Annotated in this window: 104 protein-coding genes, 1 tRNA gene, 4 pseudogenes and 1 riboswitch (2 of these 110 cut by a window edge); of the genes and pseudogenes, 61 read left to right on the plus strand and 48 right to left on the minus strand. The window is 71.6% G+C overall.

Translation table 11 applies throughout. The features are described from left to right. Nucleotides 1-1,335, plus strand: the 3' portion of a protein-coding gene (locus tag ACF1A5_RS03225) for a dipeptidase (protein WP_392191071.1). It extends 69 nt beyond the left edge of the window; the window shows 1,335 of its 1,404 coding nt (coding positions 70-1,404); the start codon falls outside the window, past its left edge; its stop codon occupies nt 1,333-1,335. A gap of 142 nt (nt 1,336-1,477) precedes the next feature. Next, nucleotides 1,478-2,431 (plus strand): NAD(+) diphosphatase, encoded by a 954-nt coding sequence (nudC, locus tag ACF1A5_RS03230; protein WP_392191072.1) that lies wholly within the window; start codon nt 1,478-1,480, stop codon nt 2,429-2,431. Nucleotides 2,432-2,570: 139 nt separating this feature from the next. On the opposite strand, the gene ACF1A5_RS03235 is transcribed toward nudC, so the two are convergent. Then, nucleotides 2,571-2,813, minus strand: coding sequence for a mycoredoxin (locus tag ACF1A5_RS03235; protein ID WP_356185894.1), 243 nt, complete (start codon nt 2,811-2,813; stop codon nt 2,571-2,573). Between the two features lie 181 nt (nt 2,814-2,994). Here ACF1A5_RS03235 and ACF1A5_RS03240 point away from each other — a divergent pair, with 181 nt between their 5' ends. The 5 genes from ACF1A5_RS03240 to ACF1A5_RS03260 all read left to right on the plus strand — a co-directional run bounded on the left by ACF1A5_RS03240 (nt 2,995) and on the right by ACF1A5_RS03260 (nt 6,855). Further along, nucleotides 2,995-5,199, plus strand: coding sequence for an ATP-dependent DNA helicase UvrD2 (locus ACF1A5_RS03240; RefSeq protein WP_392191073.1), 2,205 nt, complete (start codon nt 2,995-2,997; stop codon nt 5,197-5,199). A 163-nt stretch (nt 5,200-5,362) separates the two neighbouring features. After that, nucleotides 5,363-5,683 carry a hypothetical protein gene (locus tag ACF1A5_RS03245; protein ID WP_392191074.1) on the plus strand — a complete coding sequence of 107 codons (321 nt, stop codon included), beginning with the start codon at nt 5,363-5,365 and terminating at the stop codon, nt 5,681-5,683. Nucleotides 5,684-5,856: 173 nt separating this feature from the next. After that, nucleotides 5,857-6,225, plus strand: coding sequence for a WhiB family transcriptional regulator (locus ACF1A5_RS03250; RefSeq protein WP_356185903.1), 369 nt, complete (start codon nt 5,857-5,859; stop codon nt 6,223-6,225). Then, the gene (locus tag ACF1A5_RS03255) at nt 6,222-6,545 is read left to right on the plus strand and encodes a hypothetical protein (RefSeq protein ID WP_392191075.1); all 324 of its coding nucleotides are present in this window, start codon (nt 6,222-6,224) and stop codon (nt 6,543-6,545) included. Before ACF1A5_RS03250 ends, ACF1A5_RS03255 begins: the two co-directional genes overlap by 4 nt. A 100-nt stretch (nt 6,546-6,645) precedes the next feature. Next, nucleotides 6,646-6,855 (plus strand): hypothetical protein, encoded by a 210-nt coding sequence (locus tag ACF1A5_RS03260; RefSeq protein ID WP_392191076.1) that lies wholly within the window; start codon nt 6,646-6,648, stop codon nt 6,853-6,855. Nucleotides 6,856-6,905: 50 nt separating this feature from the next. Here ACF1A5_RS03260 and ACF1A5_RS03265 read toward each other — a convergent pair whose 3' ends face one another. After that, nucleotides 6,906-8,270 carry an ABC1 kinase family protein gene (locus ACF1A5_RS03265; protein WP_392191077.1) on the minus strand — a complete coding sequence of 455 codons (1,365 nt, stop codon included), beginning with the start codon at nt 8,268-8,270 and terminating at the stop codon, nt 6,906-6,908. Beyond that, nucleotides 8,263-9,477 (minus strand): TOMM precursor leader peptide-binding protein, encoded by a 1,215-nt coding sequence (locus ACF1A5_RS03270; protein ID WP_392191078.1) that lies wholly within the window; start codon nt 9,475-9,477, stop codon nt 8,263-8,265. The genes ACF1A5_RS03265 and ACF1A5_RS03270 overlap by 8 nt, the downstream gene beginning before the upstream one ends. Nucleotides 9,478-9,849: 372 nt before the next feature. Between ACF1A5_RS03270 and ACF1A5_RS03275 the strand changes: the two genes are divergently transcribed. From ACF1A5_RS03275 to ACF1A5_RS03290, 4 genes are all read left to right on the plus strand, one after another. Continuing rightward, a complete protein-coding gene (locus ACF1A5_RS03275; protein WP_392191079.1) occupies nt 9,850-10,446 on the plus strand; it encodes a M48 family metallopeptidase in 597 nt (198 codons plus the stop codon). Between the two features lie 137 nt (nt 10,447-10,583). After that, nucleotides 10,584-12,251, plus strand: coding sequence for a TerD family protein (locus ACF1A5_RS03280; RefSeq protein ID WP_392191080.1), 1,668 nt, complete (start codon nt 10,584-10,586; stop codon nt 12,249-12,251). Between the two features lie 11 nt (nt 12,252-12,262). Beyond that, nucleotides 12,263-12,943, plus strand: coding sequence for an AIM24 family protein (locus tag ACF1A5_RS03285; protein WP_392191081.1), 681 nt, complete (start codon nt 12,263-12,265; stop codon nt 12,941-12,943). 17 nt (nt 12,944-12,960) lie between these two features. Continuing rightward, nucleotides 12,961-13,716 carry an AIM24 family protein gene (locus tag ACF1A5_RS03290; RefSeq protein ID WP_392191082.1) on the plus strand — a complete coding sequence of 252 codons (756 nt, stop codon included), beginning with the start codon at nt 12,961-12,963 and terminating at the stop codon, nt 13,714-13,716. 94 nt (nt 13,717-13,810) lie between these two features. On the opposite strand, the gene ACF1A5_RS03295 is transcribed toward ACF1A5_RS03290, so the two are convergent. Together ACF1A5_RS03295 and ACF1A5_RS03300 are read right to left on the minus strand one after the other, a co-directional pair. After that, nucleotides 13,811-14,326, minus strand: coding sequence for an NUDIX hydrolase (locus ACF1A5_RS03295; RefSeq protein ID WP_392191083.1), 516 nt, complete (start codon nt 14,324-14,326; stop codon nt 13,811-13,813). Continuing rightward, nucleotides 14,323-15,789 carry a zinc-dependent metalloprotease gene (locus tag ACF1A5_RS03300; RefSeq protein WP_392191084.1) on the minus strand — a complete coding sequence of 489 codons (1,467 nt, stop codon included), beginning with the start codon at nt 15,787-15,789 and terminating at the stop codon, nt 14,323-14,325. Before ACF1A5_RS03300 ends, ACF1A5_RS03295 begins: the two co-directional genes overlap by 4 nt. Nucleotides 15,790-15,981: 192 nt before the next feature. Between ACF1A5_RS03300 and ACF1A5_RS03305 the strand changes: the two genes are divergently transcribed. From ACF1A5_RS03305 to ACF1A5_RS03320, 4 genes are all read left to right on the plus strand, one after another. Next, nucleotides 15,982-17,094 carry an SDR family oxidoreductase gene (locus ACF1A5_RS03305; protein WP_392191085.1) on the plus strand — a complete coding sequence of 371 codons (1,113 nt, stop codon included), beginning with the start codon at nt 15,982-15,984 and terminating at the stop codon, nt 17,092-17,094. A 206-nt stretch (nt 17,095-17,300) separates the two neighbouring features. Further along, nucleotides 17,301-17,762: a molybdenum cofactor biosynthesis protein MoaE gene (locus ACF1A5_RS03310; RefSeq protein WP_356185937.1), complete on the plus strand. Its 462-nt coding sequence runs from the start codon at nt 17,301-17,303 to the stop codon at nt 17,760-17,762. 164 nt (nt 17,763-17,926) lie between these two features. Continuing rightward, nucleotides 17,927-18,091, plus strand: a complete 165-nt coding sequence (locus ACF1A5_RS03315) for a hypothetical protein (protein ID WP_356185939.1) — start codon at nt 17,927-17,929, stop codon at nt 18,089-18,091. 53 nt (nt 18,092-18,144) lie between these two features. Then, nucleotides 18,145-19,242 (plus strand): PDZ domain-containing protein, encoded by a 1,098-nt coding sequence (locus ACF1A5_RS03320; protein WP_392191086.1) that lies wholly within the window; start codon nt 18,145-18,147, stop codon nt 19,240-19,242. A gap of 155 nt (nt 19,243-19,397) precedes the next feature. On the opposite strand, the gene ACF1A5_RS03325 is transcribed toward ACF1A5_RS03320, so the two are convergent. Next, nucleotides 19,398-19,940, minus strand: coding sequence for a PPA1309 family protein (locus ACF1A5_RS03325; protein WP_356185945.1), 543 nt, complete (start codon nt 19,938-19,940; stop codon nt 19,398-19,400). 175 nt (nt 19,941-20,115) lie between these two features. Between ACF1A5_RS03325 and ACF1A5_RS03330 the strand changes: the two genes are divergently transcribed. From ACF1A5_RS03330 to ACF1A5_RS03340, 3 genes are all read left to right on the plus strand, one after another. Then, the gene (locus ACF1A5_RS03330) at nt 20,116-22,998 is read left to right on the plus strand and encodes a UPF0182 family protein (protein ID WP_392191210.1); all 2,883 of its coding nucleotides are present in this window, start codon (nt 20,116-20,118) and stop codon (nt 22,996-22,998) included. A gap of 248 nt (nt 22,999-23,246) precedes the next feature. Further along, the gene (locus ACF1A5_RS03335; protein ID WP_392191087.1) at nt 23,247-25,079 is read left to right on the plus strand and encodes a sel1 repeat family protein; all 1,833 of its coding nucleotides are present in this window, start codon (nt 23,247-23,249) and stop codon (nt 25,077-25,079) included. Nucleotides 25,080-25,261: 182 nt separating this feature from the next. Then, nucleotides 25,262-25,335: transfer RNA gene (locus ACF1A5_RS03340), tRNA-Met, on the plus strand. A gap of 161 nt (nt 25,336-25,496) precedes the next feature. Here the strand turns inward: ACF1A5_RS03340 and ACF1A5_RS03345 are convergent. The 3 genes from ACF1A5_RS03345 to hisN all read right to left on the minus strand — a co-directional run bounded on the left by ACF1A5_RS03345 (nt 25,497) and on the right by hisN (nt 27,450). Continuing rightward, the gene (locus ACF1A5_RS03345; protein ID WP_356185951.1) at nt 25,497-25,913 is read right to left on the minus strand and encodes a Fur family transcriptional regulator; all 417 of its coding nucleotides are present in this window, start codon (nt 25,911-25,913) and stop codon (nt 25,497-25,499) included. Nucleotides 25,914-26,066: 153 nt separating this feature from the next. After that, nucleotides 26,067-26,480, minus strand: a complete 414-nt coding sequence (locus ACF1A5_RS03350) for a cyclic nucleotide-binding/CBS domain-containing protein (protein ID WP_392191088.1) — start codon at nt 26,478-26,480, stop codon at nt 26,067-26,069. A gap of 169 nt (nt 26,481-26,649) precedes the next feature. Next, the gene (hisN, locus tag ACF1A5_RS03355; protein WP_392191089.1) at nt 26,650-27,450 is read right to left on the minus strand and encodes a histidinol-phosphatase; all 801 of its coding nucleotides are present in this window, start codon (nt 27,448-27,450) and stop codon (nt 26,650-26,652) included. A gap of 161 nt (nt 27,451-27,611) precedes the next feature. Here hisN and ACF1A5_RS03360 point away from each other — a divergent pair. Further along, nucleotides 27,612-28,070 (plus strand): annotated as a pseudogene (locus ACF1A5_RS03360) (TetR/AcrR family transcriptional regulator); the annotation flags it as partial. A gap of 264 nt (nt 28,071-28,334) precedes the next feature. Continuing rightward, nucleotides 28,335-28,523, plus strand: a pseudogene (locus ACF1A5_RS03365) (hypothetical protein); the annotation flags it as partial. A 48-nt stretch (nt 28,524-28,571) separates the two neighbouring features. On the opposite strand, the gene ACF1A5_RS03370 reads toward ACF1A5_RS03365, so the two are convergent. The 4 genes from ACF1A5_RS03370 to ACF1A5_RS03385 all read right to left on the minus strand — a co-directional run bounded on the left by ACF1A5_RS03370 (nt 28,572) and on the right by ACF1A5_RS03385 (nt 32,336). Beyond that, nucleotides 28,572-28,895, minus strand: a complete 324-nt coding sequence (locus tag ACF1A5_RS03370; protein WP_392191090.1) for a DMT family transporter — start codon at nt 28,893-28,895, stop codon at nt 28,572-28,574. 137 nt (nt 28,896-29,032) lie between these two features. Further along, nucleotides 29,033-30,043: a ribosome small subunit-dependent GTPase A gene (gene rsgA / locus ACF1A5_RS03375; RefSeq protein ID WP_392191091.1), complete on the minus strand. Its 1,011-nt coding sequence runs from the start codon at nt 30,041-30,043 to the stop codon at nt 29,033-29,035. Between the two features lie 10 nt (nt 30,044-30,053). Further along, on the minus strand, nt 30,054-31,382 hold the full coding sequence (gene aroA, locus ACF1A5_RS03380; RefSeq protein WP_392191092.1) for a 3-phosphoshikimate 1-carboxyvinyltransferase: 1,329 nt from the start codon (nt 31,380-31,382) through the stop codon (nt 30,054-30,056). 231 nt (nt 31,383-31,613) lie between these two features. Further along, nucleotides 31,614-32,336, minus strand: coding sequence for a M50 family metallopeptidase (locus tag ACF1A5_RS03385; RefSeq protein WP_392191093.1), 723 nt, complete (start codon nt 32,334-32,336; stop codon nt 31,614-31,616). A 50-nt stretch (nt 32,337-32,386) separates the two neighbouring features. Here ACF1A5_RS03385 and ACF1A5_RS03390 point away from each other — a divergent pair, with 50 nt between their 5' ends. The 10 genes from ACF1A5_RS03390 to ACF1A5_RS03435 all read left to right on the plus strand — a co-directional run bounded on the left by ACF1A5_RS03390 (nt 32,387) and on the right by ACF1A5_RS03435 (nt 42,529). Beyond that, nucleotides 32,387-33,241 (plus strand): SOS response-associated peptidase, encoded by an 855-nt coding sequence (locus ACF1A5_RS03390; RefSeq protein ID WP_392191094.1) that lies wholly within the window; start codon nt 32,387-32,389, stop codon nt 33,239-33,241. Between the two features lies 1 nt (nt 33,242). Continuing rightward, a complete protein-coding gene (locus ACF1A5_RS03395; RefSeq protein WP_392191095.1) occupies nt 33,243-33,917 on the plus strand; it encodes an alpha/beta family hydrolase in 675 nt (224 codons plus the stop codon). Between the two features lie 257 nt (nt 33,918-34,174). Then, a complete protein-coding gene (gene sigR / locus ACF1A5_RS03400; protein ID WP_392191096.1) occupies nt 34,175-34,858 on the plus strand; it encodes an RNA polymerase sigma factor SigR in 684 nt (227 codons plus the stop codon). Continuing rightward, nucleotides 34,855-35,166 (plus strand): mycothiol system anti-sigma-R factor, encoded by a 312-nt coding sequence (gene rsrA, locus ACF1A5_RS03405; protein ID WP_392191097.1) that lies wholly within the window; start codon nt 34,855-34,857, stop codon nt 35,164-35,166. Before sigR ends, rsrA begins: the two co-directional genes overlap by 4 nt. Before the next feature lie 128 nt (nt 35,167-35,294). Beyond that, the gene (locus ACF1A5_RS03410; protein ID WP_392191211.1) at nt 35,295-36,635 is read left to right on the plus strand and encodes an HD-GYP domain-containing protein; all 1,341 of its coding nucleotides are present in this window, start codon (nt 35,295-35,297) and stop codon (nt 36,633-36,635) included. After that, nucleotides 36,632-37,870 carry an HD-GYP domain-containing protein gene (locus ACF1A5_RS03415; protein ID WP_392191098.1) on the plus strand — a complete coding sequence of 413 codons (1,239 nt, stop codon included), beginning with the start codon at nt 36,632-36,634 and terminating at the stop codon, nt 37,868-37,870. Before ACF1A5_RS03410 ends, ACF1A5_RS03415 begins: the two co-directional genes overlap by 4 nt. A gap of 105 nt (nt 37,871-37,975) precedes the next feature. After that, nucleotides 37,976-38,956 (plus strand): tetratricopeptide repeat protein, encoded by a 981-nt coding sequence (locus ACF1A5_RS03420; protein ID WP_392191212.1) that lies wholly within the window; start codon nt 37,976-37,978, stop codon nt 38,954-38,956. 90 nt (nt 38,957-39,046) lie between these two features. Beyond that, the gene (def, locus tag ACF1A5_RS03425; protein ID WP_392191099.1) at nt 39,047-39,697 is read left to right on the plus strand and encodes a peptide deformylase; all 651 of its coding nucleotides are present in this window, start codon (nt 39,047-39,049) and stop codon (nt 39,695-39,697) included. Between the two features lie 331 nt (nt 39,698-40,028). Next, complete coding sequence (gene cyc1, locus ACF1A5_RS03430) at nt 40,029-41,120, plus strand: epi-isozizaene synthase (RefSeq protein ID WP_392191100.1); 1,092 nt, start codon at nt 40,029-40,031, stop codon at nt 41,118-41,120. Next, nucleotides 41,117-42,529 (plus strand): cytochrome P450, encoded by a 1,413-nt coding sequence (locus tag ACF1A5_RS03435; protein WP_392191101.1) that lies wholly within the window; start codon nt 41,117-41,119, stop codon nt 42,527-42,529. The genes cyc1 and ACF1A5_RS03435 overlap by 4 nt, the downstream gene beginning before the upstream one ends. Nucleotides 42,530-42,616: 87 nt before the next feature. Here the strand turns inward: ACF1A5_RS03435 and ACF1A5_RS03440 are convergent, their stop codons facing one another. The 5 genes from ACF1A5_RS03440 to ACF1A5_RS03460 form a co-directional block, all read right to left on the minus strand. Further along, entirely contained in the window at nt 42,617-43,636 is a 1,020-nt protein-coding gene (locus ACF1A5_RS03440; protein WP_392191102.1) for a ribonucleotide-diphosphate reductase subunit beta, read from the minus strand. Beyond that, nucleotides 43,636-45,999: a ribonucleoside-diphosphate reductase subunit alpha gene (locus tag ACF1A5_RS03445; RefSeq protein ID WP_392191103.1), complete on the minus strand. Its 2,364-nt coding sequence runs from the start codon at nt 45,997-45,999 to the stop codon at nt 43,636-43,638. Before ACF1A5_RS03445 ends, ACF1A5_RS03440 begins: the two co-directional genes overlap by 1 nt. Before the next feature lie 144 nt (nt 46,000-46,143). Next, a riboswitch (cobalamin riboswitch) is annotated at nt 46,144-46,236 on the minus strand. A gap of 176 nt (nt 46,237-46,412) precedes the next feature. Then, nucleotides 46,413-48,041, minus strand: a complete 1,629-nt coding sequence (gene mctP, locus ACF1A5_RS03450) for a monocarboxylate uptake permease MctP (protein ID WP_392191104.1) — start codon at nt 48,039-48,041, stop codon at nt 46,413-46,415. Then, nucleotides 48,038-48,310, minus strand: a complete 273-nt coding sequence (locus tag ACF1A5_RS03455) for a DUF3311 domain-containing protein (protein ID WP_392191105.1) — start codon at nt 48,308-48,310, stop codon at nt 48,038-48,040. Before ACF1A5_RS03455 ends, mctP begins: the two co-directional genes overlap by 4 nt. A 234-nt stretch (nt 48,311-48,544) precedes the next feature. Continuing rightward, nucleotides 48,545-49,309: a GntR family transcriptional regulator gene (locus ACF1A5_RS03460; RefSeq protein ID WP_392191106.1), complete on the minus strand. Its 765-nt coding sequence runs from the start codon at nt 49,307-49,309 to the stop codon at nt 48,545-48,547. A 452-nt stretch (nt 49,310-49,761) separates the two neighbouring features. Between ACF1A5_RS03460 and ACF1A5_RS03465 the strand changes: the two genes are divergently transcribed. From ACF1A5_RS03465 to ACF1A5_RS03480, 4 genes are all read left to right on the plus strand, one after another. Then, nucleotides 49,762-51,045 (plus strand): extracellular solute-binding protein, encoded by a 1,284-nt coding sequence (locus ACF1A5_RS03465; protein ID WP_392191107.1) that lies wholly within the window; start codon nt 49,762-49,764, stop codon nt 51,043-51,045. A 119-nt stretch (nt 51,046-51,164) separates the two neighbouring features. Next, nucleotides 51,165-52,151: a carbohydrate ABC transporter permease gene (locus ACF1A5_RS03470; protein ID WP_392191108.1), complete on the plus strand. Its 987-nt coding sequence runs from the start codon at nt 51,165-51,167 to the stop codon at nt 52,149-52,151. Beyond that, a complete protein-coding gene (locus tag ACF1A5_RS03475; RefSeq protein WP_392191109.1) occupies nt 52,148-52,999 on the plus strand; it encodes a carbohydrate ABC transporter permease in 852 nt (283 codons plus the stop codon). Before ACF1A5_RS03470 ends, ACF1A5_RS03475 begins: the two co-directional genes overlap by 4 nt. A 9-nt stretch (nt 53,000-53,008) precedes the next feature. Next, on the plus strand, nt 53,009-54,499 hold the full coding sequence (locus tag ACF1A5_RS03480) for a glycoside hydrolase family 3 protein (RefSeq protein WP_392191110.1): 1,491 nt from the start codon (nt 53,009-53,011) through the stop codon (nt 54,497-54,499). A gap of 154 nt (nt 54,500-54,653) precedes the next feature. Here the strand turns inward: ACF1A5_RS03480 and nagB are convergent, their stop codons facing one another. Beyond that, nucleotides 54,654-55,439 carry a glucosamine-6-phosphate deaminase gene (gene nagB, locus ACF1A5_RS03485; protein WP_392191111.1) on the minus strand — a complete coding sequence of 262 codons (786 nt, stop codon included), beginning with the start codon at nt 55,437-55,439 and terminating at the stop codon, nt 54,654-54,656. A 187-nt stretch (nt 55,440-55,626) separates the two neighbouring features. On the opposite strand from nagB, the gene ACF1A5_RS03490 reads away from it, so the two are divergent. Together ACF1A5_RS03490 and ACF1A5_RS03495 are read left to right on the plus strand one after the other, a co-directional pair. Beyond that, the gene (locus ACF1A5_RS03490; protein WP_392191112.1) at nt 55,627-56,262 is read left to right on the plus strand and encodes a TetR/AcrR family transcriptional regulator; all 636 of its coding nucleotides are present in this window, start codon (nt 55,627-55,629) and stop codon (nt 56,260-56,262) included. A 478-nt stretch (nt 56,263-56,740) separates the two neighbouring features. Then, on the plus strand, nt 56,741-58,204 hold the full coding sequence (locus ACF1A5_RS03495; protein WP_392191213.1) for a PAS domain-containing sensor histidine kinase: 1,464 nt from the start codon (nt 56,741-56,743) through the stop codon (nt 58,202-58,204). A 253-nt stretch (nt 58,205-58,457) separates the two neighbouring features. On the opposite strand, the gene ACF1A5_RS03500 is transcribed toward ACF1A5_RS03495, so the two are convergent. Beyond that, a complete protein-coding gene (locus ACF1A5_RS03500; protein WP_003992873.1) occupies nt 58,458-58,715 on the minus strand; it encodes a WhiB family transcriptional regulator in 258 nt (85 codons plus the stop codon). Between the two features lie 320 nt (nt 58,716-59,035). Next, on the minus strand, nt 59,036-60,004 hold the full coding sequence (locus ACF1A5_RS03505) for a diacylglycerol/lipid kinase family protein (protein WP_392191113.1): 969 nt from the start codon (nt 60,002-60,004) through the stop codon (nt 59,036-59,038). Nucleotides 60,005-60,140: 136 nt separating this feature from the next. Between ACF1A5_RS03505 and ACF1A5_RS03510 the strand changes: the two genes are divergently transcribed. Beyond that, a complete protein-coding gene (locus ACF1A5_RS03510; RefSeq protein WP_392191114.1) occupies nt 60,141-60,608 on the plus strand; it encodes a hypothetical protein in 468 nt (155 codons plus the stop codon). Between the two features lie 93 nt (nt 60,609-60,701). Here ACF1A5_RS03510 and ACF1A5_RS03515 read toward each other — a convergent pair whose 3' ends face one another. The 3 genes from ACF1A5_RS03515 to ACF1A5_RS03525 form a co-directional block, all read right to left on the minus strand. Then, nucleotides 60,702-61,883, minus strand: a complete 1,182-nt coding sequence (locus ACF1A5_RS03515; RefSeq protein ID WP_392191115.1) for an RNA polymerase sigma factor SigF — start codon at nt 61,881-61,883, stop codon at nt 60,702-60,704. Beyond that, complete coding sequence (locus ACF1A5_RS03520) at nt 61,880-62,293, minus strand: anti-sigma regulatory factor (protein WP_356186033.1); 414 nt, start codon at nt 62,291-62,293, stop codon at nt 61,880-61,882. Before ACF1A5_RS03520 ends, ACF1A5_RS03515 begins: the two co-directional genes overlap by 4 nt. A 246-nt stretch (nt 62,294-62,539) precedes the next feature. After that, nucleotides 62,540-62,800, minus strand: coding sequence for a UBP-type zinc finger domain-containing protein (locus tag ACF1A5_RS03525; protein ID WP_392191116.1), 261 nt, complete (start codon nt 62,798-62,800; stop codon nt 62,540-62,542). Between the two features lie 62 nt (nt 62,801-62,862). Between ACF1A5_RS03525 and ACF1A5_RS03530 the strand changes: the two genes are divergently transcribed. After that, entirely contained in the window at nt 62,863-64,458 is a 1,596-nt protein-coding gene (locus ACF1A5_RS03530; RefSeq protein WP_392191117.1) for a Na+/H+ antiporter, read from the plus strand. Between the two features lie 160 nt (nt 64,459-64,618). Here the strand turns inward: ACF1A5_RS03530 and ACF1A5_RS03535 are convergent, their stop codons facing one another. Then, nucleotides 64,619-65,590, minus strand: coding sequence for a 1-aminocyclopropane-1-carboxylate deaminase/D-cysteine desulfhydrase (locus ACF1A5_RS03535; RefSeq protein WP_392191118.1), 972 nt, complete (start codon nt 65,588-65,590; stop codon nt 64,619-64,621). Between the two features lie 153 nt (nt 65,591-65,743). Here ACF1A5_RS03535 and ACF1A5_RS03540 point away from each other — a divergent pair, with 153 nt between their 5' ends. The 3 genes from ACF1A5_RS03540 (at nt 65,744) to ACF1A5_RS03550 (ending at nt 69,332) form a co-directional block, all read left to right on the plus strand. Further along, nucleotides 65,744-67,150 (plus strand): family 2B encapsulin nanocompartment shell protein, encoded by a 1,407-nt coding sequence (locus ACF1A5_RS03540; protein WP_392191119.1) that lies wholly within the window; start codon nt 65,744-65,746, stop codon nt 67,148-67,150. Nucleotides 67,151-67,265: 115 nt separating this feature from the next. After that, complete coding sequence (locus ACF1A5_RS03545; RefSeq protein WP_392191120.1) at nt 67,266-68,474, plus strand: family 2 encapsulin nanocompartment cargo protein polyprenyl transferase; 1,209 nt, start codon at nt 67,266-67,268, stop codon at nt 68,472-68,474. A gap of 243 nt (nt 68,475-68,717) precedes the next feature. After that, a complete protein-coding gene (locus ACF1A5_RS03550; protein ID WP_392191121.1) occupies nt 68,718-69,332 on the plus strand; it encodes a GNAT family N-acetyltransferase in 615 nt (204 codons plus the stop codon). Between the two features lie 22 nt (nt 69,333-69,354). Here the strand turns inward: ACF1A5_RS03550 and ACF1A5_RS03555 are convergent, their stop codons facing one another. Continuing rightward, the gene (locus tag ACF1A5_RS03555) at nt 69,355-69,945 is read right to left on the minus strand and encodes a TetR/AcrR family transcriptional regulator (protein WP_392191122.1); all 591 of its coding nucleotides are present in this window, start codon (nt 69,943-69,945) and stop codon (nt 69,355-69,357) included. 107 nt (nt 69,946-70,052) lie between these two features. On the opposite strand from ACF1A5_RS03555, the gene ACF1A5_RS03560 reads away from it, so the two are divergent. Next, nucleotides 70,053-70,637 (plus strand): dihydrofolate reductase family protein, encoded by a 585-nt coding sequence (locus ACF1A5_RS03560; RefSeq protein ID WP_392191123.1) that lies wholly within the window; start codon nt 70,053-70,055, stop codon nt 70,635-70,637. Nucleotides 70,638-70,891: 254 nt separating this feature from the next. On the opposite strand, the gene ACF1A5_RS03565 is transcribed toward ACF1A5_RS03560, so the two are convergent. The 4 genes from ACF1A5_RS03565 to ACF1A5_RS03580 form a co-directional block, all read right to left on the minus strand. Further along, entirely contained in the window at nt 70,892-72,229 is a 1,338-nt protein-coding gene (locus tag ACF1A5_RS03565; RefSeq protein ID WP_392191124.1) for a serine hydrolase domain-containing protein, read from the minus strand. Between the two features lie 87 nt (nt 72,230-72,316). Continuing rightward, on the minus strand, nt 72,317-72,736 hold the full coding sequence (locus ACF1A5_RS03570) for a VOC family protein (protein WP_392191125.1): 420 nt from the start codon (nt 72,734-72,736) through the stop codon (nt 72,317-72,319). A gap of 9 nt (nt 72,737-72,745) precedes the next feature. Next, nucleotides 72,746-73,156: a helix-turn-helix transcriptional regulator gene (locus tag ACF1A5_RS03575; protein ID WP_392191126.1), complete on the minus strand. Its 411-nt coding sequence runs from the start codon at nt 73,154-73,156 to the stop codon at nt 72,746-72,748. Nucleotides 73,157-74,026: 870 nt separating this feature from the next. After that, nucleotides 74,027-75,640, minus strand: coding sequence for a trypsin-like serine peptidase (locus tag ACF1A5_RS03580; RefSeq protein WP_392191127.1), 1,614 nt, complete (start codon nt 75,638-75,640; stop codon nt 74,027-74,029). Between ACF1A5_RS03580 and ACF1A5_RS03585 the strand changes: the two genes are divergently transcribed. The 3 genes and pseudogenes from ACF1A5_RS03585 to ACF1A5_RS03595 form a co-directional block, all read left to right on the plus strand. Next, nucleotides 75,639-76,058 carry a hypothetical protein gene (locus ACF1A5_RS03585; protein WP_392191128.1) on the plus strand — a complete coding sequence of 140 codons (420 nt, stop codon included), beginning with the start codon at nt 75,639-75,641 and terminating at the stop codon, nt 76,056-76,058. The genes ACF1A5_RS03580 and ACF1A5_RS03585 overlap by 2 nt on opposite strands. 84 nt (nt 76,059-76,142) lie before the next feature. Further along, the gene (locus tag ACF1A5_RS03590) at nt 76,143-76,799 is read left to right on the plus strand and encodes a hypothetical protein (protein ID WP_392191129.1); all 657 of its coding nucleotides are present in this window, start codon (nt 76,143-76,145) and stop codon (nt 76,797-76,799) included. Nucleotides 76,800-76,806: 7 nt separating this feature from the next. Then, nucleotides 76,807-77,059, plus strand: a pseudogene (locus tag ACF1A5_RS03595) (site-specific integrase); the annotation flags it as partial. A 7-nt stretch (nt 77,060-77,066) separates the two neighbouring features. Here ACF1A5_RS03595 and sodN read toward each other — a convergent pair. After that, nucleotides 77,067-77,462, minus strand: a complete 396-nt coding sequence (gene sodN, locus ACF1A5_RS03600; protein ID WP_356186063.1) for a superoxide dismutase, Ni — start codon at nt 77,460-77,462, stop codon at nt 77,067-77,069. Nucleotides 77,463-77,607: 145 nt separating this feature from the next. Between sodN and sodX the strand changes: the two genes are divergently transcribed. Then, nucleotides 77,608-78,042: a nickel-type superoxide dismutase maturation protease gene (gene sodX, locus ACF1A5_RS03605; RefSeq protein WP_392191130.1), complete on the plus strand. Its 435-nt coding sequence runs from the start codon at nt 77,608-77,610 to the stop codon at nt 78,040-78,042. On the opposite strand, the gene ACF1A5_RS03610 is transcribed toward sodX, so the two are convergent. Continuing rightward, nucleotides 77,925-78,575: a CGNR zinc finger domain-containing protein gene (locus ACF1A5_RS03610; RefSeq protein ID WP_392191214.1), complete on the minus strand. Its 651-nt coding sequence runs from the start codon at nt 78,573-78,575 to the stop codon at nt 77,925-77,927. The genes sodX and ACF1A5_RS03610 overlap by 118 nt on opposite strands. Nucleotides 78,576-78,661: 86 nt before the next feature. Here ACF1A5_RS03610 and ACF1A5_RS03615 point away from each other — a divergent pair. Continuing rightward, nucleotides 78,662-78,820, plus strand: a pseudogene (locus ACF1A5_RS03615) (SAM-dependent methyltransferase); the annotation flags it as partial. Between the two features lie 206 nt (nt 78,821-79,026). Continuing rightward, a complete protein-coding gene (locus tag ACF1A5_RS03620) occupies nt 79,027-79,431 on the plus strand; it encodes a hypothetical protein (RefSeq protein ID WP_392191131.1) in 405 nt (134 codons plus the stop codon). Nucleotides 79,432-79,505: 74 nt separating this feature from the next. Here ACF1A5_RS03620 and ACF1A5_RS03625 read toward each other — a convergent pair whose 3' ends face one another. From ACF1A5_RS03625 to ACF1A5_RS03635, 3 genes are read right to left on the minus strand one after another with little or no spacing between them, the layout of a single operon-like run. After that, nucleotides 79,506-80,258 (minus strand): amino acid ABC transporter ATP-binding protein, encoded by a 753-nt coding sequence (locus ACF1A5_RS03625; protein ID WP_392191215.1) that lies wholly within the window; start codon nt 80,256-80,258, stop codon nt 79,506-79,508. Between the two features lie 47 nt (nt 80,259-80,305). After that, on the minus strand, nt 80,306-81,241 hold the full coding sequence (locus tag ACF1A5_RS03630; RefSeq protein ID WP_392191132.1) for an amino acid ABC transporter permease: 936 nt from the start codon (nt 81,239-81,241) through the stop codon (nt 80,306-80,308). A gap of 32 nt (nt 81,242-81,273) precedes the next feature. After that, nucleotides 81,274-82,233, minus strand: a complete 960-nt coding sequence (locus ACF1A5_RS03635) for an ABC transporter substrate-binding protein (protein WP_392191133.1) — start codon at nt 82,231-82,233, stop codon at nt 81,274-81,276. Between the two features lie 552 nt (nt 82,234-82,785). Here ACF1A5_RS03635 and ACF1A5_RS03640 point away from each other — a divergent pair. From ACF1A5_RS03640 to ACF1A5_RS03655, 4 genes are all read left to right on the plus strand, one after another. Continuing rightward, on the plus strand, nt 82,786-84,009 hold the full coding sequence (locus ACF1A5_RS03640) for an NADP-dependent malic enzyme (protein WP_392191134.1): 1,224 nt from the start codon (nt 82,786-82,788) through the stop codon (nt 84,007-84,009). 153 nt (nt 84,010-84,162) lie between these two features. Next, the gene (locus ACF1A5_RS03645; protein ID WP_392191135.1) at nt 84,163-85,128 is read left to right on the plus strand and encodes a zinc-binding dehydrogenase; all 966 of its coding nucleotides are present in this window, start codon (nt 84,163-84,165) and stop codon (nt 85,126-85,128) included. Between the two features lie 135 nt (nt 85,129-85,263). After that, nucleotides 85,264-85,473, plus strand: coding sequence for a helix-turn-helix domain-containing protein (locus ACF1A5_RS03650; protein WP_390708859.1), 210 nt, complete (start codon nt 85,264-85,266; stop codon nt 85,471-85,473). Continuing rightward, a complete protein-coding gene (locus tag ACF1A5_RS03655) occupies nt 85,473-86,042 on the plus strand; it encodes a Clp protease N-terminal domain-containing protein (protein WP_392191136.1) in 570 nt (189 codons plus the stop codon). Before ACF1A5_RS03650 ends, ACF1A5_RS03655 begins: the two co-directional genes overlap by 1 nt. A 60-nt stretch (nt 86,043-86,102) precedes the next feature. On the opposite strand, the gene ACF1A5_RS03660 is transcribed toward ACF1A5_RS03655, so the two are convergent. The 7 genes from ACF1A5_RS03660 to ACF1A5_RS03690 all read right to left on the minus strand — a co-directional run bounded on the left by ACF1A5_RS03660 (nt 86,103) and on the right by ACF1A5_RS03690 (nt 95,522). After that, nucleotides 86,103-87,212 carry a helix-turn-helix transcriptional regulator gene (locus tag ACF1A5_RS03660; RefSeq protein ID WP_392191137.1) on the minus strand — a complete coding sequence of 370 codons (1,110 nt, stop codon included), beginning with the start codon at nt 87,210-87,212 and terminating at the stop codon, nt 86,103-86,105. Between the two features lies 1 nt (nt 87,213). Then, on the minus strand, nt 87,214-88,113 hold the full coding sequence (locus ACF1A5_RS03665) for a DUF4097 domain-containing protein (protein WP_392191138.1): 900 nt from the start codon (nt 88,111-88,113) through the stop codon (nt 87,214-87,216). Nucleotides 88,114-88,422: 309 nt separating this feature from the next. Then, nucleotides 88,423-88,602, minus strand: a complete 180-nt coding sequence (locus tag ACF1A5_RS03670; protein WP_028420339.1) for a DUF6104 family protein — start codon at nt 88,600-88,602, stop codon at nt 88,423-88,425. Nucleotides 88,603-88,749: 147 nt separating this feature from the next. Continuing rightward, entirely contained in the window at nt 88,750-92,595 is a 3,846-nt protein-coding gene (locus ACF1A5_RS03675; RefSeq protein WP_392191139.1) for a multifunctional oxoglutarate decarboxylase/oxoglutarate dehydrogenase thiamine pyrophosphate-binding subunit/dihydrolipoyllysine-residue succinyltransferase subunit, read from the minus strand. Nucleotides 92,596-92,887: 292 nt separating this feature from the next. Continuing rightward, nucleotides 92,888-93,997, minus strand: a complete 1,110-nt coding sequence (locus ACF1A5_RS03680) for an ATP-binding protein (RefSeq protein WP_392191140.1) — start codon at nt 93,995-93,997, stop codon at nt 92,888-92,890. Next, nucleotides 93,994-94,731: a response regulator transcription factor gene (locus tag ACF1A5_RS03685; RefSeq protein ID WP_392191141.1), complete on the minus strand. Its 738-nt coding sequence runs from the start codon at nt 94,729-94,731 to the stop codon at nt 93,994-93,996. Before ACF1A5_RS03685 ends, ACF1A5_RS03680 begins: the two co-directional genes overlap by 4 nt. 113 nt (nt 94,732-94,844) lie before the next feature. Beyond that, nucleotides 94,845-95,522: a spermidine synthase gene (locus ACF1A5_RS03690; protein ID WP_392191142.1), complete on the minus strand. Its 678-nt coding sequence runs from the start codon at nt 95,520-95,522 to the stop codon at nt 94,845-94,847. Between the two features lie 192 nt (nt 95,523-95,714). On the opposite strand from ACF1A5_RS03690, the gene ACF1A5_RS03695 reads away from it, so the two are divergent. Together ACF1A5_RS03695 and lon are read left to right on the plus strand one after the other, a co-directional pair. Continuing rightward, nucleotides 95,715-96,713, plus strand: coding sequence for a rhomboid-like protein (locus ACF1A5_RS03695; RefSeq protein WP_392191143.1), 999 nt, complete (start codon nt 95,715-95,717; stop codon nt 96,711-96,713). 256 nt (nt 96,714-96,969) lie between these two features. After that, on the plus strand, nt 96,970-99,432 hold the full coding sequence (lon, locus tag ACF1A5_RS03700) for an endopeptidase La (protein WP_392191144.1): 2,463 nt from the start codon (nt 96,970-96,972) through the stop codon (nt 99,430-99,432). Between the two features lie 75 nt (nt 99,433-99,507). Here the strand turns inward: lon and ACF1A5_RS03705 are convergent, their stop codons facing one another. After that, on the minus strand, nt 99,508-100,326 hold the full coding sequence (locus ACF1A5_RS03705) for a lysozyme (protein ID WP_392191145.1): 819 nt from the start codon (nt 100,324-100,326) through the stop codon (nt 99,508-99,510). A 288-nt stretch (nt 100,327-100,614) separates the two neighbouring features. Here ACF1A5_RS03705 and ACF1A5_RS03710 point away from each other — a divergent pair, with 288 nt between their 5' ends. Further along, a complete protein-coding gene (locus ACF1A5_RS03710; RefSeq protein ID WP_392191146.1) occupies nt 100,615-101,109 on the plus strand; it encodes a MarR family winged helix-turn-helix transcriptional regulator in 495 nt (164 codons plus the stop codon). Here the strand turns inward: ACF1A5_RS03710 and ACF1A5_RS03715 are convergent. After that, nucleotides 101,096-101,902, minus strand: coding sequence for a hypothetical protein (locus tag ACF1A5_RS03715; protein WP_392191147.1), 807 nt, complete (start codon nt 101,900-101,902; stop codon nt 101,096-101,098). The genes ACF1A5_RS03710 and ACF1A5_RS03715 overlap by 14 nt on opposite strands. 404 nt (nt 101,903-102,306) lie before the next feature. Here ACF1A5_RS03715 and ACF1A5_RS03720 point away from each other — a divergent pair, with 404 nt between their 5' ends. The 5 genes from ACF1A5_RS03720 to ACF1A5_RS03740 all read left to right on the plus strand — a co-directional run bounded on the left by ACF1A5_RS03720 (nt 102,307) and on the right by ACF1A5_RS03740 (nt 108,121). Beyond that, nucleotides 102,307-105,228, plus strand: a complete 2,922-nt coding sequence (locus tag ACF1A5_RS03720) for a nitrate- and nitrite sensing domain-containing protein (RefSeq protein ID WP_392191148.1) — start codon at nt 102,307-102,309, stop codon at nt 105,226-105,228. Then, a complete protein-coding gene (locus ACF1A5_RS03725; RefSeq protein WP_392191149.1) occupies nt 105,225-105,728 on the plus strand; it encodes a roadblock/LC7 domain-containing protein in 504 nt (167 codons plus the stop codon). Before ACF1A5_RS03720 ends, ACF1A5_RS03725 begins: the two co-directional genes overlap by 4 nt. Further along, entirely contained in the window at nt 105,725-106,147 is a 423-nt protein-coding gene (locus ACF1A5_RS03730; RefSeq protein WP_356191906.1) for a DUF742 domain-containing protein, read from the plus strand. The genes ACF1A5_RS03725 and ACF1A5_RS03730 overlap by 4 nt, the downstream gene beginning before the upstream one ends. Continuing rightward, nucleotides 106,128-106,778 (plus strand): ATP/GTP-binding protein, encoded by a 651-nt coding sequence (locus tag ACF1A5_RS03735; RefSeq protein ID WP_392191150.1) that lies wholly within the window; start codon nt 106,128-106,130, stop codon nt 106,776-106,778. The genes ACF1A5_RS03730 and ACF1A5_RS03735 overlap by 20 nt, the downstream gene beginning before the upstream one ends. Nucleotides 106,779-106,858: 80 nt before the next feature. Next, entirely contained in the window at nt 106,859-108,121 is a 1,263-nt protein-coding gene (locus ACF1A5_RS03740; protein ID WP_392191151.1) for a styrene monooxygenase/indole monooxygenase family protein, read from the plus strand. On the opposite strand, the gene ACF1A5_RS03745 is transcribed toward ACF1A5_RS03740, so the two are convergent. From ACF1A5_RS03745 to ACF1A5_RS03760, 4 genes are all read right to left on the minus strand, one after another. After that, entirely contained in the window at nt 108,085-109,233 is a 1,149-nt protein-coding gene (locus ACF1A5_RS03745; protein ID WP_392191152.1) for a C40 family peptidase, read from the minus strand. The two genes, ACF1A5_RS03740 and ACF1A5_RS03745, sit on opposite strands and share 37 nt — an antisense overlap. 102 nt (nt 109,234-109,335) lie before the next feature. Then, entirely contained in the window at nt 109,336-109,662 is a 327-nt protein-coding gene (locus ACF1A5_RS03750) for a hypothetical protein (RefSeq protein ID WP_392191153.1), read from the minus strand. A 10-nt stretch (nt 109,663-109,672) separates the two neighbouring features. Next, complete coding sequence (locus tag ACF1A5_RS03755) at nt 109,673-110,329, minus strand: TetR/AcrR family transcriptional regulator (RefSeq protein WP_392191154.1); 657 nt, start codon at nt 110,327-110,329, stop codon at nt 109,673-109,675. Nucleotides 110,330-110,412: 83 nt separating this feature from the next. Next, entirely contained in the window at nt 110,413-111,351 is a 939-nt protein-coding gene (locus ACF1A5_RS03760; protein WP_392191155.1) for a diiron oxygenase, read from the minus strand. Between the two features lie 125 nt (nt 111,352-111,476). Here ACF1A5_RS03760 and ACF1A5_RS03765 point away from each other — a divergent pair, with 125 nt between their 5' ends. Beyond that, nucleotides 111,477-112,050: the 5' portion of a ferritin-like domain-containing protein gene (locus ACF1A5_RS03765; RefSeq protein WP_392191156.1), read on the plus strand. 539 nt of this gene lie beyond the right edge of the window; only the first 574 of its 1,113 coding nucleotides appear in the window; it begins with the start codon at nt 111,477-111,479; its stop codon lies off the right edge, out of view.

Raw genomic sequence — 112,050 nt, forward strand, 5'->3', positions numbered from 1 at the left:
CTGGCCGAGTGGCTGCGCATCCCCTCCGTGTCGGCCCAGCCGGACCACGCCTTTGACGTGCGGCGCAGCGCCGACTGGCTCGCCGCCAAGCTGAAGGAGACCGGCTTCCCGACCGCCGAGGTCTGGCCGACCCCGGGCGCCCCGGCCGTCTTCGCCGAGTGGCCCTCCGACGACCCCGCGGCTCCCACGGTCCTCGTCTACGGGCACCACGACGTGCAGCCCGCGGCCCGCGACGACGGCTGGGACAGCGAGCCCTTCGAGCCCGTCGTCCGGGACGGCCGTCTCCACGCGCGGGGGGCCGCCGACGACAAGGGCCAGGTGTTCTTCCACACCCTCGGTGTCCGCGCCCACCTCGCCGCCACCGGCCGCACCGCCCCTGCCGTGCACCTGAAGCTGCTGGTCGAGGGCGAGGAGGAGTCGGGCTCCCCGCACTTCCGGGCGCTGGTCGAGCGGCACGCGGACCGGCTCGCCGCCGACGCGGTCATCGTCTCCGACACCGGTATGTGGGCCGAGGACACCCCCACCGTCTGCACCGGCATGCGCGGCCTCGCCGAGTGCGAGATCCGGCTCCACGGCCCCGACCAGGACATCCACTCCGGTTCCTTCGGCGGCGCCGTGCCCAACCCGGCCACCGCCGCCGCCCGCCTGGTCGCCGCCCTGCACGACGAGCACGCGCGCGTGGCGGTCCCCGGCTTCTACGACGGCGTCGTGGAGCTCACCGACCGCGAGCGGGAGCTCTTCGCCGAGCTGCCCTTCGACGAGCAGCGATGGCTGCGCACCGCCAAGTCGTACGCCACCCACGGCGAGGCCGGACACACCACCCTGGAGCGCATCTGGGCCCGCCCCACCGCCGAGGTCAACGGCATCGGCGGCGGCTACCAGGGCCCCGGCAGCAAGACGATCATCCCGTCCTCGGCCATGGTCAAGCTGTCCTTCCGCCTGGTCGCCGGCCAGGACCCCGCGCACGTCGAGAAGGCGGTGCGCGCCTGGGCCGCCGAGCAGGTGCCCGCGGGGATCCGGCACGAGATCACCTTCAGCTCGGCCACGCGCCCGTGCCTGACGCCCCTGGACCACCCGGCCCTGCAGTCGCTGGTCCGCGCCATGGGCCGCGCCTTCGAGCAGCCGGTCCGCTACACCCGCGAGGGCGGCTCGGGCCCGGCCGCCGACCTCCAGGAGGTCCTCGGTGCCCCGGTGCTGTTCCTGGGCATCTCCGTCCCGTCCGACGGCTGGCACGCCCCCAACGAGAAGGTCGAACTCGACCTGCTGCTCAAGGGAGTCGAGACCAGCGCATACCTCTGGGGCGACCTCGCGGAGCACTGGCGCGATGCCCCCTGACCAGCGGCCGCCTTCCGGGCCGATGCCCCGCGCGGGGCACACTGGAAGGGCCGCCCCGCACCTCCAGGTCCCACCGGACCCGGTCGCCCGCCGCCGCACGTCCCGCTGAACCGCCGCCGAAACAACCGTTGCACCGGGGGAGTTGGAAGCACCCGTGACCACCTGGACCGACCACAACGCCGATCGACCCATCTCGCTCACCGCGCCCAGCGGCATCGACCGGGCCGCCCACCACCGGCTCGACGAGGCCTGGCTGGCCGCGGCGTGGAGCCACCCCTCGACGCGCTGCTTCGTGGTCTCCGGCGGTCAGGTGCTCATCGACGAGACACCCGACGGACGCACCGAACTCGTCACCACCCCCTCCTTCGAGGCCCCGCTCACCGAGGCGCACCGCTACTTCCTCGGCACGGACGCGGACGGCGCCAGCTATTTCGCGCTGCAGAAGGACGCCCTGCCCGGCCGCATCGACCAGTCGGCCCGCCCGGCGGGGCTGCGCGAGGCCGGCCTGCTGCTGTCGCCCCGGGACGCGGGCCTGATGGTGCACGCCGTCGCGCTGGAGAACTGGCAGCGACTGCACCGATTCTGCTCCCGCTGCGGCGAGCGCACCGTGATCGCGGCTGCCGGCCACATCCGCCGCTGCCCCGCCTGCGGCGCCGAGCACTACCCGCGCACCGACCCGGCCGTGATCATGGCGGTCACCGACGACGAGGACCGCATCCTGCTCGGCCGCCAGGTGCACTGGCCCGAGGGACGCTTCTCCACGCTCGCCGGGTTCGTCGAGCCCGGCGAGTCCATCGAGCAGGCGGTGCGCCGCGAGGTCCACGAGGAGGTGGGCATCGCCGTCGGGCAGGTCGAGTACGTCGCCAGCCAGCCCTGGCCGTTCCCCTCCAGCCTCATGCTGGGCTTCCTGGCCCGCGCCACCTCGACCGACATCGAGGTCGACGGTGACGAGATCCACGAGGCCCGCTGGTTCTCCCGCGACGACCTGGGCGCCGCCTTCGACTCCGGCGAGGTGCTGCCCCCGTACGGCATCTCCATCGCGGCCCGTCTGATCGAACTCTGGTACGGCAAGCCCCTGCCGATGCGGAGCGCCTGACCCGGCACCACGGCGGCCCGACGCGACCGGCGGCGGCCACGCGCGGACCGGCGGTGGTCCGTCGCACCGCGCACCGCATGAGAAAGCGGTCCCTGACACAGGTCAGGGACCGCTTCGCACGCCCGAGTCGGCGTTCCGCCTACGCGCTGATCTTCTGCTTCACCTGGGCGAGCGACGGATTCGTCAGCGTCGAGCCGTCGGCGAAGAGCACGGTCGGGACCGTCTGGTTTCCGCCATTGGCCTTCTCGACGAACGCCGCGGACTCCGGGTCCAGCTCGATGTTGATCTCGGTGTACGCGATGCCCTCGCGGTCCATCTGGCTCTTCAGCCGGCGGCAGTAGCCGCACCACGTGGTGCTGTACATCGTCACGGAACCCTGCATCTCGCTCGCGCTCCTCAGGCAGCTCGGGGAAGGTCGTCCGGAGAGGGAACGTACGCGACGGGGCGGGACATTCCCTCGGGGGTATCGGCCGGACGTGACGCCCGACGCATAAGTACGACCGCGGGCGCCTCCCTGTGGACAACCGGCGCACCCGTCTCCGGCGACCTGGCAGCATGGCCGTGTGACAGCAGCAACGCACTCCCCCCTTTTCCCGCGGGTACCGGACACGGCCGACGCGGTGCTCGAAGGGCTCGACCCCGAGCAGCGCGAGGTGGCCACCGCCCTGCGCGGTCCGGTGTGCGTGCTGGCGGGCGCCGGCACCGGGAAGACCCGGGCGATCACCCACCGGATCGCCTACGGGGTGCGCGCCGGGATCCTCCAGCCCTCCAGCGTGCTCGCCGTCACCTTCACCAACCGCGCCGCCGGCGAGATGCGCGGCCGGCTGCGCCAGCTCGGCGCGCACGGCGTCCAGGCCCGCACCTTCCACTCGGCCGCCCTGCGTCAGCTGCAGTACTTCTGGCCGAAAGCGATCGGTGGCAGTCTGCCCCGGCTCGTCGACCGCAAGATCCAGCTCGTCGCGGACGCGGCCGCCGCCTGCCGCATCCGCCTGGACCGCGGCGAGCTGCGGGACGTCACCGCCGAGATCGAGTGGTCCAAGGTCACCCAGACCGTCCCGTCCGACTACGCGCCCGCGGCCGCGAAGGCCGGCCGTGAGGTGCCCCGCGACCCGGCCGAGATCGCCCAGCTCTACTCCGTCTACGAGGACCTGAAGCGGAGCCGCTCGGTCATCGACTTCGAGGACGTCCTGCTGCTCACCGTCGCCGTCCTCCAGGACCGGCGCGACATCGCCGAACAGGTCCGCGCCCAGTACCAGCACTTCGTGGTCGACGAGTACCAGGACGTCAGCCCGCTGCAGCAGCGCCTGCTGGAGCTGTGGCTCGGCGACCGGGACGACCTGTGCGTCGTCGGCGACGCCAGCCAGACCATCTACTCCTTCACGGGCGCGACCCCCGACCACCTTCTCGACTTCCGCACCCGCCACCCCCATGCGACCGTCGTCAAGCTGGTCCGCGACTACCGCTCCACACCCCAGGTCGTCCACCTCGCCAACGGGCTGCTCGCACAGGCCCGCGGCCGGGCCGCCGACCACCGTCTGGAACTGGTCTCCCAGCGCCCCGCCGGCCCGGAACCCGACTACGCCGAGTACGTCGACGAGCCCGCCGAGGCCGAGGGCACGGCCCGCCGCATCCGCGACCTCGTCGCCTCCGGCGTCCCGGCGAGCGAGATCGCGATCCTGTTCCGCACCAACGCCCAGTCCGAGACCTACGAGCAGGCCCTGGCCGACCTCGGCGTGCCCTACCAGCTGCGCGGTGCGGAGCGCTTCTTCGACCGGCCGGAGGTGCGCAAGGCGGGGGTCGCCCTGCGCGGCGCCGCCCGCTTCGGGGGCAACGACTCCCTCCTCGACGACGCCGTCGACCTGCCGTCCCAGGTGCGCGCCGTCCTGTCCGGCGAGGGCTGGACCCCGCAGCCCCCCGCCGGCTCCGGCGCCGTCAGGGAGCGCTGGGAGTCGCTGGCCGCCCTGGTGAACCTGGCCCGGGACTTCGCCGCCGCCAAACCCGGCGCGACCCTCGGCGACCTGGTGGCCGAGCTCGACGAGCGGGCGAGCGCCCAGCACGCCCCCACCGTGCAGGGCGTCACCCTCGCCTCCCTGCACTCCGCCAAGGGCCTGGAGTGGGACGTCGTCTTCCTGGTCGGCGTCGCCGAGGGCATGGTCCCCATCACCTACGCCAGAACCGACGAGCAGATCGAGGAGGAGCGCCGGCTCCTCTACGTCGGCGTCACCCGCGCCCGCGAGCGGCTGCACGTGTCCTGGGCGCTGTCCCGCTCACCCGGCGGCCGGGCGAGCCGCCGCCCCAGCCGCTTCCTCGACGGACTGCGCCCCGGCTCCGCGTCGGCTGCCGGGCGCGCCCCGGCGGGCGCCGCCGGAGGCGTGGAACGCGGCTTCACCGTGCCCAGGGGCGCCGCCGAGACCCTTCCGCGGCGCGCCCGGCGCACCCCGGCCCGCTGCCGGGTCTGCGGCCGCACGCTCACCGACGCCGGTGAGATGAAACTGATGCGGTGCGAGGACTGTCCCTCCGACATGGACGAGGGACTCTACGAGCGGCTGCGCGAGTGGCGGGCGGACCAGGCGCAGGCCAGTGGACAGCCGGCCTTCTGCGTCTTCACCGACAAGACCCTGATGGCGATCGCCGAGGCCGTGCCCGACGACGAGCGGGAGCTGGCGCGCATCCCCGGGGTCGGCATGCGCAAGCTCCACCGTTACGGCGCCGATGTTCTCGCCCTGTGCGCAGGCCGGGACCCTGCCGGAGCAGAAGAGGGGGACTGATGCCAACTCGTCGAAAAAATAGTTTGCGCATGCCCCGGCAATCCCCATAGGTTCTTGGTCACGGGAACAGCGGCCTTCCTGAGGCCCTGATTCCGTGTTGTACTTGCATATCCAACGGGCTGGTTCGTCCCAGCCCTTGAGACGCCGAGAGGAGGCGAGTCCTGTGATCAGCATCGAGAGCCGCTTCGTCAGCTCCGCCAAAATGACCGATCGCTCGGTCGTCTCCCTGTGCATGCCCGGCGTCTCCCACCGGGGCACCGGTCTGTCCGGCATCCGTGCCGTGCGTCCGGCGTCCTCCCTCGCCCTCGCGGGTCTTCCCGTCCGTGAGCGCAATGAGCGACCGACCAAGGCACTGGAAGCAGTAGCGGCACAGGCGCAGGCCTATGCCTTTACGGCGGCCGGTGCCGGAGCCCGGAAGCAGACGACGCAGCACCACCTGATGTGGGCCTTCCGTGGGCCAGAACCCTGGAGTGATCCAGCCTGATCGCCGATCAGGCCGGCGCCTTCAGGGCCGCGGAACCCCACCCGGGATCCGCGGCCCTTCTGTTTTCCCCGAACGGGGACGGCAGAGCGAAGGGGCCTCGGGCAGCAAGAGAACCCGGTACCCAGCCGACCCCCGGCCCACCGGCCGGACCGACCAGACGAGGAAGACGACCCGTGCAACTCGAAGCGCACGCCCCGTCCGTACCGCCTTCCGAAACGATCCCCCCGCCCGGCCTCACGGAGGACTCCACCTTGACCCCGCTCACGGCGCTCACCGCGCTCGACGACGCCATCGAGAACCTCGGCGTACCCGTCCCCTGCCGTTCCTACGACCCGGAGGTCTTCTTCGCCGAGTCGCCGGCGGACGTCGAGTACGCCAAGTCCCTCTGCCGCACCTGCCCGCTGATGGCGGCCTGCCTCGCCGGCGCCAAGGAGCGGCGTGAGCCCTGGGGCGTCTGGGGGGGCGAGCTGTTCGTCCAGGGTGTCGTCGTCGCCCGGAAGCGGCCGCGTGGCCGCCCGCGCAAGAACCCGGTCACGGCATGAACACCACCGGAACGATCGACCGTCCCCTCACGCACGACCCCCAGAAGCAGGCCCCGATGAAGCCGTCCACCAGCGAGCCCGCAGGCTCCGCGACCGAAGACGTCACCACCACCGGCGCGAACGCGTCGCGTCAGAACAGGACTCGAGAGATGCAACTCATCCCAGAAGCGCTGGCCCGTGCGCATATGCACGAGCGACTGCGTGAGGCGGAGCGGGACCGCCGGGCCGTGCGCCTGGCCGCCGCCCGCCGGATGCAGCGCCGTGCCGAGCGCGCCTCGCGGCGCGCCCGGCGCGCGCTCGCCATCGCGGTCATGCAGTAACCCGTCACACCCACGAGCGGTGGCCTCCTCGTCAGGGGCCCAAGCTCTCCCCGCGGTGCGTTGCGGCCACCGAGCGGCGGACCGGCGGTATCGTCGCGGGGTGACGTGTCTTTCCGGAGGCAGTGACCCCGGCGGCTCCTCCGCGGAGCGCCCCAGCGTCGTGTGCGCGCGCTGCGGCGCCCTGTCCGACGGCCCGCGACCCACCTGGACCTGTTCCGTCGAGGGCGGCGTCCGCCGCTACTTCTGCGACGCCTGCTCCCGCGAGAACCTCAGATCGATCGAGGGACGGCTCGACTCCCCCTGGTGGTGAGCGGTCCCCTCCCGGACCCGACGTTCGGGAGGGTCATGTCCCGGAACGGTTCACGCCTCCGCGGCAGCCTCCTCGTCCTCCGCGTCGGGCGAGAAACCCGGCAGCCACTCCTCCAGCTCGTCCCTCAGCCGCACCGTCGACCCCAGCTGACACAGCACACCGATGGTGCTGAGGGTCACCCGGTGTATCAGCAGGTACGCCGGGGGCAGGTTCAGCTGCTTGCCCAGCTGGTAGGCGGGGGAGCGGGGGTCGGCGATGCGGGCCGCCTGGCTGCGCATCCAGCTCCGGGTGAAGGTGAACTCGTCCGCCCGGGCCGGCTCGATGATCGGCAGGAGGTAGTCGAGCACCGCGTCGGGGTTCAGCTCGATCGACTCCCGGACGAAACCCTCCGCGCAGAGCAGCTCGTAGACCGCCTCCGCCTCGCCGTCCAGGGTCATGCGGAGGGATTCGCCGATCGGCGTCGGCAGGCCGCCGGGAAGGCGGTCCACCGTGCCGAAGTCCAGCACGCCGAGGCGCCACTCGTCCTCACCGCCGGGGCCGCCCGGCAGCAGACGGAAGTTGCCCGGGTGGGGGTCGGCGTGCAGCAGGCCGGTGCGCGCCGGGCCCGAGAACAGGAAGTGGGCCAGGAGCTGACCGGCGCGGTCGCGCTGCTCCGGGGTGCCGTCCGCGATCACCTCCGACAGCGGGACGCCCTCGATCCACTCGGTGACCAGGACCTCGTCGCGCTGGTGGACCACCGCCGGGACGACGATGTCCGGATCGTCGACGAACTCCTCCGCGTGGATCTGCTGGGCCTGGGCCTCCAGGGCGTAGTCCAGCTCCTCGGAGACCCGGTCCCTGAGCTCGGCGATCAGGGGCTTGATGTCCATGCCGGGGATCAGCGGGCCCAGCAGGCGGGCGAAGCGGCTCAGCTGGCTCAGGTCGGACAGGAGGGCCTCGCCGGCGCCGGGGTACTGCACCTTGACCGCGACCTCGCGGCCGTCGTGCCACACCGCCCGGTGCACCTGGCCGATCGAGGCCGCGGCGGAAGGCTTGTCCTCGAACTCCTCGAACAGCTCCCGCCAGTCCGCGCCCAGCCGCTGCTCCAGCACCGAGTGCACGGTGCGGGTCGGCATGGGAGGCGCCGCCTCCTGGAGCTTGGTCAGCGCCGCCCGGTAGGGGCCGGCGACCTCCTCTGGCAGGGCCGACTCGAAGACGGACAGGGCCTGCCCGAACTTCATCGCGCCGCCCTTGAGCTCGCCGAGCACCTTGAACAGCTGGTCCGCTGTGCGCTGTTGCAGTTCCCGGCCGACGAGCTCCGCGGATTCGCCCACGATCCGTTTGCCGAGTCCCCAGGTCGCCCGCCCGGCGAAGCCGAGCGGAAGCGCGGCGAGCTTGGCGGTCCGGGTGACCGCCTTCCGGGGAAGATCAGACATGCGCCCTCCAAGTCCCAGCAGGCCGTGCCGCACCCGCCTGACGGCGGATCCTCGACGACGGCCGTTGCTCCGCCATTGTCTCGCGTCGCTCCCCGTTCTTTGAGGGGTGTTCCGTACTGGGCTTTTCCGTGGCTCCGCAGGGGCAGTCACGATGCGGCCACACCGGGCGGGCGCGCCAGTCCAGGTCGGGTACGGACACCTCCCAGCGAGCGCCCGCGCTGGAGGGGCGTCCGCCGTCGAGGAAGGTGAGCGCGTGCGCGGCCGCCAGGCCGGCGACGGTGGTCGCGAGGGCCAGATCGCACGGCCGCACCGGGCGTGCTCTGCCCGAGCGCCACTGCGCGACCAGGCGTGGCCAGGCCCCGTCCCGGTCCGCGCGGTCCCGGTGCAGACAGCCGGCGCAAGCGGTCTCGCCCGGCATGACGAAGGGCCCCACGATCCCCGTGCCCTCCACCACCCCGGCGTACAGATGCGGTGTTCCGCTCGCGAGGAGGTCCGTGGCCGCGGACGGGTCGGGTGTGTGCACCGCCACATCGTCCCGTGGGGCGAGGATCACCAGCGAGTGACCAGGATCACTCTCCGCCGCCGGGGTGTGGGGGTCGCGCCGCGCCGGGTGGTCCGGGGCGGCACGGCGCACGGCGCGCCGTGCCGCCGCGTCCCTGCGTTCACCGATGGCCTCCGCGGGCAGTCCGCCCGGTGCCACGTCCCACGGCTCGACGCAGCCGCCGTCGCGCACGTCGACCTCTCCGACCCCCGCGCCGGACAGCACGGCCGCCAGCAGGCCGCCCACCCGCCCCGCGCCCCGGACCAGCACCCGCAGGTCGCGCCGGGCGGCCAGGCGCCTCATCGCGTCGCCCGGCGCGCGGGCCACCAGGGAGAGCGAGGCCAGGTCGGGGCGCAACCGGTCCATCACCTCCTTCTTCCCGCGCAGGGCGTCGGCAGCCGCACCGCCTCCCCGCGTGTCGTCGAGGAGTCCGGCTCCGGCCAGCCGCTCCACGAGACCGTCGACATGGCCCTCGGGCAGGTCCATGCGACGGCCCTCCTCCCGGAGCAGGGGCAGCCCGCGCGTGCCGTTGATCAGGTCGAGGAAACTGCCCGTCGCGGTGTCCATCGGACCCAGTGTCATCGCGTGCGCCGGAGTCATCCCGAACTGCACGGTGTTCAGATCGCGCCAGCCGCGCCTGAGGGCGGGTTTCACCATCGGATGCATGCGGACCCCCGTAGAGCCGAAGAAGTGCCGAAGAAGCGCCGGAAGGCGCCGGCGAAGCGCCGGAGCCGGAGCAGGTGGTCGAGAAGGTGCTGAAGGAGTTGCCAGAGGAGTTGCCAGAGGAGTTGCCGAAGGAGTCGCCGAAGGAGTTGCCGAAGGCCGGAGAAAGGACAGACGTCACAGAACGTCCCCAAGTGCCGGGGAACCGGCCCGCGCTTCCCGACGAGTGCCAGCATGCCCGGTCCCGTCCGCCGGCGCCGAAAGTTGTCCACAGCCAGGGGATATTCGTCGTACGAATCAAACGCTGGGTGGGGGATCGGCACGGAACCGTCCCGGACCCGGGACTTCCCCGACTGCAGCGGGTAACGTCGGGGCGTGTCCGCCGACCCACTGCACCGCGCCGGAACGCCACAGCGCGGCAAGACGAGCCCGCCGCCGAGCGGCTCCGGGGCGAGCGCGATCGAGGTCCGCAGGAGCGCCCGCCGCCGCAGGACGGTCTCCGCGTACCGCGAGGGCGATCGCACCGTAGTGCTCATCCCCGCCCGGATGTCCGAGGCGGAGGAGCAGCGCTGGGTGAGCGTCATGCTCGACAAGCTGGCCGCGCAGGAGAGCAAGCGGGCGCTGGGCGACGCCGAGCTGGCCGCGCGCGCCGGGCGGCTGTCGGCCCAGTACTTCGACGGCCGCGCCCGGCCCCGCACCGTCCGCTGGGTCACCAACCAGAACACGCGATGGGGCTCCTGCACCCCTGCGGAGGGCAGTATCCGTCTCTCGCACCGCCTGCAGGGCATGCCGGAGTACGTCGTGGACTACGTGCTCCTGCACGAGCTGGCGCACCTGCTCGTGCCCGGGCACGGCCCGGACTTCTGGCGGCTCCTGGAGGCGTATCCGCGCACCGAGCGGGCCCGGGGTTATCTCGAGGGCGTCGTCGCCGCGAACCGGCTGCCGCATCCGCCGGAGGCGCGCGGGGAGTGACCGCTTCACGGTGGCGGACGCCCGCCGTCGCCCGACAGGGATTCTGTACCGGGTCTGTACCGACTTCGTCCGGTGTCGGATTTTGCCATTAACCTGGCGCGACGCACTCGCTTCGGGATGGGGGACGGTCGTTACGCATGCCCAGGGAATTCCAACGCGGCCACAAGGCCAGGATCAGTGACCTCACCGCGGGCACGGATCTGTACGTAGGCGTGCAGATCTCCGGCCCCGGGCTGACCTTCGACATCAGCTGCTTCGGTCTGGACGCCGACGAACGTCTCTCGGACGACCGGTACTTCGTGTTCTTCAACCAGCCGAAGTCCCCCGAGGAGTCCATCCAGCTCCTGGGCGCCCAGGCGGGCGACACGGAGTCCTTCCGGGTCACGCTCGACCGGATCCCGCCGCAGATCAAGAAGCTGTCGTTCACGGCCACGCTCGACGGCGCCGGGCAGATGTCGCAGATCGGCCCCGGCTACCTGCGCATCGTGGCGGGCGGCGAGGAGGTGGCCCGGTACGCGTTCAGCGGCTCGGAGTTCACCACCGAGCGGGCCGTGATGCTGGGCGACTTCTACCTCAAGGACGTGTGGCGGTTCGCCGCCGTGGGCCAGGGCTTCGACGGCGGCCTGGAGGCGCTGCTGAAGAACTTCGGCGGCGAGGTCGCGGAGGAGGAGAGCCCCGCCCCGAAGCAGGAGCCGTCGCAGGCCGGTGGCGCCCCGGGCTTCGCACCGCCCGCGTTCGGCGCACCCTCCGGCCCGGCCGCGCCCGCTCCGGCGCCGGCCCCCGCGCCGCAGCCCGCCCAGGGCTTCGCCCCGCCTGCGGGTGCGACCCCGCCGCCCCCGGCGCCCTCCCCGTCGGTGCACGCCGCGCCGACCATCGTCGCGCCCATGACCCCGCCGGGCGGCACCGTCCCGCCCCCGTCCCCCGCCCCCGCGCCCTACGGCCAGCAGCCCCCGTACGGCGGGCCCCCCGGCCGGACGGCGCCCCCGCCCCCCGGCTACGGTCAGCCCCCGGCCCCGCACGCTCCGGTCCCGCCGCCCGGCTACGGCCAGCCCACGCCTCCGCCCGGCTACGGCCAGCAGCCCTACGGCCAGGTGCCGGGCCAGCCCGCGCCGTACGGAGCGGCCCCGCAGGGCGCTCCCCGGGGTGCCGGTGTGACCGCCGCGCTGCAGCAGTTCAGGGAGACGCCCACCGGCCAGCGCTGGACGCTGCAGAACAGCAAGCTCGTCCGCGCCGACCTCGGCATGGGCGGCCAGCCCGTGCTGGCCCGGCAGGGCAGCATGGTGCTCTACCAGGGCAAGGTCGACTTCAGCTACAAGGGCGCCGGCTTCGCGGGCCGTGTCGTGGGCAACGCCACCGGTCAGGAGATGCAGCTGATGCGCTGCACCGGCCAGGGCCAGGTGTTCTTCGCCGAGAGCTCCACCCACCTGCACCCCGTCGAGCTCCAGGGCGACGCGATCTGCGTCTCCGCGGAGAGCGTCCTCGCCTTCGACGAGAGCCTGCAGTACGAGGTCCGGCGCGTCGAGGGACACGGCATCCCCGGCGGCGCCCTGTTCACGATGCAGTTCCAGGGGACCGGCACGATCGTCGTCAAGACGCACGGCACGCCCGTGGTGCTGCCCGTGACGCCGACGACCTTCGTCGACTCCAACGCCGTCGTGGCCTGGTCCGCCGCCGCCCAGGTGATCGTCTCCAGCCAGGTGCGCATGCGCCGCAACGCCTACCCGGGCCACACCGGCGAGGGCGTCAACCTCCAGTTCCGGGCCGCGCCCGGCAACTTCGTCGTCGTCCAGCCCTACGAGGTCTGAGGGAGCCCGTCATGAACCAGCCGCTCGCGGGCTACGCCCCCGCACCCGTCACCGCCCGCATGGAGAACCACGGCAGCCACATGCTGAAGGTCGCCATGCAGACCGGCAACGACCTCCTCGCGCGCGTGGGATCGATGGTGGCCTACGAAGGGTTCATCCAGTACGAACCCAATCCGCCGGCCGTCCGTCAGATCGCCCGCGACTGGATCACCGGTGAGGGCGCACCTCTGATGAAGTGCTCCGGCGACGGCCTGCTCTACCTCGCCGACTACGGCGCCAATGTCGTCGTCATCAACCTCGACGGCGACGCGATCTCCGTCAACGCCACCAATCTGCTCGCCTTCGACGCCACCCTCCAGTGGGGCGTCGAGCGGGTCAAGGGGCTGGCGAAGTTCGCCGGGCAGGGCCTGTGGAACACCAAGATCTCCGGGCAGGGCTGGGTCGCGCTGACCTCCCGGGGCAAGCCGATCGTCGTCGACTGCGGCGGCGGCGAGGACGAGACCTACGTCGACCCGGACGCGCTCGTCGCCTGGTCCCCGAACCTGAAGGTGAAGGGCAAGCGCAGCTTCAAGGCGCAGTCGCTGATCGGCCGGGGCAGCGGTGAGGCCTACCAGATGGCCTTCTCCGGCCAGGGCATCGTCGTCGTCCAGCCCAGCGAGGACAGCACCGACCGCCTCCGGTTCCGGGGCTGAGGGGGAGCCAACACACCATGCAGAGCCCGCTTTTCGCCTTCAACGACGTCCAGACCCAGGACCGCTGGAGCCTGCAGAACAAGCAGATGCTGCGCGTCACCCTGGAGGGCCACGACGACATCCTCGCCCGCAAGGGCACCATGGTCGCCTACCAGGGGCTCGTCGAGTTCGACGCCGAGTACCGGAGCAACAGCCAGGCACGCGCGCGTGCGCACACCGGCGAGGGCCTGGACCTCATGCGCTGCCACGGGCAGGGCACGGTCTACCTCGCCAACCTCGGCCAGTACGTCCACGTCATGGACGTCGAGCAGGACGGCCTGACGGTCGACAGCAGCTACGTGCTCGCGATGGACTCCTCGCTGCACCACGAGGTCATCGCCGTCGACAGCCTGTACGGCATCTCCGGCTCCGGGAAGTACCAGCTCAACATCACCGGCCGCGGCAAGGTCGCGCTGATGACCTCCGGCGCGCCGTTGATGATGCAGGTGACGCCCGACAAGTACGTCAACTGCGACGCCGACGCGATCGTCGCCTGGTCCACCGGCCTGCGGGTGCAGATGCAGGCCCAGACGCACTCCTCCGGGGTGTGGCGGCGCCGCGGCAACACCGGTGAGGGCTGGGAGCTCAGCTTCATGGGCAGCGGCTACGCGTTGGTCCAGCCCAGCGAGCTGCTGCCGCCGCAGAACGCCCAGATCGGGCAGGGCCTCGCCGCCCAGTTCGGCATGGGCCAGCAGGGAGCGCGAGGGCAGAACCAGGGGAACGTCTGGAGCTGACGGCCCGCGAGCCAGACGTAAGGGGCGACCGCCTGTGCGGCCGCCCCTCACGCATGAGTCCGGCACGTACGGGTCCGGCAGGTGTGCGGTCGGGTCAGACGCGGGCCCGTGTGGCCGCGACCAGCCGCACGACGGACTCGTCCGCCACGTCCGCCACCTCGTCGTACGCGAACCAGCGCAGGTCGAGCGACTCGTCGCTGATGGCCTCGACGGCACCGGCGGGAGCCAGAGCCGCGTACTGCACGTCGAGGTGCCAGGCGCACGGCGTGTGATGGCGGTCCAGGCGCACCGGGCCGCCGGGCAGGAGCGTCAGCCCCGGGATGCCCGACTCCTCGGCCCCCTCACGCAGGGCGGCCGCCGCCAGCGTGGCGTCGCCCGGCTCGCAGTGCCCGCCCATCTGGAGCCACATCCGCAGCTTCCGGTGCAGGGTGAGCAGGACACGGCCGCGCACCGGGTCGAGGACCAGCGCGCTGGCCGTGATGTGCCCGTCCGCGCACGCCTTCCACAGGCCGTCCGGGTGCGTCTCCAGGTGCTCCAGGTAGACCTGGCGCAGCTCTTCCTGGTCCCCGTACTCCTTGAGCACGAGGACCGCGTCGTCGTACAGGCTCACTCGGCGTCGTCGCCCTCGGCCTCGCCGCCGTCGCCCTTCTCCCGGCCCTTCTCCGGCCCCTTCTCCAGGTCGGGCTTCCCGGACGAGCCGCCCGCCGCCTCGCCGAGCATCCTGTCCAGCTCGGAGAAGTCCGGGTGCTCGTGGTGCACGAAGCCGTCCGGGTCGTCCAGGTCGGTCGCCGTCGGCAGCATGTCCGGGTGGGACCACAGGGCGTCGCGGCCCTCGACCCCGCGCGCGTCCGTGAGCGAGGCCCACAGGCGGGAGGCGTCGCGCAGGCGACGCGGGCGCAGCTCCAGACCGATCAGCGTGGCGAACGTCTGCTCGGCCGGACCGCCCGAGGCGCGGCGGCGGCGCATCGTCTCGCGCAGGGCGTCCGCGGACGACAGCCGGGGCTTCGCGGCCGCATGCACCACCGCGTCCACCCAGCCCTCGACGAGCGCCAGAGCGGTCTCCAGGCGGGCCAGGGCCGCCTTCTGCTCCGGGGTGTCCTCCGGCTGGAACATGCCCTGCTGGAGGGCGTCCTGGAGCTGCTCGGGGTTCTGCGGGTCGAACTGGCCGACCACGTCCTCCAGCTTGGCGGTGTCGACCTTGATCCCGCGCGCGTACCCGTCGACCGCACCGAACAGGTGCGAGCGCAGCCACGGCACATGCGTGAACAGCCGCTGGTGGGCGGACTCCCGCAGGGCGAGATACAGCCGCACCTCCTCCTGCGGCACGCCCAGGTCCTTGCCGAACGCCTCGATGTTCGCCGGCAGCAGCGCGGCCTTGCCGGCCGGGCCGAGCGGCAGGCCGATGTCGGTCGAGCCGACGACCTCACCGGCGAGCACGCCGACGGCCTGCCCGATCTGTGTGCCGAACATGGCGCCGCCCATGGAGCGCATCATGCCGATCAGCGGGCCGGCCATGGCCTGCATCTCCTCCGGCAGCACGTCGCCCATGGCGGTGCCCACGCGCTCGGCGACCGGGTCGACGAGTTCCTGCCACGCGGGCAGCGTCGCCTCGACCCACTCCGCGCGGCTCCAGGCCACCGCGGAGCCGGCGCCGGACGGCAGCGACGTCGCGTCGTCCAGCCAGAGGTCGGCCAGGCGGACGGCCTCCTGGACGGCGGTGCGCTCGGCGGGGCCGACGCTCGCGTCCTTGGTGCCGTCCGCGGTGCCCTGGGACACCGTCTGGCGGGCGATCTGCTTGGCCATGTCCCAGTTCACCGGGCCGCCCTCGTAGGAGAGCATCTGGCCGAGCTGCTGGAACGCGGCGCCCAGGTCGGTGGGGTTCAGCGAACCGAACATGGCTGCGAGCGGATTGTCGGCGCCGGGCCCGCCAAGGCCTCCGGCTCCGGGCAGCCCGAAGCCGAACGGGTTGGCCGGTCCCTGCCCACCACCGCTCTCCTGGTCCTTCTTCTTGCCCTCGTCGCCGTTCTCCGGCTCCTCCGGCGGAAGGCCGAATCCGAATGGGGTGTCACTCACGGGGTTCCTCGGCTGGTAAGGCCACCGGTTCTCTCCGGCGGCGCGGCTGCCCGACAACACCACCCAGCGTAGACACCCCGAGCGGTTCGGGCCTCGGTGCTCCGCCCACGCAACGCCTGCGGCAGGATGGATGCCACCTGGTACGTACGCGTCATTCGCGCCCGTATGGAAGACAACCGCTGGAGACGCCCGGTGAGTTCCCCAGATCCACAGGTTCGCGCAGCGCGAAACCAAGAAGGTACACCCGCCCTGCGCGGGCCCGTCGTCGCGGTCACCGGCGCCGCGAGCGGGGTCGGCGCGCTGCTCACCGAGCGGCTGGCCGCCTCCGAGGAGATCAAGCAGGTCATCGCCATCGACGAGCGGCGCGGGGAGTGCGCGGCCGCCCAGTGGCACATCCTCGACGTCCGGGATCCGGCCATCGCCGACAAACTGCGCGGGGCGGACGTGGTGGTGCATCTCGCCCTCGACCTGGACCTGGAGACCGACGCCGCAGCTCGGACGGCCTACAACGTCCGGGGGACCCAGACGGTGCTGACCGCGGCGGCCGCGGCGGGCGTGCACCGCGTGGTGCTGTGCACCTCAGCGATGGTCTACGGCGCGCTGCCGGACAACGAGCTGCCGCTGTCCGAGGACGCGGAACTGCGCGCGACCGCCGAGGCGACCGGCGTCGGCGACCTGCTGGAGATCGAGCGGCTGGCGAGGCGCGCCCCCCGCGCACATCCCGGGCTCAACGTCACCGTGGTCCGCCCGGCCGTCCTGGTCGGCGGCACCGACACGGCGTTGACCAGGTACTTCGAGTCGCCGCGGTTGCTCGTCGTGGCCGGGTCGCGGCCCGCGTGGCAGTTCTGCCACGTGGAGGACCTGTGCGGCGCGCTCGAGTACGCCGTGCTGGAGAAGGTCGACGGGGAACTCGCCGTCGGGTGCGACGGGTGGCTGGAGCAGGAGGAGGTCGAGGAGCTCAGCGGGATCCGGCGCATGGAGCTGCCCTCGGCGGTCGCGCTGGGCGCGGCGGCCCGGCTGCACCGGATCGGGCTCACCCCGTCCCCGGCCGGGGACCTCGCGTACACGATGTACCCCTGGGTGGTCAGCGGGAGCCGGCTGCACGACGCCGGGTGGCGGCCGCAGTGGACCAACGAGGAGGTCCTCGAGGAGCTCCTGGAGGAGGTGTCCGGACGGCACACGGTGGCCGGACGCCGGCTGGGGCGCAAGGACGCCACGGCAGCGGGAGCCGCGGGTGCGACGGTCGCCCTGCTGGGCGCGGCCGCGGTGGTGCGTCGGGCCCGGAAGGCGCGGCGCCGGATCTGAGCGGGGCCCGCCTTCGCGGTGGGCTCCGTGTCCGCGGTGGGCTTCGTGTCCGGGTGGGTTTGCGTCCTCGGAGGACTCCGCGTCCTCGGAGGGCCGCGGCGAGACCCGTCGGAGGCGGCTCCTTGCAGGAGCCTCCAGCCCGTGCGCGCGCGTGCCGGGCGAAAGCGCTCTTCCCGCTGCTTCCGCGCGTGGGGCACGATGGGGGCATGGCATCCTCCAACGATCACCCCGGCGAGCAGGCCGCCGAGGACCCGGTCAAGCTGATCGGCGTCCGGGAGACTCCCCTCTCCGTCGACGAGGTCTTCCGGGCCGTCGGGGACGACGCGGCGGGCGGTGTCGCCCTCTTCGTGGGCACCGTGCGCAACCACGACGGGGGTGCCGACGTCGACGCGCTCGGCTACTCCTGCCACCCCAGCGCCGAGGCCGAGATGCGGCGGATCGCCGAGAAGGTGGTCGCGGAGTACCCGGTACGCGCGCTGGCGGCCGTGCACCGCGTCGGGCAGCTCGCGGTGGGCGACCTGGCCGTCGTCGTCGCCGTGTCCTGCCCGCACCGGGGGGAAGCCTTCGAGGCCTGCCGGAAGCTGATCGACGACCTCAAGCACGAGGTGCCGATCTGGAAGCACCAGCGCTTCTCCGACGGCACCGAGGAGTGGGTGGGGGCCTGCTGAGGACGCGCCCTCGGCCCGCCGAACTCCCCTGCACTCCTCCGCCCCACCACGGGTTGCGTAACCGCACCCCGGGCATGAGCGTTGTCAGTGCGGATGGTTAATCTGCTGATCACGAAGTTGCGGTCGGTCGCTCGAGGTCGGTCCGTCGGGGTTGGGAGGTCGGCATGGCTGCGCTCGCCTGGTTGCTGATACCGCTGGTGGCCGCGATAGGCGCCGGTCTGTGGGGGAGTTGGGCGAACCGGACCCGTCGGGTCCGCAGCGACGGCCCGGAACTCGACGGGTACGCGCGTTTCCGCGAGGCCATGGAGAGGTCCCACTCCGGCACATGACGGGTTGGCAGCCCTGACGGTGCGCTGACAGGTGCGTCCCGTAGTGTCTAGTCATGCCACGCCGCACCGCGACGATGCTCGCCTCCACCCTGATGCTGATCGCGCTGCTGTGCGCGGGTGTGTTCCTCCCCGTGCCGTACGCGGAGATGAGCCCGGGGCCGACGGTCAACACCCTCGGTGAGCACGACGGCGAGCCGGTGCTGCAGATCGCCGGGCACAAGACCTACCCGACCGACGGTCACCTCAACATGACCACCGTCCGGGTCACCAGTGCCGACTACCGGATGAACCTGGTCGAGGCCGTCTACGGCTGGCTCGCGCACGACTACAAGATCGTTCCCCACGACACGCTCTACCCCGACGGCAAGACGGAGGAGCAGTCGACCCAGGAGAACGCCGAGGAGTTCAGCCAGTCCCAGGAGAGCGCCAAGGTCGCCGCGCTGAAGGAACTCGATGTTCCGGTGCAGTCCTGGGTGATCGTCTCCACGGTGGTCAAGCACACCCCCGCCCAGGGCAGACTGCACGCCGGTGACGTGATCAAGGCCGTCGACGGCACCGCGGTGAAGCAGCCCTCCGACGTCGCCAAGCTGGTCACCAAGCACAAGCCTGGCGAGGACGTCGTCTTCACGATCGTGCCCGCCAAGGAGCAGGCCGCCGCCGAGAAGTCGCGCAAGCCCGCGACCGCCACCAAGGACGTCACGATCAGGACGGCGCAGTCGACCGACACCGGTACCAAGCGCGCCATCGTCGGGATCTCCGCCGGAACGGACCACACGTTCCCGTTCTCGATCGACATCAAGCTCGCCGACGTCGGCGGACCGAGCGCCGGTCTGATGTTCGCGCTCGGCATCTACGACAAGCTCACCCCCGGCAGTCTGACCGGCGGGAAGTTCGTGGCCGGCACCGGGACGATCGACGATCAGGGCAAGGTGGGACCGATCGGCGGTGTCGAGATGAAGACCGTCGGCGCGCGCGACAGGGGAGCCCAGTACTTCCTGACGCCCGCCGACAACTGCGCCTCCGCCGACAAGGACACACCCGCGGGGCTCACCCTCGTCAAGGTGAACACCATCGGCGACGCCCTCGGCGCCCTGGCGGACATCCGCTCCGGGAAGACCGCCGACCTTCCGAAGTGCACGGCCAAGGGCTGAGGCACGGCCAAGGGCTGAGGCCCCGGCCCCGCGGCTCACGGCCGAGGACGGGATCCCCGCGATCCACCGCCGAAGGGCCGAGACGCCGAGACGCACCGCACATGACCGGGGGCGCCCCACCGCAGGGGAGCCCCCGGTCACGTCTTCCAGGGCCCTCAGTCCTCGAACGTCGCCCTCAGGGCGTCCGCCAGCCCCGGCACCAGGTCGGGGCCCGTGAGGACCTCCGTCGGTGAGTCCTTCTCCCGCAGCCGCAGGGCCGACTCCCGCGCGCCGTCCCGCAGGACCGCGACCGTCATACGGACCTCCTGGCGCTCGGGGTGGTCCGCCACCCACTTTGCCAGCTTCGCCCCGTCCAGCCCCTGCGGGACCTGCGTCTCGGCGGACGGCGGCAGCATCAGGCGTTCCACGGTGAGCGCACAGCCGGCCACCGCGTCGGGCCAGGCGATCGTGCCGAGGAAGTCGTCGAGCGGCCGGTCCGCCGGGATCTCGTCCTGCTCGATCGGGGTGAGGCCGGAGGCCTCCTGCTCGTCCCCCAGGCCGAGCTGCTCCGCGAGGGCGGGTTCCTGGACCCGGAGCCGTGCGGTGTCTACGAGGGCGAAGAGGCGAGCGGGCTGGTCCCAGCCGAGGCCGGAGGCGTACTCGTCGATCTCGAGTACGGCCCGGGTGAGGGGACTCGCTGCCATGGGAGTGTTGGACATGGTCACAATCCTGCCTCGTTCCCGCCCGGAATCGGGAACCGAGTAAACCCTCAGTAAGTTGCATAGGTGTGGGCCCGCGATCACGGGGGCACACCGGACGGTCCACGGACACGGGGACTGACGCAACGACAGCGAATCAACAGCGAACTTCGAGGTGCGCACCTTGGCTTTCCAGATGCCGGACCGTGGCGGAGGCCCCACGGGGCCGCGGATCAGAGTGGGCCGCCCGTCCCGGCGCGTCCGGACCCTGCTGATGACCCTGGGCGTCCTTGCCGTGCTCGGCATGGCGTTCACCATGTTCGCCGGGTTCTGGACGGACTGGCTGTGGTACCGGTCGGTGCACTACTCGTCCGTGTTCACCACCACGCTGTGGACCAAGATCGGGCTGTTCCTCGTCTTCGGTCTGCTGATGGCGGCCGCGGTCGGCTTCAACATCTGGCTCGCGCACCGGCTGCGGCCCCCGCTGAGCGCCATGTCGATGGAGCAGCAGAGCCTCGACCGCTACCGGATGGGGATCGCGCCGTACAAGAAGTGGCTGCTGTGCGGCATCACCGCCCTGGTGGGCCTGGTCGCCGGCGCCTCGGCGGCGAGCCAGTGGCGGACCTGGCTGATGTGGGTCAACGGCGTGCCCTTCCACCAGCAGGACCCGCAATTCCACCTCGACGTGGCCTTCTACGCCTTCGACCTGCCGTGGTACCGCTTCCTGCTCGGCTTCGGCTTCGCCGCCACCATCCTGTCCGTGATCGCCGCCGCGCTCACCCACTACCTGTACGGCGGGCTGCGCGTCACCAGCCCCGGCGCGCGCGCCACGGCCGCGGCCACCGGGCATCTGTCGGTGCTGCTCGGCGTCTTCGTCGCCCTCAAGGCGGTCGCCTACTGGCTCGACCGGTACGGACTCGCCGTGAAGTCGAGCGACTTCAAGGCGACCGGCAACTGGACGGGCCTCCGGTACGTCGACGCCCACGCCTACCTGCCGGCCAAGACGATCCTGTTCTGCATCGCCGTCATCTGCGCGCTGCTGTTCTTCGCCACGCTGTGGCGGCGCACCTGGCAGCTGCCCCTCATCGGCTTCGGCCTGATGGTGCTCTCGGCCATCCTCATCGGCGGCCTGTATCCGGCGATCGTCCAGAAGTTCCAGGTCCAGCCCAATGAGCAGGCCAAGGAAGCGCCGTACGTCGCGAAGAACATCAAGGCGACGCGCGAGGCCTACGGCATCGACGACACCCAGGTGTCCGAGTACGCCGGGGAGAGCACCGCCAAGGACAAGTCGAAGCTGCGCGGCGACGTCGACTCGGCGGCGAGCATCCGCATCCTGGACCCGAACATCGTCTCGCCCACGTTCCAGCAGCTCCAGCAGATGCGGAACTACTACACGTTCCCCAACAACCTGGACGTGGACCGCTACGCGCGGGACGGCAAGGTCCAGGACACGGTCGTCGGCCTGCGCGAGCTGAACCTCGCGGGCATCCCGAAGAAGAACTGGATCAACAACCACTTCCGCTACACCCACGGCTACGGCGTCGTCGCGGCCAAGGGCACGGAGGCCGAGGGCAACGGCCGGCCCGTCTTCACCGAGTCCGACCTGCCCTCCAGCGGCCAGCTGGGGACATACGAACAGCGTGTCTACTACGGCGAGAAGACCACCACCTACTCGATCGTCGGCGGTCCCCAGAAGGAGATCGACTACTCCGACGACAACGGTGAGAAGACCACCAGCTACCGGGGCCGGAGCGGGGTCAGCCTGTCCAGCCCGATCAACCGCGCGGCCTACGCGGCGGCGTTCGGGGAGCCGCAGATCCTCTACTCCGGCGCCATCGGCGACGGCTCGCGGATCCTGTACAACCGCACGCCCAAGGAGCGCGTCGAGGCGGTGGCGCCCTGGCTGACCATCGACGGCGACGCCTACCCCGCGGTGGTGGACGGACGCATCCAGTGGATCGTCGACGCCTACACGACCACGAACGGATACCCGTACGCCTCCCGGACGACCCTGGGCGACACGACGGCCGACTCGCTGACCTACAACAACAACCAGCGTGCGGTGGTGGCCCAGCAGAACCAGGTCAACTACATCCGCAACTCGGTCAAGGCGACCGTCGACGCCTACAGCGGCGAGGTCAGGCTGTACCAGTGGGACGACAAGGACCCGGTGCTGAAGACCTGGATGAAGGCCTTCCCCGGGACGGTGAAGCCGAAGACGGACATCTCCCCGGAGCTGATGGCCCATCTCCGTTACCCGCAGGACCTGTTCAAGGTCCAGCGCGAACTACTCACCCGCTACCACGTGCAGGACGCGCAGACCTTCCTCAGCGGCAGCGAGGTGTGGCAGGTGCCCAACGACCCGACCAACAAGTCGGGGAACGCGGTGCCGCCGTACTACCTGACCATGAAGATGCCCGACCAGACCGCCCAGGCGTTCTCGCTGACGACGACCTTCACGCCGAACGGCCGGGACAACCTCAGCGCCTTCATGGCGGTCGACTCCCAGGCGGGCACCAAGGACTACGGCCAGCTCAGAGTGCTGAAACTGCCGACGAGCAAGACCGTCGACGGTCCCAAGCAGGTGCAGAGCCAGTTCAACTCCAACTCGCAGCAGAACATCGCCGAGTTCGTCCGGCTCATCAGAGGCGGTGACTCGGAGATCGAGTACGGCAACCTGCTGACCGTGCCGCTCGACGGAGGACTGCTCTATGTGGAGCCGGTCTACGTACGCGGCGGTGGACTGAAGTATCCGCTGCTGCGCAAGGTGTTGGTGACCTACGGCGGCACCACCGCGTTCGAGAACACCCTCGACGAGGCGCTCGACGCGGTGTTCGGCGCGAAAGGCTCGACGACCCCGCCACCGGACAACGGCACCGGCAAGCCCCCGGCGTCGAGCAACCCGACGGTCCAGCAGGCGCTCAAGGACGCCCAGAAGGCCTTCGACGACGGTCAGGAGGCCTTGAAGAAGAGCGACTGGCCGGCCTACGGCAAGGCGCAGCAGGACCTCCAGAACGCTCTGAAGCGGGCCGAGCAGGCGCAGTCCCAGCCGGCCCGGCGAAGCGGCAGCACAGGGTAACGGCCGTGCCGTTCGGGCCGGATGAAGACGGCTGACGGAGGTTGACGCTCGAAGGCCCGGATCCCCCGCGGGATCCGGGCCTTCGACGTGTGCGAACGCATGTGCCGCCGTGACGGGTGGCCGTGCCGCCGTGGGGAGTTGGGCGATCTGTGTTTGACTTGTCTCTCTGTGGGCATGTCGACAAAACGCTGAAGTGACCTCACTGGCTGCGGTATACCAGGTGTACCCAGGTTGCAGGTGGTGCGACGATGGACGTTATGGGGGACAAGGCAACTCTGTTCGAGACAGGGCGATTTGTGCAGGCCTCCGATCCCGACGAGATCGGAGGCGAGACCCGGGACGAGACCGGGCAGGCCGCCGACGAGGCCGCCGAGGAGGTACGCCGTCGGCTCGCCGCCGAGGCCGGCGACGTGGAGGCGATGAGTGTTCTCGGGGCCATGCTGCTGCGCCGCGGCGACCTCGACGCAGCCGAGCCCCACCTGCGTGCCGCCACCGCCGCCGGCGACCGCGCCGCCGCCAACAACCTGGGAGTCCTGCTTCACCGGCGCGGATACGCGGACGAGGCCGCCGGGTGGTGGCGGATCGCCGCTGTCGCCGGGTCCGCGGCGGCCGCGCACGCGCTCGGGCGGCACCACCGTGAGCGCGGCGACGAGCCCGCCGCCGAGTACTGGCTGCGCCAGTCCGCCGAGCAGGGGCACGCGCTGGGCGCGTACGCGCTCGCCGATCTGCTGGAGCACCGCGGGGACACGGCGGCCGAGCGCTGGATGCGGCTCGCCGCCGAGCGGGGGCACCGGGAGGCGGCGTACCGGCTGGCGCGGGCCGTGGACCGCAAGGCCGCGCAGGACCCCGACGGTGACAACGGTGTCGGGCCGACGGAGGAGGCCGAGCAGTGGTACCGGCAGGCCGCCGCGCGCGGCCACCGGCGGGCCGCCCTGCACCTCGGGGCGATCCTGGAGAAGCGGGGCGACCTCAAGGAGGCCGGACGCTGGTACCTGACGTCCGCCAAGGACGGGGAGGCACGGGCCGCCTGCGCGCTCGGCTTCCTGCTGCGGGACGCCGGCGACACCGAGAGTGCCGCGGTGTGGTGGCTGAGGGCCGCCCAGGACGGCGACGGCAACGCGGCGAACGCGCTGGGCGCCCTGCACGCCGAGCGCGGGGAGACGCAGACCGCCGAGCGCTGGTACCGCGCTGCGATGGACGCGGGCGACGTGAACGGCGCCTACAACCTCGGGCTGCTCTGCGCCGAGCAGACGCGGACCGCGCAGGCCGAGCAGTGGTACCGGCGGGCGGCCTACGCCGGGCACCGGGAGGCGGCGAACGCGCTGGCGATCCTGCTGCTGCAGGGCGGGGACACCGCCGGGGCCGAGCCGTGGTTCTCCAAGGCTGCGGAGGCGGGCAGCGTGGACGCCGCGTTCAACCTCGGCATCCTCTACGCCGGGCGCGGCGCGGACGCCGAGGCGCTGCGCTGGTACGAGCGTGCCGCGGCGGCCGGTCACACGGAGGCCGCGCTGCAGGTGGGGATGGCCCGGCTGCGCGACGGGGACGAGCCGGAGGCCGAGCGGCACCTGCGGTGCGCGGCCGGCGGCGGGAGCGCGGAGGCCGCGTACCGGCTGGCGGCCTTGCTCGACGCGCGACGGCCGCCGGCGTCCGCGCACGAACTCGGCGAGCCGGCGGTGCACGAGAAGACCGAGTGCGAGGAGTGGTACGAGCGGGCGGCCTCCCAGGGGCACCGCCGGGCCCAGGTCCGGGTCGGGATGCTGGCCGCGGCCCGGGGGGACGTGGTCGAGGCGGCCCGTTGGTACCGGGAGGCCGCGGAGGCCGGGTCGCGCAACGGAGCCTTCAACCTGGGGCTGCTGCTGGCCCGGGAGGGGAGCGAGCCCGAGGCGGCCGTGTGGTGGACGCGGGCGGCCGAGGCGGGGCACGGGCGGGCGGCGCTGCGGCTGGCCCTGGTCTACGCGCGCCGGGGAGAGCTGGCCGAGGGGCAGCGGTGGGCCGACCGGGCCGTGTCGCTCGGACCGGCGGAGGTCGGGGCGCGGGCGGCGCGGCTGCGGGACGCGCTGCGCGAGGAACTGTCCGCCTAGGCGCTGCCGGGACCGGCGGGGCTCCGTCGGTCCACGCGGCCCGGCCGTAGTCCCCCGGCCGGTGCCGGGCCCGCCGACGCCTGCGGACCGGCCGTGCCATCCCGCCCGGCCGGTCCTGCCGCCCCCCTCGCGGAAGCGATTTGCTTCTCGACCCGGCGATCACGTAGTGTTTCATCTGTCGACGCGGGGTGGAGCAGCTCGGTAGCTCGCTGGGCTCATAACCCAGAGGTCGCAGGTTCAAATCCTGTCCCCGCTACTGAAGGCCGAGGGCCGGAATCCGATCAAGGATTCCGGCCCTCGGTTTTTTCGCGCCCGCCCGGCTTCGTGGCGTGTTCTCTCCCCCGGCACAGCAAGAACCCCGGCATCCAGAGGACACCGGGGTTCAGCGAGAAGGGGCGATCAGCGGAAAAGCCGTGGTCAGGCCGCCGCACAGGTCGGGCACAGGCCGCGGTAAGTGACCTCGACGTCCGAGACCGTGAAGCCGAAGCGCTCCGAGTCGGGGAGGTCCGCCAGCGGGTTGCCGACCGGGTGGACGTCCCGGATCGCGCCGCAGCCGGCGCAGACCAGGTGCTGGTGCGGGCGGTGCGCGTTGGGGTCGTACCGCTTGGCCCGCCGGTCCGTGGCGACCTCCAGCACCTCGCCGAGGGAGACCAGCTCACCCAGCGTGTTGTAGACGGTCGCCCGGGAGATCTCGGGCAGCTTGGCGACGGCACGCGCATGGACCTCGTCGGCCGTCAGATGGACGTGTTCGCCGTCGAGGACCTCGGCCACGACGCGTCGCTGCGCGGTCATCCGCCATCCGCGTCCGCGCAGCCGTTCCAGAAGGTCGCTCATGGAAACCAGCCTAACAGCCGGGAAGGCCAGGTTCCGAACGAGTGTGAACTTGGAGCTCAGCTTGACTTAGACATGGTCCATTGTGAGGTCGAGGCCCGCTCGCCGGGCGGACCGGAGCCCCTTTCCGGGAGGCTCCGGCCCGCTCGCGCGCGTTCAGCCGGTCAGTGACCCGGCCGCCGTGGCCGCGGGCTGTCGCGCGGGTGCCCAGCAGCGGATGATGTCGCGGACCGAAACGATCCCCGCCGGTTCCCCGCCGTCGAGGACGACGAGGTGACGGAAGCCGCCGTGCGCCATGGCGCGGGCCGCCTCCTCCAGGGACCAGGACGGGCTGGCGAAGACGACGTCGGTGGTGGTGTGGGCATGGGCGCGCTCCGTGTCCGGGTTCTGGCCCCGGCCGACGGAGTTGAGGATGTCGCGTTCGGTGAGGATGCCGACGCCGCCGGCGTCGGGGTCGAGCACCACGGCCGCGCCCACACGGCGTGCGGACATCAGGGCGGCTGCCTGGCGGAGGGTGTGTGCGGGACCGACGGTGAGGACCACCGTGCTCATGGCGTCACGGACGAGCATGGACTGGAGCCACCTCCTACCGGAACCCGCGACGGAACGGCGGGGACGCCGCTAGTTCACGGATTCACAAATTCACAAGTGGGGGGACTCTCAGAGTCGCAGGCAAAGCGGGAGTCAACAAGAGGGCGCACGCGGCCGGTTGGGGGCGCGGGCGCCAGTCCTGCGCTTCTCAGGGGCGCCGGTTGAGATACGCCAGCAGGTCGTCGTGCAGCAGGCCGTTGGACGCGGCCGCGTTGCCGCTGTGCGGACCCGGCCGGCCGTCGAGACCGGTGAAGGTGCCGCCGGCCTCCGTGACGACGATCGCGGTCGCGGCCATGTCCCACAGGGACAGCTCGGGCTCGGCGCAGAGGTCGACCGAGCCCTCGGCGACCATCATGTACGGCCAGAAGTCGCCGTACGCGCGCGTGCGCCACACCTGGCGGGTCAGGTCCAGGAAGCCGTCGAGCCGGCCCTGCTCCTCCCAGCCGCTGAGCGAGGAGTACGCGAAGGAGGCGTCGGGCAGCTTTCCGACGCGGGACACCCGCAGACGGGAGGCCTGCGACAGGCTTCGGCCACTGAACGCGCCGTGCCCCTTGGCGGCCCACCAGCGGCGGCCCAGGGCGGGGGCGGAGACGACGCCCACGACGGGCTGGTAGCCGCTCTCCCCGGCCTCCATCAGGGAGATCAGGGTGGCCCAGACCGGCACACCGCGGACGTAGTTCTTGGTGCCGTCGATCGGGTCGACGACCCAGCGGCGGGGGCCGGTGCCCTCGATGCCGTACTCCTCGCCGAGGACCGCGTCGCGGGGGCGGGCGCGTTGCAGCTGGCCGCGGATGAGCTCCTCCGCCGCCTTGTCCGCCTCGCTCACCGGAGTCATGTCCGGCTTGGTCTCCACCTTGAGGTCGAGGGCCTTGAAGCGGTCCATGGTCGCGGCGTCGGCGGTGTCCGCGAGGACGTGGGCCAGACGCAGGTCGTCGAGGTAGTCGGGCATGCAACGAACGGTATCTGCCGGGGTCGGGGCGGGGCCACACCGGGCGGGGCCGCCCGCGCACACGGCCGGCCGACGGGCGCCCCCGGAGACTCTCGCGCCCTCTTGACAGTGCTGTCGAGCGCGTCAAATCTGGGCGCAGAGTCGCTCGCCCCGGGGAGGCGATGATGCCTGCAGCGCGGGATTCCCTGTTGGACGCCGCCTATACGGCGCTGGCGTGCCGTCCGTGGGCCGCCGTGCGGATGGTCGACGTGGCGGCGGCGGCCGGAGTCTCCCGGCAGACGCTCTACAACGAGTTCGGCAGCAAGGAGGGCCTCGCGCGGGCGCTGGTGCGCAGGGAGGCGGACGGCTTCCTCGCCGGGGTGGAGCGCGCGCTCGCCGCCCACGCCGGCCCCCGAGAGCGGCTCACCGCCGTCGCCGAGTGGACCGCGTCGGCCGCCCGGGAGAACGCGCTGGTCCGGGCCATGCTCACCGGCTGCTGGAGCGAGCGGCTGCCGTCCCCGACGCTGTCGGCCGTGCCCTCGTCCTCCGCGGTGTCGGCGCAGCGGCGGGCGGACGGCCCGCTGCCGTCACCAGCCGACTTGGTGGCGATCGTCCGCGACCGGGCGGTTGCGGTCCTGTCGGCGCCGTCGGCCGTGCCCGGCCAGGCCGCCCCCTCCGGACCGGCCGCCCGGAGCCGCCGGTCCGGAGGGGGCAGCCTGCCCGGCGCGACGGCCCAGCTCGGCCCGGGCGCGCTGCCCGGTCGGACCGTCCCGCCCGGCCAGGGCGCCAGTGCTCAGGCCCTCTCGCCCTGGGCCGGCGCCGCCGCCCAGCCCCAACCGGTCACCCTGCCCGGACAGACCGTCCAGTACGGCCCAGGTGCCCCGCCCGCCCCTCCGGTCCCGCAAGGCCCCGGAGCCGCTGCCCAGCCCCAACCGGTCATCCCGCCCCCGACCGCCGTGTCCCAGGCGGACGCCGTGGAGCTGAGCCGTACCTGCGAGTTGGTGGTGCGGCTCGCGCTGTCGTGTGTGGCCGCCCCGCCCGGCGAGGGGATCGCCGAACTGGTGCGCGCCACCCTGCACCGGCACCCGCTGTGAACCCGCTCCGGACCGCCCCGCACCCCCCGGAAGCCCCTCCGGGCCCGCTCAGTGCGCGGAACCGGACAGCTGGAGCCCGATCACGCCGATGATGACCAGGCTGATCGAGACGATCTTCAGCGTCGACACCAGGTCGCCGAGGAAGACCATGCCGTAGATCGCGGTGCCCGCCGCGCCGATGCCGGTCCACACCGCGTAGGCGGGACCGACGTCCAGCTTCCTCAGGGAGAGGGTGAGCAGACCGAAGCTGCCCAACGCGAAACTGGCGAAGGCGATGGTCGGCCAGAGTCTGGTGAAGCCGTGGGACAGCTTCAGGCACACGGCGAAGCCGGTCTCCAGCAACCCGGCCACGATGACCAGCAGCCACGCCATGTGCTGTCCTCCCGTACGTCAGCGTTCCGTGACCGCGTCGTCGACCGCTTCGTCGTGTTCCGCCGGGGTTCGGCCCGGATCGGGCTCCGTGCGATTATGCACTTGCCAAGCCGTGGACCTCACAAACCACCCGGAGGTCAGTCGCCTTCCTTGGGCTCCCGGGTGGCCAGCAGCCGGCGCAGCGAGTACAGGCGGGCGGGGTCCGCGTGGCCCTCGGCGACCCACCCGTCCAGCGCGCAGTCCTGCTCGTCGTGACTGCACGCCCGCGGACAGCCCTCGGTGCCCGGCTCCAGGTCGGGGAAGGCGTGGATGACCCGGGACGGGTCGATGTGGGCGAGACCGAAGGACCGGACGCCCGGGGTGTCGACGACCCAGCCCCCGTCCCCGGACAGCGGCAGCGCCAGTGCCGAGGTCGTGGTGTGCCGGCCCCGGCCCGTCACCGCGTTCACCACTCCCGTCAGACGCCGCCGGTCCTCCGGGACCAGCGCGTTGACCAGGGTCGTCTTGCCGACGCCGGAGTGGCCGACGAAAGCGGTGACCTTGCCGTCCAGGTGCTCTCGCACCCGGGCCGCCGCGTCGCCGTTGTCCAGTTCCTCGCGGCTGGTGACGACGTACGGGATGTCGAGGTCCCCGTACAGCTCCAGGAGCTTGTCCGGTGGGGAGAGGTCCGACTTGGTCATGACCAGCAGGGGGTCCAGGCCGCCGTCGTACGCCGCCACGAGGCAGCGGTCGATCAGCCGCGGGCGCGGCTCGGGGTCGGCGAGGGCCGTGACGATGGCGAGCTGGTCGGCGTTGGCGACGACCACGCGCTCGTACGGGTCGTCGTCGTCCGCCGTGCGGCGCAGGACGGAGGACCGCTCCTCGATGCGGACGATGCGCGCCAGGGTGTCCTTCGTGCCGGACAGATCGCCGACCAGGGCGACCCGGTCGCCCACGACCGCGGCCTTGCGGCCCAGCTCGCGGGCCTTCATCGCGACGATCGTGCGGCCCTCGACCAGGCAGGTCAGCCGGCCCCGGTCGACGGTGAGGACCATGCCCCCGGCGGCGTCCTCGTGCTTGGGGCGGATGTGCGTACGGGGCCGGTTGCCCTTGCGGTTCGGGCGGCTCCGGATGTCGTCCTCGTCGGTGTGCTTGCCGTAGCGGCGCATGGCGGTGTCCCTACGCCCCGAGCATCCCGGTCCACAGCTCGGGGAAGTCCGGCAGGGTCTTCGCCGTCGTCGCCACGTTCTCGATCTGCACGCCCTCGACGGCCAGGCCGATGATCGCGCCGGCCGTCGCCATGCGGTGGTCCTCGTAGGTGTGGAAGATGCCGCCGTGCAGGCGGCGTGGGCGGATGTGCAGGCCGTCGGCGGTCTCCGTCACGTCGCCGCCGAGCTCGTTGATCTCCTTGGTCAGCGCGGCCAGCCGGTCGGTCTCGTGCAGCCGCAGGTGGGCCACGCCCCGCAGCGTCGAGGGCGAGTCCGCGAGGGCGGCGACGGCCGCGATGCCTGGGGTCAGCTCGCCGACCTCGCCCAGGTCCACGTCGATGCCGTGGATCGCGCCCGAGCCGGTGAACTGCAGGCCGTGTTCGGTCAGTTCGCAGGAACCGCCCATCTCGGTGAAGATCTGCCGCAGCCGGTCACCCGGCTGGGTCGTCCGGGCCGGCCAGTCCGGAATGACGACCTTGCCGCCGGTCACCAGGGCCGCCGCCAGGAACGGCTGCGCATTCGACAGGTCCGGCTCGACGGTCAGGTCACGGCCGAGGAGGGCGCCGGGCGTGACCCGCCAGACGTTCGGCTCGCCGCCCGACTCCGGGGTGTCCACCTGGGCGCCGACCGCGCGCAGCATGTCGACGGTCATCCGGATGTGCGGCATCGACGGCAGCGCCGAGCCGACGTGGCGGACCTCGACGCCCTGGTTGAAGCGCGGGCCCGACAGCAGCAGGGCGCTGACGAACTGGGACGAGGAGGAGGCGTCGATCTCCACCGGGCCGCCGTCCAGCGCACCGCTGCCGTGCACCGTCAGCGGCAGGGCGCCGCGGCCGTCGTCGTCGATCCGGGCGCCGAGCACGCGCAGCGCGTCGATGACGCCGTGCAGGGGGCGCTCGTAGGACCGGGGGTCGCCGTCGAAGCGGATCGGGCCGTCGGCCAGCGTGGCGACCGGGGGCAGGAAGCGCATCACCGTGCCGGCGTTGCCGACGTCGATCGTGGCCGGACCGTGCAGGCCCGCGGGGATGACCCGCCATGCCTCGCCCGAGCCCCCGCCGGAGGAGCTGGAGGACACCGTCTCCTCGATGCCGACGCCCATCGCGCGCAGGGCGCCGGCCATCAGCAGGGTGTCGCGGGAGCGCAGCGGGCGGCGCAGCCAGCCGGGCTCCGAGGCGAGCGCGGCGAGCACCAGGGCGCGGTTGGTGACCGATTTGGACCCGGGCACGTGGACCGTCGCGTCGACGGCTCCGCTCGCGTGCGTGGCGGGCCAGAGGGCGGTGTGTGCGGGGTTAACGGCCATGGCCCCCACTTTAGTGGCTGGCAGCGGCCGCAAATCCTGAGCAAAGACGCGGAAACCCAGGCGAAGCGCCGGCTTGGCACATGCCGTGCATATATGCGTCATGGACTCGTTCGCGGCCCCCTCACCCCGCGGGCCCGCCGCACGACCACCACCGGCGCCCACGGCCCGGCGGCCTCATCCGCGCACCCTCACCCCTCCGCCCGGGCTTCCGTTCCCCTCCCTCCGTGCTCCTCATCCCTCCAGCAGCCAGCGGCCGCCGCCGATCAGGGAGCACAGCGACACGGCGTGGAACAGGAACAGCCACAGGGCGGCCGGCACGTTCGTCAGCCGCGAGAGCTGGTCCGCGTCCGAGTCCCCGGCACCCCCGCGGGCCCGTTTGGACTGGAGCTCGAAGGCCGGGCGCACCCCGCCGAGCAGCAGGAACCACACCACCGCGTAGGCGAACGCGGCCTGCACCTGCGGCCCGGTCAGCCACGACACCAGTACGAAGGTGCCGCCGGTCAGGAGCACGGTCAGCGCCCCGTAGGCGTTGCGGATCATCACCAGCATCGCCACCAGCAGCGCCGTGGCCAGCCACAGCAGCAGCGTGATGCGCCCGGCGGACAGCAGGGCGGCGCCGCCGAGGCCGAGCAGCGGGGGAGCGGTGTAGCCGGCGGCCGCCGTGAGGATCATCCCGATGCCGTGCGGTTTGCCGCGGCTGACCGTCAGGCCGCTGGTGTCGGAGTGCAGGCGTATGCCGGTGAGGGTGCGGCCGGTGAGCAGTGCCACGAGCCCGTGGCCCCCCTCGTGGGCGATGGTGATCGCGTTGCGGGAGACGCGCCACAGGGTGTGCGGGACGACCATGGCGAGCGCGGCGACCATGGTGGCGATCACCACCCACAGGTCGGGGTCGGGCTGGATGCCGACCAGGCGGTCCCAGAGGTCGGGCAGCGCGATCGAGGCGGTGCTGTCCATGTTTCCCGGTGGCTCCCTGTCGTGGAACGGAGTCTGGCAGTGTGGCACGCATGTGCGGACGGTATGCAGCGAGTCGCGGACCCGAGGATCTCGCAGGCGTCTTCGGGGTCGAGGTGGGGGTGCCCCCTGTAGGAGCGGAGTCGGGAACCCGGGAGAGGGAGACGGAGGAGACCTTCGCGCCCGACTACAACGTGGCTCCGACCAAGGAGGTCCACGTGGTCCTGGACCGCCCACTGAAGGACGCGGGCGACGGGCGCCCGGTTCGGCAGCTGCGCAGGCTGAGGTGGGGTCTCGTGCCGTCCTGGGCGAAGACCCCGGAGGGCGCGGCCCGGATGATCAACGCGCGTGCGGAGACCGTGCACGAGAAGCCGTCGTACCGCCGCGCCTTCGCCGCCCGGCGCTGCATCCTGCCCGCCGACGGCTACTACGAGTGGGTCACCGGCGAGCAGGAGCGCGAGCTGGAGGTGGAGGGCAGGCGGAAACGGCCGCGCAAGCAGCCGTACTTCGTGACGCCGGCTGACGGCTCGGTCTTCGCCATGGCCGGGCTCTACGAGTTCTGGCGGGACCGGACGCTGCCCGACGACCATCCGCGGGCCTGGTGGGCGACCTGCTCGGTGATCACGACGGAGGCGGAGACGGCGCCCCTGGCGGTGGCCCCGGCCGAGGGACCGCGCACCCTGGCCGACATCCACCCGCGGATGCCGCTGATGCTGACACCGGACCGCTGGGACGCCTGGCTGGACCCGGCGCGGACGGACGCCGGCGATCTGCGCCCGCTGCTCGCCCCGCCGCCCGAGGGGCTGATGCGCGCGTACCCGGTGAGTACGGCCGTCAGCAACGTCCGCAACAACGGGCCGGAGCTGCTGAAGGAGCTGGCGGCCCCGGAGGAGGGCACACTCTTCTGACGTGAGCGATGAGACCGGCGTGAACCACGAGAGCGGCGGGACGGACGAGACCGTCGAAACGGTCGAGACCGACGTGGGGACCGCCCGCGTCACCTGGCACCGGTCCGGGGAGGCGCGCCTCGTCCTCGCCGTCGGCCACGGCGCCGGCGGCGGCATCGAGGCGCGGGACCTCCAGGCACTCGCCCGGACGCTGCCCCGGCACGGCGTGACCGTGGCGCTGGTCGAGCAGCCCTGGCGGGTCGCCGGGAAGAAGCTCGCCCCCGCGCCCGGGACCCTGGACACCGGCTGGCGCGGCCTGTGGCCCGCGCTGACCGCGCCCGGCCTGCCGGTGGTCGCCGGGGGCCGCAGCGCGGGCGCGCGCGTGGCCTGCCGTACCGCGACGGAACTCGGCGCGCGCGCCGTCCTGGCCCTGAGCTTCCCGCTGCACCCGCCCGGCAAGCCGGAGAGGTCCCGGGCCGGTGAACTGCTCGGCGCCGGGGTGCCCACCCTCGTCGTACAAGGGGGCAACGATCCGTTCGGGAAGCCTGGGGAGTTCCCGGAGGGCGACCACGAGCTGATCGAGGTGCCGTACGCCGATCACGCCTTCGCCGTGCCGAAGCGGGCGGACCTCACCCAGGACCGGGCCCTGGAGATCATCACCGAGGGCGTCGCCCGGTGGAGCGCGTCACTCGGATGACGGCGGGGAATGCCGGGCCGGTGGCCGCTGTTGAGGCCGACGTGAGCGCTGGTGACCAGCGCCGTCGTCGTGGAGAGGAAGTCCGCCGCATGGGTTCGACCGTATGCCCGAGCCGCAGCAGCCGTACTGACCTGGACTGGACGGTGCTGCACGCGGCCAGGACCGGCTCCGTTCGAGCGGCGGGCGGACCGGATCGTCGTCTATCCTCCGAAACGAGTGGGACAGCTTTCGGTGGTCCTGCGACATCGCTTGAGGAGGTGGGTCCGGTTCCCGGTACCGACGCAGGGACCGACAACGGCCAGGCGGAGCTGCCTGAGGGCCAGAGCACGGGCGCGGAGTCGACCGCGGAGCGCACTGCGCGCTTCGAGCGGGACGCGCTCGAATTCCTCGACCAGATGTACTCGGCCGCGCTGCGCATGACGCGCAACCCGGCCGACGCCGAGGACCTGGTGCAGGAGACGTACGCCAAGGCCTACGCGTCCTTCCACCAGTTCCGGGAGGGCACCAACCTCAAGGCGTGGCTGTACCGGATCCTGACCAACACGTTCATCAACTCCTACCGCAAGAAGCAGCGCGAGCCCCAGCGCAGCGCGGCCGAGGAGATCGAGGACTGGCAGCTCGCCCGCGCCGAGTCGCACATGTCGACCGGCCTGCGCTCCGCAGAGTCGCAGGCGCTCGACCACCTGCCCGACTCGGACGTGAAGGAAGCCCTCCAGGCGATCCCCGAGGAATTCCGCATCGCCGTCTATCTCGCGGATGTGGAGGGCTTTGCGTACAAGGAGATCGCGGACATCATGGGGACACCCATCGGTACGGTGATGTCCCGGCTGCACCGGGGCCGCCGGCAACTGCGCGGCATGCTCGAGGACTACGCCCGCGAGCGCGGGCTGGTCCCGGCCGGTGCCGGAGAGTCGAACGAAGCGAAAGGCTCGGGCTCATGAGCTGCGGAGAGCCGCACGAGACGGACTGCAGTGAGGTACTCGATCATCTGTACGAGTTCCTCGACAGTGAGATGCCGGACGTCGATCGCACCAAGTTCGAGCAGCACTTCGAGGAGTGCTCGCCGTGCCTGGAGAAGTACGGCCTGGAGCAGGCCGTGAAGAAGCTGGTCAAGCGGTGCTGCGGCCGTGACGACGTGCCCGCCGACCTGCGCGCCAAGGTGATGGGCCGGCTCGACCTGATCCGCTCCGGCCAGATCGGGTCCGAGCGGGACGTGGCCGCGGCGCCCGTCACTCCCCGGGAGTCCTGACCTCCCGAGCGGCCGCGCTCCCGCCGTCATCACTCGAACGTGCTAATCCGCGGGTTATCTGCCCGCGGACGCCCCCCTGCTGGTCCTAGGCTCGCTGGCCGTGGACACGCATGACCGGGGAGGGCGTCATGGAGGCGGTTCCGCCACGAGCCCGTGCGTACGTCGTCTGCGTCGCCCTCGCGGCCCTGCTCTGCCTGATGCCGCTGCCCGTGCTGCGCACGCCCTGGTGGGCGGTCCTCCTGCTCGCCCTGGTGTACGCGGGCTGCGAGGAACTCGCCCGGCGGCGGTTCGGCGGCACCTTCTACCCGGTGCTGCTCGCCGCCGCCTTCCTGCTCCCGCCGCCCGCCGCCGCGTTCGTCCCCCTGCCGGCCGCCGCCCTCGTCCCGGCCGGCCGGCGGCCCGAGGGGCTGCGGCGGACCTGGCGGGCGGCCCAGCTCGCCGTCGCCGTCTGGGCGGCCGCCCGGGTGCACTGGGGGCTCGGCGGCCGGGACGCCGTCGTGCACTCCGACTTCCCCTACGTCCTCCTGCCCGCGGGCGCCGCCGTGCTGGCGTTCTGCCTGGTGCTGACCGTGCTGGACGGCTGCATGCGCGCGCTCGCGGTGGGCGTACCGCCCGCCCCGCTCGGGCAGCGCGGGGCCGCACCGGCCCGGCGGGCCTGGAGCGGGTTGTTCCTGCGGTCCCTGGCGCCGGTCGGGGTGCACGGACTCGCGGGGCTGATGATGGCCGTGCTGTGGCGCAGCCCGTACGGGCCGGTCGCCGCGCTGCTCGTACTGCTGCCGATGTGCGTGTCCTGGTGGGTGTACGCGCAGTACCACCGCGAGCGGGCCGCCCACCGGGCGACGATCCGGGCACTGGTGCAGGCCGTCGACATCAAGGACGGGTACACGCGCGGGCACAGCGAACGGGTCGGCCAGGCCTCCATGATGATCGCGCGCGAGCTCGGGATGGACGACGAACGCGTCGAGGTGCTCCGCTTCGCCGGGATCCTGCACGACGTGGGCAAGCTGGGTGTCCCCACCCGCCTGCTGCGCAAGGACGGGCCGCTGACCCCCGAGGAGCGGCGGGTGATCGAACTGCATCCCGAGTACGGGCACGAGATGGTGCGGGGGATCTCCTTCCTCGGGGAGGCCCGGTCGGCGATCCTGCACCACCACGAGCGGCTGGACGGCAGCGGCTACCCCTACGGGCTGACGGGCGGCCAGATCCCCGAGTGCGCCCGGGTGGTGGCCGTCGCGGACGCCTTCGACGCGATGACGTCCACCCGGTCCTACCGCCGGGCCCGGCCGGTCGGGGCCGCGCTGGAGGAGCTGGAGCGGTGCGCCGGGGCCCAGTTCGACCCGCGGATGGTCACGGCGCTGGTGCGCGCCCTCGGCAGGCACGGCTGGCGCCCGGCGGTCACGGCGGAGAACGACACGGCCGCCGGGGCGCCGGCGCCGCCCGCTCCCGGCCGCCAGGAAGCGCGCCGATGAGCCTGCCGTCCCCGACCGTCCTCATCCGCGGCTGCGCCTTCCTGCTCGCCCTCGTCTCCCTGGCCGTCACCCTCCTCACCGGCCTCCACGAGCGCGGGGCCGCCCTCGCCTTCGGGGCGCTGGTGCTCCTCGGGGAGCTCACCCGGTGGACGGGCGAAGGCGTCCGGGAGGCCGCGCCGCTCGGGGCCGCCGGGGCGCTGTCGTACGCGCTGCTGGGCGAGGACGCCGGCCGGCCCACCCACCACGGGGCCTTCCAGGTGGTCGCGGTGGTGCTCGCCGCCTCGCTGCTCGGCAGCGTTCCGCACATCGCGCGCGGGCACAGCCCGACCCTCGACCACCTGGCGCGGCGCACGCTCACCGTCTCCTTCGCGGCGGTCTGCTTCCAACCGCTGTACGGCGTGGGGGTCTTCCGGGCGTGGGGCGGCCCGGCGTACGCGCTGGTGCTGCTCGCGCTGCTCGTGCTCAGCGCGCTGTGCGACGCACTGCTCGCCGCGGCGCTGGCGCACGGCCGTACCCGCTGGCCGTTCGGGCCGCTGCTGCGGGAGGAGCTGCGGGGCCTGCTCGGGATCGGGTCGGCCGTCTGCGCGACCGGCGCGGTGATGGCCCTGGCGGTCGCCGTGGCGGGGCTGTGGGCGCTGCCGGTCTTCTCGCTGCCGCTGTTGCTCACCCAGCTGTCCCTGCGCCGGTACGCCGCCGTGCGCACCACCTACCGGCAGACCATCGCCTCCCTGGCCCGGGCCACCGAGGTCGCCGGATACACCCCGGCCGGGCACGCCCGGCGCGTCGCCGCGCTCAGCCGGGCCGTCGGGCGGGACCTGGGGCTGGCCGGGCCCGAGCTGACCGTGCTGGAGTACGCGGCGCTGATGCACGACATCGGGCAGCTCAGCCTGGTCGACCCGGTGCCGTCGGGGGCCACCGCCGGGCTGCCCGCCGAGGAGCAGCGGCGCATCGCGCTGCTCGGCGGCGCGGTCGTCCGGCAGACCGGGGTGGACGCGGCGGTCGCGGTCGTGGTGGAGCGGCAGGCGGACCCCTGCCGGGACCAGCCGCTGCCGGCCCGGATCGTGCGGGCGGTGAACGCCTACGAGGAGAAGGCACGGGACGCGGGGCCCGGCGGGCCGCTCACGGCGCTGGAGGAGCTGCGGCTGGGCACCGCGGGCGACTACGCCCCCGAGGTGGTCGACGCGCTGGCCCGGGTACTGGCCCGGGACTGTCTGACCTTGCCCGTCCCGGGGTAACCCATGGGTAATGAGCGACCTTCCGACCGTACGTGGTTGGATGCGAAGGAGAGCGTGTCCGGGGGCATGAGCCAGCCCACAGAACGGAACTGGCAGGCGGGAATCGTGAGGATCTTCGGCAAGGGACGGCACCGGCCCTCCGCCTCCTGGCGGCAGGCCACCGACCGGGCTTTCACCCTGATCGGCGACGGTCGGTACGAGGACGCGGGCGCGCTGCTGACGCGCGCCGCCGATCTGGAGCCCTGGCTGTCGGAGTCCTGGTTCAACCTGGCCCTGCTGCACAAGTTCCGGCACGACTGGGAGCAGGCCAGGGCGGCGGGCCTGCGGGCCGTGGCGCTGCTCGAGAAGGAGACCGGGGCGCCCGACTGGTGGAACGTGGGCATCGCCGCCACCGCCCTGCAGGACTGGCCGCTGGCCCGTCGCGCCTGGCAGGCGTACGGGCTCAGGGTCCCCGGCGGCGCGACCGCCGCGGAGGAACCGGCGGGCATGGAGCTGGGCAGCGCGGCGGTGCGGCTGTCGCCCGAGGGCGAGGCCGAGGTGGTCTGGGGGCGCCGGCTGGATCCGGCCCGGATCGAGGTGCTGTCCATCCCGCTGCCGTCCTCGGGGCGGCGCTGGGGCGAGGTCGTGCTGCACGACGGTGTGCCCCACGGGGAGCGGACCACCGCCGTCGGGCACACCTACCCCGTCTTCGACGAGATCGAGCTGTGGGCGCCCTCGCCGGTGCCGACCTGGGTGGTCCTCCTGGAGGCCGCCACGGAGGCCGACCGGGAGGCCCTGGAGCAACTCGCCGCCGACGCCGGCTTCGCCGCCGAGGACTGGTCGTCGTCCGTGCGGCTGCTGTGCCGGATGTGCTCGGAGTCACGGATGCCGTCCGACGAGGGCGACGGCGTCCACCTCGACCCGCACGACCACAGCGAGCCGGGGCACCCTGGGCCGCTCGGCCACCGCACCGACGGGCAGCTGTGGGTGCCCGAGCGCGAGTGCGGCATCGCGGCGCCGGCCGCGCTGGTGCGGGGGCTGCTGGACGGGTGGGTGGCCGACAGTCCGGACTCGCGGGACTGGCGGGACCTCGAAGAGGTCTGTTAGCGCACGTCCACCGGACGGGGAGCGGCCGCGGACCCCTTTAGGCTGTACTGGCAGAGATTCCCCAGGCTTGCAGGAAGGCACACGTCGGTCATGGCGCAGCAGGACACCGATCAGCAGCACGCGGGCGTGCTCCCCGTCGACGACGACGGGTTCGTCGTCGACACGGAGGACTGCGAGGAGCGCGAGACGGCGTGGCGCGAGCGCGGCACCTCACGGCCGATCACGGTCGTCGGGAACCCGGTGCTGCACAAGGAGTGCAAGGACGTCACCGAGTTCGGCGAGGAGCTCCAGCAGCTGGTCGCGGACATGTTCGCCAGCCAGCGCACCGCCGAGGGCGTGGGCCTGGCCGCCAACCAGATCGGCGTGGACCTGAAGGTCTTCGTCTACGACTGCCCGGACGACGAGGGCGTGCGGCACGTCGGCGTCGTCTGCAACCCGAAGCTCGTCGAGCTGCCCGCGGACCGGCGCCGCCTGGACGACAGCAACGAGGGCTGCCTGTCGGTGCCGACCGCCTACGCGCCGCTGGCCCGCCCGGACTACTCCGAGGTCACGGGGCAGGACGAGAAGGGCAACCCGATCCGGGTGCGCGGCACGGGCTACTTCGCGCGCTGCCTGCAGCACGAGACCGACCACCTCTACGGCTACCTCTACATCGACCGGCTCTCCAAGCGCGAACGCAAGGAGGCGCTGCGGCAGATGGCGGAGAACGAGCCGCGCTACCCCGTGGTGCCCAACGACTGACGCGATGGTCGACGGCCGGCATGGTCGTCAACTCCTGAGATACGAAACACCCGTTGGGGTGAAAGGGTTCTGTCCCCGCGACGCCCGGCCGGTCACCGCCGGCCGGGCGCCGCGCGTGCGTGCGTCGCACATTCGATCCTTTGTGCGCCTCTGTCGATTCATATTCAGACACACAAGGGGATATTCTCGGCACCCCGGGGTAGTGAGTGGGCCAAATCCGTTCCCAGACCGGTCAGTTGTGGTGCTGAATGGGAGGGCGGGGATACGCGACGGCGCACGCCGGGCACGACGACAGGGGCGGGCGCCACCGGCGGCTGAGAGGGGTTTGTTCGTGCCAGCTTTCCCACACAGCACCACATCGACATCGACTTCTGCAACGGTCGCAGTCCCACCTTCGCTCGCTCTCCCGGTGATCGAGGCCGCGTTTCCCAGGCAACTGCATCCGTATTGGCCCCGACTCCAGGAGAACACCCGGCGTTGGCTGCTCGAAAAGCGGCTCATGCCGGCGGACAAGGTGGCGGAACACGCCGACAGCCTGTGCTACACCGATCTCATGGCGGGGTACTACCTCGGTGCCCCCGACGAGGTCCTGCAGGCGATAGCGGACTACAGCGCGTGGTTCTTCGTCTGGGACGACCGTCACGACCGCGACATCGTGCACGGCCGACAGGCCTGCTGGCGGCGGCTCAGGCGCGCGCTGCACGCGGCTCTGGACTCACCCGGAGACCATCTGCACCACCGGGATCCCCTGGTCGCGGCCTTCGCGGACAGTGTGCTGCGGCTGTTCTCGTTCCTGCCGCCGACGTGGAACGCCCGCTTCGGCCGGCATTTCCACGCGGTGATCGAGGCCTACGACCGGGAATTCGTCAACCGCACCGAGGGAATCGTGCCGACGGTCCGGGAGTACCTGGCGCTACGCCGGCTCACCTTCGCGCACTGGATATGGACCGATCTGCTGGAACCCAGTGTGGGCCTCGAACTCCCGGACGCCGTGAGGAAGAATCCCGCATATCGGCGCCCGGCGCTGCTGAGTCAGGAATTCGCCGCCTGGTACAACGACCTGTGTTCGCTGCCCAAGGAAATCGCGGGCGACGAGGTGCACAATCTCGGAATCAGTCTCGTAAAGCACGAGAGAATGACCCTGGAAGAAGCGGTCGCGGATCTCAGGCGCCGCGTCGAGCAATGCATCTCGGAATTCCTCGAAGCGGAAGAGGTGGGATTACGGTTCGCCGACGGCCTCGCCGACGGCACGGTGCGGGGAAAGGAACTCGGTGCCGCCGTGCGGGTCTGTCTGGGCAATATGCGGAACTGGTTCAGTTCCGTCTACTGGTTCCACCACGAGTCGGGCCGGTACATGGTCGACAGCTGGGACGACCGGTCCACGCCCCCGTACGTCGACAACGAAGCGGCAGGTGAGAAATGACCGTCGACTCATCCCCCGAGTTCCCGGTTTCGACGGAGGCGGCGCCCCCCGCGCCCGAAGCTCCGTCCACGACGGCGTCCCCGCTGCCGGAGCCGCCCCTCGCCGGCGGCGCGGTACCGGCCCTCGGCCACGGTCTCGCCCTCGTCCGCGACCCGCTGGCGTTCATGGCCCGGCTGCGCGACCACGGCGACGTCGTCCGGCTCCGGCTCGGCCCCAAGACGGTGTACGCCGTCACCGCGCCCGCCCTCACCGGCGCGCTGGCGCTGAGCCCCGACTACATCATCGCCGGCCCGCTCTGGGAGTCCCTGGAGGACCTGCTCGGCAAGGAGGGCGTGGCCACGGCCAACGGCCCGCTGCACCGGCGCCAGCGGCGCATCATCCAGCCCGCCTTCCGGCTCGACGCCATCCCCGCCTACGGGCCCGTCATGGAGGAGGAGGCGCACGCGCTGGCCCGGCGCTGGAAGGCCGGGGAGACCATCGACTGCACCTCGGAGTCCTTCCGCATCGCGGTACGCATCGCGGCGCGCTGCCTGCTGCGCGGCGCGTACATGGACGAACGCGCGGAGCGGCTGTGCGGGGCGCTCGCGACCGTCTTCCGCGGCATGTACCGGCGGATGGTGGTCCCGCTCGGGCCGCTGTACCGGCTCCCCCTGCCGGCCAACCGCGAATTCAACCGCGCACTGGCCGATCTGCATCTCCTGGTCGACGAGATCATCGCTGAGCGCCGTGCATCCGGTCAAAAGCCGGACGATTTGCTGACGGCATTGCTTGAGGCGAAGGACGAGAATGGTGAGCCCATCGGGGAGCAGGAGATCCACGACCAGGTCGTCGCGATACTCACCCCGGGCAGTGAAACCGTCGCGTCCACGATCATGTGGCTGCTGCAGGTGCTCGCGGAACACCCGGAACACGCGGACCGGATCCGTGCCGAGGTCGAATCCGTGACCGGTGGTCGATCGGTCGGATTCGACGACGTCCGCAGGCTCACGCACACCAACAATGTCATCGTCGAGACGATGCGTTTGCGGCCGGCCGTCTGGATTTTGACGCGGCGGGCGGTCACGGACACGGAACTCGGTGGCTATCGCATTCCGGCCGGAGCGGACATCGTGTACAGCCCGTACGCGATCCAGCGCGATCCGCGCTCGTATGCCGACAACCTGGAGTTCGACCCCGACCGGTGGCTTCCGGAACGCGCCAAGGACGTGCCGAAATACGCCATGAGCCCGTTCAGTGTGGGCAACCGGAAGTGTCCCAGCGACCACTTCTCGATGGCGCTGCTGAGTCTCGTCACGGCGGTGGTGGCGACCCATTTCCGTCTGGAGCAGGTGCCCGGGTCGAGCGACGCGACCCGGGTGGGCATCACACTGCGCCCGAACCGGCTGATGGTGAGGGCCCTGCCGCGGTGACCGTGCCGCGGTGCCACCGGGAGTCCCGGGAGACGCCCAGGAGACCAGGAAGGAGGCGGGGCCCTCAGCCGGCACCCATGGGGAGGATCAGAAGTCCTCGTCCAGGTCGACGGTGCCCTCCACCGCCACCTGGTACGCCGAGGGGCGCCGCTCGAAGAAGTTGGTCAGCTCCTGAACGCCCTGCAGTTCCATGAACGAGAAGGGGTTCTCCGAGCCGTAGACCGGAGCGAAGCCGAGGCGGGTGAGGCGCTGGTCGGCGACGCACTCCAGGTACTGCCGCATGGAGTCGGTGTTCATGCCCGGGAGGCCGTCACCGCACAGGTCGCGCGCGAACTGCAGCTCGGCCTCGACGGCCTCCCGGAGCATGTCGGTGACCTCCCGGTGCAGCGCGTCGTCGAACAGCTCCGGCTCCTCCTTGCGGACGGTGTCGACGACGTCGAAGGCGAAGGACATGTGCATCGTCTCGTCGCGGAACACCCAGTTGGTCCCGGTCGCCAGGCCGTGCAGCAGGCCCCGGCTGCGGAACCAGTAGACGTAGGCGAAGGCACCGTAGAAGAACAGGCCCTCGATGCACGCCGCGAAGCAGATCAGGTTGAGCAGGAAGCGGCGGCGGTCGGCCCTGGTCTCCAGCCGCTCCAGCTTCTCGACCTCGTTGATCCACTTGAAGCAGAACTCGGCCTTCTCCCGGATGGACGGGATGTTCTCCACGGCCGCGAAGGCGGCGGAGCGGTCGTCCGGGTCGGGCAGGTAGGTGTCCAGCAGCGTCAGATAGAACTGGACGTGGACGGCCTCCTCGAAGAGCTGCCGGCTCAGGTAGAGCCGCGCCTCGGGGGAGTTGATGTGCTTGTAGAGGGTCAGCACCAGGTTGTTCGCCACGATCGAGTCGCCGGTCGCGAAGAAGGCGACCAGACGGCCGATCAGGTGCTGCTCACCGGGAGTCAGCCGGGCGAGGTCGGCGACGTCCGAGTGGAGGTCGACCTCCTCCACGGTCCAGGTGTTCTTGATGGCGTCCCGGTAGCGCTCGTAGAAGTCCGGGTAGCGCATCGGACGGAGCGTCAGCTCGAAACCGGGGTCGAGCAGGTTCTGGGATCGGGCGGTGCTGGGCATCACTGGCAGGCCTCGCAGGACTCGGGGTTCTCCAGGGAGCAGGCCACGGCGTCCGCGGGGGCCGGCTGTTGGACGGGGACGGGGGTCTGCGCCCGGGCGGCGCGGGCGATCCGGGTCGCCGGACGGGAGCGCAGGTAGTACGTCGTCTTCAGGCCCCGCTTCCAGGCGTAGGCGTACATCGAGGAGAGCTTGCCGATGGTCGGCGTCTCCATGAACAGGTTCAGCGACTGGGCCTGGTCCAGGAACGGGGTCCGGGCGGCGGCCATGTCGATCAGGCCGCGCTGCGGGATCTCCCACGCCGTGCGGTACAGCTTCCGCACGTCCTCGGGGATCCAGGCGAAGTCCTGCACCGAGCCGCCGGAGTCGCGCAGTGCCTCCCGGGTGCGCGCGTCCCACACCCCGAGCTCCTTGAGGTCCCGCACCAGGTAGGAGTTGACCTGGAGGAACTCGCCGGACAGCGTCTCGCGCTTGAAGAGGTTGGAGACCTGCGGCTCGATGCACTCGTAGACACCGGCGATCGACGCGATGGTCGCGGTCGGCGCGATGGCCAGCAGCAGCGCGTTGCGCATGCCGACGGCGGCGATCCGCTCGCGCAGGGCCGCCCAGCGCTCCGGCCAGTTGAGCTCGACGCCGAAGTGGTCGGGGTGCAGGACACCCTTGGCGGTACGGGTCTTGTCCCAGGCCGGCAGCGGGCCGTTGCGCTCGGCGAGGTCGGCGGAGGCCTCGTACGCGGCGAGCATGACGCGCTCGGCGATACGGGTGGACAGCTGCCGGGCCTCCGGCGAGTCGAAGGGCAGACGGAGCTTGAAGAAGACGTCCTGCAACCCCATCGCGCCGAGACCCACCGGACGCCACCGGGCGTTGGACCGGCCCGCCTGCTCGGTCGGGTAGAAGTTGATGTCGACGACGCGGTCGAGGAAGGTGACGGCGGTGCGGACGGTCTCGTCCAGCCGCTCCCAGTCGATGCCGCTGCCCGTGACGAAGGCGCCCAGGTTGACCGAGCCGAGGTTGCAGACCGCCGTCTCCCCGTCGTCGGTGACCTCCAGGATCTCCGTGCACAGGTTGGAGGAGTGGACGACGTGGCCCGGCTCGGCCGTCTGGTTGGCGGTGCGGTTGGCGGCGTCCTTGAAGGTCATCCAGCCGTTGCCGGTCTGCGCGAGGGTGCGCATCATCCGCCCGTACAGGTCCCGGGCGGGCAGCGTCCTGCGCGCCAGCCCCGCCTCCTCCGCCCTGCGGTAGGCCGCGTCGAACTCCTCGCCCCACAGGTCGACCAGCTCCGGCACGTCGGCCGGGGAGAACAGCGACCACGGCCCGTCCGCGTCGACCCGGCGCATGAACTCGTCCGGGATCCAGTGCGCGAGGTTCAGGTTGTGCGTACGGCGGGCGTCCTCACCGGTGTTGTCGCGCAGCTCCAGGAACTCCTCGATGTCGGAGTGCCAGGTCTCCAGGTAGACCGCGGCCGCGCCCTTGCGCCGGCCGCCCTGGTTCACGGCGGCGACCGAGGCGTCCAGGGTCTTCAGGAACGGCACGATGCCGTTGGAGTGCCCGTTGGTGCCGCGGATGAGGGAACCGCGCGAGCGGATGCGGGAGTAGGCGATGCCGATGCCGCCGGCGTGCTTGGAGAGACGCGCGACCTGGTGGTAGCGGTCGTAGATGGAGTCCAGCTCGTCCTTGGGGGAGTCGAGCAGGTAGCAGGACGACATCTGGGGGTGCCGCGTACCGGAGTTGAACAGCGTGGGCGAGGACGGCAGGTAGTCCAGGCGGCTCATCAGGCGGTAGAGCGCGGAGACTTCGTCGGCGGACCGCGTGGTGGCGTCCTCCGCCAGACCGGCGGCGACGCGCAGCAGGAAGTGCTGGGGTGTCTCGATCACCTTGCGGGTGATCGGGTGCCGGAGCAGATACCGGCTGTGCAGGGTGCGCAGGCCGAAGTAGCCGAAGCGGTCGTCGGCCCGCGGGTCGGCCAGCGCCTCGAGCCGCTCGGCGTGCAGCCGTACGAACTCGGCGGTCCGGTCGGCGATCAGGCCCTCCCGGTGGCCGATGTCGATGGACTCGGTGAAGCAGGTGACGCCCTGTCCGGCGGCCTCGGCGCGGATGCCGATGGCCAGCAGCCGGGCGGCCAGCCGGGAGTACGCCGGGTCCTCGGAGATGAGACCGGCGGCCGCCTCCGTGGCCAGCTCGCGCAGTTCGGCCTCGTCGGCGCGCGCCGACCGTCCGCGCAGCGCGGCGGCGGCGACGCGGCCGGGGTCGGCGTCGGGGAGATCGGCGGTCAGCCCGGTCAGGGTGCGCAGCAGCGCGGCACCGGGGCCGTCGGTGTCGGTCTCGGCCGGTGTCGCAGAGGCCGGATCGGCCGGCGCGATGGTCACGTGGGGCTCTCCCTCGCTCGCACGGGGGGCCTCGCCGAGGACAGGGGCAGCACACGAGCGCACGGGGCGTCGCGTCCACCGGCCCATTCCACGAGGCCCGGACGTCAGGGCACCCGGACCGGAGGGCCGGGCGCGCTGTCGGCAGGTCCTCGGACTGACGCGGGCGCGGGGCCGTCCGGGGACGGACACGCACAAGTACACCGTTGCGGGACAGTTCCGGATTCGCACCGGATTCCCCTGCGGCGACAGCGAGCATGAGCATACATCTTGTGCCGGGTCGCGACGCCACCCCCAGATGTAGTGCCGCCGCCGTGTCAGAGCGTCAACTCCTAGGTGAGGAGAGTGAGGGCGGGGACGCGGGTACGGCAACGGGCCGCCGGATTGCTCCGGCGGCCCGTGGGGTGTGCGGCGGCTCAGTGCGAGGCGCCTGCCGTGGCCGGCGGCAGCTCGACCTCGACGCCCGGGTCGCCCGCGTCCGCCGTGTAGTCCTCCGGCCTGGTCTCGTCGACGCCCTCCGGCGCCTTGACGGCCTTCAGGACCAAGGTCAGGACCACCGTGACGACCACGTTGAGCACGAACGCCGTCAGACCGATGTAGCCCATGTCGCCGATGCCGGGGATCTCCGCGGCGGAGCCGCCGAAGTGCTTCTGCGTCGGCGAGGCCACCCCGTACGCGGCGAGTGTGCCGTAGACCATGCCGACCGCCCAGCCCGCGAGCAGCGCCCAGCGGTGGAACCAGCGCGTGAACAGGCCGCCGACGAGCGCCGGGAAGGTCTGCAGGATCCAGATGCCGCCGAGCAGCTGGAAGTTGATCGCCACGGTCTTGTCCATCGTCAGGACGAAGACCAGGGCGCCCACCTTCACCAGCAGCGAGACCAGCTTGGAGACCTTGGTCTCCTGCGCGGGTGTCGCGTCCGGCTTGACAAAGTCCTTGTAGATGTTGCGGGTGAACAGGTTCGCGGCCGCGATGGACATGATGGCCGCCGGCACCAGCGCGCCGATGCCGATCGCCGCGAAGGCCACACCGGCGAACCAGTCGGGGAACATCTGGTCGAACAGGGCCGGGATGGCCAGCTGGCCGTTCTGCACCTTCACGCCCGCCGCGATCGCCATGAAGCCGAGCAGGGCCAGCAGGCCCAGCATCAGCGAGTACAGCGGCAGGATCGTGGTGTTGCGGCGGATCACGTCACGGCTGCGCGAGGACAGCGTCGCGGTGATCGAGTGCGGGTACATGAACAGCGCGAGCGCGGAGCCCAGCGCCAGCGTGGCGTACGTCCACTGGCCCGCCTCCGGGGGAGCCAGCGCGCCCCGCGGCTTGCCGGTCGCCGGGTTGGTCTGCGCGAAGGCGTCACCGGCCTTGGCGAAGATCTGGTCGAACCCGCCCAGCTTGATCGGGATGTAGATGATGGCCACCGCGATCACGATGTAGATCAGCGCGTCCTTCACGAACGCGATCAGGGCGGGGGCGCGCAGACCCGACGAGTAGGTGTACGCCGCCAGCACGCCGAACGCGATCAGCAGCGGCAGGTCCTTCACGAACACGTTGGAGGCCGCGCCGCCGCCGACGCCCATCACGTCCAGGACGGCCTGGATGCCGACCAGTTGGAGCGCGATGTACGGCATGGTCGCCAGCAGACCGGTGAGCGCCACGGCCAGCGACAGGCCCTTGGAGCCGAAGCGGCCGCGGACGAAGTCCGAGGTGGTGACGTACCCGTGCTTGTGCGACACCGACCACAGACGCGGCAGGAAGGTGAAGATCAGCGGGTAGACGAGGATCGTGTACGGCACGGCGAAGAAGCCGGCCGCGCCCGCCGCGTAGATCGCCGCCGGGACGGCCACGAAGGTGTACGCGGTGTACAGGTCGCCGCCCAGCAGGAACCAGGTGATCCAGGTGCCGAACGACCGGCCGCCAAGACCCCATTCGTCGAGGCTGTGGGCGTTGTCCGCCTTGCGCCAGCGCGCGGCGACGAAGCCCATGACCGTCACGAGCAGGAAGAAGAAGACGAAGACGCCGAGTTCGACGCCGTGAACTCCGTTGTTCATTCCGAGGCACCTCCGTCCTGGGTGCGGGCGGCGGCGCGGGAGCGCTGGTCACGCTGCCACAGCTGGTAGGCGGTCATGGTCAGCGCGGTGGAGATGATCACCCACAGCATCTGGTACCAGTAGAAGAACGGGATGCCGACGAAGGCCGGGTCCGTCTTGGCGTAGGACCCCACCCACAGCAGCGCCACGAAGGGCGCGAGGAGACAGAGGGCGATGACGACCCGGACGGGTGTCACCACCGCTCTGCTGACATCGGGGGAATCGGACATGTTTGCGGCTCCACTCTCTGTCACCTGGCTATGCGCGGCAATCTAGCCACGGCGTCCGGAAAGCGAAAAGGTCTTTCCGTATAACAGTTCGGCAGCGTGAGCAACCGTGGGGTGGAAACGGTCGTCGCAGGTCAGGGCATGTGCACAATCGCACACACCTGTCTGCCGAGTGGGCCCCTCGTCGTGGGCATACGTCCGTCCTGACGGGGTACACGGACGGGCTGCCCGCCCGGTTCAGTCCTGCGGCCGCTTGAGCCGAGCGACGAACTTGTAGCGGTCGCCGCGGTAGACCGACCGCACCCACTCCACCGGCCTGCCCTGCCGGTCCAGCGAGTGCCGGGAGAGCATCAGCATGGGAAGGCCCACGTCGGTGCCGAGCAGTCCCGCCTCGCGCGGAGTGGCCAGCGAGGTCTCGATGGTCTCCTCGGCCTCCGCGAGGTGGACGTCGTAGACCTCGGCGAGGGCCGTGTAGAGGGACGTGTACTTCACCAGGCTGCGCCGCAGGGCGGGGAAGCGCTTCGCCGACAGGTGCGTGGTCTCGATGGCCATCGGCTCGCCGTTGGCCATGCGCAGCCGCTCGATGCGCAGCACACGTCCGCCGGACGTTATGTCGAGCAGTTCGGCGAGCCGGTCGTCGGCGGTGATGTACCCGATGTCCAGCAGCTGCGAGGTCGGTTCCAGGCCCTGGGCGCGCATGTCCTCGGTGTAGGAGGTGAGTTGCAGCGCCTGGGAGACCTTCGGCTTGGCGACGAAGGTGCCCTTGCCCTGGATGCGCTCGAGCCGGCCCTCGACGACCAGTTCCTGCAGGGCCTGGCGCACGGTCGTGCGCGAGGTGTCGAACTCGGCCGCCAGCGTCCGCTCGGGGGGGACCGGCGTGCCGGGCGGGAGCGTGTCCGTCATGTCGAGCAGGTGCTTCTTCAGGCGGTAGTACTTGGGCACGCGCGCGGTACGGACGGTCGTCCCACCCTCGTTCTCCGCACTGCTGACGTCGGTGCTCATGCTCCGCCTTCCCGGCTCCAGTGCCGAAGCGGCCGACCTGCTGATCGGCCGCGGCTCACATCGTGGCACGGCTTCGCGCGCCGGGTGGCCACCCGTACGCTCCGTGATCTCCTCTGTATACCGCCGTGACCCCGGCTGGTCTAGTCCATGGCGGGTCCGGGACGAGTGGTCCAGGCGGACCGGGGCGCGGGGGCACCCGCGCGGATGCCGGTGGTCCAGGGGAGTCGGGCCGTCCGTTTCTGCCGGACGAGCAATGAAAGGTCCCTGCATATCGCGGTCCCGTAACGGACGGCGGGAGCCCGTCGGAACACCCTTGACAGCCCTATTGGTCTGGGCCAAGCTCCCCGTACTGGTCTACACCATTGGTCCAGGTCCCGGCCCCGAGGGCGGTTGCGCTGACGCTCAAACCGCGGGGAGGCAGGGGGGTTTGTGGCATCCCTGAGGAGGGTGGCGTGAGGCGCAAGCTGGTTGCCGCGATCGGTATCGCGGGCATGATGGTCTCCATCGCGGCGTGCGGGAGCGATGACGACAAGGGATCGGGCAAGGGCGGCGCGGACGCCAAGGAGCTGACCGTCTGGCTCACCGTGGACGCGCAGAACAACTGGCCGGAGCTGGTGAAGGCCGCCGACGCCGCGGTGCAGAAGAAGCACCCCGGCCTGAGGATCAAGCACGAGTACTACGGCTGGCCGGACAAGAACACCAAGCTCGACGCCGTCCTCGCCACCGACAAGGCCCCCGACGTGGTCGAGATGGGCAACACCGAGATGCTCGGCTACATGGTCAAGGGCGCCTTCGCCCCCGTCGACCCGGCGAAGTTCACGGGCTCCTCCGCCTGGCTCGACGGCCTGAAGGCCTCGGTGACCTACGACGGCAAGACCTACGGCGTCCCCTACTACGCCGGCGGCCGCGTCGCCAACTGGCGCAAGGACGTGTTCGCCGCGGCGGGCGTGAAGTCCGTGCCGAAGACCTACCAGGACCTCACCGCCGCCCTGGACAAGGTGCAGAAGAAGCAGGGCGGCAAGTTCAGCGCCTGGTACCAGCCCACCCGCGACTGGTACGCGGCCATGTCCTTCGTCTACGACGCCGGCGGCTCCATAGCGAAGGAGGAGGGCGGCACCTGGAAGGCCGGTCTCTCCTCGCCCGAGTCCCTCAAGGGCCTCACCGAGTTCAAGAACGTCGTCGACAGGTACATGCACGGCGACAAGACCAAGGACGAGTCCGACCGCTACATCGTCTACGGCCAGGGCAAGTCCGGCATGATCTTCGGCGCCGCCTGGGAGGGAGCGACCGCGGCCGACCCGAAGAACGACAAGACCGGCAAGCTCAAGGACAACCTCGAGAACTTCGTGATGCCCGGCCCGTCCGGCAGGAACATGCCGGTCTTCCTGGGCGGTTCCGACCTCGCCGTCCCGGTGAAGTCCAGGGCGCAGGACCTCGCCGCCGAGTGGATCAACGCCTTCACCGGCCCGTCGGGCCAGAAGGGCCTGATGGGCAAGGGAAACCTGCCCAACAACAAGACCGACCTCACGACCCTGAAGAACGACCCCGCGACCGCCGTCCCCGCCACCGCGGCCGAGTCCAACTGGTTCGTCCCGATGGCCCCGGGCTGGGGCCAGGTCGAGAAGGCCCAGATCCTGCAGACCATGCTGCAGAACATCGGCACCGGCAAGAAGTCGGTCGAGGCCGCCGCCAAGGAGGCGGACGCCGCGATCGACAAGGTCATCAACGCCAGGTGACCGGGCGCGGGGCCCTGCCGTCGGGCGGGGCCCCGCTTCTCGTACGACCGAGCCCTGTACGCCCGAGTCTCGTACGCCCGAGTCTCGTACGCCCGTGAGGGACCGCTGAGGAGCGCGCGATGAGTGCCGCAGACACCACCACCCCCGCCAAGGCGCCGCCGCCGCGGCAGGCGTCGCAACCGGCCGCCCCGGACCGGCCGCGCAGACCGCGCACCCCGGGCGGCGGCGCGACGCCCTGGCTGCTGCTCGCGCCCTGTCTGCTGATCCTGGCCCTGGTCATGGCCTATCCGCTGGCGCGGCTGGTCACCCTGTCCGTGCAGAAGTTCGGCCAGCCCCAGCTGTGGGGCTTCCAGCCGGCCGAGTGGGTCGGGTTCGCCAACTTCACCGCCGTGCTGGGCGACGGCGAGTTCTGGGCGGTCGTGCTGCGCACGGTCGTCCTCGCCGTCGGCTGCGTGGTCTTCACGATGGTCGCCGGCATGGCGATCGCGCTGCTGCTGCAACGGGTGTCCGGCTGGCTGAAGACCCTGATCAACATCGTGCTGGTGGCGAGCTGGGGCATGCCGGTCATCGTGGCCACCACCGTCTTCAAGTGGCTCTTCGACTCGGACTACGGCGTCCTCAACGCGCTGCTGAGCAGGCTGCCGGGGATCGACATGATCGGCCACAACTGGTTCGCGAGCGGGCCGCAGGGCCTGGCCGTGATCATGCTGCTGGTGGTCTGGGGCGCCGTGCCCTTCGTCGTCATCACGCTGAGCGCGGGTCTCACGCAGGTGCCCAAGGAGCTGGAGGAGGCCGCGCGGCTGGACGGCGCGAGCTCCTGGGGCGTCTTCCGCTACGTCACCCTGCCCGTCCTCAAGCCGATCGTCGTGATGCTGACGACCCTGTCGGTGATCTGGGACATGGGCGTCTTCCCGCAGGTGTTCGTGATGCGGGGCGGCCATCCGGAGGCGGAGTTCCAGGTCCTCAACACCTACTCCTACGACCGCGCCTTCGTGGTCAACGACTACGCGCAGGGCTCGGCGATCGCCCTCGTCACCGTCCTGCTGCTGCTCGGGGTCGTCGCCGTCTACATGCGCCAGATGCTGAAGATCGGAGAGGTCGAATGAGCGGGACGACCACCCTCACGTCTCCCGGCCGCCCGAGGCCGAGGCTCGGCTGGAACCTGCTCGGCCTGCTCGTCCTCGTCACCGCGGGCTTCCCCCTGTACTGGATGCTCGACACGGCGTTCAAGCCGGCCAAGGACGCCATCGACGCCGAGCCGAGCCTGCTGCCCACCGGCCTCACCCTCGGCAACTTCCGCCGGGCGCTGGACATCGCGGACTTCTGGGGCCCGGTCGGCCGCAGCCTGGTCGTGTCGCTGACGGTCGTGGTGATCGGCATGGTGGTCGGGATGCTGGCCGCGCTCGCCATCTCCCGCTTCGTCTTCCGCGGTCGCAGAATCGTGATCGTGGGCATCCTGGCCGTCCAGATGGTCCCGCTGGTCGCCATGATCATCCCGGTCTTCCTGCTGCTCAACGACCTGGAGCAGTACGACAGGCTCACCGGCCTCATCATCACGTACCTGACCTTCATCCTCCCCTTCACGGTGTGGACGCTGCGCGGCTTCATCGTCAACATTCCACGGGAGCTGGAGGAGGCCGCCATGGTCGACGGCTGCTCCCGCACCGGCGCCTTCCTCCGGGTGGTTTTCCCGCTCCTCGCCCCCGGCATGGTCGCCACCTCGGTCTACGGTTTCATCCAGGCCTGGAACGAGTACCTGTACGCCCTGATGCTGATGAGCCAGGAGCACCAGACCGCCACCGTCTGGCTCGGCAACTTCACCACCAAGCACGGCACCGAATACGCCCCGATGATGGCCGGAGCCACGATGATGGCCGTACCGATCGTCGTCCTGTTCCTCCTCGTCCAGCGCAAGATGGCCGCGGGTCTGACCGCGGGCGCCGTGAAGGGATAACGCCACCCGATGACGACATTCGCCAGCGGTACCGACACCCTCACGCGCGACGCGCTGACGGTCCTCCAGCCCGGCTTCACCGGGACCACCGCCCCCGACTGGCTGCTGCGGCGGCTGGGGGAGGGCCTCGCCTCGGTCGGCCTGTTCGGCCGCAACATCACCTCGTCCGCGCAACTGGCCGCGCTCACCGCCCAACTGCGCGCCGAGCGGGACGACGTGCTGGTCGCCATCGACGAGGAGGGCGGCGACGTCACCCGCCTGGAGGTGCGCACGGGCTCCAGCTTCCCCGGCAACCACGCGCTCGGCGCCGTGGACGACGTGGAGCTGACGCGCTCGGTCGCCCTCGAACTCGGCCACCGCCTCGCCGCCTGCGGCGTCAACCTCAACTGGGCGCCCTCCGCCGACGTGAACTCCGACCCGGCCAACCCCGTCATCGGCGTCCGCTCCTTCGGCGCCGACCCCGCACTGGTCGCCCGGCACACCGCCGCCTACGTCACCGGACTGCAGTCCGCGGGCGTCGCCGCCTGCACCAAGCACTTCCCCGGGCACGGCGACACCGCGGTCGACTCCCACCACGCGCTGCCGCGCATCGACGTCGGGGGCCCGGTGCTCCAGGCCCGCGAACTGGTTCCGTTCCGCGCGGCGATCGCCGCCGGCACCAAGGCCGTGATGAGCGCGCACATCCTGGTCCCCGCCCTGGACCCGGACCGCCCGGCCACGCTGTCCCGCGCGGTCCTGACCGAACTGCTGCGCGGCGAGCTGGGCTACGACGGCCTGATCGTCACCGACGGCATGGAGATGCGGGCCGTCTCCGGCACCTACGGCATCGAGCGGGGCAGCGTCCTCGCCGTCGCGGCCGGCGCCGACGCGATCTGCGTGGGCGGCGGCCTGGCGGACGACGAGACGGTACGGCGCCTGCGGGACGCCCTGGTCACGGCGGTCCGCGCCGGTGAACTCCCCGAGGAACGGCTCGCGGACGCTGCGCACCGGGTGCGCGGCCTGGCCCGCTGGACGGCGGGGCGGCCCGGCGCGGCGCGGGACGCCGCCGGGCACGAGGTCGGCCTGCGGGCGGCCCGCCGCGCCCTGCGGGTCACCGGCGGGGCGGGCTTCTCCCCGCTCACCGAACCTCCCTACGTCGTCGCCCTCACCCCGGTCGCCAACATCGCCGTCGGCGACGAGACCCCGTGGGGCGTGGCCGCGGAACTCCGCCGGCTCCTGCCCGGGACGGAGACGGGCAGCTTCGCGGGCGGGGACGCCGGACGCGCGGCCCTGGACGCGGCCGGAAGCCGCCGGGTGGTCGCCGTCGTCCGCGACGAGCACCGCCACCCGTGGATGGCCGCCGCCCTCGACACCCTGCTCGCGGCCCGTCCCGACACGATCGTCGTCGAGATGGGCGTCCCCCGGGCGGCACCCCGGGGCGCCCTCCACCTCGCCACCCACGGCGCGGCCCGCGTCTGCGGCCGGGCGGCGGCAGAGGTGATCACGGGGACGGGAGACTAGGCCACGTCTCCAGGAGTCCGCCGCGTCGGACCCGGGCGCGGACGGCCCGTAGGACGAAAGTGCCGGCCACCCCCGACGGGGCGGCCGGCACCTTCGCGTCGCTCGGCGCCGCCGTCCGGGACGGCGGGCCGGACAGGGGAGCGGTCGGCGGGGATCAGAGCCCCTGCCACCGCGGCTTGTCGGCGTAGGTGTGCCGGAAGTAGTCGGCGAGCTTCAGCTCGGCGGCGGCGGCCTCGTCGACGACGACCGTGGCGTGCGGGTGGAGCTGGAGCGCCGACGCCGGGCAGACGGCGGCGACCGGGCCCTCGACGGTCGCGGCGACGGCGTCCGCCTTGCCCTCGCCCGTGGCCAGCAGCACCAGGTGCCGCGCCTCCAGGATCGTCCCGATCCCCTGCGTGATCACGTGGTGCGGCACCTGGTCGACATCGCCGTCGAAGAAGCGCGCGTTGTCGGCCCGGGTCTGCTCGGTCAGGGTCTTGATCCGGGTCCGGGAGGCGAGCGACGAGCACGGCTCGTTGAACCCGATGTGCCCGTCCGTCCCGATGCCGAGCAGCTGGAGGTCCACCCCGCCCGCCTCGGCCAGCGCCCGGTCGTACGCCGCGCACGCCGCCGGTACGTCCTCGGCGGTGCCGTCGGGACCCAGGAAGCCCTCCATCGTGATCCCGAGCGGCTCCAGCACCTCGCGCCGCAGGACGGAGCGGTAGGACTCCGGGTGGTCGGCGGGCAGCCCCACGTACTCGTCGAGCTGCGCGATCCGCGCCCGGGAGGTGTCCACGGCACCGGCGCGGACCTTGGCCGCCAGTGCCTCGTAGACGGGCAGCGGCGTCGAGCCCGTCGCCACGCCGAGCAGGGCGTCGGGCCTGCGCCTGAGCAGCTGCGCCATGGCCTCGGCGATGAGCTCGCCGCCCGCCTCGGCGTCCGGAACGATGACAACTTCCACGCTGGGCCTGCCGATCTGAGAAGACTGAGGAGAGGGACAGGAGTGGGACCGGACCCGGTTGGAAGGCCCGTATGAGCGACCATGTGGTTTAGACCAATCTAACAGAGCCGGCCGCGCCCGGGGCGGCCCGTCACGGGGCACGCCGGCCCCTTCACGTTTGTCTAGTGGTCGCTCTAGAATGCGCGCCATGGTGAGCGGTGGCGAGGACGCCGGGACGCGGGGCGGACCCGTCTCCAGGCCTCGCGGCCGCCCGCGTTCCTTCGACCGCGAGACCGCGTTGCAGAAGGCGGTCCTGGCCTTCTGGGAGCACGGCTACGAGGCCACCTCCGTCTCCGACCTCACCCGCGCCATGGGCATCGGCACCCCGAGTCTGTACGCCGCCTTCGGGGACAAGCGGGCGCTCTTCGCGGAGGCCGTCCGCGCCTACGCCGAGCGGTACGGCTCGTTCGGCGACCGCGCCCTCGCCGAGGAGCCCACCGCCCGGGCCGCCGTCGGGCGGATGCTGCGGGAGGCCGCCGCCGAGTACACCGCCCCCGGCCGTCCGCGCGGCTGTCTCGTCGTCCACGCGGCGACCAACTGCGCGACCCCGGAGGTGGCGGAATCCCTGCGCGAGCGGCGCAACGCGTCCATCGCCGCCTTCGAGCGCCGTATGGAGGCGGGGGTGGCCGCGGGGGAGCTGCCCGCGGGCACCGACGTCGGCGCGTTGGCCCGGTACGTCGGCGCGGTCGTCCAGGGCATGTCCCAGCAGGCGCGCGACGGTGCGTGCCGCGAGGAACTGGAGGCTCTCGCCGAAATTGCCATGGCCATCTGGCCCCGTGGATGAGCCGGGCGGGCTAGGCTGCGGGGTGGATGCGGACGCCCGCCGGGGTCCGCTCGGTTGGCCGACCCGGCTCTCACCGGAGCGACGGACCGTCGAAAAACACCGATGAACGTCTTCCCGCTCATGGACATGCCGAAGTGGTCTAGTCCAGAATGCGGGGAAGAGACCTGAACAGCGAACGCGCGCGGCATCGCCCACGCGCCACAGGTGAACGCAAAACCTCCGTCTTCCCCGCACAGGAAGACGGACCGAGGAACCGGTGCTCTCTGCCCTGACTGCCCCGGCTCCTCATCCTTCGGCCGACCGGGACCGCACACCCCGCGGCCGATGTTGCTCCGGGCTGCGGTGCCGGGAGGGTTGAGGGTCCCTCTCAGGCGCCGCGGCCCGCGGGTGTCTTCGGGGCCCGTCCGGCTCCGCCGGCGCGGGTGGCCGATTTCGAACGGTGGCCGAACGCCCAGGTACGCTCGCAGACGTGCCCTCCATGAACGAACTCGTACGCCAGCACACCGCTCTCGACGACTCCGACCTCGAGTGGCTCCATCTGCTGGTCTCGGAGTGGCAGCTGCTCTCCGACCTCTCCTTCGCCGACCTGGTGCTGTGGGTCCCCACCCGCGACGGCACCCGGTACGTCTCCGTCGCGCAGATGCGGCCCAACACCGGCCCCACCTCGTACCAGGACGACATGGTGGGCCATCTCGTCCCGCGCGGCCGCCGCCCCCTGCTGGACGCCGCGCTCGACGAGGGCCGGATCGTGCGCGAGGGCGACCCGGAGTGGCGCGAGGAGGTCCCCGTGCGGGTCGAGTCGATCCCCGTCCGCCGGGAGGGCCGGGTCCTGGGCGTGATCGCGCGCAACACCAACCTGCTCACCGTGCGGACCCCGAGCCGGCTGGAGCTGACCTATCTGCAGAGCGCCTCCGACCTCGCGCAGATGATCGCCGCGGGTTCCTTCCCGTTCCCCGACCAGCAGGTCGACATGGACGCCTCGCCGCGCGTCGGCGACGGGCTGATCCGGCTCGACGCGGACGGCAGTGTCCAGTACGCCTCGCCGAACGCGCTGTCCGCCTACCACCGGCTCGGTCTCGCCGCCGACCTCGTCGGCCACCACCTCGGCCGGACCACCGCCGAACTCGCCCCGTCCCGGGCCCCGGTGGACGAGGCGCTCGTCAAGCTGGCCAGCGGCTGGGCGCCCCGCGAGTTCGAGATCGAGGCCCACGACGGGGTGATCCAGTTCCGGGCGATCCCGCTCAAACCCAAGGGGACGCGGATCGGTTCGCTGGTGCTGCTGCGGGACGTCACCGAGCTGCGCCGCCGCGAGCGGGAGCTGATCACCAAGGACGCGACCATCCGGGAGATCCACCACCGGGTCAAGAACAACCTGCAGACGGTGGCGGCCCTGCTCCGCCTCCAGGCCCGGCGGATCGAGTCCGAGCGCGGCCGGGAGGCCCTCGAGGAGGCGGTGCGCCGGGTCGGGTCGATCGCGATCGTGCACGAGACGCTGTCCCAGAACCTGGACGAGCGGGTGGAGTTCGACGAGATCGCCGACCGGGTGCTGTCGATGGTCGCCGAGATCTCGCCGGGCAAGGTCGCCGGCCGGCGCAGCGGCCGCTTCGGCATCCTGGACGCCGAGGTCGCGACCCCGCTGTCGATGGTGCTGACCGAGGTGCTGCAGAACGCCCTGGAGCACGGCTTCCGGCAGGGCGAGACCGGCACGGTGGAGGTGTCCGCGGTCCGTGGCGGCACCTCGCGCGAGGCCCGGCTGCTCGTCACCGTCCAGGACGACGGGGTCGGACTGCCGGAGGGCTTCGACCCGCACCGCTCCGGCAACCTCGGTCTGCAGATCGTCCGCACCCTGGTCGAGGGCGAGTTGGGCGGCACCTTCGACATGGTCCCGGCCCCGGAGCGCGGCACGCGCGTGATCCTCGACATCCCGGTGGCCCGGAAGTAGCGTGCCTGGCCCGGAAGTAGCGTGCCCCGCCCGGAAGTAGCGGGCCTGGCCCGGAAGCACTGCGCCGCACGGGAGTTGGGGCCGGCCGCGGCCGACTCCCGCACAGCAGAAAGCCCCGGACCGCGATGCGGTCCGGGGCCAATGCTCGCTGTTGTGTCAAGCGCGGGGATACTGCGCGCTGCGGCTCGGGGGCGGGAGATGCGTGCGTGCTGCACGCGCCGCCAAGCTCAGGCTGTCAGCGGGGTGGCGTGGGTCAGGCGGAGGCCTGACGGGCCCGGTTGCGGGCGGCGCGGCGCTTCATGGCGCGGCGCTCGTCCTCGCTGAGACCACCCCAGACGCCGGAGTCCTGACCGGACTCGAGCGCCCACTGCAGACACTGCTCGATAACCGGGCAGCGACGGCAGACGGCCTTGGCTTCCTCGATCTGCAGCAGCGCAGGACCGGTGTTGCCGATGGGGAAGAAGAGCTCGGGGTCTTCCTCGCGGCAAACGGCGTTGTGACGCCAGTCCATGGCTGCTACCTCTCCTTGGTATTACGTGCGGGTTGCTTGTGAATGTGAACGCTTTCACGAATCCCTCAACAAGTGAAGGGCCGACCGTCAGGATTACCTGGCGTGGTCCTGTGGATTGAAGAGGGGTTCCGGTGATCTCTGGGGCCCGGTGTATTGGGCCGCCCCGATCGCCAGATAGAGACTGGCAAACCTCAGCGGCGGATACAACCCCTTCCGGAAAGTTTTTTTTGATTCCTCGGTGTCGACTAGGTCACAGCCGTACTTCCATGGGGTGGATGCTGGCCTAAACGTTCGAGTGTAAGGACTTTGGCCTCTTCCGCTCACACAATCACACGCAGTGCACGGCGTACGCCTGTGAACGTCACGCTCGTGCGCAGCCCCAGGTGGTCACCGTCCATCTGCAGGGGCAGCGGCACCTTCGAATGCAAGGTGAACCCGCTCAGGTCGTGCAGTGAGACCGCATGCTTCCCATGCGGTCCCCGCTCCGGGGACGAAGTGAGCAACTGGGTCCCATACCGGGCAACCGCGGCCGTGGACAGACGGCTGAGACCGAGTACGTCGAGGCCTGTGTCGAACGAGGCCTTGGGCGACGTGTACATGGGGCGATTGCCGAGATACGTCCAGGGCGACGTGTTCGAGACTATGGCCACCACCAGATCGGAGACCGGGTCCTGGCCGGGCCGCTCCAGTGTGATGCGGCCGTGCCGGCGGTTCGGCTCGCCGAGGAACTGGCGGACCACCTGCCGCACGTACAGGGCGTGCGTCGACTTCCTGCCGCGCTCCCGCTGCTGCTCCACCCGCCCGACGACGCCCGCGTCGAAACCGAGCCCGGCGTTGAAGGTGAACCAGCGCGCCGGGACCTCCGCGTCCGGAGTGCCCGGCGCCCCCGAGGCGAGGCCCAGGCCGATGGTGCGCTCGCTGCCGGTGGCGAGCGCGTCCAGCAGGGCGCCGGTCGCCTCCACGGCGTCGTTCGGCAGCCCCAGGGCGCGCGCGAAGACGTTGGTGGAGCCGCCGGGGACCACGGCGAGGCGGGGCAGCTGCTCCGGGTCGGGTCCCCGGTGCAGCAGGCCGTTCACGACCTCGTTGACGGTGCCGTCGCCGCCGAGGGCCACGACCAGGTCGATGTCGTCGCTGTCCGCGGCCTGCCGGCCCAGGTCGCGGGCGTGGCCGCGGTACTCCGTGGTGACCGCCTCCAGCTTCATCTCGCTGGCCAGCGCGTGGATCAGGACATCGCGCGTACGTGCGCTTGTGGTGGTTGCCGCCGGATTGGCCACGAGAAGTGCACGCATGGGGTGCAGCGTACCTACTGCCTGGTACTCGGCCCAGGGCGAGGTAGGGATCGGGTAAGAGACGGTGCGTGAGCCCGGCCGCGGGGGCCGTCGGCCTGGCCACCGGCGGCCGTAGCCCGAGGGCTACCCTTCAGGGGTGAGCAGTGAGCAGACCCCCGCCCCCGAAGCCCCCGGCACCGTGGACGCGGCCGGCCCCCGGCCGCGACGGCTGACCTACGCGGCGGCGCTGGTCGCGCTGGAGGGATTCGCGCTGCTCGCCGGCGGGGTGTGGATGCTCGTCCTCGGGGTCACGGGCGACGGCGGCGACCGCCGGCAGGCCGTGACCGGCGGGATCACGGTGCTCGTGCTGGCCCTGCTGCCGCTGCTCGCCGCCCGCGGGCTGCTGCTGCGCCGCGGCTGGAGCCGGGGGCCGGCGGTGATCACGCAGATCCTGGCGCTGCCCGTCGCCTACCAGCTGCTCCAGGCCGACAGCGTGGCCGTCCCGGCGGGCATCGCGCTGGCCGCCGTGGCCGTGGCCGCCCTGGTGCTGCTGGTGAACCCGGCGACGACCCGGGCCCTCGGGATCAAGGGTCCGGGCCGTGCCCGGGAGATTGAACGGCGGTAGGCGCACCGGCCGCCCGCCCGTCCGGGCCTCGGCCCGGGCCCCTGTGCGGACGATCTGCGTGCGACGACCCGCGCGCAATGACCTCCCTGCGCGCTACTCCTCGACCAGCAGCTTCTCCCGCAGCTGGGCCAGCGTCCGGGCCAGCAGCCGCGAGACGTGCATCTGCGAGATGCCGACCTCCTGCGCGATCTGCGACTGGGTCATGTTGCCGAAGAAGCGCAGCAGCAGGATGCGCTTCTCGCGCGGCGGCAGGTCCTCCAGCAGCGGCTTCAGCGACTCGCGGTACTCCACGCCCTCCAGCGCCTCGTCCTCCGCACCGAGGGTGTCCGCGACCGCAGGGGACTCGTCGTCCGTGTCGGGGACGTCCAGGGACAGCGTCGAGTACGCGTTGGCGGACTCCAGGCCCTCCAGGACCTCCTCCTCCGAGATCGCCAGCTTCTCGGCGAGCTCGTGCACCGTGGGGGAGCGGCCGTGCAGCTGGGACAGCTCGGCCGTCGCCGTGGTGAGCGCGAGGCGCAGCTCCTGCAGCCGGCGCGGAACGCGCACCGCCCAGCCCTTGTCCCGGAAGTGCCGCTTGATCTCGCCGACGACCGTCGGGGTCGCGTACGTCGAGAACTCGACGCCGCGGTCCGGATCGAACCGGTCGACCGACTTGATCAGGCCGATGGTGGCGACCTGGGTGAGGTCGTCCAGCGGCTCCCCGCGGTTGCGGAAGCGGCGGGCGAGGTGCTCGACGAGCGGCAGGTGCATACGGACCAGCTGGTTGCGCAGCTCCGCGTACTGGGGGCTGCCCTCCTTCAGCGCGCGCAGCTCGACGAACAGCGCGCGTGCGCCGCTGCGGTCCTGAGGCTCGTGCCTCGCGCCGTGCGCGTTCGGCACGCTCGGCTCGTCGTCTCGCTCGTGCTCGCTCATCGTCCCGCCCGTTGCCCTTCCCCGAGCCCGCGCCTCCGATCGGCCCGGGGAGACCCGGCCCCGTGCCGGTGGAGCCGCGCCCTGCGCGGCATCGTCCTGATCCCGCGGCCCCTCGCCCGGCAGGCCGGGCACCGGGTGGTCGTCCTCCGGATGCGGTCTGGCCTGCTCGGGGATGCCGTCGATGCCGCTCGCCGGACACCGGGACCCGGCCGCTTCGCCCTGTCCCGAGCCTCCGGTCCGTCCCCCTTCGGCGCCCGCGCCCGAGCGGGAGGACTCCCACGCGCGAGGGGGAATCCCGCCCTCGTTCGGCAGCTTGCGCGTGCCCCGCTCTTCGTCCCGCACCGGCCCGTCCCCGTTCCTCACGCCGGCCCGGGTCCCGCGCCGCGCTGTTTGTAGAGGCTGATCGAAACGGTCTTGTCGTCGTCCACGGCCGAGGAGACCTTGCCCGCCAGCGCGGACAGCACGGTCCAGGCGAAGGTGTCCCGCGACGGTGCGTGACCGTCCGTGGTCGGGGCCGACACCGTGACCTCGAGCGAGTCGTCGACGAGCCGGAAGACACAGCTGAGCACCGAGCCGGGCACGGCCTGCTGGAGCAGGATCGCGCAGGCCTCGTCCACCGCGATGCGGAGGTCCTCGATCTCGTCGAGGGTGAAGTCCAAACGGGCGGCGAGACCGGCCGTGGCCGTACGCAGCACCGACAGGTAGGCACCCGCAGCCGGCAGCCGGACTTCCACGAAGTCCTGGGCCGCGGGCTCGCCTGCGATCTGGGACACCCTCACCTCCAAGGTGGTACAAGCTTTCTCGGGCCGGGGGCCGACCCCCGGTCAACGCGATACGTGGTTCAGCGGTGACGCTACCGCGCTCTCGACATTCCTGTCCCGGGACCCCAACCGTTGCTGTCACTCATAGTAAAACTACGGATACGCTCCGTGGCTAGAGGTCTGCGGGCCCAAAAGGGAACAGCACGCGCCGGGTTGACGTACCCAGACGTCAGACGGTCGAACCGTCCCGCGGCCCGGTCACACCAGTACGTGATCCACGAAGCACCAGCGCCAGTCCTCACCCGGCTCGAAGGTCCGCATCACGGGGTGACCGGTTTCCTTGTGGTGCCGCGTGGCGTGCTGCCCGGGCGAGGAGTCGCAGCAACCGACGTGGCCACAGGTCAGGCACAGCCGCAACTGCACCGGGTGCGTGCCGTTCGCCAGGCACTCCGGACACGTCTCGCTCCGGGCCCCCGGCTCCGGGTGCGGCAGCGTGCCGACGTGCGTGCACTGTTTCATGATTGCCAGATTACGACGGGCGCGCGGGTGACCGCGCGGAAAAACGAGGGTGGGCGAGGACGATGGACGTATTGCCGCTGCTGTTGCTGGTGGCGGGCAGCGCCGCGGTGGCCGGTGCCGCCCGCCGCACACCGGTACCGGCACCGCTGCTGCTGGTCGCCGCCGGGCTGGTGGCCTCGTACGTCCCCGGGGTGCCGGAGTACACCCTCGACCCCGAGGTGGTCCTTCCGCTGCTGCTGCCGCCGCTGCTGTACACGTCGGCCATCGACAGCTCCTACCTCGATCTGCGCGCGCAACTGCGGCCCGTGGCGCTGCTGTCGGTCGGGTACGTGCTGTTCGCGACCTTCGTGGTCGGCTGGGCCGCGTACCTGATCGTGCCCGGGCTGCCGCTGACGGCGGCCCTGGTGCTGGGCGCGGTGGTGGCGCCGCCGGACGCGGTCGCGGCGACGGCCGTCGCGCGCCGGGTCGGGCTGCCCTCCCGGATCACCACGATCCTGCAGGGCGAGTCCCTGCTCAACGACGCCACCGCCATCACCGCCTACAAGGTGGCCCTCGCCGCCGCGGTGGGCGAGGGCGCCACCTGGGCCGGAGGTGTGGGCGCGTTCCTGATCGCGGCGGTCGGCGGTGTCGGTGTCGGGCTGGTGCTGATGGCGCCGATCCACTGGCTGCGCACCCACCTGAAGGAGCCGCTGCTGCAGAACACGCTCTCGCTGCTGATCCCGTTCGTCGCCTACGGCGTCGCCGAGCAGATGCACGCCTCGGGTGTCCTCGCGGTCGTCACGGTCGCCCTCTACCTCGGCCACCGCGCCTGGGAGGTCGACTTCGCCACCCGGCTCCAGGAGGACGCGGTGTGGAGGATGGTGGCGTTCCTGCTGGAGTCGGCCGTCTTCGCCCTCATCGGACTGCAGCTCCAGTTCGTCCTGAGGGGGCTCGGGGAGTACGAGGGCGTGAAGGCCGCCTGGTACGCGGTCGCCGTCTTCCTGGTGGTCGTCGCGACCCGGTTCGTGTGGGTGTACCCGGCGGCGTTCCTGCCCCGGCTGCTGTCCCGGCGGATCCGGGAGCGCGAGGAGAACCCCACGTGGAAGGGGGCGATGGTGACCGCCTGGGCCGGGATGCGGGGCGTGGTCTCGCTGGCCATCGCCTTCTCGATCCCGGTCACGGTGCACGGCGGCGTCCCCTTCCCGCAGCGCAACCTGATCCTCTTCCTGACCTTCACGACGGTCATCGGGACGCTGGTGGTGCAGGGGCTGACGCTGCCACCGCTGATCCGGCTCCTGAAGTTCCCCCCCCGGGACGCGCAGGCGCAGACCCTGGCCGAGGCGAATGCCCAGGCGCAGGCGTCCCGGGTTGCCGAGCAGCGCCTGGAGGAACTCCTCTCCGACGAGCGCAACGCCCTGCCCCCGCCGCTCGCCGACCGGCTCCGCTCCGTCCTGGAGCGCCGCCGCAACGCCGTCTGGGAGCGGCTCGGCCAGGTCAATCCCGTCACCGGCGAGTCGGTCGACGACACCTACCGCCGGCTGTCCCGGGAGATGATCAGCGCCGAGCGCTCGGTCTTCGTGCGGCTGCGGGACAGCCGCCACATCGACGACGAGATGCTGCGGACCCTGCTGCGCAGGCTGGACCTGGAGGAGGCGGCGGCCTATCGGGAGGCGGCATGAGGGGCGCTCGCGGGGGCGTGAGCGGGTGCGGGGCGGTCGCGGGCGGGACGGTCGCGCAGGGGCGCTCGCTCGGGGTGCTCCCGTGGGGGTGTTCGCGCGTGGCACGCTCGCGGGGGACGGCTCGCGCGCGGTCGCGGCCGAGCGGAACCGGCGCGGTGGATCAGGGCCGGTCCGGGAAGGGGCGGCCCGTGACGACCGCGGCGACCGTCGTCCCGCGCGGGAAGGTGCCCTCGTCGGCCAGGCGGACGAGGGCGTACAGCAGCTTGGCGACGTAGAGACGCTCGACCGGGAGGCCGTGGCGGCGGGTGAAGTCCGCGGCGAAGGCCTCCAGTTCGGGTGTGGTGCGCGCGTAGCCGCCGAAGTGGAAGCGGTCGTCCAGCCACCACTCGCCCCTGCGGCCGCCGAAGGCACGTTCCTGCAGGGCCGCGGTCTCGGCGGCCAGGAAGCCCCCCTTGAGAACCGGTATGCCGAGGGCGCGCCGGCCCGGCCCCAGTCCTGCGGCCAGTCCGGCGAGCGTGCCGCCGGTCCCGCAGGCCACGGCGGCCACGTCGGCGTGGTCGTCACGGAGTTCCTCGCCGAGCGCCCGGCACCCCCGTACGGCGAGGGCGTTGCTGCCGCCCTCGGGGACCACGTGCACGTCGTCGGCGTCGAGCGCGGCGGTCCGCAGCAGCGCCGTGAGCGTCTCCGGCTCGGTCTTGCGTCGATACGTCGACCTGTCGGCGAAGAGCAGGCGCATCCCGTCGGCCGCGCACCGGGCCAGCGAGGGGTTGAGGGGGCGGTCGGCCAGCTCGTGGCCGCGCACCACGCCGACCGTGGGCAGGCCCAGCAGGCGGCCCGCGGCGGCGGTCGCGCGCAGGTGGTTGGAGTACGCCCCGCCGAAGGTGACGATCGTCCGGCCGGCCGCGGCCCGGAGGTTCGGCGCGAGCTTGCGCCACTTGTTGCCGATCAGCTCCGGGTGGATCAGGTCGTCGCGCTTCAGTAGCAGCCGCAGCCCGTGCCGGGCGAAGCGGTCGTCGGCGAGCTCCTGCACCGGCGAGGGGAGCCGGGGGGAGAGGGCCGCCGGGCCGGGAGCGACGGGGCCGGGGCCGGTGGGGTCGAAGTCGGCGGGGCCGGGGGCGGCGGAGCTGGTCACCCGGCCATTGTCGCCGCCGTGCCCTCGCCGACAGTGATCCATTCCCGCTCTTTCGTGTAATGGCACGAACACGCTGCGTGATGGAAGGCTTGTGCCTGCACATCGATGCCCGGTGCTGATCGATGCCGGGCACGAAAGGGAGGGCAATTCTCTATGTCGGTAGGCGAAGAGGTCCGCACGGAGCAGGGCAGGCCGCAGCAGAGCCTCGGCACCACGGCCGCGCGGAACCTGGCCACCACCACCAAGTCCGTTCCCCAGATGCAGGAGATCAGCTCCCGCTGGCTGCTGCGGATGTTGCCGTGGGTCGACGTCCAGGGCGGCACGTACCGGGTGAACCGGCGGCTGACCTACGCCGTCGGCGACGGACGCATCACCTTCGTGAAGACCGGCGACCGCGTCGAGGTCATCCCGGCGGAGCTCGGCGAACTGCCGGCGCTGCGGGGCTACGAGGACGAGGAGGTCCTCTCCGAACTGGCCTCCCGCTGCCGGCAGCGGGAGATCGGCGCGGGCCAGGTCATCGCCTCCTTCGGCCACCAGGCCGACGAGGTGTACCTGCTGGCGCACGGCAGGGTCGAGAAGGTCGGCACCGGCCCCTATGGCGACGACCAGGTGCTCGGCGTCCTCGCCGACGGCGCGTACTTCGGTGACCAGGTGCTGCTCGACCCGGACGCCATCTGGGAGTACACGGCCCGCGCGGACACCCCCTGCACGGTCCTCGTCCTGCCCCGTCACGACGTCGAGCAGGTCCTGGAGCGCGCCGACTCCCTGCGCGCCCATCTGCAGCGGCAGCGCTCGATCCCCGCCCAGCGCACCAACAAGTTCGGCGAGAAGGAGGTGGAACTCGCCGCCGGCCACAGCGGTGAGCCGGACATCCCGCACACCTTCGTCGACTACGAGGGCAGGCCCCGCGAGTACGAGCTGAGCATCGCGCAGACCGTGCTGCGCATCCACAGCCGCGTGGCCGACCTCTACAACCAGCCGATGAACCAGACCGAGCAGCAGATCCGGCTCACGGTGGAGGCGCTGAAGGAGCGCCAGGAGCACGAGCTGATCAACAACCGCGAGTTCGGCCTGCTCCACAACTGCGAGTACGACCAGCGCATCCAGCCCCACGACGGCGTGCCGGGCCCCGACGACATGGACGAACTGCTCAGCAGGCGGCGCAGCACCAAGCTGTTCCTCGCCCACCCGCGCGCGATCGCCGCGTTCGGCCGCGAGCTCAACAAGCGGGGACTGGTCCCCGAGACCATCGACATGGGCGGCAGCCGCATCCCCACCTGGCGCGGTGTGCCCATCTTCCCGTGCGGCAAGATCCCGGTCACCGAGGCCCGGACGAGCTCGATCATCGCCCTGCGCACCGGCGAGGAGGAGCAGGGCGTCATCGGGCTGCGGGCGTCCGGCCTCCCGGACGAGATCGAGCCGAGCCTGTCCGTGCGGTTCATGGGCATCAACGAGCAGGCGATCATCAAGTACCTCGTGACCGCGTACTTCTCGGCGGCGGTCCTGGTGCCGGACGCGCTGGGTGTCCTGGAGAACGTCGAGGTCGGCCGTTGGCGCTGACACCTCACGCCCGCCCACGGTGTCCCGGCCCGCGTGGCCGGGTACACCCTGGGGGTACGTGCCCGGAACCGGCAGCGCCAGCGCCACCGTCCGCGGATTCTCCGAGGGGGATCGGATGGTCGAGTTCATGACGGAGACGACACAGCGTCCCGCCGGGACGCAAGGCCCCACCGGGGTGCCGCGCCCCACCGGCGCGGCCCGGCAGGCTGGGGAGGAGGCCGGCCGAGGAGGGGACCGGCCTGCCGCGACACTGCCCCACCGAGCGGTCGGCCGCCGGACGGAAGGCCGGGTGGACGCCGCCGACGCACAGGACGCGACGGTGATCCTGGAGCGTGCCCGGACGGTGGTCGATCCCGAACTGCGGTCCGCAGTCGCCTCGCTGCCCGGCGCGATGCGCCGGATCGCGCGCTACCACTTCGGCTGGGAGCAGGCGGACGGCACCCCGGCGGCGGGGCACGGGGGCAAGGCCATCCGCCCGGCGCTCGTCCTCACCGCGGCCGCCGCGCTCGGCGGCCCGGGGGCGCGGACGCAGGCGGCGCGCGCCGCCGCGGCCGTGGAACTGGTCCACAACTTCACATTGCTGCACGACGACGTGATGGACCGGGACGCCACCCGCCGGCACCGGGCCACCGCGTGGACGGTGTTCGGTGACAACGACGCGATCCTCGCCGGGGACGCCCTTCAGGCACTGGCCCTGCGGCTGCTCGCCGAGGACCCGCATCCGGCGTCCCCCGCGGCCGCGGCCCGGCTCGCCGCCTGCGTCGTGGAGCTGTGCGCGGGCCAGCAGGCGGACACGGCCCTGGAGCGACGCGACCCGCGCGAGGTCACGCTCACCGAGGTGCTCGCGATGGCCGAGGCCAAGACGGGCGCGCTGCTGGGGTGCGCGTGCGCCGTCGGCGCGCTGTACGCGGGAGCGGCGGAGGAGGACGTCGAGGCGCTGGACGCGTTCGGCCGGCAGGCCGGGCTCGCCTTCCAGCTCATCGACGACGTGATCGGCATATGGGGCGACCCGGACCGCACCGGCAAGCCGGCCGGCGCCGACCTCACCGCGCGCAAGAAGTCCCTGCCGGTGGTCGCCGCACTCACCTCCGGCACCCCGGCCGCCGCCGAACTCGCCGAGTTGTACGCACGCCCCCACCGGGAAGGAGAGAGGGAGCGGGTCACACTGGCCGTCGAGCGGGCCGGCGGACGTGACTGGGCGCAGGCCCGGGCGGCCGACCTGATGGGCCGGGCCCTGGACGAACTGGCCCGGGCCGTCCCGGACCCCGCCCGGGCGGGCGGCCTGCTCGCCCTGGCCGAGTTCGTGACCCGGCGCACCAGCTGAGTCCGCGTCCGGCCCCGCCGCGCCGACCGTCCGGTCGGCGCGGCACCGAAAGACCCCGGTGCCCTCGGGTCCGTACGGCTCCTGACCCCGTACGGCCGCCGCGGGCACCGGTCCGGCGGGTCCCGCACTTCCCCACGGTGTGCGGGGCCCGCCCTTGTCGCCGGGCGCGAACCACGCCCGCACCCGCACCGAGTACCCTCAACGCCCGTACGGGGCAACCTAGTTGAGGCGAAGGGGTGGCAGATGGGCGTGGCGATCCGGACGGCGGGGGAGAGTGACCACGAGCTGGTCGTGCGGTTGCTGGACGAGGCCTTCCAGGACGACCCGGTCAGCGGCTGGGTCTTCCCCGGCGACGACTACCGCCGCGCGACCCACCACCGGCTGATGGCGGCCTTCACCGACATCGTGCTCGCCGAGGGCCGGATCGACATCACCGCGGAGGGCACGGCCTGCGCGCTGTGGCTGCCGGTGCCCGCCGGAGGCGACGGCGGGCACTCGGGGGACGGCGGCACCGGAGCGGACGACGCCGTAAGGCTGCGCCAGAGCGTCGACCCGGCCAACGAACGCGTGGAGTGGATCGCCCGGCTGATGGCCGAGGCGCACCCCGCGGACCGTGCTCACGAATACCTGTGGATGATCGGCGTCACCCCCGCCCGGCAGGGTGAGGGGCTGGGCACCGCGCTCGTCCAGCACGTCCTGGACCGCTGCGACCGCGAGGGAGTGCCCGCCTACCTGGAGGCCAGCAGCGCCCGCAGCACCAGGCTCTACGAGCGCCTCGGGTTCGCCCCGACCGGCCGCACCCTCGACCTGCCGGACGGCCCGAGCATGTGGCCGATGTGGCGGGAGCCGCGCGGCTGACCCCGTCCCGGCTCCTCGTGCCTCACTTCTCGGGCACGATCGCCGCCACGATCCGCTCCACCATGCCCTCCGGCGTGCCCACTCCCGGCAGGACGCCGTGCAGGACACCCGGCAGGGTCAGATGCTCCAGGATGAGCCCGAGCACCGCGAGGTAGAGCACCGTGACGGTCTCGTCGCCGCCGGGCAGCCCGGCCGCGCGGTGGAACTCCACGGCCTCCTCCAGGTCCCCGCGCACCGACCTGGTGAAGGAGTCGCGCAGCGCGGGCCGCCGGGTGGCCTCCAGGCGCATCTCCAGCAGGGCCAGGTAGCCCGTGCGGTCCCGGGTCGCGCGGGCCAGCAGGTCGTGCATGAAGGCGGTGACCAGGGTGCGGTCCCTCGGCCGGGCCATCAGCCGGGCCAGCACCTCCGGGTCGGGTGCGAGACGGATGTGCAGCCGGGCGTCGATCTGGCGCAGCAGGTCGTCCCGGCCGGTGAAGTAGTTCGAGGCGGTGCCCACCGGTACGCCTGCCGCGGCGTCCACCGCGCGGAACGTCAGCCCCCGCGCGCCCTCCCGCGCGAGCACCGCGACCCCTGCGTCGACCAGGGCCGCCCGCCGCTCCGGATTGCCGGCCATGCGGAATCCCTTCTGCCACTTGCTTCCGGTGCTGGAAATCCCTTGTAACCACTACAAGTGAAGCACTACAACTGGAGTAGTTTGACACCCTACGGAATGAGACCCGCTTGCGAAAGCTCACCTATTTCGTCGCATGCTCCATCGACGGCTTCATCGGCGACCCGGCCGGCGACGCCTCCTCGATGTTCGCCTTCCTGGACGAGGAGTTCCTCGGGTATCTGACGTCGACGTACCCGGAGACCATCGCTGCGCAGGGCCGTGCCGCGCTCGGCGTCGAGGACACCGCGGACCGGCACTTCGACACGGTGGTGCAGGGGCGCGGCAGCTACCGGCTCGCCCTCGACGCCGGGATCACCAGCCCATACGGTCACCTGCGCGAGTTCGTCGCCTCCCGCACCCTCGGTGCCGCACCCGGACCGAACGTGGAGGTGATCGCCGAGGACCTGGTCGGCAGGATCCGCGAGCTGAAGACGGAGGAGACCGGCCTCGGCATCTGGCTCTGCGGCGGCTCGCAGCTCGCGGGCGAGCTGCTCGACGAGATCGACGAACTGGTCATCAAGACGTACCCGCAGGTCTACGGCTCGGGCATGCCGATGTTCGGCTCCGGCTTCGCCGTCACCGACTTCACCCTGGAGTCGGTGCGCACCTTCGCCAACGGGGTGATCGTCCGTACGTACGCGCGCCGGCGCTGACCGTTCTACCCTGGGGACATGGGCGGCGAACGACACGTCTGTCCCGACTGCGGACAGCCTGTGGAGACGGTCATCGGGAGGCACAAGACCCTGGGGGCCTGGGTGCCGGTGTGGGGGCCCGGGCCGTGCCGGAACCCGGCCTGCGGGTCCCACGCCGGAGCCGCGCCCGAGGCGGCTCCCGAAGCGGCCTCGCCGGAGCCGCACGAGTCCGCTCCGGCTCACGAGTCCGCTCCGGTTCACGAGTCCGACCGGGCTCACGACTCCGCCCCGGCCGGCGAGGTGGGCAGGGAAAGCCCGGCGTAGACCTCGTCGAGGACGGTGGGCAGCAGGGCGTTGGCGGTGGTCCGGCCGTCGGGCGACAGGGTCAGGTTCGTCCAGATCACGAGCGTGACGTCGTGGTCCGGGTCGTGGCCGACGAACGAGTTGAAGCCGGGGAGTTCGCCGCCGTGGTAGTACATCGCGGCGTGCGGACCGAAGCGCTGGTGGGCGATGCCGTACCCGTACTTCTGCCCGTCGGGCGCGGCCGGGTCCTCGGCCCGCGGGCTGTGCAGCCACTGCCGCTGGAACGCGGGGCCGAGGACCTTGCCCCTCACCAGGGCCCGGATCCAGATGGCCAGGTCGTCCGCGGTGGAGACGGCGCCTCCGGCGGCGGTGGCGTAGGAGGGGTTCTGGTGCGTGCAGTCCCTCGGCCGGAGCCTCCCGGACCGGGCCGCCGCCTGCGTGCCGGCGGGGTAGGGCCGGTCGACCAGCGCGTAGGCCGTCCCGCCGTACATGTAGCCGTGCGCGAAGGGAGCGGGGAGGGACACGTCCTCGGCGCCGGGCAGCGAGGTCCCCGCCAGGCCGAGCGGGGCGAGCAACCGGTCCCGGAACTGCCGGGCCAGCGGGTGGCCGCCCGCCTTCTCGGCGACGAGGCCGAGCAGCGCGTAGTTGGTGTTGCTGTACTCGTAGGAGGTGCCGGGCGCGAAATTCGGCGGGTGCCGGAACGCGAGGGCCAGCATCTCCCGCGGCGTGCGGGCCCGGCCCGGGTCAGCGTCCAGGCTCGCCGCGAGTTCGGGCGCGTCGGTGTAGTTGTAGAGCCCGCTGCGCATCCTCAACAGGTCGGCGATGGTGATGTGTTCGCCGTTCGGCACCCCTGGGACGTAGGCGGACACCGGGTCGCTCAGCCGGAGCCTGCCGTCCTGCGCGAGCAGAAGGATCAGCCCCGAGGTCAGGGTCTTGGTGTTGGAAGCGATCCGGAAGTGGTCGCCCGTGGTGGGCGGCCGGGCGGTGCCCCGCTCCGTCGTGCCGACGGTCGCCCGGAAGGTCCCCTGCGGGGTGCGGAGCAGGACCACCGCGCCGGGAACCATGAGCTTCTTCGCCGCACTCGCCACGGCGGACCGGAACGCGGCCGGGTCGATGGGCTTCAGCGCCGGAGGAGTGGGGTCGGAGGCGCGGGCCGTCGCCGCGGGCGAGGAGGGCGAGTCGACCGGGGCGGCGAGCCCCGAGGGCAGGCCGCAGCTCACGACGAGGAAGGCCGCGCACGAGGCCGCGACACCGGCTCCCGCCCGGCGCGGGAGGTTCGGCGTGCCGTGGTCGGCTCGCGGGTTCCTCATGCCGTCGTCGCAACCGCCTACTCGCCGGTCCCGCCGGGCGGCCGGGCCCGCTCCGGAGTCCGGGCGGCGGGCCGGTCGCCGCGCGTGTCACCGGTCGCCGGACCGTTCCATGAACCGCAGCATGTTCCCGGCGGGGTCCCGGAACGCGCAGTCCCGCACCCCGTAGGGCTGGTCCATCGGCTCCTGGACGACGTCCGCGCCGGACTCCTGGACCCGTGCGAAGAGGGCGTCGCAGTCGGCCGTGGTGAAGATGACCCCGCGCAGCACGCCCTTGGCCAGCAGGCGGGCCATGGCCTCCTTGTCGGCGGGTGAGGCGTCCGGATTCGCGGCGGGCGGCTCCAGGACGATCTCCACGTCCGGTTGCAGCGGCGATCCGACGGTCACCCACCGCATCCCCTCGAACCCGACGTCGTTGCGGACCTCCAGGCCCAGCACATCCCGGTAGAAGATGAGCGCCTTGTCGTGGTCGTCGACGGCGATGAAGCACTGGCGGAGTTTGAGGTCCATACCCCCAACCTAGGACCGCCGCGGCGCTCCCGCCCGACTGGGCCGCGTGAACGTGCGGGCGACACACGCCGGGATCACCGCACTCTCCTCGTGCGACCGGGCCCGGTAGGCGCTCGGCGTCTCGCCGACCAGCTCCGTGAACCGGGAGCTGAACGATCCCAGCGAGGTGCAGCCGACCGCCATGCACACCTCCGTCACACTCAGGTCCCCCCGCCTGAGCAGCGCCTTCGCCCGCTCGATGCGCCGGGTCATGAGATAGCCGTACGGCGTCTCCCCGTAGGCCTCCCGGAAGCTGCGCTGGAAGTGGCCCGGCGACATCAGCGCGGTGCGCGCCAGCGCGGCCACGTCCAGTGGCTCGGCGTACTCCCGGTCCATACGGTCACGGGCCCGACGCAGCCGTACCAGGTCTTCGGGAGTCATGCGGCCAGCATGGCACGGGAAGGGCGCAGAGGTGGGGAGGTCCTGCAACTCTCCGGTCCCGTGGAACCCGGTCCGCCTGCGGCACCACGCGGCGGCCCGCCCCTCAACGGCACAGGACGTCAGGGGCGAACCGCCGAACCGCTCATCGACCGAATCCGCTGACGAATCGAGGTCGGAAAGCGGATGAGTTCTCAGATGCACCTCGGAACTGATGGGCTCGTTCCGGGGGAGCCCATCATGAGGTCCTGCTCACCCACGGTCACGCTAGTGCGAAATCATGCGAGACGTCGATCACGGTAGCGTTTCTGCTTTCGGAACAAGCGCGACTCGACGTGGCGCCGTACCTGTCCCTGGGGATGGGGGTGACCCATTTGCCGTAGACCGTGTACTTGACCCCCGTGCTACTGAAGCACTCAACGACTGCTCGGTACTTGTGGGAAGTCGGACTGTTGGTGTACCCGCATTTCACATTACCTGTGGCGTTGCCGTTGGACTTCCATTCCTTGCACCTGGGGACCGACGCGGCCTCCGCCGATTCTGCCGCGAGCAGACCTGATATCAATGCCGCTCCGGTGAAAGCGGCAACAGCGGCCACTCTGAGGGAATGCATCTTTCCTCGCTTCTGTCCTCGAATCACATGGGATGCGCTCATGCGATCCATCGGTCTGTGATGGCTGGACTGCCGAATTGGAAATTTCCGGGGGCGTGTCGCGGAAGCACGCACGACGAACTGGCGGGCCCCGGAATTCGAGGCAGCCCAAGAGGTCCGTCCCCGGAGCACGCGCCGAAGGGAATGCCCTGCAGGGACGGACACCCCGCGGCACACCCGCTCGGGGTGTGCCGCGGGACACCGCGGCTCAGCGCCGCATCCTAGGGTTTGACCAGGGCGTTTTCCTTGCCGATGCCTGAGCCGTTGCCCTCGGTGTACAGACTCAGTTCACCGTCGGACCAGCGGACGACGCCGGTGACGAGCATGGCGTGCTCCCACAAATCGTTGGGGGCCTTCCACTTGTGCTCGCCCCAGGTGTCACCGGTGCCGGTGAAGTCGTCGTACAGCGTGAGCTCACCGTCCGACCAGCGCACCACGAGGTCCCAGGTGTCGTTCTGGGTGTAGTCACCGGAACCGATCTCGACCGCGTGGGTCCACAGCTTGTTCGGGTTGACGACCTTGATCTCCTTGCCAAGGCTGGTCCCCGTGTTCTGGTACACCGTCAATTCGCCGTCGGACCAGCGCACGACGAGGTCGTCCTGCCACTTGTTCCCGCCGTAACGGCCGGCGGTCATCGCCTCGGCGTGCTTCCACGTCGCGTTCGGCGCGACGATCTGCTTCTCGCCGTGGAAGCCGTTCTCGTCCACCGACGGGTACAGCGTGACCTCGCCGTCCGACCAGAGCACGAGCAGGTCGGAGCCGTTGTCACCGGTGAAGTCGCCGGCCACGACCTGCTTGGCGTGGTCGGCCCACAACTTGTTCGGCTTTTGGACCCTGATCTCCTTGTCGAAATAGTTCAGGCCCTTGTCCGCGCCGCGGTAGATCGTCAGCTCGCCGTCCGACCACAGGACGAACATGTCCATGCGGTCGTCGGGGACGGGCCCTTTCAGGGCGAAATATCCGGAGGCGATGTCCGTGGCGTGTTTCCACGTCGACGCGGCCGGCAGCACAACAGGGGCCGGCATTTTCCCCGCCACCGCAGCGTCGTAGATTCGCTTGAGGTCGCTGTCGAAGTACGACGAGTAAGACGTGTCGTCGCTGTGCCCGCCCGTCTGCCAGCCACCCGTCACGCCGATGACCTGTGGATGGTCGCCGCCGATGATGAAGGGACCGCCGGAGGTTCCGCGCACGTAGCCCTTGCAATCGATCTGGGAGAAGGTGCCGCCCTTCCAGTCGCCGGAACTGGCGGTGGTGAATTTCTTCATCGGCGACGTGCAGTCGAGCGGGTCCTGATGGGGCTTGTATTTGCCGTCGTCGTCCGGCAGCCAGGGATAGCCGATGACCCTGGTCCTGGGATGGTCGAAGCCCGTGCCGTAGCCGATCGGTATCGCTCCCACCACGTCCTGGACCTTCTTGCCGTCGGAGCGGGCATCGGTCTTCAGCAGCGCGAAGTCCAGGTCCGTGTAGTCGTGGTCACCGCCCTTGCGCAGGTAGCGGGGGTCGGCATAGATCTGCCCGACTTCGATCGGGAAGAGACCGTACGGTTTGGGGTCGGCCCGGTGGTGCTTGGGCACGAACACGAGCTTCTTGTGCTGGTCTGTGCTGTCGAAGCAGTGTGCCGCGGTCAGCACCAAGTCCTTGCCCGGGGAAGGGACGACGGTTCCGGCACAGAACCGGTACTTCAGGTCGCTGTCCTGCCAGAAGAACGTGCCCACCTCCTTGATCCCCTCGAAGGTGTGCGAGGGCGAGGTCCGGGCGACGCCCTTGCTGCGGCTGGGACCGGCCGTCTGCCCCGGCAGTGACTGGTCCTCGTCGACCGGGACTGCCTGTGCCATGCGCTCCGGCGTCCAGAACTTCTCCAGTTCCGTCGCGGGTGTCGTGTCACCGGGAGTGCCGCTCGCGCTCGGCGCCGGGCTGGGCGTGTCCGGCGGGCCGGACACGGACGGCGACGCCGTGGTCGCCTCCGCGCTCGTGGAGGGCGCGCTCGGCGCCGCCGGAGTGGTCGGTGTCGCCTCGCTCGAAGGGGAGGCAGATCGTGACGGGCTTAATGGTGAGCTGCTCGGTCCCCCGGTTACCGAAGGTGTGGCATCGGCCCACGCGGACGTCGGGATGAAGGTGGCCGCTATCGCGGTGGCAACGGCCAGGCTGGATCTCAGCCTCAAAATTCCCCCTTGCTCAGATGCTCACGGACCGTGGTCAGCGGCCCGATCCATTGCGATCGTGGACCCTATCCGCACCCACCATCGAACGTAAAGGCGATTCCATGAAGCAACCAAGGGAGCGTGAAACGGCTCTAACCGGCTGGACAGTCGAGGACACCGAGAGGGGAACCGGGGCATGCGCGCACCCGCACAAGCACGGCCGGTCGGGCTTACCTTCGCGGCGGCTCTGCTCGGCCTGATCACCGTGTCCTGCGGCAGCGGCGGGAGCACCACACCAAAATCAGCCGCCTCCCGTACCACCGCCGAACACGGCTACGAAGCGGCGTACGACGCCGGATGGCGTGCGGGCGAACAGCTCTTCAAGGACGGTGGCAAGGGCGCCGCGATCCGCGAAGTGGTGTGGGGAGGATGTGTCCGCCGGTCACTTACTGCTCAGCCGCACAGTGTCGTGGAGAAGGACCGCGGGGCCTGGGTGCTGGGCTGCAAGCAGGCCGTGGGATCGGGAAGGGACCGCCGTCCGCCGACCGGCTGGGTGACGCGCCGCGAATCCGATCCGGACCTTCTGGCCCGGTTCCGGTCCTGGGCCGTTGCGAACGGAGTGAAGCAGCCCGCGCAACATGCCAGTCGGGCGGTCATTGTCCACCTCGGGGACCGGGATTACGACGTCGAACTCGCCACCGCCTACACCGACAGCAGTGCGAAAGCCGAAGTGAAGCAGCTGGCCGACGCGTTCGTGACCTGGTGGGACGGCGACGACGGCGACGACGCCAGAGCGTGGAACCTCATCGTCTCCACCCGGGACGGCGAGCACCTCATCACCCGCAGGCTCTGACGGCGAGCCGCACAGGGTGGCCCACGACCCGCGCCACTTCTTCGCCTCCGCCCTCATCGCCGGCGGAGCGAGCGCCAAGCAGGTTCAGCTGGACCTCGGCCGTGTGTCCGCCGTCATCACGCCCGCGGATGTACGCCCACCTGTGGCCGGGCGAAGAAGACCGCACCCGGGCCATCAGGGACGCCGTGATCGGCGGGCTGCGGACCGGGTGCGGACCGGAAGACCATGCGACCAAAGAAATCGCAGGTCAGATGGAGTGATCCAGGATCACGCCTTCTTGGTCTCCCAGAAGATCTTGTCGATCTGGGCGACGTAGTCCAGCGCCTTCTGGCCCGTGGCCGGGTCGGTGGAGCCCTTGGCCGCGGAGAGGGCCTTGAGGGTGTCGTTCACCAGCTGGTGCAGCTCCGGGTACTTCTCGAAGTGCGGGGCCTTGAAGTAGTCGCTCCAGAGCACGGAGACGTGGTGCTTCGCGAGCTCGGCACGCTGCTCCTTGATGACGGTGGCGCGCGCCTGGAAGTGCGGGTCGTCGTTGGCGGCCATCTTCTCCTGGATGGCCTTCACCGACTCCGCCTCGATGCGGGCCTGGGCCGGGTCGTACACACCGCAGGGCAGGTCGCAGTGCGCGCTGACCTTGACCTTGGGGGCAAACAGGCGGGAAAGCATGGAGCGTTCCTTCCTCGTGATCGTCTTCTCAGGTGGGACATTACTCCCTGCAAGGCTCGTTTTCGCGAGTGCCCCCTTGGGCTTAGGACAAAAGTCCGGGGTCAGACTGAGACTGGTGGAGGAAGAACCGGGGAGGTGCCGGGTGATGCCGGAGCTGTCGCAGGAGACCGGCCGCAGGGGAGCGGCGCTGCCGTTCGGGCTGGCCGAGGTGACCGGGCCGTCCATGGTGCCGACGCTGCACCACGGGGACCAGCTCGTGGTGCAGTACGGAGCCCGCGTCCGGCCGGGGGACGTGATCGTTCTGCGTCATCCCTTCCAGCAGGACCTGCTCGTCGTCAAGCGCGCGGCGGAGCGGCGCGAGGGCGGCTGGTGGGTGCTCGGGGACAACGCGTACGCGGGCGGCGACAGCACCGACTACGGGACCGTGCCCGAGGACCTGGTCCTCGGCAAGGTGTGGTTCCGCTACCGGCCGCGCGGGGCGGACCGGCGCTCGCCGCTGGCGCTGGCACGCTGGGCGCTGTCGGCCGCGAGGCCCGTGCTCACCGACCGGTCCGCCTCCAGGCGCTTTCGGGCCCGGTAGGCGGCCACGTTGGCGCGGGTCGCGCAGCGGTCGGAGCAGTAGCGCCGCGACCGGTTGGTCGAGGTGTCCAGGTAGGCGTTGCGGCAGGGTGCGGCCTGGCACAGGCCGAGCCGGTCGACGCCGTACTCGGTGAGGTGGAAGGCCAGGCCCATGGCCGCGATGGCCGCGTAGCCGGCGGTCGCGTTGGACGGGTGGTCGGCCAGGTGCATGTGCCACAGGGGGCGGCCGTCGTCGTCGCGGTGGTCGTGCCCGGAGATCTGCGGGCTGACCGGGAACTCCAGCAGCAGTGAGTTGAGCAGGTCCACGGCGAGGGTCTCGTCGCCCTGGTCGGCCGCCTCGAAGACCGCGCGCAGCCGGCCCCGCACCGAACGGAAGCGCGTGACGTCGGCGTCGGTGGCGCGCCGGGCCGCCGACGCGTTGCCGCTGAACAGGTCGCGGACGGCCTCGACCGAGGTCAGGGAGTCCTTGCCCCGGGCCGGTTCCTCGCTGTTGACGAGACGCACGGCGTAGTCCGAGTAATAGGCCAGTTCCACCTTGTGGTCCTTATGGAGGCGCTCGACGGTCATGGGTACGGTCGGGTAACAGCCGGTCGTGCTTCCAGGGTATTACGGGCCATTCGATCCTCGCCGAACCCACCGCCCGCCGCCTCGAGGTCTGCGGCGAGCATGCCGACGGCGACACGTCCCCCGCCGGGTGGCACGCGCGCGTGCCGCGCGAGAAGGGCTTCGCGCGGGCCCGCCCGGTGCGGTGCTCGCCCTCAGACGCGCTGCTGCCGGCGGAGCCTGGACCTCAGGTTCTCCTCAAGTTCCTTTCTGGGGAAGTGTCCTCGATGACAGGCTCGTGACGAAAGATCGTCAAGCGCTCCGGGTCTGACCAGCCCACCGCCTCGTGGCGGCAACGTGGCCCCACTGACGACATCCAGGGGTTTTCCCGTCCTCGGGGGGCGGCGCCGGTCGAAGACCGTGAGCACGTGAAGGGGGAATCATGCGGGGAGTGAGGGCTGCTGCGACCTCAGCAGCGGCGCTGGCACTGGCACTGACGGGAAGCGTCGTCGCCACTACGCCCGCTCAGGCGTACAGCAAGGTCTGCACGGTTGACCAGAATGCGTACAGCATCTGCTTCGACGGCGACGGCGACAAGTTCATCGTGGACGACCTGAGGGCCGACGGTGAGCGGGCCGTGGTCAAGTGGTACGCGTACGACGGGTCCGGTCGGGAAGGCGAGTGCGAAGACGCGAACGGCTCGTTCAACGGGCCGGTCGTGTGTGACTACGACTTCAAGGAAGGGCGCACCAACTACGTGTCCTTCATGGGATTCACCCGCAAGGGCAAGACCGGCGCGAAGCACAACGAGTCATGGGCCTACACGGGGTACATAACCCCCAGGTAGTCACCGGTCGAAGCCGGGCCATGGACAGTGGGCCCTGCCGTACCGGAGCGGTACGGCAGGGCCCACCGTGCTTCCTAGAGCACCTTCGACAGGAACGACTGCGTGCGCTCGTGCTGAGGGTTCGTCAGCACCTCACGCGGGTGGCCGGACTCGACCACCACGCCTTCGTCCATGAAGACCAGGCTGTCGCCCACCTCGCGGGCGAAGCCCATCTCGTGCGTGACGACGACCATCGTCATGCCGGACTCGGCCAGGTCGCGCATGACGTCGAGGACGTCGCCGACCAGCTCCGGGTCGAGGGCCGAGGTCGGCTCGTCGAACAGCATCAGCTTCGGGTCCATCGCCAGCGCCCGGGCGATCGCCACGCGCTGCTGCTGGCCGCCGGAGAGCTGCGAGGGGTAGTGCCCCGCGCGGTCGGCGAGACCGACCCGCTCCAGCAGCTGCATGGCCCGGTCCCGGGCCTCGCCCTTGCCCACGCCCTTGACCTGCACCGGCGCCTCGATGACGTTCTCCAGCGCGGTCATGTGCGGGAACAGGTTGAAGCGCTGGAAGACCATGCCGATGTCCCGGCGCTTCATGGCGACCTCGCGGTCGCGCAGCTCGTAGAGCTTGTCGCCCTGCTGCCGGTAACCGACCAGTTCGCCGTCGACGTACAGACGGCCCGCGTTGATCTTCTCCAGGTGGTTGATGCACCGCAGGAAGGTCGACTTGCCGGAGCCGGAGGGACCGATGAGGCAGAACACCTCGCCGGGCCGAACCTCCAGGTCGATGCCCTTGAGGACCTCGACCTGCCCGAAGGACTTGTGGACGCCTTCGGCCTTGACCATCGCCACCGACGTGTCCTTGGGGGTCTCGGTCTTGCTGAACCTGTCGGTCATGCCATGCCTCCCTTCGGGCGGCCGAAGGAGAATACGCTGGCCTTGATCTTCTGCCACGGTGTGGGCGGCAGGCTGCGGCTGGAGCCGCGGGCGTAGTACCGCTCGATGTAGTACTGACCCACGCTCAGCACCGACGTCATGAGCAGATACCAGGCTGCGGCGAGGAAGTACATCTCCACCGGGGCGCCGGAGGTCTGACCGATGTCCTGGGCCACCCGGAACAGCTCGGAGAACTGGACGACCGACACGAGCGAGGTCGTCTTCAGCATGTTGATGACCTCATTGCCCGTCGGCGGCACGATCACGCGCATCGCCTGCGGGATGACGATCCTGCGCAGCGTCCTGGCGTGACTCATGCCCAGCGCGTGCGCGGCCTCGGTCTGGCCCTCGTCGACCGCGAGCAGGCCGGCGCGGCAGATCTCCGCCATGTACGCGGCCTCGTTCAGACCGAGGCCGAGCAGCGCGGTCAGGAACGGGGTCATGAAGTCCGACCACTGGTCCTTGTAGAGCGGACCGAGGTTGATGTATTCGAACACCAGCCCCAAGTTGAACCAGACCACGAGCTGCACCAGGACCGGCGTGCCGCGGAAGAACCAGATGTAGAACCACGCGATGGACGAGGTGACCGGGTTCTTCGACAGGCGCATCACGGCCAGCAGGATGCCGCCCGCGATGCCGATTGCCATGGACAGCAGGGTCAGCAGAAGCGTCTTGCCGACACCCTGCAGGACGCGGTTGTCGAAGAAGTAGTCGGGGATCGCGCCCCAGTTGATCTTGCCTTGGGCGAATGCATAGATGATCGCGGCCATGATGGCGATCGCGATGACGGCGGAGACGTACCGCCCGTAGTGCCGGACCGGGATGGCCTTGATGGCCTCCGCGCCCGCCGGGGGCGTGCCCTTCGGCCCCGCCGTCTTGTCGATGTCAGTCACGGGTATTGCCTCTCAGTGCCCGCTCGGAGCGGTCACTTGCCGCCGTTGACGACGGAGCTCTTCACCGCGCCGTCCTCGGCGCCCCACTTCGTCAGGATCTTCTCGTACTCGCCGTTCTTGATGATCGCGTCCATCGCGGCCTTCAGCGCGTCACGCAGCTGCGTGTTGTTCTTGCCGACCGCGATGCCGTACGGGGCGGCCTCGACCTGGTCGCCGACGAGCTGGAAGTCCTTGCCGCCGCCGGAGGTCTTCACCGCGTAGGCGGCGACCGGGAAGTCCGAGGAGGCCGCGTCCGCGCCGCCCGAGCGCAGACGGGTCTGGGCCTGCTGGTCGTCGTCGAAGGCCTCGATGGTGAGCTTCTTGCCGCCCGGGCACTTCTTGGCCTCGGCCTTGGCGAGGTCCTCCGAGACGGTCCCGCGCTCCAGGGCGATCTTCTTGCCGCACAGGTCGGACCAGGTGGTGATGCCCTTGGTGTCGCCCTTGCGGGTGTAGATCGACACACCTGCGGTCAGGTAGTCGACGAAGTCGACGCCCTCGCCGACCTTCTTGCCGGTGGTGGGGTCGACACCCTCCTGGCGGCTCTTGTTGTCCGTCATCGCCGACATGGCGATGTCGTAGCGGTTGGAGCGGATGCCGGTGAGCAGGGCGTCGAAGGTGCCGTTCTGGAAGTCGAACGTCACCCCGAGCTGCTTGCCCATCGCGGCCGCGAGGTCCGGGTCCAGACCGACGACCTTGCCGGAGTTGTCCTTGAACTCGACCGGGGCGTAGGCGATGTCGGAGCCGACCCGGATGACGCCCTTCTCGCGGATCGACGCCGGGAGCTTGCCGGCGAGCGGCGCGGAACCGGCGGACGAGCTGCCGGACGCCTCGTTGTTGTCCTTGGTCTGGTCACCGCAACCGGTGAGGATCAGGGCGCCTGCGACCGCGATCGCACCGACCGCAGCTAGCCGGGAGTGCGCGGCGGTCGGACGGCGGGTGGAGCGTGCGGTCATGATGGGTTCCTCCGGCGGATGGGTGGCGTTGCCGATGGGTCGACGAGAACACACACCTTCGGGTGTCGCGACCTCGTGTGATTGACCGCATCTTGCCATTTGAATGGCGATATTCAGGGGGCCCGCTATGTCAAAATCGGATAACGGGCGACCCCCGAACCCCGCGAAGCCGGTGCGACAAGGCCGGATCATCTGCGGGAATGTCTCCTTCCGGCCGGAAGATCTTCGGTGCATCTCAGGATGCGGTCAGCAGGACCGCGGTGTTTGAGGGCGCTTGAGCGCTTGTCAAGCGATCGACGAGTGCTTGTCCCCATATTGGGCCAAGTGTCGGGTCGCCGTCATGTGACCTTCGCGTTATGGACTCGTCGTCGACACCGTCCGTCCGGTATGAAGGTTCTTTACACCCCTCATCCGGGGCTCAAGGGCGCGTGTGCGGCGCGCCCGTCGCGTAGGCGCCCGACACGATCACCGAACCGGGCCCACGCGGTCCCGCCCACCCCTCAACCAGGAGTGGCCACCCTCAAACCATGAATACTTAAGGGGTAAAACCAAGTGGCAGCGGAGATCGTCAATCCTCGCAGCGACGGCAGTGCGGAGCGGGACGGCGGGGCCGAGCCCCTCGATTCCTTCGACCCGGCTTTCGCGCTGCACCGCGGCGGCAAGATGGCAGTGCAGGCCACCGTGCCGGTCCGTGACAAGGGCGACCTGTCCCTGGCGTACACGCCCGGCGTCGCGCGGGTGTGCACCGCCATCGCCGAGCAGCCGGAACTGGTCCACGACTACACGTGGAAGTCGTCCGTGGTCGCCGTCGTGACCGACGGCACGGCCGTGCTCGGACTCGGGGACATCGGCCCCGAGGCCTCCCTTCCGGTGATGGAGGGGAAGGCGATCCTTTTCAAGCAGTTCGGAGGCGTCGACGCGGTGCCGATCGCGCTCGCCTGCACGGACGTCGACGAGATCGTCGACACCGTGGTCCGGCTGGCGCCCTCCTTCGGCGGCGTGAACCTGGAGGACATCTCGGCGCCGCGGTGCTTCGAGGTCGAGCGCAAGCTCCAGGAGCGGCTCGACATCCCGGTCTTCCACGACGACCAGCACGGCACGGCCGTCGTGACGCTGGCGGCACTGCGGAACGCGGCGCGGCTGAGCGGCCGGGCCCTCGGTGACCTGCGCGCGGTCATCTCCGGCGCGGGGGCGGCGGGTGTCGCCATCGCCAAGATGCTGGTGGAGGCCGGGATCGGTGACGTCGCCGTCGCCGACCGCAAGGGCGTGGTGTCGGCCGACCGGGACGACCTGACCCCGGTCAAGCGGGAGTTGGCCTCGTTCACCAACAAGGCGGGTCTGTCGGGTCCGCTGGAGGACGCGCTGGCCGGCGCCGACGTCTTCATCGGCGTCTCCGGCGGTACGGTGCCGGAGGAGGCGGTGGCGTCGATGGCCGAGGGCGCCTTCGTGTTCGCGATGGCCAACCCCAACCCCGAGGTGCACCCCGACGTCGCGCACAAGTACGCGTCCGTGGTGGCCACCGGGCGGTCGGACTTCCCGAACCAGATCAACAACGTCCTGGCGTTCCCCGGGATCTTCGCGGGCGCGCTGCAGGTCCGGGCGTCCCGGATCACCGAGGGCATGAAGATCGCGGCGGCCGAGGCGCTGGCCGGTGTGGTCGGGGACGACCTCGCCGCGGACTACGTGATCCCCTCGCCGTTCGACGAGCGGGTCGCTCCGGCGGTGACGGCGGCGGTGGCCGCGGCCGCCCGCGCGGAGGGCGTCGCGCGTCGCTGACGTGAGCCGGATGGCCCCGCCCCTGTCGGGCGGGGCCATTTCCGTTCTCCGGTGCCCGTGCGTCCCCCGGACGAGTCGTCGCGTTGGCAAGAAGACGTGTGTCACAGGTGCCTGTGGTTCCGTCGGTCGGGGCGCGCACCTATCGTCAAGGTCATGTTCGCTGTCTACGCCGCCCGAATCGACCGCGACCAGCCGCTGAGCGGTCTGGAATTGGGGGAGCGCCCGGCCCCCGAGGCCCGTCCCGGCTGGAGCACGGTCACTGTGAGGGCAGCCTCGCTGAACCACCACGACCTCTGGTCGCTGAGGGGCGTGGGGCTGTCCGAGGACAAGCTGCCCATGATCCTCGGCTGCGACGCCGCCGGCGTCGACGAGGACGGCAACGAGGTCGTCCTGCACTCCGTGATCGGCCAGACCGGTCACGGCGTCGGCCCGAAGGAACCCCGCTCCATCCTCACCGAGCGCTACCAGGGCACCTTCGCGGAGCGGGTCGCCGTTCCGACCTGGAACATCCTGCCCAAGCCCAAGGAGCTCTCCTTCGAGGAGGCCGCCTGCCTGCCCACGGCCTGGCTCACGGCGTACCGCATGCTCTTCACCAACGCGGGCGTGCGGCCGGGCGACTCGGTGCTGGTCCAGGGGGCCGGCGGCGGTGTCGCGACGGCCGCCATTGTGCTGGGCAAGGCGGCCGGTCTGCGGGTCTTCGCCACCAGCCGGGACGAGGCCAAGCGCAAGCGGGCAGTGGAGCTCGGCGCCGTCGAGGCGCTGGAGTCCGGGGCACGGCTGCCGCAGCGCGTGGACGCCGTCATCGAGACCGTGGGCGCGGCCACCTGGTCCCACTCGGTGAAGTCGCTGCGGCCCGGCGGGACCGTCGTCATCTCCGGTGCCACCAGCGGTGACCGGCCGTCCCAGGCCGAGCTGACCCGCATCTTCTTCCTGGAGCTCAAGGTCGTCGGCTCGACGATGGGCACCAAGGACGAGCTGGAGGACCTGCTCTCGTTCTGCGCCGCCACCGGCGTACGTCCCGTCATCGACGAGGCGCTCCCGCTCGACCGGGCCCGCGAGGGCTTCCAGAGGCTGGAGTCGGGCGACCAGTTCGGCAAGATCGTCCTCACCAACTCCTGAACTCTGGCGCGGGCGCCGCGCGCTCCTCGGCCGCCGACGGCGGGTCCGGACCTCCGGGCCCGCCGTTTCGTCTGTCCAACCCCGCGTGCGTCAACCATGGTTGACAAAGGGCGTCTGTCAACGTAAGTTGACATCATGACCGAGGCAACGGAACTCGCCGAGCGCGCGGGCGACCGCGACCCGCGGGTCGGGCTGCGGGCCGTCGCCGCGCTGCGCCGGCTGCTGGAGCAGCTGGAAGCGGTGCAGGTGCGCAGCGCGCGCAATCAGGGCTGGTCGTGGCAGGAGATCGCCGCCGAGCTGGGCGTCAGCAGGCAGGCCGTGCACAAGAAGTACGGGAGGCAGTGATGTTCGAACGGTTCAGCAAGGACGCCCGCGCCGTGGTCGAGGGCGCGGTGCTGCACGCCGAGCGGGCGGGTGCCGGCCGGGTCGAGGAGTCCCACGTCCTGCTCGCCCTGCTCGACCGGGAGGGCAGCCGCGGGTCGTTCGCCCTGGCCGCGCTGGGCCTGACCCCGGAAGGGCGGCGGGCGGTGGCGCGGGAGGTGGCCGAGGCCCGGCGCAGGGGCGGGCTCTCCCGGGCCGACGCGGACGCCCTGTCCGGGCTGGGCATCGACCTGTCCGCCGTCGTCTCCCGGATCGAGGAGACCCACGGGGAGGGGGCGTTGGCGCCCGGGTCGAAGGCCGGCCCCGGCCGCGGGTCCGGGCGGCGGCCGTTCAGCCGCGGGGCCAGGGAACTGCTCTCCCAGTCGCTGCGGGTCGCGCTCGGGCATCGCGACCGGTACATCGGCGACGAGCATCTCCTGATCGCCCTGACGGCCCGCCCGGGCGTGCCGTCGGAGGTCCTCGCCGATCACGGCGTGACCTACGGGTCCCTGACGCGTGTGCTGTACGCCGGGGGAGAGGCGCAGGCCGGCTGACGGCCGGCCCTCGCACGGGCCCCGGCGCGACGGGGGGGCGCCCGTCGAGCCGGGTGTCCGTCAGACCTTCGGGCGGCGCAGGGCCGCTCCGATGTGGGCCGCCGCCGTGGACAGATGGCGGCGGGCCTCGCGCAGCTGGTCGGGAGTGACGCCGTGGTCACGGGCGGCGTCGCGGATGTCGTCGCGGAAGCGGTCGAGGAGCCGGTCGAGGTCGCGGGCCGGGTCACCGGTGAAGTCCTCGTGCGCCCAGGCAGGTTCGTACGCGGCGGGGAAGTCCTCCGGGGTCCGCGTGTAGTCGGGGCCGGCCGCGGGCGTGGCGGCGGCGCCGGTACCGGAGTCGCCGGTCGTCGACGGGCCCGCGGGGGACGCGCCGGTCGTCGAGCGTCCGGGCGCGGACGTGCCGGTCGCCGTAGTGCCGTTCGCCGGGCGACCGAAGCCGAAGTCCTTCCCGAACTCGCCGAACTCCTTGGCCAGTTCGGTCAGACCCTCGCGCACGCCCGTCGGCCAGTCGCCCCGCGCGAAGTGGTCCTGCACCTGCTCCTGCACCCGCCGGGCGACGCGCTGCAACTCCTCCTGCGCCTGGGCCCGCGCATGCTCCTGGGCCTCCTTCGCCTGGCGCCGGGCGCGCTGGGCCTCGTCCCGGGCGCGCCGGCTCTCGTCCTTGGCGCGCCGGGCCTGTTCCTTCCACTCCTGCCGGACCCGCCGCATCTCCTCCTTGGCGACGCGCCACGCCTCCTTGTCGCCCAGGTCGCCGTGACCGCCCGCGCCGGTGCCGGGGCCCTGCCGGGCCTCGGAGGCCGCCGCGCGCATCTCGCGCCGCAGGTCGCCCGCCGCGCCGCGCACATCGGCCCGGATCTCGGCGGCGAGCTCGGCGACCGACTCGCGGATCTCCAGCTCCAGGTCGGCCAGCTCACCGCTGCGGTCGGCCAGTTCGGCGCGGCCCGCGTCCGTGATCGCGTACACCTTGCGGCCGCCCTCGGTGGTGTGGGTGACCAGGCCCTCGGCCTCCAGCTTGGCCAGGCGCGGGTACACGGTTCCCGCCGACGGCGCGTACAGCCCCTGGAAGCGCTCCTCCAGCAGGCGGATCACCTCGTAGCCGTGGCGCGGGGCCTCGTCGAGCAGCTTGAGCAGATACAGACGCAGGCGGCCGTGGGCGAAGACGGGGGGCATCTCAGAGCACCTTCTTGTGGGTCGTACCGTCGGTCGTGCCCTCGCGCGGGGCGTCGGTCGGGCGGAGGTGCTCCGACTCCCACGGCTCGTCCTCCGCCGGCGGGCGCCGCAGCAGCGCGATCGAGCCGGAGACGGTGGTCGCCTTCAGCCGGCCGTGCCCCGTGCCGAGGCGGCCGGTGATGCGCTTCGCGCCCCACTGGCCGCTGACCCGGAGGTCCTCGAAGGCGTTGGACACCGTCCCGCTCGCGGTGTTCGCCTCCACCCGAGTGTCCGCCGGGTGGGGCAGACGGATGGCGATCTCCCCGGAGACGTTGGTCAGGCTGATGTCGGTGGGGCGGCCCGCCGGGTCGAGGTCCACGATCATGGACCCGCTCACCGAGTCGGCCTTCACCGAGGAGCCCGCGCCCTCGACCACGGTCAGGTCTCCGGAGACCGAGTTGAACCGCAGGTCGCCCGAGAGGGCCTGCGCCTCCACGCTGCCCGACACGGTGTCCGCCCGCACCGGGCCGGTGAGTCCCACCAGGGTGGTGTCGCCGGAGACGCCCTTCACCTCCGCGTGTCCGTCCAGCCCGGAGACCGTCGCCGCGGCACCGACCACCCCGAGTTCGACGCGCGCCTGCGCCGGAACCGCCAGGGACACCACGGCACTGCGCCGCCAGCCCTTGCGGTCGAGCCACTTGAGGAAGCCCTTCCACGGCAGGTCCTCGTAGGCGACCGTGAGGGTGCCGCCCTGCTGGGTGACGATCAGGGGCGGGCCCTCGATCTCCGAGACCTCCAGCCGGGCGGAACCCTCGTCCGTGCCCACGACGTTCACCGCGCCGTTGACGATGCGGACGTGGAGCTCGGACACGGGCTCGTCGAAGGTGAGCTTCCCGGGCTCGCCGACGGACCACTCGGGCATGGTGCTGACCTCCTGGGACGGGCCGGACCGCGCGCAACCGCCGGGCCGGGACAGGGCCGGACATTGACAGGACACGCCATATCGCGTCTTCCGCTATTCACGATATATCGCGGCCAGGGAAAGTCAAGACACCCGATGCGGTGACGACATACGGCATGAATCGGACCCCAAGAAACGCGCGCCCCCACGGAACACGCGGAACACGAGGACACGCAGAACCTGCCTGCGGGAACCCAGAACCCGCGGCCCCGCAGAACCCGCGGCCCCGCAGAACCCCCGCCCGACCCCCGAAGAGGAGCCCCAGGTCCCCTACTCGTCGTCCTCGTCGTCCAGCCGGGCCAGCCACGTCGCCAGTCGCTCCACCGGCACCTCGAAGTCGGGGTTCAGGTCGACGAACGTCCGCAGCTGTTCGGCGAGCCACTCGAAGGTGATCTCCTCCTCGCCGCGCCGCTTCTCGAGTTCCTCGATGCCTCGGTCGGTGAAGTACACGGGTGCTCTCCTGATGCTGGGCCCGCGGGCCTCGGGTCGTACCCCTCCAGGTTAGGCGCCCCGGACACGCCGAAGGGCCCGGCCCCGAGCGGGAAACTCGGGGCCGGGCCCTGTGCCGTCAGGCCGGTGGTGCGCAGGATCGGCCGGTCAGGCCTCGAAGACCTCGCGGACCAGCTGCTCCTGCTCCGCCTGGTGCCGCTTGGCGGAGCCCACGGCGGGGGAGGAGCCGTGCGGGCGCGAGATGCGGCGCAGGCGCTCACCCGGCGGGATGTCCGCGCCGACGGCCAGGTCCAGGTGGTCGATGAGGTTCAGGGCGATGAACGGCCACGCACCCTGGTTCGCCGGCTCCTCCTGGACCCACAGGTACTTCTCGGCGTTCGGGTACTTCTTGATCTCCGCCTGGAGCTCGGCACCCGGCAGCGGGTACAGGCGCTCGATGCGGATGATCGCGGTGTCCGTCACGCCGCGCTTCTGCCGCTCGGCCTCCAGGTCGTAGTAGACCTTGCCGGCGCAGAAGACGACCCTGCGGACCGCGGCCGGGTCCACCGTGGCGTCGCCGATGACCGGGCGGAACTCGCCGGTGGTGAACTCCTCCGCGGTCGAGGCCGCGGCCTTCAGACGCAGCATCGACTTCGGGGTGAAGACGATCAGCGGCTTGTGGTGCGGGTTGTGCACCTGCCACCGCAGCAGGTGGAAGTAGTTCGCCGGCGAGGTCGGCATCGCGACCGTCATGTTGTTCTGCGCGCACAGCTGGAGGAAGCGCTCCGGGCGGGCCGAGGAGTGGTCCGGGCCCTGGCCCTCGTAGCCGTGCGGGAGGAGCAGGGTGACGCCGGAGGTCTGGCCCCACTTCTGCTCCGCCGAGGAGATGAACTCGTCCACGACCGTCTGGGCGCCGTTGACGAAGTCGCCGAACTGCGCCTCCCACATGACCAGCGCGTCCGGGCGGGCCAGCGAGTAGCCGTACTCGAAGCCCATCGCCGCGTACTCGCTGAGCAGCGAGTCGTAGACGTTGTAGCGGGCCTGGTCCTCGGACAGGTACAGCAGCGGGGTGAAGTCCTCGCCGGTGTTGCGGTCGATGATCACCGCGTGGCGCTGGCCGAAGGTGCCGCGGCGGGAGTCCTGGCCGGACAGCCGGACCGGGACGCCCTCCAGGAGCAGCGAGCCGATGGCCAGGGTCTCGCCCATGCCCCAGTCGATCGTGCCGTCCTCGACCATGGACGCCCGGCGCTGCAGCTGCGGGAGCAGACGCGGGTGGACGGTGATGTGGTCGGGGACGTTGACCTGGGACTCGGCGATGCGCTTGACGACCTCCGTGGAGACGGCGGTCGGGACGGCGACCGGGAAGCCGTCCAGCGGCTCCGGCGCGGGCGAGGCGGCAGGCTGCGAGGTGGCCTCGCGGACCTCGGTGAAGACCTTCTCCAGCTGGCCCTGGTAGTCCTGCAGCGCCTGCTCGGCCTCTTCCAGGGTGATGTCGCCGCGACCGATGAGGGACTCGGTGTAGAGCTTGCGCACCGAGCGCTTCTTGTCGATCAGGTCGTACATCAGCGGCTGCGTGAAGGCCGGGTTGTCCGACTCGTTGTGACCGCGGCGGCGGTAGCAGATGAGGTCGATCACCACGTCCTTGTTGAACGCCTGGCGGAACTCGAAGGCGAGCCGCGCGACGCGGACCACGGCCTCCGGGTCGTCGCCGTTCACGTGGAAGATCGGGGCCTCGATCATGCGGGCCACGTCCGTGGCGTACATGGAGGAACGCGAGGACTCCGGGGCCGCGGTGAAGCCGACCTGGTTGTTGATGACGATGTGGACCGTGCCGCCGGTGCGGTAGCCGCGCAGCTGCGACATGTTCAGGGTCTCGGCCACCACGCCCTGGCCCGCGAAGGCCGCGTCGCCGTGGATCGCCACCGGCAGGACGGTGAAGTCCGTGCCGCCCTTGTTGATGATGTCCTGCTTGGCGCGGGCGACGCCCTCCAGGACCGGGTCCACCGCCTCCAGGTGGGAGGGGTTCGCGACCAGGGAGACCTTGATCTGCTCGCCGTCCAGGCCGGTGAAGGTGCCCTCGGCGCCCAGGTGGTACTTCACGTCGCCGGAGCCGTGCATCGACTTCGGGTCGAGGTTGCCCTCGAACTCGCGGAAGATCTGCGCGTACGACTTGCCCACGATGTTGGCGAGCACGTTCAGGCGGCCGCGGTGGGCCATGCCGATGACGACCTCGTCCAGGCGCGACTCGGCCGCGCTGTCGATCACCGCGTCGAGCAGCGGGATGACCGACTCGCCGCCCTCCAGGGAGAAGCGCTTCTGGCCGACGTACTTGGTCTGCAGGAAGGTCTCGAAGGCCTCCGCCGCGTTCAGCCGGCGCAGGATGCGCAGCTGCTCCTCGCGCTCCGGCTTGGAGTGCGGGCGCTCGACGCGGTCCTGGATCCACTTGCGCTGCTTGGGGTCCTGGATGTGCATGTACTCGATGCCGGTGGTGCGGCAGTACGAGTCGCGCAGCACGCCGAGGATGTCGCGCAGCTTCATCATCGACTTGCCGGCGAAGCCGCCGACGGCGAACTCGCGCTCCAGGTCCCACAGGGTGAGGCCGTGCTCGGTGATGTCCAGGTCGGGGTGCTTGCGCTGCTGGTACTCCAGCGGGTCGGTGTCGGCCATGACGTGGCCGCGGACCCGGTAGGAGTGGATCAGCTCGAAGACGCGGGCGGCCTTGGTGACGTCGTCGTCGTGGCTGGCGTCGATGTCCTTGAGCCAGCGGACCGGCTCGTAGGGGATGCGCAGCGACTCGAAGATGCCGTCGTAGAAGTCGTTCTCGCCGAGCAGCAGGTTCGCGACCTGGCGGAGGAACTCGCCGGAGGCGGCGCCCTGGATCACCCGGTGGTCGTAGGTCGACGTGAGCGTCATGACCTTCGAGATGCCGAGCTTGTTGAGCGTGTCCTGGCTGGTGCCCTGGAACTCCGCCGGGTAGTCCATGGAGCCGACGCCCATGATCACGGACTGGCCGGGCATCAGACGCGGCACCGAGTGGACCGTGCCGAGGCCGCCGGGGTTGGTGAGGGAGACCGTGACGCCGGTGAAGTCGTCCATCGTCAGCTTGCCGTCGCGGGCGCGGCGGACGATGTCCTCGTAGGCCTGCCAGAACTCGAAGAAGTTCAGCGTCTCGGCCTTCTTGATCGCCGCGACGACGAGCTGGCGGTCGCCGTTGGGCTTGACCAGGTCGATCGCGAGGCCGAGGTTGACGTGGGCCGGCTTGACGAGGGTCGGCTTGCCGTCCTTCTCGCCGAACGACCAGTTCATCGACGGCATGGCCTTGATGGCCTGGACCATCGCGTAGCCGATCAGGTGCGTGAAGGAGATCTTCCCGCCGCGGGCCCGCTTGAGGTGGTTGTTGATGACGATGCGGTTGTCGAACAGCAGCTTCACCGGGACCGCGCGCACGGAGGTGGCCGTGGGCAGTTCCAGGGAGGCGTTCATGTTCTTGGCGACCGCGGCGGACGGGCCGCGCAGCGTCACGAACTCGGGACCGTCGGGCGCCTCGGCGGCGGGCGTGGCCTTGGCCTGCGGCTTGGCGGCGGCCCGCGCGGGCGCCGGGGCCTGCGCGGCGGGCTTCGCCGGGGCCGGAGCCTGGGCCGGAGCCGCGGCGGCGGGCCGGGGAGCGGCCGGTGCCTGCGCGGCGGGGGCCGCGGGCTGGGCCGGGGCAGCCGGAGCGGGCGCCGCCTGAGCCGGGGTGGCGGTCTCTGCGGCCCCCGCGGCCGCAGTGCCCGTACCGGCGGGCGCCGAAGAGCCGGCGGCAGCGGCCCCGGGCTTGTAGTCGGCGAAGAAGTCCCACCAGGCGCGGTCTACGGAGTTCGGGTCCTGGAGGTACTGCTGATAGATCTCGTCGACGAGCCACTCGTTGGGACCGAACGCGGCAGCGGGGTTCTTCCCGGCTTGGTCGTCGGTCGTGGGGGCACCGCCCGGCCGGAGGCTGGGGGAGCTCGAGTTACTGGGGGACTGTGGCGACACGGCGGCAACCGCCCTCTTCCGCTTCACAAGGTGATGGACAGCGGAAATAAAGGCTACGCCCCCAAGACCGTGAAGGTCAGGTCGGGCCCGTTCATCGTCGCGTAAGTCACATTGAAAGCCGTGTTTCGGGGCTTGAAATGGCGGGAAACAAGCGTGGTTCCGCTATGAAAGGGAAGGCGCAACCCGGGTCCGGCCCATGGAAGGGCGCGGTCCCCGGCGATCCTCTGCCTGATCACACGTGTCCGCCTGCGGCGACCCTGGTGGATCTTGAGGTTCCGGTTCGAACCCTACGTCAACTCGACCCCGTGGGGAGCCCCGGAAGGGTGACCTGGATCCGGCAGCCACGCTCGGATTCGGCCACACCGATCCGGCCGCCGTGCAGATCCACCGCCCAGCGGGCGATCGCCAGTCCGAGACCGGTGCCGCCGTCGCTGCCGGGGCCGTGCGGACGCCTCACCGCGCCCCGGTTGAAGCGCTCGAAGACGCGGTGCCACTCGGAGCGCGGAATACCGGGCCCCTCGTCGAGCACCTCCAGCTCCAGGGACTCCGGCTGCGGCCCGCGCCGCGCCCTCACCGTCACCCGGCCGTGCGGCGGGCTGTGCTTGACCGCGTTGTCGATCAGGTTGGCGACCACCTGGTGGATGCGCTCGGGGTCCGCGTGCGCGCTCAGCTCCGGCGGGGTGACGTCGAGGTGCAGATGGACGTCGGTACGCGTGTGGCTGCCGGAGCCGGAGGCGATGCCCGCGCGCGCGGAGGCCACCATGTTGGCCTCCTTCAGCACGCCCGACAGATACGGCCACACCTCGAACCGCCGCTTCTTCAGCGGTACGACCCCGTTGTCCAGCCGGGAGAGGTCCAGCAGCGTCTCCACCAGCCGGCCCAGCCGCTCGGTCTGCTTCAGGGCCGTGCGCATGGTCTCGGGGTCGGCCTCGGTGAACCCGTCCACGATGTTCTCCAGCACCGCGCGCAGGCCCGCGATGGGCGTGCGCAGCTCGTGGGAGACGTTGGCCACCAGTTCCTTGCGGGCGCTGTCCTGGGCCGCCAGCTCGTCGGCCATGAGGTTGATCGTCTGGGCGAGGTCGCCCAGCTCGTCCCGGCGGTTCTCGCGCACCCGGCGGGTGTAGTCGCCGTGCGAGATGGAGCGGGCCACCGTGTTCATCTCGTCCAGCGGCGCGGTGAGCGAGTGCGCCACGAACTGCGTGATGAGCAGGGTGGCGATCATCGAGAAGACCATGATGAAGCGCAGCTCGGTCTTGGTGTGCACCGCGATCATCGACAGACCGGTGGTGATCAGCACCGCGATGACGACCAGCGCGCCGAGCTTGGTCTTGATCGAGAACGGGCGTACGCCGCCCCAGGGTTCCTCCCCGGGGCCTCTCCGTGTCGCCGGCCCCCCGCTCATGGCGTCGGCGTCTCCAGGGCGTAGCCCACCCCGTGCACCGTGCGGATCCGCTCGGCGCCGATCTTCCGGCGCAGCGCCTTGATGTGGCTGTCGACCGTCCGGGTGCCGGAGGCGTCCGCCCAGTCCCACACCTCCGCGAGCAGCTGCTCGCGCGAGAGCACCGCGCGCGGGGTGTTCGCCAGGCACACGAGCAGGTCGAACTCGGTGGGCGTGAGGTGGACGTCCTCGCTGCGCACCCGCACCCGGCGCTGCGCGTGGTCGATCTCCAGCTCGCCCAGGCGCAGGATGCCCGAGCGCGGGGTGGTCGCGGCGATCGCCGCCCGCTCCACCCGGCGCAGCAGCACGTGCACCCGCGCGGCCAGCTCCCGCATAGAGAACGGCTTGGTCATGTAGTCGTCCGCGCCGACCCCGAGCCCGACCAGCATGTCGGTCTCGTCGTCCCGCGCGGTGAGCATCATCACCGGCACCGGGCGCTGGGCCTGCACCCGGCGGCAGACCTCCAGGCCGTCGAAGCCGGGCAGCATGATGTCGAGGATCAGCAGGTCGGGCTGCCAGGCCTCGGCGGTGTCGACGGCGGACGGGCCGTCGCCCGCGGTTTGCACGAGGAATCCCTCGGCGCGCAGACGGGTGGCGATGGCGTCCACGATGGTCGGGTCGTCCTCGACGACCAGAACGCGACGCTGTGCGCCGGGGGTCGCCGTCGTGCCGTTGTGCGCGGTGTGTGTCTGCTCCATCGCCCGCCCCTGGGGTGTGCTTTCCGGAATCCGTGGGGTGATCCCATGACTGCGATTGACGCTTGAATGATCGGCGTCAGGAAAGCAGCGTACGGGGAGTCACCTCGGCATTGCTATCCAGGTCGGACGGCGAGGTGGACGACGTCCGGAACGCCCCGGGCAACGGGGATCTCTTCGGTGCGCACCTGCTGGAATCCGACATTCCGCAAGCTTCCTTCAAAATCCGGAGAGGGCTGGGCGGACCACACCGCGAGCACTCCGCCGGGCCTCAACACCCTTGCGCAGCTTCCCAGTCCGGCGGGTGCGTAGAGCCCCTCGTTGCCCTCGGTGACCGTCCAGCCGGGGCCGTTGTCGATGTCGAGGCACAGGGCGTCGAATGTGGCGGATGTCTCATTGACGTAGTGAACCAGATCACTTTCGACGACCTCCGTCCGCGGATCGGCGAGGGCCTCGGCGGTCAGGGCGGCGAGCGGGCCGCCGCGGTGCCAGTCGACGACGGCGCGCTCGCGTTCGACGACGGTGATCCGCCCCCACCGGGGGTCGGCGGCCGCGTGCGCCAGGGAGAAGCCGACGCCCAGGCCGCCGATCAGTACGTCCGGTGCCGGGCGTCCGTCCAGGGCGGCGAGCGCGGCGTCGACGAGCAGGCGTTCGGAGCGGCCGTCGGAGGTGTCCATCAGGAAGCAGCCGTTGGCGATGATCTGCAGCAGCGCGCCGTGCCGGCGCAGCACGACCTCGCCGTGGGGGCCCTCGCGGCGGTCCAGCACCACGGGCGAGTCGTACGAGGCGGTCATGAGGCCATCCTGCCCCAACGGGGCTTTGCCGCCACCTGAATTACCGGTGCCCGGGGGGTGGTGTCGAAGCAGAGGGGCCGGACGCCGGAGCAAGGTCAGAAGTTGCTGTGAATCGGCGTTCAGGTGGCGTCGGTCATAGACAGTGGCCGGTGGGGCGCCAAGGGTGGGGCGTGACGGAAGGAGCGCCTCGGCGTGGAACGGACTGCGACGACTGACGGTGCGGCCTCTTCGGCGTCTTCGGGCGTTCCTCCCGCGGCCGGGGCGAACGGGGCCCCTCCGCTCGCGCCGGGAAAGAGCGCGGACCGGGACGCGGGCGCCGGTGCGCGCGCGGGCGCGGCCGTCGACGCGGACCCGGGGCTCGCGCAGGTCGCGCATCTGCTCGACGGAATGCCGCGACAGCGGGGCCGGGTGCCGGACGCCGGCACGGACGGGGCCGTCGGCACGGCCGCCCCGCCGGAGACCGAGGGGACCCGGGGGACCGCACACATCACGCCGGCGGCGCGCCTCGACGGGCGGCGCGGGCCCGGCGGATTCGCCGGCACCCGTCGCGCGCTGCGCCCCTGGCGTCTGCTGCCGGACCCCACCGGCACCCCCTTCACCTTCGGCTACGCGGCCGTGCTGGCCGTCACCTCGCTCGTCGCCCGCTGTGTGGACCCCGCCCTGATGAACGTCCTGTACCAGGGCTCCAGCACGGATGTCGCCCACCTCGTGCGGACGCCCCTGCTGGTGCTCACGAGCAGCGCGCTCTGGGTAGCGGGTGGGATCGCCTCGCCGTACGCGCTGTGCTTCCTGCTGGTGCTCACCGCGCTGGAACGCCGGGTGGGGGGTCTGCGCACGGCGGGCGTCTTCCTGTTCGGACATGTGCTGGCGACCCTCGCGACCGAGGTCCCCGTCGGGCTCGCGGTGCTCGGGGGCCTGCTGCCCGACAGTTCGCTGCACCGCCTGGACTACGGCATCAGCTTCGGCGTCGCCGCCGGTGTCGGCGCACTGTCGGGCCTGCTCGCTCCCTGGCTGCGGTGGCCGCTGCTCCTCGGGTTCCTCGGAATGCAGGTCCCGGACCTGATCGCGTACACCGACCCGATGACGAGCTCGGGGCATCTGATCTCCGTGGGCCTCGGCGCGGCGAGCTGGCCGGTCGTTCGCCGCTGGGCGCGGGCGCGCGTCCAGAGCCCGGCCGCCGCCACGGCCTGAGCCGACGTAGGGCGTCAGGGCACCAGGGCACCAGGGCACCAGGGCGCCACGGCCGGCGTCCGCGCCGGCGCGTGAGCCCCGCGCCCCACCCCGTAGCGCCTCGACTCCCCCTCTCGTGCGCTCCTGCGTGCCGCGAAGAAGGCGCGAACGGCGCGGCTTTCCCTTGATCGCTCAGAGCGAACGGGCGTCTGGGAACAATGACGAGCTCCCCAGCATTGAGTCGGCATAGCTCAACTTGACTGCCGAAGGGGAGATCATGGCTGCTGAGTCCACGGCGTTCACACCGCTCACCCTGCCCGTGCTGCCGCTCGACGACGAGGTCGTGCTGCCTGGCATGGTGGTCCCGCTGGACCTGAGCGACGCCGAAGTGCGGGCCGCGGTGGAGGCCGCCCAGGCCGCCGCCCGGTCGGAGCCGGGCAAGCCCAGGGTCCTGCTGGTGCCGCGCATCGAGGGGACGTACGCGAGGACCGGCGTGCTGGGCACCGTCGAGCAGGTCGGCAGGCTGGCCGACGGCGACCCGGGTGCGCTGGTCCGCGGTCGCGGGCGGGTGCGGATCGGCGCCGGGACCACCGGCCCCGGCGCGGCGCTGTGGGTCGAGGGGACGGCGGTCGAGGAGACCGCGCCGGACACTTCCCCGGGTTCTCCACTCCGTTCCAACGGGGGAGACCCCTACCCCGGCCAGGTCGTGGAACTGGTCAAGGAGTACAAGGCCCTCGCCACCAGCTGGCTGAAGAAGCGCGGCGCCTGGCAGGTCGTCGACCGGGTCCAGGCCATCGACGACGTCTCCGCCCTCGCCGACAACTCCGGCTACTCGCCCTTCCTCACCACCGACCAGAAGCTCGAGCTCCTGGAGACCGCCGACCCGGTGGCCCGGCTGAGGCTCGCCACGCGGCAGCTGCGGGACCACCTCGCCGAGCAGGACGTCGCCGAGACCATCGCCAAGGACGTCCAGGAGGGCGTCGACAGGCAGCAGCGCGAGTTCCTGCTCCGCCGTCAGCTGGAGGCCGTCCGCAAGGAGCTGCGCGAGCTGAACGGCGAGCCGGACGGTGAGGAGTCCGACGACTACCGCGCCCGGGTGGAGGCCGCCGACCTGCCCGAGAAGGTCCGCGAGGCGGCCCTGAAGGAGGTCGACAAGCTGGAGCGGGCGTCCGACCAGTCGCCCGAGGGCTCCTGGATCCGTACCTGGCTCGACACGATCCTCGAACTGCCGTGGAACGAGCGGACCGAGGACGCCTACGACATCCGGGGCGCCAAGGCGGTGCTGGACGCGGAGCACGCGGGTCTGGACGACGTCAAGGAGCGGATCACCGAGTACCTCGCGGTGCGCAAGAGGCGCGTCGACCGCGGTCTCGGCGTGGTCGGCGGGCGGCGCGGTGGCGCCGTGCTCGCGCTCGTCGGGCCGCCCGGCGTCGGCAAGACCTCGCTCGGCGAGTCGGTCGCGCACGCCATGGGGCGCCGGTTCGTCCGTGTCGCCCTCGGCGGCGTCCGCGACGAGGCCGAGATCCGCGGCCACCGGCGTACGTACGTCGGCGCGCTGCCCGGCCGGATCGTCCGCGCGATCAAGGAGGCCGGGTCGATGAACCCGGTCGTGCTGCTCGACGAGATCGACAAGGTCGGCTCGGACTTCCGCGGCGACCCGGCAGCGGCCCTGCTGGAGGTCCTGGACCCGGCGCAGAACCACACCTTCCGCGACCACTACCTGGAGGTCGAACTCGACCTGTCCGACGTCGTGTTCCTCGCGACCGCCAACGTGCTGGAGGCCATCCCGGAGGCGCTGGCCGACCGGATGGAGATCGTCCGGCTGGACGGCTACACCGAGGACGAGAAGGTCGTCATCGCGCGCGACCACCTGCTTCCGCGCCAGCTGGAGCGGGCGGGCCTGCACGAGGGCGAGGTGACGATCGAGGAGGGTGCGCTGCGCAGGCTGGCCGGCGAGTACACCCGCGAGGCGGGCGTGCGGGCCCTGGAGCGGTCGGTCGCGCGGCTGCTGCGCAAGGTGGCGGCCCGGCACGAACTGGGCGAGCGGGAGCTGCCGTTCACCGTCACCGACGCCGATCTGCGCTCCCTGATCGGCCGGCCGCACCATGTGCCGGAGTCCGCCCAGGACCCGGCCGAGCGCCGTACCGCCGTCCCCGGGGTGGCGACCGGCCTCGCGGTCACCGGTGCCGGCGGTGACGTCCTGTTCGTGGAGGCGTCCCTGGCCGACCCGGAGACCGGGGCTGCGGGCCTGACGCTGACCGGTCAGCTGGGCGACGTGATGAAGGAGTCGGCGCAGATCGCCCTGAGCTTCCTGCGCAGCCACGGCGCCGAACTGGAACTGCCGGTGGGCGACCTGCGGGACCGGGGCGTGCACATCCACTTCCCGGCGGGCGCGGTCCCCAAGGACGGCCCGAGCGCGGGCATCACGATGACCACCGCGCTGGCGTCGCTGCTCTCCGGGCGCCTGGTCCGCACGGACGTGGCGATGACCGGCGAGATCTCGCTGACCGGCCGGGTCCTGCCGATCGGCGGTGTGAAGCAGAAGCTGCTGGCCGCCCACCGCGCCGGGGTGCGGACCGTCGTCATCCCCAAGCGCAACGAGGCCGACCTGGACGACGTCCCGGCCGAGGTGCTGGACCGGCTCGACGTCCACGCCGTGACCGACGTCCGGCAGGTCCTGGAGCTGGCGCTCGCGCCCGCGTCGAGCGGGGCGGCGCCGGAGGTTCCGGTGGCCGCGTGACGGAGGCCGCCGGATGAGGCAAGGCCCGGGTCCCGTGAGGGAGTCCCGGGCCTTCGCCGTGCGCCGGGAGGCGGGTCAGCCGTTGGCGAGAGCCTGCACCCGGTCCAGCCCGCCGTTGAACCTGTCGTGGTCGCCGACCGTCGGGCCGGACGAGGTGTACTGCCACATGGTGTAGTAGCCCCAACCGGCCGGCAGCGTCCCCGGATCCGAGGCGTACCGCGCGATCCACAGGGGGTTGTTCGCGGCGAATCCGCCGTAGTTGCCGGTGCACTGGGTCCACCAGCTGGTGGCCGTGTAGATCACCGCGTCCCGGCCGGTGCGCGCCTTGTACGTGTTCAGGAAGTCGGCGATCCAGCCGACCATCGAGCTCGCCGTCCTGCCGTAGCAGGCGGCCCCGTACGGGTTCCACTCGATGTCGAGGGTGCCCGGCAGCGTCATGCCGTCCCGCGACCAGCCGCCGCCGTGGTCGACGAAGTAGTTGGCCTGGGTGGCGCCGCTGGTGGTGTCGGGGGTGGCGAAGTGGTAGGCGCCGCGGATCATGCCGATGCCGTAGGAGCCGTTGTACTGCTGGGTGAAGTAGGGGTTCGTGTAGTACGTCCCCTCGCTCGCCTTCGTGTAGGCCCACCGGACGCCGCTGTTCCACAGGGTCGGCCAGTCGACGTTGCCCTGGTAGCCGGCGACGTCGACGCCCTCGGTCTGCGTGACGGCGGTGGGTGCGGGGGCGCCGTCCCGGCCGTCGTGCGCCAGGACGCCCATGCCCATGTGGGCGGAGCCCCGGGCGGGGTGGCCGGCGGCCGAGGCGGGGAGTGCGAACAGCAGGGAGAACGCGGCGATCAGGGTTCCCGCGACGGTCAGCCGCCGTACGCGGGCCGTTCCGGATCTGTGCACGGGCATGACGTGCCTCCGAGGCTCGGTGGTGCGCGGTGGGGGAGAACGCGAGACATGCCGGCCGGAAGGGGAGAACGAACCGCCGTGGGCCCGGCGTTCGTTGGTGGCGTGGGCATGTCATTCCTTGCCTGCGGAGGACGCTACGCACGTAGAACCGGGGTGGGAAGGGGGTCCGGGGGCTGCCGTTGGTCTACGCCTGCGAAATACTTGCGGAGCTGCGACGACGGCGGCGGCGGGCGGAAACTTTCACCCCCGGGAAGACACCGGGAACCGGGAGAACGAGGCGGGGCTGACGTGCACGAAGAGGCGAACGGCGACGGAGACCGGGGTGGCGCGCCCGACGCGGCGCCCGGCGGTGTGGAGCGCGAGTTCCTCTCCCTGGAGCGGGAACTGACGGTGCTGCTGCGGCGCGCCCGCGCCAACCAGGGTGAGATGGCCCGCGAGGTCCACCCCGACCTGGAGTCCTCCGCCTACGGCCTGCTCGTCCGGCTCGACGAGTGCGGCGGCCAGCGCGCCACCGACCTCGCGGCCTACATCGGCGTCGGCAAGGCCACCATGTCCCGCCAGTTGCGCGCCCTGGAGGAACTCGGCCTGGTCGCCCGGGAACCGGACCCGGCGGACGGGCGCGCCTGGCTCGTCGCCCTCACCGACGAGGGCCGCGGCCGCGTCGGCCGGGTCCGCGAGGCCCGCCGGGCTCGCTACGTCAGCCAGCTCGCCCACTGGAACCGCCGCGAGGTCTCCGAACTCGCCCGCCTCCTGCACGAACTGAACGACGTCATGGAGAAGTAGCCCGGGGCAGCTCCGCGAACACCACCGTCGCGTCGTCGTGCGTCTTGCTGCGGCCCAGGCGGGCGCGCTCCTCGCGGTCGGCCCTCTCCAGGGAGCGGACGCGGTCCACGAGCGCGTGGGCCCCCTCCTTGCGCACGAGGGCCACGCACTGCGTCCAGTCCCCCTCGTGGAACTTCTCCACCCAGCGGGCCGCGCCGTCCGTCAGAGCCGTCAGTGAGCGGATGCCGGAGCGCGGGAGGGTGCCCGTCACGGCGCGGGCCGCCACCGAGGGGTCCGCGGCCGCGGTGAAGAAGCCGCCCTCCTTGTTGCGCACCGTGGAGTCGACGAGCGCGTCGGTGGCCAGCGAGGCCGGGGGCAGCCGGGCCAGGCGGTCGTCCAGGAGGGGGGTGACGGTGCCGTCCGACGCTTCCACCAGGAGCGCCGAGTCCGACAGGACCAGGTATTCCACCGCCTCCGGCGACCAGCGGGCGACAACCACGGTCGCCTGCGGGGTGCGCGGGTGAGAAAGGTCACAGGTGTCCGCGTGGGCCCCGGCGACCCGCGAGACTGCCCGCGTGAGGATCTCCGGCAGAGTCAGATCTCCGCAGGAAACGGTCAGTTCGGTCAGCGCCCCGCCGAGCCGGGCGGTGAACCAGGGGACCGAATGCAGACACCCCGTCCCCGTTCCGGGCGGGGTCACCCCGTCCAGAACCACGAGGCAGCCACCCTGCCCGGAAGCGGGCAGGCCGACACTCGCGAAGTCCTCGTTGGGACGATCCGGCAGACCGGGCTCCGAAACGACTTCAGTACGCATCCGGCCAGTCTGCACGAGGCCTTCACAAGGTTTGCGAAAGGCTGGCAACCGCCCCGGAATGTACGCGCCATCGCAGGTCACACGCCTGTTTTGGGTTGGAATGGATCACTCCGGGAAGGCGTGGTGGCGAATACTGCCAAAGCCTGCCCCGCACGTCCAACCGGCCCGCCGCGCAGGGCTGTCACGCCCGTCTGGGGAACTTGCCCGCCAACTCCCCTCCGATGTTCACTCCTTCGGGTGGCCGGTCGGACGATGCGGGACCACTGCCCACCGGCACTGGGAGGGTCGGAAACCGACGGAGGTCCCCCTGCTCGCGCGAAGTCGGGAGCTCGGGGGAGGGTGTACGCACCAGTCGCACCAATTGACGGGGCGCCACCCGGGCCCATGAGTACACGAGCACAGGAATGCGAGCACCGGTGCAGAAAACGCGGCCTCGGCGCACAGGCAACCACACGACCTCCGCGGGAGGCCCGCAGCAGTCCCCCGCCACGCCCCCCGTCGGCAAGGGCCGTCCCACCCACGTGCGCAACCGGCTCATCGCGGCCGTCGCCGTCGTGGCCGCGGCCGTCGCCGGGGCGGGCGCCCCGTCGGTGATGGCCGCCTCCGGGCAGGTGAGCGACTCCCAGAATCTGGTGACGCTCGCCGGACGGACCCAGGACGCCCTCGCCCTCGCCCACGCGCTGGCCGACGAACGCGACGAGGTCACCTCCTACGTCGCCGCCGGCCGCCCCAAGGCCAAGGCGCCCTCCGAGCAGCGCAGCACCCGCGTCGACCGGCAGGTCGAGGAACTGCGCGCCGACCCCGACACCCCCGCCTGGCTGCGCTCCGACCTCGACGGCATCGCGGGCGTGCGCCGCGCGGCGCTCACCGGGCAGAGCACCGCCCTGCAGACCCACCAGGCCTACTCCGCCGCCATCACCGAGCTGCACCGGCTGCCTGCCGAGCTGGCCGAGCGGATGCCCCAGCGGGCCGGCTCCGGCGCGTACGCGCTCGCCGAGCTGGACACCGCCGTCCAGCAGGCCGCCGCCGCCCGCGGCCTCCTGCTCGCCGCGCTCAGCGTGCCGCACTCCACGCAGGCCGTCATCGACCCGGCCACCGGACTGCCCACCACCACGGGGGCCGCCTCGGAGGCCGACGCCAAGGAACGCGACGCCCTCAGCGCCGCCGCCCAGCAGGCCCGGCTGCGCTCCGACGCCGCCCTCGCCGACTTCCGCGACACCGCCCCCGAAGCGGCCAAAGCGGCGTACGACTCGACCGTCACCGGCCCCGAGGTCAACAGCGCGGCGAAGTACCTCGCCCAGCTCACCGACCAGCCCACGTTCTCCGACCGCGACCGCGCCACCAGCCTGAAGAAGGCCGACGCGGCGCTCAGCGCCCGGGTGGACCTGATGCGCGGCGCGGAGTCCTCCCTCTACGACCACCGCACCAAGGACCTGGCCCAGCTCCGCGACGACGACGTCACCGCGCTGGAGATCCGGATCGCCCTCCTCGGCGCCCTGCTGCTGGTCGCCACAGCCATCGCCACGGCACTGGCCCGCACCCTCACGCGCCCGCTAGCGGTGCTGCGCCTGGGCTCCGCCCGCCTGGCCGGCGCGGTGGACCCGGCGGCTGAGGAACCCCTCAAGTTCACCGGCCGCAACGACGAGTTCGCCCAGGTCGTCCGCTCGGTCAACGCGCTGCACGCGCACGCCGTGGCCCTCGCCGAGCGCATCGCCGGCCTGGAGTCCGACCGCAAGCACCTGGAGGCCGACCGCAGGCACCTGGTCGGCCAGCGCCAGACGATGGCCGACGCCCGCGAGGAACTGCGCGCCGAACTCGCCGACTCCGCCGCCCAGCTGGAGCGGCTGCGCGGCAGCATCGGCAGCACCTTCGTCAGCCTGGCACTGCGCACCCTCGGCCTGGTCGAGCGGCAGCTCGGCGTCATCGAGAGCCTGGAGGAGCGCGAGCACGACCCCGAGCGCCTCTCCACCCTCTTCAAGCTCGACCACTTCGCCACGGTCATGCGCCGGCACAGCGAGAACCTCCTCGTCCTCGCCGGGACCGAGCACCTCCAGCAGAGCGCCGGCCCGGTCCCGCTCGTCGACGTGGTCCGCGCCGCGGTCAGTGAGATCGAGCGGTACGAGCGGGTCCGTATCGCCGCACTGCCGCCGCACGCCCACATCGCCGGCTTCGCCGCCGACGACCTCAGCCACCTGCTGGCCGAGCTGATGGAGAACGCCACCGCGTTCTCGCCGCCCGACCAGCCCGTCGAGGTCTCCGCCTGGCTCCTGGAGAACGGGGAGATCATGCTCTCCGTCCAGGACGAGGGCATCGGCATGACCGACGAGCGGATGGCCCGCCTCAACGCCCGTCTCGCCGAGTTCGACCCCGGGGCGTCCTACGACCAGGAGGACGAGGACGGCCTCGGCCTCGGGCTGTACGTGGTGGCCCGGCTCGCCCACCGGCACGGTGTACGGGTGCAGCTGCGCGAGCAGAAGCAGGGCGGCGTCGCCGTGGTCGTCGTCGTACCGCGGAGCCTGCTGGCGGCCGCGCCCGCCGTCGGGGCCCCGTCGGCGCGGCCCGCGGCCGGGGGCGCCCAGAGCTACTCGCTGCCGGGCGCTGACGCCGAGGCCAACTCCAACGTGCTGTACGGCCGTGGGCAGGGCGAGGACCCGCTGGTGGCCCTGGCGGAGAAGGCGGTGCAGCGCTCGGAGACCGCGGAGGCGGCCGGCACGGCCGGGACCGCCGACGCGGCCGAGGCGCCGGCGGCGCCCCACGGCGCGGCCGAGGCCGTTCCCGCGGCGCCCGCCCCCGGCATCGCGCCGGAGGAGTCCCCCGCCGAGACGACCATGGAGCTGACGCTCCCGGCGCAGGCCTCCGAGCCGGACCCCCTGCCCGTGCGGCCCGGCTCCGGCCCGGCTCCGGCCCATGCCCGCCCCACCACGGCCGCCGCGCCGGCACCGCACGCGGCCGCCGGCGGGAACGCCCCGCACACCCCGGCCGCGCCCGCCCACGAGACCTCCCCCCCGGCACCGGGCGGCCCCACCCGCGCCGCCGCGGGCGACTTCGAGGTGCACGAGCGCGCCGAGGACGAGGCCGAGGACCCGGTCACCGCCAAGGGCCTGCCCAAGCGCACCCCGAAGATCACCGCACCCACCCAGGCCCCGCGGCAGCGCACCGGGTCCGTGGACGCCGAGGCACTCCGCCGTCGCCTCGGTGGCTTCCGTCAGGGAGCGCAGGCCGGATACCGCGACGTCGAGGCGGAGATCGCCGGAACCCAGCGGCCGGACCGACACGGAAACGTCGAAGAAGCCACGGGGGGCACAGTCGAGGAGGCAAGCAGTTGACCGCGCCCAGTACCTTCGGACTGAGCAGTGAAGCCCGCAACCTGCACTGGCTGTTGAGCAACCTGGTCGAGGAGGTGCCCGGGATCCTCTCGGTCGCGGTGGTCTCCTCCGACGGTCTGCTGCTGCTCTCGTCCGACCCCGGCCGCAACGCCGAGGCCCGCCAGGCCCCCGGCGAGCGGCGCGGCGGGCCACGCGGCTCCGCCGCGGACCTCGCCACGATCGTCTCCGGCATCGGCAGCCTCACCGTCGGCGCGGCCAAGCTCATGAAGTTCGGCCGGGTCAGGCACACGATGGTCGCCATGGACGAGGGCAGCCTGTTCGTCATGGCGATCAGTGACGGCTCGCTGCTCGGCGTGCACGGCTCCGCGGAGTGCGACATGAGCGTGGTGGCCTACCACATGGCGCTCTTCGTGGGCCGTGCCGGACACGTCCTGACCCCCGAACTCCGCAGCGAGCTGAGGAAATCCCTGGAGTCCGAGTCGGCGGGGAGCGCCCGATGAGCAGTACGTCCAAACATCACCTTCCGGTCCGCGGCGGGGAACGCAAACCCGCCCGCGTCCGCCCCTATTCGCTCACCGGCGGCCGTACCCGCTTCGGTCACGTGCTGCTCGTCGAGACCTTCGTGACGAGCACGGCCGAGCTGGAGGCCGCCGAGGAGCGCAAGGAACTGACGAATGGTTCCCTCACCACCCGGGTCATGCCGGAGATGCGGGCCATCGTCGAACTCTGCCGCCGCATGCGGACGGTGGCCGAGATCGCCGCGCTGCTGCAGATGCCGCTCGGCGTGGTCCGTGTGCTCCTGAGCGACCTCGCGGACCAGGGCAAGATCCGTGTATACGGAACCGGTACCGGGCACGGCGTGGGCCGGCCGGACCGCGCACTGCTGGAAAGGGTGCTGAGTGGACTCCGTCGTCTCTGACTCCGCCTCCGTCGGCGTCTCCCCGCTCCCCACCGTGCCGGGGGAGCAGGAGCAACTGCAACCGTGGCAGACGGACCGCACACGCGCCCCGATCGCCACGAAGATAGTGGTGGCCGGCGGCTTCGGCGTCGGCAAGACCACGCTGGTCACCTCCGTCTCGGAGATCACGCCCCTGCAGACCGAGGCGATGATGACCGAGGCGAGCGAGGAGACCGACGACCTCACCGCCACACCGGGCAAGCAGACCACCACCGTGGCCATGGACTTCGGCCGCATCACGCTCGACGACGACCTGGTGCTCTACCTGTTCGGCACGCCGGGCCAGCAGCGGTTCTGGTTCATGTGGGACGACCTGGTGCGCGGCGCGATCGGCGCCGTCGTGCTGGCCGACACACGCCGCCTGAAGGACTGCTTCCCGGCGCTCGACTACTTCGAGAGCTGCGGGCTGCCGTACGTCGTCGCGGTCAATCACTTCGAGGGCACCGAGGTGTTCGACGCGGAGGACGTGCGCGAGGCCCTCACGATTCCCGCACACATACCTGTCATGATCATGGACGCGCGGCGCCGCATCTCGGCCATAGAGACCCTGCTGGCCCTCGTCGCCCACGCACTCGAGGAAACCCCCGAGTAGTCCGACTCGAGGACCCCGAGCAGCACCCTCGGGGAAACCCCCCGAGCAGTCCGGAAGTCAGCTTTAGGAGACACCCCCGCATGCGGAAGATACTCGTCGTGGGGGCCGGTCAGTCCGGCCTCCAACTCGCCCTCGGCCTCCAGTCGCACGGGTACGAGGTCACCCTGATGTCCAACCGGACCGCGGACGAGATCCGCGCCGGCCGCGTCATGTCGACGCAGTGCATGTTCCACACGGCACTGCAGCACGAGCGCGACCTGCAGCTGAACTTCTGGGAGTCCCAGGCCCCGAAGATCGAGGGGCTCGGCGTCTCGGTCGCCGCCCCCGGCTCCTTCGACCCGGGTCCCTCGCAGCGCGCGATCGACTGGGTGGGACGGCTCGACGGGTACGCGCAGTCGGTCGACCAGCGGGTGAAGATGGCCGGCTGGATGGAGACCTTCGCGCAGCGCGGCGGCCAGCTCGTCATCCACGGCGCGGCCGTCGGCGACCTCGACTACTTCGCCCGCGCCTACGACCTCGTCCTCGTCTCGGCGGGCAAGGGCGAGCTGGTGTCGATGTTCGAGCGCGACGCCTCCCGCTCCCCGTACAGCGAGCCGCAGCGCGCCCTCGCGGTGTCCTACGTGCACGGGCTGGGACCGCGCCCGGAGCACCCGGAGTTCGACGCGGTCCGCTGCAACCTGGTCCCCGGAGTCGGCGAGATGTTCGTGATGCCGACGTACACCGTCTCCGGCCGCGCCGACATCCTCTTCTGGGAGGGCATCCCCGGCGGCCCGCTCGACGTCTTCAACGGCGTCAAGGACCCGGCCGAGCACCTCTCCCTGACCCTGCGGCTCATGGAGAAGTTCCTGCCCTGGGAGTACGCGCGGGCCACCAAGGTCGAGCTGACCGACGCGGGCGGCACGCTCGCCGGCCGCTACGCCCCGACCGTGCGCAAGCCGATCGGCCGGCTGCCCGGCGGCGGCCTGGTCCTCGGCGTCGCGGACGTCGTCGTCGCCAACGACCCGATCACCGGCCAGGGCTCCAACTCGGCGTCCAAGTGCGCGGCCGCCTACCTCGCCTCCATCCTCGAACAGGGCGACAAGCCCTTCGACGAGGAGTGGATGCAGCGCACCTTCGACCGCTACTGGGCCACCGCCCAGCACGTCACCAAGTGGACGAACGCGATGCTCGCCCCGCCGCCCGAGCACATCCTCAACCTCATCGGCGCCGCCGGCCAGCTCCAGCCGGTCGCCGACCGCTTCGCCAACGCCTTCAACGACCCGGCCGACTTCGAGAACTTCTTCTACGACCCGGCCATGACCCAGGCCTACCTGGCGGAGGTCTCCGGCGCGAGCGCCGCGTAGTACCCCTGGTCCGACCCCTTCAGGGCATCCGCGGGGAGCTCCGGCGGCGCGTACCGCCGCAGGGGCTCCCCGTCCGGGTCGGGCCGCACCGCCCCGAGCACCGGATTGGCCGCGACGGGCGACACCTTCACCCTGGTGCCGGGCCGCGGCGCCTGCACCACCCTGCCGTCGCCGAGGTAGAGCGCCACGTGCGTGGCCTCGGGGAAGTAGATCACCAGGTCGCCGGGCCGCAGCTCCGTCAGCGGGATGCGCTTCAGGCGGGCCCACTGCTCCTGGCTGGTGCGCGGGATCGCGGTGCCCGCGGCGCCCCAGGCCCGTGAGGTCAGCCCCGAGCAGTCGTACGCCGAGGGTCCCGCCGCGCCCCACTGGTACGGCTTGCCGAGCTGGCGCACCGCGTAGCGCACGGCCTGCTCGCCCTCCTGGCTCGGCGGGGTGTCGGCGCCGAGCGCGCCGGACGCCAGCAGCCTCTGCTGCGCCGCGGTGACCCCGTTCGCCTCGGACTCGGCCAGCGCCTTGAGCTGTTCGGCGGTGAGCGAGGCCAGCAGCTTCTCGACGTCGTGCAGCCGGTTGCGCACCTCGTCCCGGGCCTTCTGCTGCCGCGTCGCCAGGGCGGTCCGCGCGGCGAGCGCCTTGCGCGCCTGGGCGGCCAGGTCGTCCGCCCGTTTCTCGTCGGCGGTCAGCCGGCCCACCGTCCCGGCCCGCTCCCGCGCCAGCTGCCCGATCACATGCCCCTCCTCCAGCGCGTGCTGCGGATCGCGCGCCAGCAGCAGCCGTAGGTAGGGGGAGAGACCAGTGGTGCCCTGGTACTGCTGCCGGGCGAGCCGTCCGGCCGCCCCGCGGCTGTCGTGCAGGGAGCGCCGGGCGCGCGTCAGCGCGGCGTCCAGCCGGTCGGCCCTGGCGCGCTCTTTCGCCAGCTGCCCGGCGGTGGTGCGGTAGGTCCGGGCGGCCTTCTCGGCCTGCCCGTAGAGCCGCTGAAAGTCCGTCAGCATCGCCGCCGCAGAACGCTGTCCGGCATTCGGCGGCTGCGGCGCGGCCGTGGCCGACACCGGGACGAGGGCGGCCTGGGCCGCCACCGCCGCGACGCACACCAGACGCGGCACGCTTCTTGACACGTCATCACCTCCGCTGCGCAAGCGGGCCTTCCGCTCCGCACCGTGAGCATGCGACGGATGAGATGACTTTAGGTCAGATGTACGCGAAACGGCTCAACACGGTCACTCCTGAGTGTCACCCGGGCTGCGGCCGGCCGTGGTGTCCGGTTGGCTGCCCCCCGACGGACGCGGCTTCGACCACGGCCACCGCGGGCGCCCACCCCGGCCGCCCGCCGGGTCGAACAGGTACTTCCAGCCCTGGGTGATCCCCAGCCGCCTGCTGTGACCGCGGGGCACCCGGCGGTAGACGAGCACGGTGGGCGGCCCGCCCGCGGCGTCCGGGACCGGGATGCGGTACGTCTTGGGCGGGTGGCCGGTGGGCCCGACCAGCACGGGCAGCACCCGGCCGTCCATGGGCCCGCCCTCGAAGGGGGTGTCCTGACTCTTCACGGCACCAGTGTCAGCCATCCGCCGACGCCAGGGCGGCCACCAGCGCCGCGGTCTGGGCGTCCCGGGCCGCGGTCACCGTCATCACCGCCACGAACTGCTCCACCAGCCAGTCCCGCAACTCGCCGACGGGCGGCTGCTTCTCCTCGTCCAGCCAGATCAGCGAGGCGGCCTCCACGGCCGTGATCCACATCCGTACGGTCATCCGCAGCCGCGGGCCCGGCGCGGCGACGCCGAGGTGCCGGAAGATGTGCTCGGCCGCGGCCCGCCGCACGCCGTCCACGATCGCGGTCGTCCGGGACGTCTCCACCACGCTGCCGCCCTGGAGCAGCGCGCTGAAACCGGCGTCGTGCTCGTCGACGAAGGTCAGGTAGCGGTCCAGGGCGCGGGCCAGACGGGGCTTGACCGGGCCCTCGCGGGGCTCGTCGAAGCAGTGCTGGAGCTCCTCCGCCGCGGAGCGCAGCGCGGCCTCGTACAGCTGCTGCTTGCCGCCGGGGAAGTACCGGTACACCAGCGGGCGCGAGACCCCGGCAGCCTCCGCCACGTCGTCCAGCGAGACGTCCTCGGGCACCCGGTGCGCGAACAGGGACAGCGCGGCGTCGAGGAGCTGGGCCCGGCGTTCCTCGACGCTGAGTCTGCGGTAGGCGGGGGTGGGGGCCTGCGGGGTCATGAACCGCAGCGTAATCGCTGACCCCGCACCCCGTACGGCACGCACGCCCCCGGTGGCCGGCGCCGGGGTCGTGGGGCGGCGCTTCAGGCCAGCAGCCCGGACGACTTCCACAGCCGCCGCCCGACCCCGCGCAGCACGCCGATGTCGTCCAGGAAGTCCGTGAGCCGCTTGGACCCCGTCTGCATCACCTCACGCCGGTGGCCGCTCGCCTTGACCTGCGCCATCGCCTCCCGCTTGTCCAGGCCCACGTTCGTGTAGACCTCGGGGTTCACGAAGGCGACCGAGAACACGCGGGCGAACTCGCCGGAAGTGACCCGGGTGAACTCCTGGGACCACTTCGGCGCCGTCACCATCTGGCGCCGCAGCTCCTCACGGGCGTACCGCACATGGCGGGCCTCCTCCACGACGTGGATCCGCGTGACGCCCCGGATCAGCGGCTGCACCCGCTCGTCCGGGAAGGTCAGCCGCTGCATCCAGTCCAGGACCTCCTCGCCGAGCAGCGTGGCCGTGAAGGACCCGGGGGTCGTGGAGATCGTCTTGAACAGGCGCCCCAGGTTCTGGTGCGCCCGGCTCACGGGGTACCAGGGCGTCCCGCCGCGCGCGATCACCCGGGCGAACATCTTGGAGTGCCGGCACTCGTCCTCGATCTCCGTCAGGGCGTACCGCACGTGCGCGCTCGTGGCCGCCTTGTCGTAGATGTGCCGGACCAGGAGCTGCATGAGGATCAGCTCGAACCAGATGCCGAGCGAGGCCAGCGCGGCCGCCTCGTGCTGGGAGAGCAGGATCCGCTGCTCCTCGCCCATCCGCTTCCACAGCGGCGTGTCGTACAGCGAGACGAGCTCCGGCGGCCAGAACCACTTGCCCTCCTCGAAGGGCGCGTCCCAGTCCAGCTCCTTGTCCGGGTCGAAGGAGTGCTTGGCGGAAGAGTCGAGCAGCCGCTCGGCCACCTGCTCCCGGTCCTTGAGCAGGCCGAGCGCGTCGCGCAGACCTGCGAGCGCGTCGGCTTCCGTCACGGTCGTCATGGCTGTCCCACCTCGTTACCCGGGGTCACATGTTCTCCGACTCTTATGAGACTGCTTGTCAGCAAGGCCGTCAATCCCTTGCACATGACTTGTTGACCCGGCGTCTACGTGTGAGCCTGCGAGGTATGCCGACCTACGACCTGTACGCGAAGGACCCGGGTGACCCCAACTGGCAGGTGCCGGCGACCGGCGCGGCCCGCTTCAGCTGGGAGTACGACGACGGCCGCGACCGGCTGCTCGCCCTGTACCAGAAGGGCAAGGACAAGCAGTGGGACGGGCAGAAGCGGATCGACTGGGACCTGGAGGTCGATCCCTACGACGCCCTCGGCACCCCCGAGGAGTCGATGACCCTCTACGGGACGCCGTACTGGGACAAGATGACCGAGCGGGAGAAGGGGGAGCTGCGCCGGCACTACGCCTCCTGGCAGTTCAGCCAGTTCCTGCACGGCGAGCAGGGCGCGATGATCTGCGCCGCCCGCATCGTGGAGTCCGTCCCCGACCTGGACGCGAAGTTCTACTCGGCGACCCAGACGATGGACGAGGCCCGGCACGCCGAGATCTACGGCCGCTTCCTGCACGAGAAGATCGGGATGCTCTACCCGATCAACGACGACCTCCAGTCCCTGCTCGGCGACACCCTGCGCGACAGCCGCTGGGACATGCCGTACCTGGGGATGCAGGTCCTCATCGAGGGCCTGG

Origin of the sequence: Streptomyces sp. NPDC014864 (assembly GCF_043081525.1) — a bacterium.
Classification (GTDB): domain Bacteria; phylum Actinomycetota; class Actinomycetes; order Streptomycetales; family Streptomycetaceae; genus Streptomyces.

Coding starts and splice junctions, on each gene's coding strand:
- ACF1A5_RS03235 (WP_356185894.1), bottom strand. CDS start 2,813: ATGCAGGGTTCCGTGACGATGTACAGCACCACGTGGTGCGGCTACTGC.
- ACF1A5_RS03255 (WP_392191075.1), top strand. CDS start 6,222: ATGAACACCACCGGAACGATCGACCGTCCCCTCACGCACGACCCCCAG.
- ACF1A5_RS03265 (WP_392191077.1), bottom strand. CDS start 8,270: ATGTCTGATCTTCCCCGGAAGGCGGTCACCCGGACCGCCAAGCTCGCC.
- ACF1A5_RS03270 (WP_392191078.1), bottom strand. CDS start 9,477: ATGCATCCGATGGTGAAACCCGCCCTCAGGCGCGGCTGGCGCGATCTG.
- ACF1A5_RS03280 (WP_392191080.1), top strand. CDS start 10,584: ATGCCCAGGGAATTCCAACGCGGCCACAAGGCCAGGATCAGTGACCTC.
- ACF1A5_RS03285 (WP_392191081.1), top strand. CDS start 12,263: ATGAACCAGCCGCTCGCGGGCTACGCCCCCGCACCCGTCACCGCCCGC.
- ACF1A5_RS03290 (WP_392191082.1), top strand. CDS start 12,961: ATGCAGAGCCCGCTTTTCGCCTTCAACGACGTCCAGACCCAGGACCGC.
- ACF1A5_RS03310 (WP_356185937.1), top strand. CDS start 17,301: ATGGCATCCTCCAACGATCACCCCGGCGAGCAGGCCGCCGAGGACCCG.
- ACF1A5_RS03315 (WP_356185939.1), top strand. CDS start 17,927: ATGGCTGCGCTCGCCTGGTTGCTGATACCGCTGGTGGCCGCGATAGGC.
- ACF1A5_RS03320 (WP_392191086.1), top strand. CDS start 18,145: ATGCCACGCCGCACCGCGACGATGCTCGCCTCCACCCTGATGCTGATC.
- ACF1A5_RS03325 (WP_356185945.1), bottom strand. CDS start 19,940: ATGTCCAACACTCCCATGGCAGCGAGTCCCCTCACCCGGGCCGTACTC.
- ACF1A5_RS03330 (WP_392191210.1), top strand. CDS start 20,116: ATGCCGGACCGTGGCGGAGGCCCCACGGGGCCGCGGATCAGAGTGGGC.
- ACF1A5_RS03335 (WP_392191087.1), top strand. CDS start 23,247: ATGGACGTTATGGGGGACAAGGCAACTCTGTTCGAGACAGGGCGATTT.
- ACF1A5_RS03345 (WP_356185951.1), bottom strand. CDS start 25,913: ATGAGCGACCTTCTGGAACGGCTGCGCGGACGCGGATGGCGGATGACC.
- ACF1A5_RS03350 (WP_392191088.1), bottom strand. CDS start 26,480: ATGCTCGTCCGTGACGCCATGAGCACGGTGGTCCTCACCGTCGGTCCC.
- hisN (WP_392191089.1), bottom strand. CDS start 27,450: ATGCCCGACTACCTCGACGACCTGCGTCTGGCCCACGTCCTCGCGGAC.
- ACF1A5_RS03370 (WP_392191090.1), bottom strand. CDS start 28,895: ATGGCGTGGCTGCTGGTCATCGTGGCCGGGTTGCTGGAGACCGGCTTC.
- rsgA (WP_392191091.1), bottom strand. CDS start 30,043: ATGCGCCGCTACGGCAAGCACACCGACGAGGACGACATCCGGAGCCGC.
- aroA (WP_392191092.1), bottom strand. CDS start 31,382: ATGGCCGTTAACCCCGCACACACCGCCCTCTGGCCCGCCACGCACGCG.
- ACF1A5_RS03385 (WP_392191093.1), bottom strand. CDS start 32,336: ATGGACAGCACCGCCTCGATCGCGCTGCCCGACCTCTGGGACCGCCTG.
- ACF1A5_RS03390 (WP_392191094.1), top strand. CDS start 32,387: ATGTGCGGACGGTATGCAGCGAGTCGCGGACCCGAGGATCTCGCAGGC.
- rsrA (WP_392191097.1), top strand. CDS start 34,855: ATGAGCTGCGGAGAGCCGCACGAGACGGACTGCAGTGAGGTACTCGAT.
- ACF1A5_RS03410 (WP_392191211.1), top strand. CDS start 35,295: ATGGAGGCGGTTCCGCCACGAGCCCGTGCGTACGTCGTCTGCGTCGCC.
- ACF1A5_RS03415 (WP_392191098.1), top strand. CDS start 36,632: ATGAGCCTGCCGTCCCCGACCGTCCTCATCCGCGGCTGCGCCTTCCTG.
- def (WP_392191099.1), top strand. CDS start 39,047: ATGGCGCAGCAGGACACCGATCAGCAGCACGCGGGCGTGCTCCCCGTC.
- ACF1A5_RS03435 (WP_392191101.1), top strand. CDS start 41,117: ATGACCGTCGACTCATCCCCCGAGTTCCCGGTTTCGACGGAGGCGGCG.
- ACF1A5_RS03440 (WP_392191102.1), bottom strand. CDS start 43,636: ATGCCCAGCACCGCCCGATCCCAGAACCTGCTCGACCCCGGTTTCGAG.
- mctP (WP_392191104.1), bottom strand. CDS start 48,041: ATGAACAACGGAGTTCACGGCGTCGAACTCGGCGTCTTCGTCTTCTTC.
- ACF1A5_RS03455 (WP_392191105.1), bottom strand. CDS start 48,310: ATGTCCGATTCCCCCGATGTCAGCAGAGCGGTGGTGACACCCGTCCGG.
- ACF1A5_RS03460 (WP_392191106.1), bottom strand. CDS start 49,309: ATGAGCACCGACGTCAGCAGTGCGGAGAACGAGGGTGGGACGACCGTC.
- ACF1A5_RS03470 (WP_392191108.1), top strand. CDS start 51,165: ATGAGTGCCGCAGACACCACCACCCCCGCCAAGGCGCCGCCGCCGCGG.
- ACF1A5_RS03475 (WP_392191109.1), top strand. CDS start 52,148: ATGAGCGGGACGACCACCCTCACGTCTCCCGGCCGCCCGAGGCCGAGG.
- ACF1A5_RS03480 (WP_392191110.1), top strand. CDS start 53,009: ATGACGACATTCGCCAGCGGTACCGACACCCTCACGCGCGACGCGCTG.
- ACF1A5_RS03490 (WP_392191112.1), top strand. CDS start 55,627: ATGGTGAGCGGTGGCGAGGACGCCGGGACGCGGGGCGGACCCGTCTCC.
- ACF1A5_RS03495 (WP_392191213.1), top strand. CDS start 56,741: ATGAACGAACTCGTACGCCAGCACACCGCTCTCGACGACTCCGACCTC.
- ACF1A5_RS03500 (WP_003992873.1), bottom strand. CDS start 58,715: ATGGACTGGCGTCACAACGCCGTTTGCCGCGAGGAAGACCCCGAGCTC.
- ACF1A5_RS03505 (WP_392191113.1), bottom strand. CDS start 60,004: ATGCGTGCACTTCTCGTGGCCAATCCGGCGGCAACCACCACAAGCGCA.
- ACF1A5_RS03525 (WP_392191116.1), bottom strand. CDS start 62,800: ATGAAACAGTGCACGCACGTCGGCACGCTGCCGCACCCGGAGCCGGGG.
- ACF1A5_RS03530 (WP_392191117.1), top strand. CDS start 62,863: ATGGACGTATTGCCGCTGCTGTTGCTGGTGGCGGGCAGCGCCGCGGTG.
- ACF1A5_RS03540 (WP_392191119.1), top strand. CDS start 65,744: ATGTCGGTAGGCGAAGAGGTCCGCACGGAGCAGGGCAGGCCGCAGCAG.
- ACF1A5_RS03545 (WP_392191120.1), top strand. CDS start 67,266: ATGGTCGAGTTCATGACGGAGACGACACAGCGTCCCGCCGGGACGCAA.
- ACF1A5_RS03550 (WP_392191121.1), top strand. CDS start 68,718: ATGGGCGTGGCGATCCGGACGGCGGGGGAGAGTGACCACGAGCTGGTC.
- ACF1A5_RS03555 (WP_392191122.1), bottom strand. CDS start 69,945: ATGGCCGGCAATCCGGAGCGGCGGGCGGCCCTGGTCGACGCAGGGGTC.
- ACF1A5_RS03565 (WP_392191124.1), bottom strand. CDS start 72,229: ATGAGGAACCCGCGAGCCGACCACGGCACGCCGAACCTCCCGCGCCGG.
- ACF1A5_RS03570 (WP_392191125.1), bottom strand. CDS start 72,736: ATGGACCTCAAACTCCGCCAGTGCTTCATCGCCGTCGACGACCACGAC.
- ACF1A5_RS03575 (WP_392191126.1), bottom strand. CDS start 73,156: ATGACTCCCGAAGACCTGGTACGGCTGCGTCGGGCCCGTGACCGTATG.
- ACF1A5_RS03585 (WP_392191128.1), top strand. CDS start 75,639: ATGCGCTCCGGCGTCCAGAACTTCTCCAGTTCCGTCGCGGGTGTCGTG.
- ACF1A5_RS03580 (WP_392191127.1), bottom strand. CDS start 75,640: ATGGCACAGGCAGTCCCGGTCGACGAGGACCAGTCACTGCCGGGGCAG.
- ACF1A5_RS03590 (WP_392191129.1), top strand. CDS start 76,143: ATGCGCGCACCCGCACAAGCACGGCCGGTCGGGCTTACCTTCGCGGCG.
- sodN (WP_356186063.1), bottom strand. CDS start 77,462: ATGCTTTCCCGCCTGTTTGCCCCCAAGGTCAAGGTCAGCGCGCACTGC.
- sodX (WP_392191130.1), top strand. CDS start 77,608: ATGCCGGAGCTGTCGCAGGAGACCGGCCGCAGGGGAGCGGCGCTGCCG.
- ACF1A5_RS03620 (WP_392191131.1), top strand. CDS start 79,027: ATGCGGGGAGTGAGGGCTGCTGCGACCTCAGCAGCGGCGCTGGCACTG.
- ACF1A5_RS03625 (WP_392191215.1), bottom strand. CDS start 80,258: ATGGTCAAGGCCGAAGGCGTCCACAAGTCCTTCGGGCAGGTCGAGGTC.
- ACF1A5_RS03635 (WP_392191133.1), bottom strand. CDS start 82,233: ATGACCGCACGCTCCACCCGCCGTCCGACCGCCGCGCACTCCCGGCTA.
- ACF1A5_RS03645 (WP_392191135.1), top strand. CDS start 84,163: ATGTTCGCTGTCTACGCCGCCCGAATCGACCGCGACCAGCCGCTGAGC.
- ACF1A5_RS03650 (WP_390708859.1), top strand. CDS start 85,264: ATGACCGAGGCAACGGAACTCGCCGAGCGCGCGGGCGACCGCGACCCG.
- ACF1A5_RS03655 (WP_392191136.1), top strand. CDS start 85,473: ATGTTCGAACGGTTCAGCAAGGACGCCCGCGCCGTGGTCGAGGGCGCG.
- ACF1A5_RS03660 (WP_392191137.1), bottom strand. CDS start 87,212: ATGCCCCCCGTCTTCGCCCACGGCCGCCTGCGTCTGTATCTGCTCAAG.
- ACF1A5_RS03665 (WP_392191138.1), bottom strand. CDS start 88,113: ATGCCCGAGTGGTCCGTCGGCGAGCCCGGGAAGCTCACCTTCGACGAG.
- ACF1A5_RS03680 (WP_392191140.1), bottom strand. CDS start 93,997: ATGAGCGGGGGGCCGGCGACACGGAGAGGCCCCGGGGAGGAACCCTGG.
- ACF1A5_RS03685 (WP_392191141.1), bottom strand. CDS start 94,731: ATGGAGCAGACACACACCGCGCACAACGGCACGACGGCGACCCCCGGC.
- ACF1A5_RS03690 (WP_392191142.1), bottom strand. CDS start 95,522: ATGACCGCCTCGTACGACTCGCCCGTGGTGCTGGACCGCCGCGAGGGC.
- lon (WP_392191144.1), top strand. CDS start 96,970: ATGGCTGCTGAGTCCACGGCGTTCACACCGCTCACCCTGCCCGTGCTG.
- ACF1A5_RS03705 (WP_392191145.1), bottom strand. CDS start 100,326: ATGCCCGTGCACAGATCCGGAACGGCCCGCGTACGGCGGCTGACCGTC.
- ACF1A5_RS03715 (WP_392191147.1), bottom strand. CDS start 101,902: ATGCGTACTGAAGTCGTTTCGGAGCCCGGTCTGCCGGATCGTCCCAAC.
- ACF1A5_RS03720 (WP_392191148.1), top strand. CDS start 102,307: ATGCGAGCACCGGTGCAGAAAACGCGGCCTCGGCGCACAGGCAACCAC.
- ACF1A5_RS03730 (WP_356191906.1), top strand. CDS start 105,725: ATGAGCAGTACGTCCAAACATCACCTTCCGGTCCGCGGCGGGGAACGC.
- ACF1A5_RS03740 (WP_392191151.1), top strand. CDS start 106,859: ATGCGGAAGATACTCGTCGTGGGGGCCGGTCAGTCCGGCCTCCAACTC.
- ACF1A5_RS03755 (WP_392191154.1), bottom strand. CDS start 110,329: ATGACCCCGCAGGCCCCCACCCCCGCCTACCGCAGACTCAGCGTCGAG.
- ACF1A5_RS03760 (WP_392191155.1), bottom strand. CDS start 111,351: ATGACGACCGTGACGGAAGCCGACGCGCTCGCAGGTCTGCGCGACGCG.